101 protein-coding genes and 1 pseudogene (2 of these 102 running past the window's edge) are annotated in these 112,915 nt (G+C 67.1%); 44 read left to right on the top strand and 58 right to left on the bottom strand.

The genetic code is table 11. From position 1 onward, the window contains the following. A protein-coding gene (gene tnpB, locus AC07OX_RS15325) for an IS66 family insertion sequence element accessory protein TnpB (protein ID WP_495261958.1) crosses the window boundary here: on the top strand, positions 1-96 show its 3' portion. The gene continues 345 nt to the left of window position 1, outside the view; 96 of the gene's 441 nt are visible here — the last part of the coding sequence; the start codon falls outside the window, past its left edge; the stop codon is at positions 94-96. A gap of 282 nt (positions 97-378) precedes the next feature. Here tnpB and AC07OX_RS15320 read toward each other — a convergent pair whose 3' ends face one another. Beyond that, positions 379-1,347 (bottom strand): hypothetical protein, encoded by a 969-nt coding sequence (locus AC07OX_RS15320; protein WP_495261957.1) that lies wholly within the window; start codon positions 1,345-1,347, stop codon positions 379-381. Positions 1,348-2,009: 662 nt separating this feature from the next. Here AC07OX_RS15320 and AC07OX_RS15315 point away from each other — a divergent pair. The 4 genes from AC07OX_RS15315 to AC07OX_RS15300 all read left to right on the top strand — a co-directional run bounded on the left by AC07OX_RS15315 (position 2,010) and on the right by AC07OX_RS15300 (position 6,622). Next, positions 2,010-2,915 (top strand): TnsA endonuclease N-terminal domain-containing protein, encoded by a 906-nt coding sequence (locus AC07OX_RS15315; protein ID WP_495261956.1) that lies wholly within the window; start codon positions 2,010-2,012, stop codon positions 2,913-2,915. Further along, a complete protein-coding gene (locus tag AC07OX_RS15310) occupies positions 2,903-5,098 on the top strand; it encodes a TnsB C-terminal domain-containing protein (protein WP_495261955.1) in 2,196 nt (731 codons plus the stop codon). The genes AC07OX_RS15315 and AC07OX_RS15310 overlap by 13 nt, the downstream gene beginning before the upstream one ends. Then, positions 5,095-6,345, top strand: coding sequence for an ATP-binding protein (locus AC07OX_RS15305; RefSeq protein WP_495261954.1), 1,251 nt, complete (start codon positions 5,095-5,097; stop codon positions 6,343-6,345). Before AC07OX_RS15310 ends, AC07OX_RS15305 begins: the two co-directional genes overlap by 4 nt. An 88-nt stretch (positions 6,346-6,433) precedes the next feature. Beyond that, entirely contained in the window at positions 6,434-6,622 is a 189-nt protein-coding gene (locus tag AC07OX_RS15300; RefSeq protein WP_495261953.1) for a hypothetical protein, read from the top strand. Here AC07OX_RS15300 and AC07OX_RS15295 read toward each other — a convergent pair. The 8 genes and pseudogenes from AC07OX_RS15295 to glmS form a co-directional block, all read right to left on the bottom strand. After that, positions 6,619-7,812 (bottom strand): TniQ family protein, encoded by a 1,194-nt coding sequence (locus tag AC07OX_RS15295; protein WP_495261952.1) that lies wholly within the window; start codon positions 7,810-7,812, stop codon positions 6,619-6,621. The two genes, AC07OX_RS15300 and AC07OX_RS15295, sit on opposite strands and share 4 nt — an antisense overlap. Before the next feature lie 410 nt (positions 7,813-8,222). Then, positions 8,223-9,968 carry a TnsD family Tn7-like transposition protein gene (locus AC07OX_RS15290; RefSeq protein ID WP_495261951.1) on the bottom strand — a complete coding sequence of 582 codons (1,746 nt, stop codon included), beginning with the start codon at positions 9,966-9,968 and terminating at the stop codon, positions 8,223-8,225. A gap of 73 nt (positions 9,969-10,041) precedes the next feature. Then, positions 10,042-10,200: pseudogene (locus AC07OX_RS15285) on the bottom strand (hypothetical protein); the annotation flags it as partial. A gap of 166 nt (positions 10,201-10,366) precedes the next feature. Further along, the gene (locus AC07OX_RS15280; RefSeq protein ID WP_495261950.1) at positions 10,367-11,242 is read right to left on the bottom strand and encodes a hypothetical protein; all 876 of its coding nucleotides are present in this window, start codon (positions 11,240-11,242) and stop codon (positions 10,367-10,369) included. Further along, the gene (locus AC07OX_RS15275; RefSeq protein ID WP_495261949.1) at positions 11,239-12,789 is read right to left on the bottom strand and encodes an AAA family ATPase; all 1,551 of its coding nucleotides are present in this window, start codon (positions 12,787-12,789) and stop codon (positions 11,239-11,241) included. The genes AC07OX_RS15280 and AC07OX_RS15275 overlap by 4 nt, the downstream gene beginning before the upstream one ends. After that, positions 12,779-14,743, bottom strand: a complete 1,965-nt coding sequence (locus tag AC07OX_RS15270; RefSeq protein WP_495261948.1) for a restriction endonuclease subunit S — start codon at positions 14,741-14,743, stop codon at positions 12,779-12,781. Before AC07OX_RS15270 ends, AC07OX_RS15275 begins: the two co-directional genes overlap by 11 nt. Next, positions 14,740-16,197, bottom strand: coding sequence for a class I SAM-dependent DNA methyltransferase (locus AC07OX_RS15265; protein ID WP_495261947.1), 1,458 nt, complete (start codon positions 16,195-16,197; stop codon positions 14,740-14,742). Before AC07OX_RS15265 ends, AC07OX_RS15270 begins: the two co-directional genes overlap by 4 nt. Positions 16,198-16,869: 672 nt before the next feature. Beyond that, positions 16,870-18,750 (bottom strand): glutamine--fructose-6-phosphate transaminase (isomerizing), encoded by a 1,881-nt coding sequence (gene glmS / locus AC07OX_RS15260; RefSeq protein WP_062481190.1) that lies wholly within the window; start codon positions 18,748-18,750, stop codon positions 16,870-16,872. Positions 18,751-18,891: 141 nt separating this feature from the next. On the opposite strand from glmS, the gene AC07OX_RS15255 reads away from it, so the two are divergent. Then, positions 18,892-19,374, top strand: coding sequence for an Lrp/AsnC family transcriptional regulator (locus AC07OX_RS15255; protein ID WP_139705322.1), 483 nt, complete (start codon positions 18,892-18,894; stop codon positions 19,372-19,374). 18 nt (positions 19,375-19,392) lie between these two features. On the opposite strand, the gene otsA is transcribed toward AC07OX_RS15255, so the two are convergent. The 4 genes from otsA to AC07OX_RS15235 all read right to left on the bottom strand — a co-directional run bounded on the left by otsA (position 19,393) and on the right by AC07OX_RS15235 (position 24,830). Beyond that, positions 19,393-20,778, bottom strand: a complete 1,386-nt coding sequence (gene otsA, locus AC07OX_RS15250; RefSeq protein WP_447741197.1) for an alpha,alpha-trehalose-phosphate synthase (UDP-forming) — start codon at positions 20,776-20,778, stop codon at positions 19,393-19,395. After that, a complete protein-coding gene (locus AC07OX_RS15245; protein WP_495261946.1) occupies positions 20,775-22,697 on the bottom strand; it encodes a glycoside hydrolase family 15 protein in 1,923 nt (640 codons plus the stop codon). The genes otsA and AC07OX_RS15245 overlap by 4 nt, the downstream gene beginning before the upstream one ends. Further along, positions 22,694-23,485: a trehalose-phosphatase gene (gene otsB, locus AC07OX_RS15240; RefSeq protein ID WP_495261945.1), complete on the bottom strand. Its 792-nt coding sequence runs from the start codon at positions 23,483-23,485 to the stop codon at positions 22,694-22,696. The genes AC07OX_RS15245 and otsB overlap by 4 nt, the downstream gene beginning before the upstream one ends. A gap of 73 nt (positions 23,486-23,558) precedes the next feature. Then, positions 23,559-24,830 (bottom strand): multifunctional CCA addition/repair protein, encoded by a 1,272-nt coding sequence (locus tag AC07OX_RS15235; protein ID WP_062477956.1) that lies wholly within the window; start codon positions 24,828-24,830, stop codon positions 23,559-23,561. Between the two features lie 165 nt (positions 24,831-24,995). On the opposite strand from AC07OX_RS15235, the gene AC07OX_RS15230 reads away from it, so the two are divergent. Beyond that, positions 24,996-25,733 (top strand): OmpW/AlkL family protein, encoded by a 738-nt coding sequence (locus tag AC07OX_RS15230; protein WP_062477953.1) that lies wholly within the window; start codon positions 24,996-24,998, stop codon positions 25,731-25,733. Positions 25,734-25,749: 16 nt separating this feature from the next. Here AC07OX_RS15230 and AC07OX_RS15225 read toward each other — a convergent pair whose 3' ends face one another. The 3 genes from AC07OX_RS15225 to AC07OX_RS15215 all read right to left on the bottom strand — a co-directional run bounded on the left by AC07OX_RS15225 (position 25,750) and on the right by AC07OX_RS15215 (position 29,141). Then, positions 25,750-26,436, bottom strand: coding sequence for a glutathione S-transferase family protein (locus AC07OX_RS15225; protein WP_070060070.1), 687 nt, complete (start codon positions 26,434-26,436; stop codon positions 25,750-25,752). Between the two features lie 109 nt (positions 26,437-26,545). After that, positions 26,546-27,109, bottom strand: a complete 564-nt coding sequence (locus tag AC07OX_RS15220; protein ID WP_495261944.1) for an MgtC/SapB family protein — start codon at positions 27,107-27,109, stop codon at positions 26,546-26,548. Between the two features lies 1 nt (position 27,110). Then, positions 27,111-29,141 carry a lytic transglycosylase domain-containing protein gene (locus AC07OX_RS15215; RefSeq protein WP_495261943.1) on the bottom strand — a complete coding sequence of 677 codons (2,031 nt, stop codon included), beginning with the start codon at positions 29,139-29,141 and terminating at the stop codon, positions 27,111-27,113. A gap of 9 nt (positions 29,142-29,150) precedes the next feature. On the opposite strand from AC07OX_RS15215, the gene AC07OX_RS15210 reads away from it, so the two are divergent. After that, on the top strand, positions 29,151-29,768 hold the full coding sequence (locus AC07OX_RS15210) for a 5-formyltetrahydrofolate cyclo-ligase (protein WP_062477936.1): 618 nt from the start codon (positions 29,151-29,153) through the stop codon (positions 29,766-29,768). Positions 29,769-29,885: 117 nt separating this feature from the next. Here AC07OX_RS15210 and AC07OX_RS15205 read toward each other — a convergent pair whose 3' ends face one another. Next, the gene (locus tag AC07OX_RS15205) at positions 29,886-30,869 is read right to left on the bottom strand and encodes a LysR substrate-binding domain-containing protein (RefSeq protein WP_062477933.1); all 984 of its coding nucleotides are present in this window, start codon (positions 30,867-30,869) and stop codon (positions 29,886-29,888) included. 175 nt (positions 30,870-31,044) lie between these two features. Here AC07OX_RS15205 and AC07OX_RS15200 point away from each other — a divergent pair, with 175 nt between their 5' ends. Then, positions 31,045-31,362 carry a DUF2917 domain-containing protein gene (locus AC07OX_RS15200; RefSeq protein ID WP_062477930.1) on the top strand — a complete coding sequence of 106 codons (318 nt, stop codon included), beginning with the start codon at positions 31,045-31,047 and terminating at the stop codon, positions 31,360-31,362. Positions 31,363-31,455: 93 nt separating this feature from the next. Here the strand turns inward: AC07OX_RS15200 and AC07OX_RS15195 are convergent, their stop codons facing one another. Beyond that, positions 31,456-31,872, bottom strand: coding sequence for a BLUF domain-containing protein (locus tag AC07OX_RS15195; protein ID WP_495261942.1), 417 nt, complete (start codon positions 31,870-31,872; stop codon positions 31,456-31,458). Between the two features lie 93 nt (positions 31,873-31,965). Between AC07OX_RS15195 and AC07OX_RS15190 the strand changes: the two genes are divergently transcribed. Further along, a complete protein-coding gene (locus AC07OX_RS15190; RefSeq protein ID WP_495261941.1) occupies positions 31,966-32,736 on the top strand; it encodes a Crp/Fnr family transcriptional regulator in 771 nt (256 codons plus the stop codon). Positions 32,737-32,750: 14 nt separating this feature from the next. Here AC07OX_RS15190 and AC07OX_RS15185 read toward each other — a convergent pair whose 3' ends face one another. After that, positions 32,751-33,599, bottom strand: coding sequence for a DUF6279 family lipoprotein (locus AC07OX_RS15185; RefSeq protein WP_495261940.1), 849 nt, complete (start codon positions 33,597-33,599; stop codon positions 32,751-32,753). Between the two features lie 49 nt (positions 33,600-33,648). Between AC07OX_RS15185 and glmU the strand changes: the two genes are divergently transcribed. Next, positions 33,649-35,079 (top strand): bifunctional UDP-N-acetylglucosamine diphosphorylase/glucosamine-1-phosphate N-acetyltransferase GlmU, encoded by a 1,431-nt coding sequence (gene glmU, locus AC07OX_RS15180; protein ID WP_495261939.1) that lies wholly within the window; start codon positions 33,649-33,651, stop codon positions 35,077-35,079. A gap of 39 nt (positions 35,080-35,118) precedes the next feature. Here glmU and AC07OX_RS15175 read toward each other — a convergent pair whose 3' ends face one another. Then, on the bottom strand, positions 35,119-35,454 hold the full coding sequence (locus AC07OX_RS15175) for a hypothetical protein (protein ID WP_307583109.1): 336 nt from the start codon (positions 35,452-35,454) through the stop codon (positions 35,119-35,121). A 172-nt stretch (positions 35,455-35,626) separates the two neighbouring features. Here AC07OX_RS15175 and AC07OX_RS15170 point away from each other — a divergent pair, with 172 nt between their 5' ends. Further along, complete coding sequence (locus tag AC07OX_RS15170; RefSeq protein WP_492698016.1) at positions 35,627-37,141, top strand: aminotransferase-like domain-containing protein; 1,515 nt, start codon at positions 35,627-35,629, stop codon at positions 37,139-37,141. On the opposite strand, the gene AC07OX_RS15165 is transcribed toward AC07OX_RS15170, so the two are convergent. From AC07OX_RS15165 to AC07OX_RS15130, 8 genes are all read right to left on the bottom strand, one after another. Then, positions 37,114-38,040 (bottom strand): ROK family protein, encoded by a 927-nt coding sequence (locus AC07OX_RS15165; RefSeq protein WP_062477915.1) that lies wholly within the window; start codon positions 38,038-38,040, stop codon positions 37,114-37,116. The genes AC07OX_RS15170 and AC07OX_RS15165 overlap by 28 nt on opposite strands. A gap of 51 nt (positions 38,041-38,091) precedes the next feature. Continuing rightward, positions 38,092-38,286 (bottom strand): DUF2905 domain-containing protein, encoded by a 195-nt coding sequence (locus tag AC07OX_RS15160; protein WP_056575522.1) that lies wholly within the window; start codon positions 38,284-38,286, stop codon positions 38,092-38,094. 9 nt (positions 38,287-38,295) lie between these two features. Further along, complete coding sequence (gene hisN, locus AC07OX_RS15155; protein WP_495261938.1) at positions 38,296-39,072, bottom strand: histidinol-phosphatase; 777 nt, start codon at positions 39,070-39,072, stop codon at positions 38,296-38,298. A gap of 99 nt (positions 39,073-39,171) precedes the next feature. Beyond that, a complete protein-coding gene (locus AC07OX_RS15150) occupies positions 39,172-40,041 on the bottom strand; it encodes an ABC transporter permease (protein ID WP_495261937.1) in 870 nt (289 codons plus the stop codon). Next, positions 40,038-40,937 (bottom strand): ABC transporter ATP-binding protein, encoded by a 900-nt coding sequence (locus AC07OX_RS15145; RefSeq protein WP_495261936.1) that lies wholly within the window; start codon positions 40,935-40,937, stop codon positions 40,038-40,040. The genes AC07OX_RS15150 and AC07OX_RS15145 overlap by 4 nt, the downstream gene beginning before the upstream one ends. Positions 40,938-40,941: 4 nt before the next feature. Then, the gene (locus AC07OX_RS15140) at positions 40,942-41,952 is read right to left on the bottom strand and encodes an ABC transporter substrate-binding protein (protein WP_492698024.1); all 1,011 of its coding nucleotides are present in this window, start codon (positions 41,950-41,952) and stop codon (positions 40,942-40,944) included. 32 nt (positions 41,953-41,984) lie between these two features. Then, positions 41,985-42,884 (bottom strand): TauD/TfdA dioxygenase family protein, encoded by a 900-nt coding sequence (locus AC07OX_RS15135; RefSeq protein ID WP_495261935.1) that lies wholly within the window; start codon positions 42,882-42,884, stop codon positions 41,985-41,987. A 357-nt stretch (positions 42,885-43,241) separates the two neighbouring features. Beyond that, complete coding sequence (locus AC07OX_RS15130; protein ID WP_495261934.1) at positions 43,242-44,354, bottom strand: class I SAM-dependent methyltransferase; 1,113 nt, start codon at positions 44,352-44,354, stop codon at positions 43,242-43,244. A 42-nt stretch (positions 44,355-44,396) separates the two neighbouring features. On the opposite strand from AC07OX_RS15130, the gene AC07OX_RS15125 reads away from it, so the two are divergent. Genes AC07OX_RS15125 through AC07OX_RS15100 form a run of 6 tightly spaced genes read left to right on the top strand, consistent with a single transcriptional unit; the run spans position 44,397 to position 48,634 of the window. Next, the gene (locus AC07OX_RS15125) at positions 44,397-45,179 is read left to right on the top strand and encodes an SDR family oxidoreductase (protein WP_192195014.1); all 783 of its coding nucleotides are present in this window, start codon (positions 44,397-44,399) and stop codon (positions 45,177-45,179) included. 14 nt (positions 45,180-45,193) lie between these two features. Beyond that, positions 45,194-45,571 (top strand): dihydroneopterin aldolase, encoded by a 378-nt coding sequence (locus AC07OX_RS15120; RefSeq protein ID WP_056576172.1) that lies wholly within the window; start codon positions 45,194-45,196, stop codon positions 45,569-45,571. A 52-nt stretch (positions 45,572-45,623) separates the two neighbouring features. Further along, a complete protein-coding gene (gene ttcA, locus AC07OX_RS15115) occupies positions 45,624-46,553 on the top strand; it encodes a tRNA 2-thiocytidine(32) synthetase TtcA (protein WP_062477895.1) in 930 nt (309 codons plus the stop codon). Between the two features lie 46 nt (positions 46,554-46,599). Further along, positions 46,600-47,223, top strand: coding sequence for a DUF4136 domain-containing protein (locus tag AC07OX_RS15110; protein WP_495261933.1), 624 nt, complete (start codon positions 46,600-46,602; stop codon positions 47,221-47,223). A 22-nt stretch (positions 47,224-47,245) separates the two neighbouring features. Continuing rightward, a complete protein-coding gene (locus AC07OX_RS15105; RefSeq protein WP_495261932.1) occupies positions 47,246-47,896 on the top strand; it encodes a histidine phosphatase family protein in 651 nt (216 codons plus the stop codon). Positions 47,897-47,941: 45 nt separating this feature from the next. After that, on the top strand, positions 47,942-48,634 hold the full coding sequence (locus AC07OX_RS15100) for a Crp/Fnr family transcriptional regulator (RefSeq protein ID WP_495261931.1): 693 nt from the start codon (positions 47,942-47,944) through the stop codon (positions 48,632-48,634). Positions 48,635-48,898: 264 nt separating this feature from the next. Here the strand turns inward: AC07OX_RS15100 and AC07OX_RS15095 are convergent, their stop codons facing one another. Beyond that, positions 48,899-52,060 (bottom strand): efflux RND transporter permease subunit, encoded by a 3,162-nt coding sequence (locus AC07OX_RS15095; protein WP_495261930.1) that lies wholly within the window; start codon positions 52,058-52,060, stop codon positions 48,899-48,901. Between the two features lie 55 nt (positions 52,061-52,115). After that, entirely contained in the window at positions 52,116-53,261 is a 1,146-nt protein-coding gene (locus tag AC07OX_RS15090) for an efflux RND transporter periplasmic adaptor subunit (RefSeq protein WP_495261999.1), read from the bottom strand. 253 nt (positions 53,262-53,514) lie between these two features. Between AC07OX_RS15090 and AC07OX_RS15085 the strand changes: the two genes are divergently transcribed. The 7 genes from AC07OX_RS15085 to mdoH all read left to right on the top strand — a co-directional run bounded on the left by AC07OX_RS15085 (position 53,515) and on the right by mdoH (position 61,350). Continuing rightward, positions 53,515-53,973: a hypothetical protein gene (locus AC07OX_RS15085; RefSeq protein WP_495261929.1), complete on the top strand. Its 459-nt coding sequence runs from the start codon at positions 53,515-53,517 to the stop codon at positions 53,971-53,973. Between the two features lie 89 nt (positions 53,974-54,062). After that, entirely contained in the window at positions 54,063-55,424 is a 1,362-nt protein-coding gene (gene miaB / locus AC07OX_RS15080; RefSeq protein ID WP_159278536.1) for a tRNA (N6-isopentenyl adenosine(37)-C2)-methylthiotransferase MiaB, read from the top strand. Beyond that, entirely contained in the window at positions 55,424-56,851 is a 1,428-nt protein-coding gene (locus AC07OX_RS15075) for a sensor histidine kinase (RefSeq protein WP_495261928.1), read from the top strand. The genes miaB and AC07OX_RS15075 overlap by 1 nt, the downstream gene beginning before the upstream one ends. An 84-nt stretch (positions 56,852-56,935) precedes the next feature. Continuing rightward, positions 56,936-57,544 (top strand): hypothetical protein, encoded by a 609-nt coding sequence (locus AC07OX_RS15070; protein WP_307583079.1) that lies wholly within the window; start codon positions 56,936-56,938, stop codon positions 57,542-57,544. Continuing rightward, on the top strand, positions 57,541-58,929 hold the full coding sequence (locus AC07OX_RS15065; RefSeq protein ID WP_139703030.1) for a sigma 54-interacting transcriptional regulator: 1,389 nt from the start codon (positions 57,541-57,543) through the stop codon (positions 58,927-58,929). Before AC07OX_RS15070 ends, AC07OX_RS15065 begins: the two co-directional genes overlap by 4 nt. A gap of 193 nt (positions 58,930-59,122) precedes the next feature. Beyond that, positions 59,123-59,323 (top strand): hypothetical protein, encoded by a 201-nt coding sequence (locus AC07OX_RS15060; protein ID WP_082818265.1) that lies wholly within the window; start codon positions 59,123-59,125, stop codon positions 59,321-59,323. Positions 59,324-59,331: 8 nt separating this feature from the next. Then, complete coding sequence (gene mdoH, locus AC07OX_RS15055) at positions 59,332-61,350, top strand: glucans biosynthesis glucosyltransferase MdoH (RefSeq protein WP_495261927.1); 2,019 nt, start codon at positions 59,332-59,334, stop codon at positions 61,348-61,350. 90 nt (positions 61,351-61,440) lie between these two features. Here the strand turns inward: mdoH and AC07OX_RS15050 are convergent, their stop codons facing one another. Next, complete coding sequence (locus AC07OX_RS15050) at positions 61,441-61,776, bottom strand: ankyrin repeat domain-containing protein (RefSeq protein ID WP_495261926.1); 336 nt, start codon at positions 61,774-61,776, stop codon at positions 61,441-61,443. A gap of 46 nt (positions 61,777-61,822) precedes the next feature. Continuing rightward, positions 61,823-63,217 carry a signal recognition particle protein gene (gene ffh, locus AC07OX_RS15045; protein ID WP_095743629.1) on the bottom strand — a complete coding sequence of 465 codons (1,395 nt, stop codon included), beginning with the start codon at positions 63,215-63,217 and terminating at the stop codon, positions 61,823-61,825. Between the two features lie 161 nt (positions 63,218-63,378). On the opposite strand from ffh, the gene AC07OX_RS15040 reads away from it, so the two are divergent. The 8 genes from AC07OX_RS15040 (at position 63,379) to AC07OX_RS15005 (ending at position 73,724) form a co-directional block, all read left to right on the top strand. Continuing rightward, the gene (locus AC07OX_RS15040; RefSeq protein ID WP_056575582.1) at positions 63,379-64,191 is read left to right on the top strand and encodes a cytochrome C assembly family protein; all 813 of its coding nucleotides are present in this window, start codon (positions 63,379-63,381) and stop codon (positions 64,189-64,191) included. Beyond that, a complete protein-coding gene (locus AC07OX_RS15035; protein ID WP_062480350.1) occupies positions 64,188-64,445 on the top strand; it encodes a PP0621 family protein in 258 nt (85 codons plus the stop codon). The genes AC07OX_RS15040 and AC07OX_RS15035 overlap by 4 nt, the downstream gene beginning before the upstream one ends. Continuing rightward, the gene (locus tag AC07OX_RS15030; RefSeq protein WP_495261925.1) at positions 64,442-66,139 is read left to right on the top strand and encodes a two-component system sensor histidine kinase NtrB; all 1,698 of its coding nucleotides are present in this window, start codon (positions 64,442-64,444) and stop codon (positions 66,137-66,139) included. The genes AC07OX_RS15035 and AC07OX_RS15030 overlap by 4 nt, the downstream gene beginning before the upstream one ends. A 5-nt stretch (positions 66,140-66,144) precedes the next feature. Continuing rightward, a complete protein-coding gene (locus tag AC07OX_RS15025; RefSeq protein WP_495261924.1) occupies positions 66,145-67,695 on the top strand; it encodes a sigma-54-dependent transcriptional regulator in 1,551 nt (516 codons plus the stop codon). Continuing rightward, positions 67,682-68,299: a 1,6-anhydro-N-acetylmuramyl-L-alanine amidase AmpD gene (ampD, locus tag AC07OX_RS15020; protein ID WP_495261923.1), complete on the top strand. Its 618-nt coding sequence runs from the start codon at positions 67,682-67,684 to the stop codon at positions 68,297-68,299. The genes AC07OX_RS15025 and ampD overlap by 14 nt, the downstream gene beginning before the upstream one ends. A gap of 349 nt (positions 68,300-68,648) precedes the next feature. Continuing rightward, on the top strand, positions 68,649-71,561 hold the full coding sequence (locus AC07OX_RS15015) for a ribonucleoside-diphosphate reductase subunit alpha (protein WP_062480342.1): 2,913 nt from the start codon (positions 68,649-68,651) through the stop codon (positions 71,559-71,561). Between the two features lie 212 nt (positions 71,562-71,773). Then, complete coding sequence (locus tag AC07OX_RS15010) at positions 71,774-72,964, top strand: ribonucleotide-diphosphate reductase subunit beta (protein ID WP_062480340.1); 1,191 nt, start codon at positions 71,774-71,776, stop codon at positions 72,962-72,964. Positions 72,965-73,163: 199 nt separating this feature from the next. Further along, positions 73,164-73,724, top strand: a complete 561-nt coding sequence (locus tag AC07OX_RS15005; protein WP_056575601.1) for a histone H1-like DNA-binding protein — start codon at positions 73,164-73,166, stop codon at positions 73,722-73,724. A 117-nt stretch (positions 73,725-73,841) separates the two neighbouring features. On the opposite strand, the gene AC07OX_RS15000 is transcribed toward AC07OX_RS15005, so the two are convergent. The 7 genes from AC07OX_RS15000 to AC07OX_RS14970 form a co-directional block, all read right to left on the bottom strand. Further along, positions 73,842-74,744 carry a carbohydrate kinase family protein gene (locus AC07OX_RS15000; RefSeq protein WP_495261922.1) on the bottom strand — a complete coding sequence of 301 codons (903 nt, stop codon included), beginning with the start codon at positions 74,742-74,744 and terminating at the stop codon, positions 73,842-73,844. Positions 74,745-74,802: 58 nt separating this feature from the next. Continuing rightward, positions 74,803-76,191 (bottom strand): zinc-ribbon and DUF3426 domain-containing protein, encoded by a 1,389-nt coding sequence (locus AC07OX_RS14995; RefSeq protein WP_495261921.1) that lies wholly within the window; start codon positions 76,189-76,191, stop codon positions 74,803-74,805. Positions 76,192-76,273: 82 nt separating this feature from the next. Next, positions 76,274-77,164 carry a 50S ribosomal protein L11 methyltransferase gene (gene prmA, locus AC07OX_RS14990; RefSeq protein ID WP_062480334.1) on the bottom strand — a complete coding sequence of 297 codons (891 nt, stop codon included), beginning with the start codon at positions 77,162-77,164 and terminating at the stop codon, positions 76,274-76,276. A gap of 20 nt (positions 77,165-77,184) precedes the next feature. Further along, entirely contained in the window at positions 77,185-78,534 is a 1,350-nt protein-coding gene (accC, locus tag AC07OX_RS14985; protein WP_062480332.1) for an acetyl-CoA carboxylase biotin carboxylase subunit, read from the bottom strand. Positions 78,535-78,536: 2 nt separating this feature from the next. After that, positions 78,537-78,998 (bottom strand): acetyl-CoA carboxylase biotin carboxyl carrier protein, encoded by a 462-nt coding sequence (gene accB, locus AC07OX_RS14980; RefSeq protein ID WP_070060113.1) that lies wholly within the window; start codon positions 78,996-78,998, stop codon positions 78,537-78,539. Between the two features lie 101 nt (positions 78,999-79,099). Further along, on the bottom strand, positions 79,100-79,660 hold the full coding sequence (locus AC07OX_RS14975) for a TlpA family protein disulfide reductase (protein WP_062481237.1): 561 nt from the start codon (positions 79,658-79,660) through the stop codon (positions 79,100-79,102). Next, complete coding sequence (locus tag AC07OX_RS14970; RefSeq protein ID WP_062481235.1) at positions 79,660-80,256, bottom strand: hypothetical protein; 597 nt, start codon at positions 80,254-80,256, stop codon at positions 79,660-79,662. The genes AC07OX_RS14975 and AC07OX_RS14970 overlap by 1 nt, the downstream gene beginning before the upstream one ends. Positions 80,257-80,357: 101 nt before the next feature. On the opposite strand from AC07OX_RS14970, the gene mpl reads away from it, so the two are divergent. Further along, positions 80,358-81,770 carry a UDP-N-acetylmuramate:L-alanyl-gamma-D-glutamyl-meso-diaminopimelate ligase gene (mpl, locus tag AC07OX_RS14965; protein WP_495261920.1) on the top strand — a complete coding sequence of 471 codons (1,413 nt, stop codon included), beginning with the start codon at positions 80,358-80,360 and terminating at the stop codon, positions 81,768-81,770. Then, on the top strand, positions 81,767-82,276 hold the full coding sequence (locus tag AC07OX_RS14960) for a cupin domain-containing protein (protein ID WP_095948193.1): 510 nt from the start codon (positions 81,767-81,769) through the stop codon (positions 82,274-82,276). Before mpl ends, AC07OX_RS14960 begins: the two co-directional genes overlap by 4 nt. 11 nt (positions 82,277-82,287) lie before the next feature. Here AC07OX_RS14960 and AC07OX_RS14955 read toward each other — a convergent pair whose 3' ends face one another. The 6 genes from AC07OX_RS14955 to AC07OX_RS14930 form a co-directional block, all read right to left on the bottom strand. After that, positions 82,288-83,406 carry a 3-deoxy-7-phosphoheptulonate synthase gene (locus AC07OX_RS14955; protein WP_062481230.1) on the bottom strand — a complete coding sequence of 373 codons (1,119 nt, stop codon included), beginning with the start codon at positions 83,404-83,406 and terminating at the stop codon, positions 82,288-82,290. Between the two features lie 235 nt (positions 83,407-83,641). Next, entirely contained in the window at positions 83,642-84,181 is a 540-nt protein-coding gene (locus AC07OX_RS14950) for a hypothetical protein (protein ID WP_495261919.1), read from the bottom strand. Positions 84,182-84,262: 81 nt separating this feature from the next. Next, positions 84,263-85,723 carry a metalloprotease TldD gene (tldD, locus tag AC07OX_RS14945; RefSeq protein ID WP_095743620.1) on the bottom strand — a complete coding sequence of 487 codons (1,461 nt, stop codon included), beginning with the start codon at positions 85,721-85,723 and terminating at the stop codon, positions 84,263-84,265. 48 nt (positions 85,724-85,771) lie between these two features. Further along, positions 85,772-86,926: a rod shape-determining protein RodA gene (gene rodA / locus AC07OX_RS14940; protein ID WP_062481224.1), complete on the bottom strand. Its 1,155-nt coding sequence runs from the start codon at positions 86,924-86,926 to the stop codon at positions 85,772-85,774. A 35-nt stretch (positions 86,927-86,961) separates the two neighbouring features. Continuing rightward, positions 86,962-88,797, bottom strand: coding sequence for a sensor histidine kinase (locus tag AC07OX_RS14935; protein ID WP_495261918.1), 1,836 nt, complete (start codon positions 88,795-88,797; stop codon positions 86,962-86,964). Between the two features lie 6 nt (positions 88,798-88,803). Continuing rightward, on the bottom strand, positions 88,804-89,547 hold the full coding sequence (locus AC07OX_RS14930; protein WP_495261917.1) for a response regulator: 744 nt from the start codon (positions 89,545-89,547) through the stop codon (positions 88,804-88,806). Positions 89,548-89,836: 289 nt separating this feature from the next. Between AC07OX_RS14930 and AC07OX_RS14925 the strand changes: the two genes are divergently transcribed. The 5 genes from AC07OX_RS14925 to mtgA all read left to right on the top strand — a co-directional run bounded on the left by AC07OX_RS14925 (position 89,837) and on the right by mtgA (position 95,173). Next, a complete protein-coding gene (locus AC07OX_RS14925; protein ID WP_495261916.1) occupies positions 89,837-90,433 on the top strand; it encodes a YqiA/YcfP family alpha/beta fold hydrolase in 597 nt (198 codons plus the stop codon). Positions 90,434-90,569: 136 nt separating this feature from the next. Beyond that, complete coding sequence (locus tag AC07OX_RS14920) at positions 90,570-92,639, top strand: ribonuclease catalytic domain-containing protein (RefSeq protein ID WP_495261915.1); 2,070 nt, start codon at positions 90,570-90,572, stop codon at positions 92,637-92,639. Between the two features lie 49 nt (positions 92,640-92,688). Then, positions 92,689-93,540: an energy transducer TonB gene (locus AC07OX_RS14915; RefSeq protein ID WP_447741130.1), complete on the top strand. Its 852-nt coding sequence runs from the start codon at positions 92,689-92,691 to the stop codon at positions 93,538-93,540. 35 nt (positions 93,541-93,575) lie between these two features. Continuing rightward, on the top strand, positions 93,576-94,433 hold the full coding sequence (gene aroE, locus AC07OX_RS14910; RefSeq protein WP_307583035.1) for a shikimate dehydrogenase: 858 nt from the start codon (positions 93,576-93,578) through the stop codon (positions 94,431-94,433). After that, entirely contained in the window at positions 94,430-95,173 is a 744-nt protein-coding gene (gene mtgA, locus AC07OX_RS14905) for a monofunctional biosynthetic peptidoglycan transglycosylase (RefSeq protein ID WP_062474202.1), read from the top strand. The genes aroE and mtgA overlap by 4 nt, the downstream gene beginning before the upstream one ends. Here mtgA and AC07OX_RS14900 read toward each other — a convergent pair. Next, the gene (locus tag AC07OX_RS14900) at positions 95,118-95,555 is read right to left on the bottom strand and encodes a ribosomal maturation YjgA family protein (protein WP_495261914.1); all 438 of its coding nucleotides are present in this window, start codon (positions 95,553-95,555) and stop codon (positions 95,118-95,120) included. The genes mtgA and AC07OX_RS14900 overlap by 56 nt on opposite strands. Before the next feature lie 9 nt (positions 95,556-95,564). Here AC07OX_RS14900 and AC07OX_RS14895 point away from each other — a divergent pair, with 9 nt between their 5' ends. Together AC07OX_RS14895 and AC07OX_RS14890 are read left to right on the top strand one after the other, a co-directional pair. Next, positions 95,565-96,434, top strand: a complete 870-nt coding sequence (locus AC07OX_RS14895) for a lysophospholipid acyltransferase family protein (protein ID WP_495261913.1) — start codon at positions 95,565-95,567, stop codon at positions 96,432-96,434. A 4-nt stretch (positions 96,435-96,438) separates the two neighbouring features. Further along, positions 96,439-97,428 carry a phosphatidate cytidylyltransferase gene (locus AC07OX_RS14890; RefSeq protein WP_095948182.1) on the top strand — a complete coding sequence of 330 codons (990 nt, stop codon included), beginning with the start codon at positions 96,439-96,441 and terminating at the stop codon, positions 97,426-97,428. A gap of 23 nt (positions 97,429-97,451) precedes the next feature. Here the strand turns inward: AC07OX_RS14890 and AC07OX_RS14885 are convergent, their stop codons facing one another. Continuing rightward, positions 97,452-99,536: a tetratricopeptide repeat protein gene (locus AC07OX_RS14885; RefSeq protein ID WP_495261912.1), complete on the bottom strand. Its 2,085-nt coding sequence runs from the start codon at positions 99,534-99,536 to the stop codon at positions 97,452-97,454. A gap of 148 nt (positions 99,537-99,684) precedes the next feature. Here AC07OX_RS14885 and ruvC point away from each other — a divergent pair, with 148 nt between their 5' ends. Beyond that, on the top strand, positions 99,685-100,233 hold the full coding sequence (gene ruvC, locus AC07OX_RS14880; protein WP_062474210.1) for a crossover junction endodeoxyribonuclease RuvC: 549 nt from the start codon (positions 99,685-99,687) through the stop codon (positions 100,231-100,233). Positions 100,234-100,237: 4 nt separating this feature from the next. Here the strand turns inward: ruvC and AC07OX_RS14875 are convergent, their stop codons facing one another. After that, positions 100,238-101,560 (bottom strand): alpha-methylserine aldolase, encoded by a 1,323-nt coding sequence (locus tag AC07OX_RS14875; protein WP_495261911.1) that lies wholly within the window; start codon positions 101,558-101,560, stop codon positions 100,238-100,240. Between the two features lie 114 nt (positions 101,561-101,674). On the opposite strand from AC07OX_RS14875, the gene AC07OX_RS14870 reads away from it, so the two are divergent. Continuing rightward, positions 101,675-102,622, top strand: coding sequence for a LysR family transcriptional regulator (locus tag AC07OX_RS14870; RefSeq protein ID WP_495261910.1), 948 nt, complete (start codon positions 101,675-101,677; stop codon positions 102,620-102,622). Between the two features lie 10 nt (positions 102,623-102,632). Here AC07OX_RS14870 and AC07OX_RS14865 read toward each other — a convergent pair whose 3' ends face one another. The 10 genes from AC07OX_RS14865 to murD form a co-directional block, all read right to left on the bottom strand. Further along, positions 102,633-102,809 carry a hypothetical protein gene (locus AC07OX_RS14865; protein ID WP_167394968.1) on the bottom strand — a complete coding sequence of 59 codons (177 nt, stop codon included), beginning with the start codon at positions 102,807-102,809 and terminating at the stop codon, positions 102,633-102,635. A gap of 25 nt (positions 102,810-102,834) precedes the next feature. Beyond that, positions 102,835-103,758: a UDP-3-O-acyl-N-acetylglucosamine deacetylase gene (gene lpxC / locus AC07OX_RS14860; protein ID WP_495261909.1), complete on the bottom strand. Its 924-nt coding sequence runs from the start codon at positions 103,756-103,758 to the stop codon at positions 102,835-102,837. 234 nt (positions 103,759-103,992) lie between these two features. Beyond that, positions 103,993-105,207 carry a cell division protein FtsZ gene (gene ftsZ / locus AC07OX_RS14855; RefSeq protein ID WP_062474218.1) on the bottom strand — a complete coding sequence of 405 codons (1,215 nt, stop codon included), beginning with the start codon at positions 105,205-105,207 and terminating at the stop codon, positions 103,993-103,995. A gap of 170 nt (positions 105,208-105,377) precedes the next feature. After that, entirely contained in the window at positions 105,378-106,607 is a 1,230-nt protein-coding gene (gene ftsA / locus AC07OX_RS14850) for a cell division protein FtsA (RefSeq protein WP_056575685.1), read from the bottom strand. A gap of 20 nt (positions 106,608-106,627) precedes the next feature. After that, positions 106,628-107,416, bottom strand: a complete 789-nt coding sequence (locus AC07OX_RS14845; protein WP_062474220.1) for a cell division protein FtsQ/DivIB — start codon at positions 107,414-107,416, stop codon at positions 106,628-106,630. Positions 107,417-107,419: 3 nt separating this feature from the next. After that, positions 107,420-108,391, bottom strand: coding sequence for a D-alanine--D-alanine ligase (locus AC07OX_RS14840; protein WP_062474222.1), 972 nt, complete (start codon positions 108,389-108,391; stop codon positions 107,420-107,422). Continuing rightward, positions 108,388-109,851: a UDP-N-acetylmuramate--L-alanine ligase gene (gene murC, locus AC07OX_RS14835; RefSeq protein WP_495261908.1), complete on the bottom strand. Its 1,464-nt coding sequence runs from the start codon at positions 109,849-109,851 to the stop codon at positions 108,388-108,390. The genes AC07OX_RS14840 and murC overlap by 4 nt, the downstream gene beginning before the upstream one ends. Beyond that, positions 109,848-110,909 carry an undecaprenyldiphospho-muramoylpentapeptide beta-N-acetylglucosaminyltransferase gene (gene murG, locus AC07OX_RS14830; protein ID WP_495261907.1) on the bottom strand — a complete coding sequence of 354 codons (1,062 nt, stop codon included), beginning with the start codon at positions 110,907-110,909 and terminating at the stop codon, positions 109,848-109,850. Before murG ends, murC begins: the two co-directional genes overlap by 4 nt. Continuing rightward, a complete protein-coding gene (ftsW, locus tag AC07OX_RS14825; RefSeq protein ID WP_495261906.1) occupies positions 110,906-112,201 on the bottom strand; it encodes a putative lipid II flippase FtsW in 1,296 nt (431 codons plus the stop codon). The genes murG and ftsW overlap by 4 nt, the downstream gene beginning before the upstream one ends. Beyond that, positions 112,198-112,915: the 3' portion of a UDP-N-acetylmuramoyl-L-alanine--D-glutamate ligase gene (gene murD, locus AC07OX_RS14820; RefSeq protein WP_495261905.1), read on the bottom strand. Its footprint extends 1,565 nt past the window's final position; the window shows 718 of its 2,283 coding nt (coding positions 1,566-2,283); its start codon lies off the right edge, out of view; it ends in the stop codon at positions 112,198-112,200. The genes ftsW and murD overlap by 4 nt, the downstream gene beginning before the upstream one ends.

The following is a 112,915-nucleotide window of genomic DNA, read 5'->3' as shown; positions in this document are numbered from 1 at the left end:
GCGATCTTGACCTTCGATGGTCACGGCGCCGCCCTGAGCTTCATGTTCGATGCCGAGCCCTTCGATCACGATCAGATCCAAGCCATGGTTACTTGAAGAGTTCAATGCCCTCAGGGCACGAGCATCGCTTCCGCCGCTCGCCGCCGAACCGGCTAGAGATTGACAAGTGGAATGTTCGAGACTTCGAAGCTGCCCCACCCAGGAACTCGTCGGGGGAATGCGCCGGCTGTTACCTATCAGCAAGGCACGGCATTCCGCTCCCGTGGTCGCAGTTGCGTGCAAGTTGCTGAACTAGGGGAAGCCACCCCTTGTCAACCGGTGCGCTTACGCAGCTTTCACGGCCGCCGCAGTGCCAAATTCTCCGCGTCCGGCGGAACCTCATCGACGGCGTTTTACCCGACGCTGAAAATCAAAGAACTTCATCAGCCGCTCGGACCTTGGATCCGATGAAGCGCCTGCGATTGGGACGGCACGTACCAGCGTGCTCATCGCAATAGTGAATCGGTCTTCAAGTAAATCCAATCTCAGGTCGGCTTGTTGGTTGATATCAAGCGGCTCGTCCTCATGCCATTCGGCCACTTCAGCAGCCAAGGCCAACTCCTCAGCCGCACGAAGAAACCCGCCCCCACCGAAACTGTGCTGCCAACCTCGATCACTTCCGAGCGGAAGTAGATATCGTTCCACGTAGTCTGCAAGGGGTTGCGCTATTCCGTGAGAAGAGAGCCAAGGCCCCATCATCAACAGAGATCGGCAGACGGCACGGCTGAAGACGTATGCCTGTGCGCCTCTGCCCTCCTCTGCTAACAAGCGCAACAGCGCAATCAGACACGCGAGGGAGTCGAGACCCACCTGTCGCTGCAGTCGTCGCAAACGACTGGCATCCCAGCCATCCAATCGCACCAGGTGAGATTGATCCGGGGTCGCGTTGCCCCTGACGAGGCTGTAGATCGCGGGTGGCAGCAGAACAAGCAGGCCCGCAAGCTGATCCTGAACTTTGAGATCGATGCGCAGAATTCGCCAAACCGGGTGATTGAAGAGTGCCCTGCTTCCGGGGAGCCACGGCTCGATCGCCGCGACCAGTGGCTCGCTCGGCGAATGCCTCCCATATTTGTAGCTTCGCCATTTCTTCTTTCGGTCGATCCTTGCGTCGTCAGACAACGCGAGCCGCGCCGCGAGCCATGCATCCATCTGACTGGGCGAAGTCGCGCCCGATGCGATCCTGACAGCGTGAAACCAAAGCACCGTGCGAAATGCTTCGGTGAGATGGCGCTTTTTTCCAGTCGTCGATTTTCGCATCTTGGATGCGAAACTGAAACTTTCCAGATCAAGTTCAGACGTATCAAGCACTTAGCGGTGATCTCGCTGGAAAAATGGGGTGACGATTCATCGTCATCATGCCGCTTGTCCGGCGTGTCTCAGCACCATAGCATTTGGAAGACCAAATGCGACATGGCGAGACGTGCAAAAAGATGACCCACCAAATCCGCTCGCAGACGACCTGGCGCGTGAACTCAACGAACAACTAGTTCGCCAGTTCGGGCCCATCCTGTCGTCTGAGGGCTTGGTGAAGGCGCTTGGCTATCGTTCCACCGCCGCCTACCGGCAGGCCGTGACGCGGGATACCGTCCCTGTGCCTTTGTTTCAAATCTCGAACCGCCGAGGGCGATTCGCATTGGCCCGTGACGTGGCCATCTGGCTCAGCCAACAACGACATGCCGTGACGGAGCGTGACAGAGCACGACGTACAGAGAGCGCCGAGTCTGCGTCCGTTGCGGCCGTGGAGCAGAAGGCATGAAAGCCATGCTCGCAACCAGGGAGGTGCTGCCGACGAATACATAACCGCACAAACAAAAACGCCACAGGTCGGCAAACCGGTGGCGTTTCGTACTGAGGGGATGCCCCAGATTTCTTGGTGAAATGAATTTACCCGTGATTCGCTCACGGGTCAAGGGCATCTCCTTTCCGATCGTCGGATGGCCGCAGTCGTGCGGCCGGAAAGGAGAGCGCACATGCGCAAAGGACAAAGATTCACGCCCGCCAAATTGGCGAAATGGCACGGCACCGGCCGAGGGACCGGAACGGGAACGGACTATCAGCCGTGGCATCAGGTCACGCGGGACGACCCCAGCAGTCGCGGGCGATCTCATCTTCTGAACTGGCGTTTCGGTCGACTTCATCATCTGCTCTCCGACCTCGAGCTCGTGGTGTTCGCCTTCGCTTCCATGCTGCCAGGCGTGATGGATTTGAGGGAACAGTTTCCGCTCTCCCACAACGAACACCCGCGCGAACTGGCGACATATGACGCACGCGCTTCAGGGGAGGTCCCCGGAACACGGCAGATCGCCGAAGACCTCGGATACCGGCATCCCCTGGCGCGTGCCGGAAAAGACGCATCCCCGTGGGTAATGACGACGGACGTCTTGCTGACGCTCAGAAACCAGGCAGGGCAGGTCGAGCTGCTGGCAGTCAGCGCCAAGTTCAGTGAGGAACTTGCTGCAAAGCGCACGCGACAGTTGCTACAGATCGAGCGGGAGTACTGGCAACGTCAGGGCGTCTCGTGGCTTCTGCTGACGCCTGACCTCTATACCAAGGCTGTCAGCACCGCCATCAGAGTCGGCATGCCATTCACGATCGGTCAACCCGACGTGGCCTCCGACCTGATCAATGGTTGCTCAGCACTGGCTTCTGACCTCGAAGGGAGAACGTGGCTGCAATGCTGCGACCGCATCGGCCGCCTCTTCGCCGTGGCCACCCAGACCGCGCAATGCGCTCTGTGGCAATCCATCTGGTCTGGGCGATTGCCAGGCAATCTGGCCCGGATGGTGCGAGCGGCAGAGCCCCTGGAGCTTCTGTCGACCACCGACTTCTGGCAGCAAAACCCCATTGCGTCGAGGAGAACATCATGGTCGCATTGATGTTCAATGCGGTGGTGCGCGCCGACGGTGAAGACCTCAGCGGGTTCTATCGAGTTGTTGCCACGCCGATTGGCGTGGCAACGGTATGGTTAGGCTACATCGGGCCGTGGGCGGACGTTGCCGAAGCACACGCGAAGAGCGGCGAGAAAAAGGTGGTTGGCAGCTTGACACAGGTGGCACTCGCCACGCTGGAGTCCATGGAGGCAGATGGCAAACTGGTTTGCGTCGATCTTCGTCCACCAGGCAGATTGCTGCTGTCTGCCGAAGATCTCAAGGAAGGCGAGAGAAAGCTTTGGGAGCGAAGGCAGACCCAAATGACGCCTTTCCTGAACCACGAGTTGATATCCGACGCGCTGATCCGTACATCGGGCATCGGTCCGGTAGTCGTACTTGCTCTGGGGGGCGGACATGGTACGAGGGCCACGATATACCGGCTCTGGAGACTGCTATGCGAACACGGCTTCGACGCCAGTTCTCTGCATCCACGGTTCGACCGATGCGGCGCTCCGGGGATCCTTCGACCGGCGCGGGATGGTCAAAAGAAGGTTGGTCGGAAGTGTTCGTTGGAACAGATCGGCGAACCGGTCCCCCATCCGCAACGCCCCACCACGGAGGCGGACCGGGTAAAAATCCTTCAGCATGCGCGGCTCCTGGCCAAGGGAGGACTGTCGTTCGGGGCGCTGTACGACCAGATCGTTCATCGCGTCTACGTCACACAATACGAGCTGACAGATACCGGACGGCAAGGCGTCGCGCCACCTCAAGGAAGTTTCCCCAACAAGCGGCAGGTCCGCCACATCATTGAAAGTGGCACAAAACGCCTCGAGCGCGTCTTGCGCGCGACCACCCAAGGGCACTTTCAGCGAAACCTCCGCGGGCTTCAAGGCAAGGCCTATGACAATGTCGCGGGTCCAGGACATGCGTATGCGATCGATGCCACCATTGGCGACATCCACCTGCGCAGTTCGGTCAACCGTGCCTGGCTGATCGGGCGACCTGTGGTTTACATGGTGGTCGACATCTGGTCCACCGCCATCGTGGGCTTCTATGTTTGTTTGCGGGGACCATCGTGGGATACGGCGAAGCTGGCGCTGTTCTCGGCCTGCAGCGGTCCGAGCTTGATGGCAGAGCTTTGGGGATTCGAGAACATCGAAGCTCTGACACCCGCTCCCACGGCACCATTCCAGGTTTGGACTGATCGAGGGGAATACGTGAGCGCGGGCGCACGGGAAACCTGCCTTTCACTGGGCATCAACTTCGCGATCGACCCGCCCTATCGTCCGGACATGAAGGGTCTGGTCGAAGTTTTGCACCGTATCACCAAGGATGAGCAGTACCGCTTTTTGCCAGGCGCCATCAACGCGAGACGCAAGGAACTGGAGAACCGTCCAAACGCAAAAGAGTCTGCGCTGACGCTGCGCGAATACGTTCGCTATCTCCAAGGCATCTTCAACCACTACAACCTGTTCGCCAGTCGCACGCATCGATTGACGGTGGAGATGATCGGTGCCGGCGTAGAACCCACGCCAGCGGGGCTCTGGCGATTCGGGCACGAAGTCGGGATTGGCTACCGCAAGGCCATGTCGCAGGACCGTCTGATCAGCGGCCTACTCCTTCGCGGCACTGCAGTGGCACGTCGGGACGGCATTTTCCATGAATCCCTCCAGTACGAAGCGGAAATCGCAACCACTCAGGAGTGGACGGCACACGCCAGAAACTTCGGGGCTATTCCGCACACGGTGTTTTATTTTCCAGGCTCGGTCTCGCGTGTTTGGTGGCCGGATCCTCAAGGTAACTTGAATGAGTTCTCGTTGCGCATCAGCGCTCGCGCAGGGCCGGACCACACCAGTGAGGAATGGCGGGACGCCCTGATAGTTGATCGGTGCAAACGTGACGATCGAGAATACAAACGCCTGAAAGCTGCGCTGCGCAACATCGAGGCCAACGAATTTCTGCGCAAGCAGGCGGTTGAACTTACCGCCGCAGCCGACGCTCTCTACGAAGGGCCCAAGCCAAGCTCGCGTGAAGCCCGAATCCTGGAAAATTTGTCCAGATCCAACGCCGAGCCCACCCCTCAAGACATGTCTGATCTTGGCGAGGGTTCCCAAGGCGCATCTGACTCAAGCTACGACGCGTTGATGGACGAGGTGTTTTCCTCCATGAATCGGGAAGCAGCCCAATGACGACGGGACACCTCGACACTGCGAGCGACCGGATCGCAACGCATCGTGGCAACATCTTGATCGATGCCTGCGGTCCTCCTCTGGAGCCCGTCGAGATCGGAAAGCGCCTCATCTACCGGCCGCCCAAGCCCGATGCGACTGTCTATCAGTCTTGCGCCCTGCTGGAGCATCAGGCTGCCGACATCTTTCGGATGCACATACCCACACCCGCCGGGATCGAATTAGCTCAGACCATAGGCTTCATGCTGACGCAGGGTTACGTCCACAGAAACCCATCGGATCCAGCGACCTGGGGACGCATCTACAGCACGATTGGCACGCAGGCGGCGGTCAGCCCCATCCAGTTGGGCGCGATGGTCACTGGCATTTCCGGCGCCGGCAAGTCGACAGCCATCGAGCGTGCGCTCCAGCTCTATCCGCAGGTGGTCAGGCACGAGAGAATGGCAGGCTTGGCCAAGCCCAGCCCGCAATTGCTTTGGCTCAAGGTTGATGTTCCGGAATCCGGCAGGATCATCGATCTGGTGGACAACCTGGTGCGGGCTACAGACGAAGCTTTAGGCACCTCACACGCGAAAGACCTACTCTCGGGCCGCCGCTACGCTGGCTCCGCCTTGGCACGCGAATGGCGTCAGAGGATCTCCTGCAATTTCCTGGGTTTGCTGGTTCTTGACGAGATACAGAACCTCTTCAAGATCGAAACGAAGGCCAAACGCGAGGGCTTGGCGAAGGATCGAAGCGGGCGACGGCCAGAGTTGCGAATCATGGATGACGAGGCTCTCAAGTTTTTACTGACACTGTCTAATTCTTCCAAGATCCCGACGCTGTACTGCTCGACCCCGGACGGCATGACTGCGCTGAACACGCGCATGAGCACGGCGCAGCGCATGCTCAGTGGGGGCTTTCACACCTTCACACATGCGCAATCGGCCGATGAAGATTTCTTTCGAAAGCGTCTGTTCCCAACGCTGTGCCAATACCAATGGCTCCCGGACAAGTTAGCGGCCTCTGACGAGCTGAGGCGCCTCTTGTTCGACCTGAGCGCGGGCGTTCCACGCTTGGCCGTGATGGCGTGGTTTCATGCCAGTCGGCGAGCGATTCAGCGCAAGGCTAGTGGCCTTTCATTCGACGACTTCAGGCATGTCAGAGAGCATGCACTAGGACCGCTCAGACCTGCCGTAACAGCGCTGTTGAGCAATGATCCGCGGCAACTACAGCGCTACGAAGATTTGTTAAGTGCCACCCACTGAATTCGGATCGGACAGTAGTCATCTCAGCACTGATATCTTCAATCTCCTTCACTCCATCACACCTACAACGCCGTCACAGGAGATTCCGATGTCCCATGAATTCAAGCCTCCGAAATCGCCGCCCGCAGAACGCGGTGACTGGTTCAAGGTCGCGGCGATGCACTTTGCACGCATGGAAACGGACGAGAAGTATCGCAATGAAGTGAAGCGGCGCACCTATAGGCTCGATGCCTTTCCACCGCATGTCACCCAAGAGAAATCTCAGGCGGACAACTAGACTGGCGTTTGGACAGATGAGCAAGCGATCCCGGTCGCTTCTCGTGGAGTAGAAGACTCCGCCGCCACCAAACATTGAACCAGCATCCGACCGACCGAGTTTCCCCCCCAGCCAACTGCGCGAGCGGCCGCATCAAGGGTCGCACCACTCAAAACCGACTTGACTGCCAGGCGCAGGCGTTCCGGACGATTTTCCATGCACTCTTTCCTTCTCGCCGCTGAGGGACTCAGAACTCGTGCAGCCTCCACATCGAGGAACGGAAGCAGCGATCTGTGCGTCGGGAGCTTTCTCTGTAGATCGTTGAACGCTTCGTCGACCGAGTCATACAACAGGGCGAAGGCCAACGCATAGTCATGATGGCATGACCCACTCCGCAGCCGCACCAAGGTGTCATCAAGCGACGGCAGATAGGCTCCCGGCGCCTTGCTCGAGAGCTCTTTCCAAAAGAGCTGTTGCCAAGGGCCGGAGATGCGCTCCACTGCCAGGTCGCTCAGTCTCGTTCCTATCGCGCGCTGCTCGACAACGAGGCCGCACGCGTACGCACGCGGTATGAGTGAGCGAAGGACTTGGAAGCTGACGAGCGGCCTAGGGCGATGCAAGAGTTCGGTGCACGTTTCCGCGTATCGCCGCAAAACAGGATTCTCGATTGCATCGGCGAGCACCGCATCAGATTCTGGTCGGGCTTTGTCCAAGAGCTCGTGCGGCAGGGTCTGCCATGTGCCCTGCCCGGTCGTTCGAAAGAGCGGGCACTCGTGCTTCTGACACCAGACCAGCCCGTCGATCTGTTGAGATCTGCGCCAATACGAGAAACCCCAAAAGCGAAGATCCTCATCCGTACACATCGGGCACAGCGCTCGGACGTGGACCCTGTTGCTTGTTCCACGGCTTCTCAATTGGCTGCTTGAGTAGCTGTCATCACACCAATCTGTGTTGACGGTCCCAACTACCGCACCGTCGTAAGGCACAAGTGTGTGGGCTTGAATCAACGTCGCCACGGATACACCCGCCACCGCGCTGATGACGGCGGGGACCTCATTCGGGGTGTCGTTCTTGCCCGCAAGTTGACGGCGAGCATGCGTCATGAATGAGGTTTCCGATCCCAGTCCTGCGGGTACAGCGTTGAGGCGAAGGACACGCCCCCAATAGCCCCGCGCGTCCTCGTCCGGCAGCAGAGCGGGGGAGTGAATCATGCGCGCCCCCTCGAAGTGGCTCGTCCTGAGCTGCCCTCGGGTGCCAGGACACGCAGAGCGCCCAGACTACGGATGACCAGAGCCAATGCCCTTGCGTGCTCAGGGGTGCCATCCCATATTGCGCCGAGCGCTTCGGTCAGCTCCGCCGGAGGAGCGGGCGGCGATTCCTGGTCGCGGATGGAAAATACATATTTGCATACCTCGTCAAACAAACGCGATCGCCGCTTCGAGTTGCCGGCCAGCACTCGACTGACTTGCGACTGGCTCGCGTTCAGTGCGCATGCAATATCCCCCTGGGCCAAACCGAGCTCGCGCGCACGCGATGCGGCGAGTAGAGCTTCGGCGCGAAGTGCAGAGGGTGTAGTCATGCATAATATTATGCATATTTGCATCACCCGTCGATAGTGTTCTCAGATGAGGCGATAAGCCTTCACTCGGCGGTGCCGGCGAGTCACGGACTCAATCGCCGCTCGCGTGAGCGGCAATCGATCAAGCGCGCCGAGCTTCGCCTTCAACTCCGGTATGGCTTGATAGAGTCGCCAAAGCTCGACATGGTCCCGCTGCATCCGATCGGCGATCGAAGCCGCCACGCGGAGAACTTCGGTGGACAAAGACGTGTCGCGAGAATCCCAGTCGACCTTGCCTCCCGCTCCTTGCGTGCGTGGCAATCGGACCTGTAGTGAATGCGCCATGAGCCAATCTCGATCGTTCCGATAGAGCCAGGCGTATGCAGCAGGCTGTTTTGCACGCAGCGCAGTGAGGCCGATTTCTGGCGCGCTCGCGATTTGCGTCGCCCAGCGGGAGCGAGCTTGCTTCTGATCTTTGCCGAATCGGGCCGCCTGCCAGATGTCCCGGAGGCCGACCTCCGTCCGGAGCACCCGCGTGATGGTCTGGATCGAAATGCCGTGCCGCTGGGCCAGCGTTTGCTTATCCGCACCCTTGCGCAGATCGGCAATGACGGCGGACAGCTTGTCCGGCTTCAGCGTCTTCGGTCGCCGGGCGACGGATATGCCGGCCTTCGCCGCCCATGCGATTGCTGTACTCACGTCGACGCCAGCTTCGGCCGCGGAGGCTGACGCGGACCGCCCCGAATCAAGGAGCGCAAGAACGGTCGCGTTTCTAGGGTCTAACTCCACAGGTCGCATCGGCATGGGGTGTTCTCGCTCGGAAACCGACGAGTCGATCTCCACGTACCGTTTCCAGAACGTCTCCCAATCCGGAAACAACCAGAATATCAACGACAGATGCCGCAGTGGGTGGGTGTTGCCTCGCGGATGAAAGAGCCACCGCTCAATTTGCCCTGCCGCTTGGTGGTCCGTCGATGGCAAGCCGGCCAGCTCGGGGACCACGCGCAATGGCGCGACTGCATCACGATAAGCCTCAGCCCACTCACGCCGCCTCGTTGGCTTCACGGAATTTGATGTGCCGCCGTCCAGGATCTTTGATCTATACGCCCTGCTTAAGGTGACGGGCGACAGGTGAATTCCCACAGGCAGCGCGACCCAGTTCGTCACCAGCGAGGCGAGCTTGCCGAGTGCGCAGATCACATCGGCCGACACTCCGTCTTCGATTGAGTCCCGAAGCTGGTCATGGCGCGGCAAGGTCCAGCCGAACCTCTCGACGCCAGTGGATTTGATGGTCGCCTCTTTGAGCACCTGTCCATGCCGCGGACAGAGCCAGATACCGGGCAACTGATGCGTTCTGTGCCAATACGGCGTCCCAAACGCCGCTGTGTCGCTTGCCATACAGGCTACGCACGCCTTGAGAGGGTGATGACCGCGGAATCGGCTCGTCAAAATCCCAAGCCTGAATTTCAGCATCCCCCGTGGCTCGTCTGTCAGAGATGCCAATGCTTGTCGCGCTTCTGCCTGCGATCTGAGGGGTAGGTAGAACGGGAGAATCGTCCTGTCCAGACCGATGTCTTCAGCGCTCACTGAGGCGTACGCAGCGCGATGAACAAACTGGCGGAGGCGCGAGGGAAAATCGTGTGAGCAACCCCGCCTTCCTTCACCGAACAAGGCAAGGGCTGTATGAGCTGCCAAGCGGTTCCCTGTCAGCACATGGTATCGGCTTGCGAGACTAAAGAACGTTTCATCCGGCAGCCAAGCTGGAAGGCATGCGACGCCACCGAGATCAAGAGCGAGCGAGGTTTTCATCACACTCTCACTCGGCTTCTTTCCTTCTTGGTTGAAAAGTCACACGGTCTTGACCAACAAACTCAATCGACGCCTACGTCAGGGCCGGCCCTCGCGCATCGTCACGCGCCGTCTTTGTGGCCAGCAGATAGACAGCGAGCGCTCCTGCCAAGTTGACAGCGAGCTCGGCTTGCCTGGGCGTAACGGCCGCCTTGCCTATTCCGTACGCATCGCTAAGCCGATTTCTGAGAGCTCCTAAACCGCTCGACTATTTGATCGCCCGAGGGGTCGATTTAAATACGCCCGACAACATCGAGATGACGCCGCTGATGCATGCCTACATTCGCAGAAATCGCACCATCAAGATGAACATCTCGCACAATTCTTGGCGCGTTGGTTGGCTAATTGATTAGCACCCCTTAAACAAGCAAAGCCTGACAGTCATCAATCCAGTGATAATTAGCCGCTTCAAGCCGCACCGCGCACCTCTTTGCGCCAGCAAATTCTGAATCATCGGCAATCAGCGCCGCAATTTCTGCCACTTCCTTGTCGAAGGAGGCTCTTGATTTCATGCAGGGCAGAGCGGAATTCCAAAGCTGGTGGTACGTATCAGCCTGCTTTAACTTTAGCTGTACGTTTTCCACTGCTTTACGCCTAGGGGTGGCCGTATCTTGTTTGTCGAGGTGGTATAGCCAGATAGTTGCTTTGATTCGAAGCGCATCTTCCCTTGTCCCCTTGTTCTTTTTTGGAAGGTATACAGGATTTCCGTCTGGGTCAAACCACATCAAGCTGACGTCAGATGCTGAGCAGGGATCCAACGGCAATACATCTTCGAAGATCTGTGCGTAAGGTGTGCCTTCTGGCGTACGACCTCCGCGAATTGGAAAGAAATCGGCTTTCCCGCCTTCGGTGGTGTCGTCTACACGGCGTTGATTTGAATGCTGCGACGTCAGGCGGAAATTCATCAACTCAAATGTAAGCCACCAATAACCATCCCATTTTTGACCGGTCTTCGTCATTTGATCGTCGACCTCTACCACTCGCCCCTTTGGTCGGAAGTGGTCGACATTTGGATCTGCCCCACCAAGATCAATCTCTGAGTACCAGCATTTATTACCAACGACTTTTTTTAGTGCTGCAAGGACGACAGGATTTCCCCAAGTAGCAGCGCGATTGGCTAGAAAATAGGCCGCCCTCTCGGCTTCAGCTAAATTTTGCAGCCCGGCCGTTACTTGGGCAAGCGTGGCGCGCACGGCATGTGGAAGAGAAACCTTTGTCGGATTCACAAAGATCACGCGTTACTCTCCTGTACGTCGGCGAATAGTTTGGATGCAAGTCTTTCAACTTGTTGATGTCTGGTCTCTCCATCTAGTTCGTCTGCACCTAAAATGCTTTGAAGTGCAAGTGTGTAGGCTTCGCGCGCTATGTTGCGATAAGGATCTGGGGAGGATTCAATGGTTTCCAGGGCAGGAACCAGCTTTCTCAGGCGTTGAAGGTTCAACTTTCGCCTCTCACCTTTTTCTGAAGTTGAGACACGGTAGATGCTCTGAAGTACACGCAAGCTGAATTCATCGAGCTGACTCTCAAGTCCGTACAAGGGACTTGTCAGCACGCCAGCCACCCCTGTTCCACGCGGGCTTTCTTCTGGCTGCAATGCGAAAATTCGCCCATCCAAGCCTCTGGACATCACGCGAATTTCCTCTTTGCGCAAACCCGCAACCAACAATGGCTGATGCGTCGCAAGGATAGTGTGACTGTTGCGTTGAATCCCCCCGATTTTTCGGAGGTGCCCCAAGTATTCAATGCCCCAGCGGGGGTTCAGGTGGGTATCTGGTTCGTCCAGTATGTAAAGGGATGAAGCATCTTGAGTGAATCGCATCAACCCTAAGACGGTGAGCAATTGCTGCTCGCCCTCGCTAAGTTGACGCGTGTGAATCGGTGAGGCAGCTCCTTTGACGCGAACCCGAATTCGAAAATCTTCGATGAGCCCGCTAAGGCGCATAGTGTCGAGAGCTTGAAACAGAGCCCTTGGGTCGGCGCCGTAAACTTTTGCAAGATCGTGCAGAGCACTCAGGTCTGGAATGAAGAGGTACATGACCTCGCGCGTTTCCTTGGTGCGGAAATCCGGCTGGATAGTGATCTTCTTCGAAATTGGCGCGAGTGAATGCTGACGGAAGGTTTCGAGTAGGTCCCGTACGGGCCCCTTTGCGCCCCAAAAATCGTTAGCTGTGGTTCCCTTTTTCGCCCAAACCGGCTTTCGTACCGTAAGGAGCGCGGAATCGAAACTCTCGATCCGTGGGTGACTTCTTAGGAATTCAACGATCTGCGCATCGCTGGAAAAATAGAACGCCAGAAGAGCGAACAAGCCGTGCACCGGACGGGCGCAAATAAAGCGACGGAACTCCAATTTCCCTGGCACATCCTTACTGCTTGGCGCTTTCAGCGTTGCATCAAGCGCCCGGCTATCATGGCGCCGGAATAGTTCTTCAAATCGATCACTTACCCCTGAGTAATAACCGACCACGTACTTGGGTGTCCAGTCGGCTCTCAGTGAAGCAAGAGAGATTTTCTTGCTTCGGGCTGTTGCCTTCGGTTGCTGGCCAGCGTCCGCCAAAACCAAAACCTCGGCATCATGCAGCAGGTATCGAATCTCATAGGAAAATGCGGATGCTTCGCCCAGATCGATATTGCGGAAGATCGTGATGATGGCTTCTAAAAGGTTGCTTTTAGCGGAGCCATTGCGGCCAATGATCACTGCGATATCGCAGCTCTCATCGAAATCAACTTTGAGGCCCTCAAGATTTTTCCAGGGGCTCTTGATCTCCAAGTAGTCAATCCGCATCGACGAGCCTCCGAATCTCCTCCCGAGCGCCGAGCGGGGCCGTTAGCCTCCCGCTGTCACGCGCTGCACGAATCAGGTCATAGAAAGCCTCCACATCTTCACTCAGTCCCGTTTGCATCAACAAGCGCTCGGGCGTCGTTGCTCCACCCAAGTCATCAATACACTCCAAAAGCTGATCAATAGTGTTTGCTGGGCTTGTTGCCATAAAACGTGATTCCTTCCCCACTTTGTGGAGTTCACTTAGTTCGGCAGAAGCGGTCGCGACAGACTCCAACTTGGAGGAGGCCCGAACAACTCCAAGCATTTCATCTAGAAGATTCTTGAGCAAGGCGCTGCTGTCGGTTTGGACAGAGGAGAGCAGAGTTTCGATCTGATCGCAAAGGTCGACGAGCTTTTCAACTTTGGCAATGATTCTATGTTGTTCCGCAAGGGGAGGGATCGGCGTGTTCAGCGAACGAATGTTGTTCAGATTCAAACCTGGCTTTCCGGCACCATATGCATTCTGAATCAATTCGTCGCGGCCTCCAGAGCCGGACATCAGACAGAGCAACAGCCATTTCGACAAAGCCGTTTTAGTTGGTCTGACCAGTGCGACGTGCTGACTGACGTACGCTTCGCCAAGATCGCGCTCAAGCAAGGCGGGATTCGTTACACCAGCCCCGGTTATCACAATCAAAAGGTCGCCAAGCTGGACTTGCGTTCGCGCACCTTCACTCTTAACGGGTGGATTGACGCATGCAATATCGTCCAGACGCATACGGCCAAAACGTATGTTTTGTGCTCGCAAAAATTTGGGCCCATTTTCTGCGTAGAAAGCTGCCCACCCGCGTGACCCGCTGGTAACGAAATTGCAGACCTCGCCTAAGTGAACAGCTTGCCAATTTACCGGAAGAGGGAAGGAAAGCGATGCTTTCCCTGGAGCGATTTTCTCCTTGGGTATCGCGCCAATTTTTACAAGTCGCGCCTTCTCTTTTCGAATTACTTTCAGGAACGCTGCCGCAGGTTCTTCAGACCCGTCCTGCGCCACAAGCAATCCTCGCACGGCAAGGTTTAAAATGGTTTTACGCAGCTCCTTGATGTGGTCGGGACGGGTGGCGAGGCGCGAAAGGTGGTTGAGGTAGAAGCGAGCGTATTCGCGTTGGATTTTAGGGGTAGTGCCGACCGCAGGCTGGTTCAGGCGCTGCAGGGATGCGAAGGCCAGGCGGTCGCGGCGGCGTTCACGCTCGTTCTGCGTGGCTTCGAGCCGGTCGCACAGGGTCATAAGTTCGTCCACACGTCTTTGTACTTCTGGCGGAAGGATAGGCACCGGGACTTCTGCGATCTTTCCAAGTGTCAACGTGACGTTGGCGGTTCCGATCATCTTTGATACCAGCAGTTCCTCCTTGAATGCCGTCAGGTATTCATACAGAAAACGTGCGGAGATAAGCTGCTCGTCGAACGGGAATGCAGCACACAGAATTGTCCCAAGCGCAAATTTGCCTTCTTGGTAGTGCAATCGATTGATGCTGGCATCACCGTGCCCCGTAGAGGACACCAATGGAATGATGGCCGCGGCGCCATCAAAGTCGAAATGGTCGCACGTCCTACGTTCTGCCGAAGTAACGACCAATGGGAACTCACCAGGCGTCGAATCTTGAATACCGGTTAGGCCCTTTTTCAAATTCGCAATACTTCCGAGCCTTGCAAAGGTGCAGTGCTTTAGATAAGCCGCAGGAATCTCGTCATCGCCAATGTTTAGATTCAGTTTTAACTTCTTGGCAGCACCTGTCGATACAACTTCATTGGCCTTGGCGTAGATACGGTTGAGCATTTCTTGCACATTCATATCCAACTCGGCAGCAGGCAATAACTTCCCCCGAACCGCCAAATCAACCACAAGGCGGCGAAAAGCTGGAATATTCGCAGGCTGATCGGCGACTATGTCGAACCGCGTTAATAGCGCGTTCACGTTCATCGAAGCAACGCCTCTTCAAGGATTGCCTTCAGTCGATCACGCAAAGATGCCGCCGCGCGCTCAGACTCCTCAAGTTTGATCAAAAGTTCTTCTGGATCGCCATGATCATTAACAAAGACGTGGGGATTTTTAAAGTCCAGGTTGTAGCCACGGGCTTTAACCTCTTCGGCGCTGACCTTCCACGCCACTTCAGTTTCCACTCGACCGATACGCTCAGAGCCTCCCCACCAGTCCACACAAGCGTCCAAGTGGTTGATACGTATAGGCTTGGTCATAGAGTACGCTGTCTGACCAGCGGGCACGCGGTGCTCGTAGTACCAAATTTCTTTTGTAGGGGTGCCTTTTTCAAAGAAAAGCAAGTTGGTGCCGATGCTGGCATAGGGCTTGAACACGCTGTTAGGCAGGCGCACGATGGTATGCAAGTTGCACTCTTCCATCAGATGCTCTTTCAGGCGAGTTTTCACGCCTTCACCAAACAGACTGCCGTCTGGCAGTACCACGGCGGCGCGGCCATTAGCTTTTAGCAAACGGATGATGAGGGCCAAGAACAAATCCGCCGTTTCCTTGGTGCGGAAATGTTGCGGGAAGTTGGTCTCAATGCCGTCTTGCACGCTGGCGCCAAAGGGCGGGTTGGTGACGATCACGTTCACGCAGTCCGCATTGGTGAAGCTCATATAGGGGCGGTCAAGGGCGTTGCCGTGGCGCACAAAGCTAGCGTCTTCCACCCCGTGCAGCAGCATATTGGTGACGCACAGCATGTGGGGCAACTGCTTGAGCTCCACGGCGCGCAGGTTGGACTGCAGGGCGGCTTCGTCTTGCACCGTTTTCACATGGTACTTACGCACGTGGCGGATGCTGCAGGTCAGGAAGCCTCCGGTTCCGCAAGACGGGTCCATGATGATCTCATTAGGCTTGGGGTCAATGCGGTCCACCATGAAGGCGGTGAGGGCGCGCGGCGTGTAGAACTCACCGGCGTTCCCGGCACCCTGCAGGTCGTTGAGCATTTGCTCGTAGATGTCGCCAAAGTGTTTGCGCTCGACCAGATCATTGAAATTGACTTCGCTGATTTTGTTGACAACCTGGCGGATCAGCTGGCCGTCTTTCATGTAGTTGTAGGCGTCTTCAAACACGCCGCGAACCACGCGAGCACGGTTGGCACCCTTGGCAGTGGTGGGAAGTTCTTTGAGGGTAGGGAAAAGGTCTCCATTGACGAACTCCATGAGTTCGCTGCCGGTGATTCCCTCTGGGTTAGCCGCCCAGGTGCGCCACTGCAAGCGCTTGGGAATGGGGGACCGATACCCCTCCTTCATCACCTTAAGTTGCTGGTCTTGATCGTCGATGATTTTCAGAAAGAACATCCAGCAGAGCTGAGAGAGGCGTTGGGCGTCGCCATCGACACCAGCGTCTTTGCGCATGATGTCCTGGATGGATTTGACGGTGTTTCTGGTTGACATATTTCGTTTTTCTTTGCTATTCAATGGGGGGCGTAACTTCGTCGGGCGGGCTGACGCCGACTTCGTGACCTGCCATCTGGTCGTCAAAAATACTTTCGTCTCTCTAAATCAAAGTGGCTCGGCGCTTTTTAACGCCGAGTCCGTGCTTCAAAAGCAGTTCCATCAGCTTGTAGCCGTCAATCAACGTGATGAGGAGCTCCCTAGCGTTCAAGCTCCCTATCGCTGGGGGAGGGGCTGCTACCCGTTCCGTTGACACGTTCATACGCCGCGCTTTTCCTTCGCCAGACAATTGTTGCAGGCCGGGACCGATGTCTGCACAGTGCAGGGTTTGCTGGGCGATTCAGACGTGTCCACCACCATGATCTGCACCCGCGTGCAAAAGTGGTGGCTGATGAAACTGCGAGCCAGCTGGACACTATGAGCCCTTTGCTTCGATGGACCGCTATGCGAAGCTTGGGCGAAGGACTGCAACTAGGCGAACCCCGTCATAGCGGGTGGACTGCCGACTGATCGATGATGGCCGGCCTGCGACCTTGGCACGGGCGCGCCAAGCCGGCAGCGCTCACGCCGACTGCTAGTCTTGTCTCAGACTTTGTTGCGCTGTCTCGGACTTTAATGCGCTGTCTCAGACATTAATGGCAAAGAACAGCCGCACCGCACCACCCCTCGCCCTCACTCCACCGTCACGCTCTTCGCCAGATTCCGCGGCTTGTCCACGTCCGTCCCGCGCGCACACGCCGTGTGATACGCCAGCAGCTGCAGCGGCACCACGTGCAGCAGCGGCGACAGTGCGCCGTAGTGCTCGGGCATGCGGATCACGTGCAGGCCTTCGCCGCTGGCGATCTGCGTGTCGCCGTCGGCCAGCACGTAGAGCACGCCGCCGCGCGCGCGCACTTCCTGCAGGTTGCTCTTGAGCTTTTCGAGCAGGGCGTCGTTCGGCGCCACGGCCACCACGGGCATCTCGCTCGTGACGAGCGCGAGCGGGCCGTGCTTGAGTTCGCCGGCGGCGTAGGCCTCGGCGTGGATGTAGGTCACTTCCTTGAGCTTGAGCGCGCCTTCGAGCGCGATCGGGTAGTGCAGGCCGCGGCCCAGGAACAGGGCGTTGTCCTTGCGCGCGAAGTCTTCGGCCCAGCCGATGATCTGCGGCTCGAGCGCGAGCACCGACTGCAGCGCGACGGGCAGGTGGCGCATTTCCTTCAGGTAGCGCGCTTCGTCGAGCGCGCTCAGGCGGTTCTTGGACTGCGCGATGGCCAGCGTGAGCAGGAACAGGCCCGCGAGCTGGGTGGTGAAGGCCTTGGTCGAGGCCACGCCGATTTCGACGCCGGCGCGCGTGATGTAGGCCAGCTTGCACTCGCGCACCATGGCGCTGGTGGCGACGTTGCAGATGGTCAGCGTCTGTTCCATGCCCAGCGAGCGCGCGTGCTTGAGTGCGGCCAGCGTGTCGGCGGTTTCGCCCGACTGGCTGATGGTGACGACCAGCGTCTTGGGGTCGGGCACGGAGTCGCGGTAGCGGTACTCGCTGGCGATCTCGACCTGGGTGGAGATCTTCGCGATGCTCTCGAGCCAGTACTTGGCGGTGCAGCCGCTGTAGTAGCTGGTGCCGCAGGCCAGGATGAGGATCTTGTCGATGTCCTGGAACACGCGGTGCGCGCTCGCGCCGGTGGCGCCGTCCTGGCCGATGCCGTCGAACAGCTCGGGCACGATGCCCTCGACGCCTTCGAGCGTGTCGCCAATGGCGCGCGGCTGCTCGAAGATTTCCTTCTGCATGTAGTGGCGGTACGGGCCCAGCTCGGCCGCGCCGCTGTGGGCGTGCACGGTGCGCACGGTGCGGGTGACGGGCTTGTGGTTCTTGTCGACGATCCAGTACTTGCCGGGCTGCAGGTCGACCACGTCGCCTTCTTCGAGGTACACGATCTGGTCGGTCACGCCGGCCAGTGCCATCGCGTCGCTGGCCAGGAAGTTCTCGGTGCCGTCCTTGCCGGCGCCCAGGATCAGCGGCGAGCCGGCGCGCGCGCCGATCACGCGCTGCGGTTCATCGCGGCAGATGACGGCGATGGCGTAGGCGCCGTGCAGCTGCAGCACGGCGGCCTTGACGGCCTCGAACAGGTCGCCGTTGTAGAGGCTGTCGACGAGGTGGGCGATGACCTCGGTGTCGGTCTGGCTCTCGAACACGTAGCCCTTGGCCTCGAGCGCGGCGCGCAGCGGCTCGTGGTTCTCGATGATGCCGTTGTGCACGAGCGCGATGCGGCCCGGGCGCGCGGCGGGCGCGTCGGCGCCGACGCCGTGGCTGAAGTGGGGGTGGGCGTTGTGCACGGCCGGTGCGCCGTGGGTGGCCCAGCGCGTGTGGGCGATGCCGGTGAGGCCTTCGACCTTGTCGTCGCGCACCTGCGTCAGCAGGTCGGCCACGCGCGAGGTGGTGCGTGCGCGGCTCAGGCCGCCGGCATGCACCGCGACGCCGCAGGAGTCATAGCCGCGGTATTCGAGCCGCTGAAGGCCCTGGACCAGGACCGGAACGATGTCGCGATGGGAGGCTGCGCCGACGATGCCGCACATAGGATGTACCTTGTCTTGAAGAACAGAAGGGCTCGATGGTAGGGAGACGACCAAGAAATATGGCGTCTAAATTTCTTCAGTTTCGGACTTTTATTTCACCGAAACCCATAGATGGCGTTTTATTTCATAATTTCAACCAATATGGAATCAATCTCCCTCGACGCCATCGACCTCAAGCTGCTCGACGCGCTCCAGAACGACGCCTCGCAGACCAACCAGCGCCTGGCCGCCGAGGTGGGCATCTCGCCGCCGACCTGCCTGCGCCGCGTGCAGCGGCTGCGCCAGGAAGGGCTCATCGAGCGCCAGGTCGCCCTGCTCTCGCCCGACCGGCTCGCCACGGTGCTGGGCCATGGGCTGCAGGCGGTGGTGGAGATTTCGCTCGACCGGCAGGACGCCGCCGCGCTCGATGCCTTCGAGGCCCGCGTGATCGCGGACGACGCCGTGCAGCAGTGCTGGCGCGTGTCGCCGGGGCCCGATTTCGTGCTGGTGGTGGTCGCGCGCGACATGCCCGGCTATGGCGCGCTGACGCAGCGGCTGTTCACGGCCGACGCCAACGTGCGCAACGTGAAGGCGTTCTTCAGCCTCAAGCGCGCGAAGTTCGGGGCCCGCGTTCCGCTGGGCTGACGCGGGTTCCAGGCGCGTTCAGCGCTCGCTCGCCGCCTCGCGCAACGCTTCGAGGAACGTGCGCCGCCACCAGTGGATGTCGTGCTCGCGAATGCGTGACAGCAGCTTCTGGTGCCGCTCGCGCCGCTCTTCCAGCGGCATCTGCAGCGCCTGCTGCACCGTCTCCGCGGTGCCGTGCGTGTCGTAGGGGTTCACCAGCAGCGCTTCCTTCAGCTGCTCCGCCGCGCCTGCGAAGCGCGACAGCACCAGCACGCCCGGGTCGGCCGGGTCCTGCGCCGCGATGTATTCCTTGGCCACGAGGTTCATGCCGTCGCGCAGCGGCGTCACCAACCCCACGGCCGCCGCGCGGCACAGGCCGGGCACGCGGCGCCGCGCCACCATGCGGTGGATGTAGCGCACGGGCATCCAGTCGAGTTCGCCGTAGTCGCCATTGATGGCGCCGCACAGCGACTCGAGCTCCTTGCGGATGTCGGCGTAGGCATCGACCGTCTCGCGCGTGGGCGAGGCGATCTGGATCAGCGTGGCGCTGCGCCGGTTCTCGGGGTAGTTGGCCAGCAGTTCGCGGAACGAGCGCACGCGCTGCGGGATGCCCTTCGAGTAGTCGAGCCGGTCGATGCCCAGCAGCAACCGGCGGCTCGAGTACTCGCGCTTCATGGTCTCGTACATGTCGCGCGATTCCTTGGCATGCGTGAGCGCCGCGAACTCGTCCACGTCGATGCCGATGGGGAAGGCGTTGCAGCGCACCGTCTGCCCGTAGGCGCGGTACATGTCGTTGCCCAGGTACTCGCCGTGGGCCTCGTTGCGCACGTAGTGCTCGAAGTGCTGCACATCCTGCTGCGCCTGGAAGCCGATCAGGTCGTACGAGAACAGCGAGCGCATCAGCCATTCATGCTGCGGAATGGCCGCGATGATGATCTGCGGCGGCAGCGGAATGTGCAGGAAGAAACCGATGCGCTGCTTGCAGCCCATGGCGCGCAGCTCGGCGGCCAGCGGCATCAGGTGGTAGTCGTGGATCCAGATGATGTCGTCGTCCTTCAGCAACGGCATCAGCTTGCGCGCGAACAGCTGGTTCACGCGCCGGTAGCCGCCGATGAAGCCGGCATCGAAATGCGCCAGGTCCAGGCGGTTGTGGAACACCGGCCAGAGCACGTCGTTGCTGTAGCCCAGGTAGTAGCTGTCATGGTCGTCGCGGCTCAGGTCGAGCGTGGCCAGCGTCACCTTGCCGGCCTGCTGCTTGTGCATCTCGCCTTCGCCCGTGGGCCCGCCTTCGACGATCTGCCCACTCCAGCCGAACCACAGGCCGCCGCTTTGCTGCAGGCTCTCGCCCAGGGCCACGGCCAGACCGCCGGCGGCGGGCTTGCGCGGGTCGGCCACGCGGTTCGAAACAACGACGAGACGACTCATATGCACGAATCCCAGGGAGCGGACAGGCGCACGGCCGCGTTGATGATGCCGACCATCGAATAGGTCTGCGGAAAGTTGCCCCACATCTCGCCCGTGACCGGGTGCGTGTCTTCCGACAGCAGCCCCAGCGGGTTGCGCGCGGCGAGCATGGTTTCAAAAATCTGCCGCGCCTCGGCCTTGCGGCCGATCTTGGCCAGCGCGTCGATGCGCCAGAAGGTGCAGATGTTGAAGGCGGTCTCGGGCTTGCCGAAATCGTCGGCCGCTTCGTAGCGGCGCATGTAGGGGCCGTCGCACAGCGACTTTTCCATGGCGTCGACGGTGGAGATGAAGCGCGGGTCGCGCGCGTCGATCAGGCCCACCTCGACCATCAGCAGGATGCTCGCGTCGAGCTCGTGCCCGCCGAAGCTTTCGGCAAAGGCCTGGCGCTCTTCGCACCACGACTTGGCAAGAATCTCTTCCTTCATGCGTGCCGCATGGCCGTGCCAGTAGGCTGCGCGTTCGGGCAGCTCCAGCGTGCGCGCGATCTTGGCGAGCCGGTCGCAGGCGGCCCAGCTCATGAGAGCCGAGCTGGTGTGCACGCGTGCGCGCGTGCGCAGCTCCCACATGCCGGCGTCGGGCGTGCCGTACACGCGCACCGCCTGCTCGCCCACGGCCTCCAGGTGCGGAAACTCGGCCACGCCCGCGCGGCTCAGCAGCCGGTGGTCATGAAAAGCCTGCGCCGCGCCGAGCACGATGTTGCCGTACACGTCGTGCTGGAAGTGCTCCTGCGCCTGGTTGCCCACGCGCACCGGGCCCATGCCGCGGTAGCCGGGCAGGCCCTCGACGAAGGACTCGGGCAGCTCGCGCTCCAGCCCGATGCCGTACAGCGGCTGGATGTGCTCGCCGTGCGAGCCGATCACCACGTTGCCGAGCCAGCGCAGGTAGTCTTCCATCGTGCCCACCTCGCTCAGCGAGTTGAGCGCGCGCACCACGAAGAAGGCGTCGCGCAACCAGCAGTAGCGGTAGTCCCAGTTGCGCTGGCTGCCCGGCGCCTCGGGGATGCTGGTGGTCATGGCGGCGACGATGGCGCCGGTGTCCTCGTACAGCGAGAGCTTGAGCGTGATGGCCGCGCGGATCACCGCGTCCTGGTACTCGAAGGGAATGGCCAGGCGCTTGCTCCAGGTGCGCCAGTAGGCGATGGTTTCCTGCTCGAACTTGCGTGCGGTGTCGGCGATGCCCTCGAGCAGCGTCTCGTCCACGCCGAACATGAAGTTGTACTCGCGCGAGATCACGAAGGGCTGGCGCGACAGGATGTGCGAGATCGACGCGTCGGTGTTCAGCCGCAAGGTCACGTCGGGCCCGACATAGCGGATGTGGTTGCTGCCGCGCGTGACCTCGGTCGGCGCCGAAGCGCCCCACTGGAAGCGCGGGTCGAGCGCCACGCGGATGCGCGGCGCGCCGGCAATCGGGCGCACGCGGCGCACCATCATCAGCGGGCGGAAGTAGCGCGAGCGGCTGTGAAAGCGCGGCGCGAAGTCGGTGATCTCGATGCCCTGCCCCGCGCTGTCGAACAGCTGCGTGCGCAGCACGGCGGTGTTGGGCTCGTACCACTGCTTGCTGGAGGCGAAGTCCTCGATCTCGATGGCCCAGGCGCCGGCCTCCTCGCCGGGGTGCAGCAGCGCGTTGAAGACCGGGTCGCCGTCGAAGCGCGGCAGGCAGCACCAGACGGCGCGGGCGCGGGCATCGATGAGCGCGCTGTAGGCGCAGTTGCCGATCACGCCGACATTGAGCGAGGGCTCGGCCGGCGGCGCGAAGCCGCGCGGCGGGGCCGCAGCCACCTTCGCGGCGTCGACAGGCGCCTGGTCGTCGGGGCCCGCCGCGCCGGCCAGGGCGTCGCCCGCGCGGTCCTCCGGAGCCTTCTGCAGTTGTTGTTCGCTCATGCGGGGCTCCTCGGTGATGTCTGGGGATGGTCGGGTGCGGCCAGCAGGTCGCGTGCCTGCACCAGCCATTCGTAGACCGCGCGCGGCGATTCGAGTCGGTGCAGCGCCAGGCTCGGCCCGGCGCCCACCTTGATCGCGACGCCGCCGCGCGGCTGCACGACGGCAAAGCCGCTCTCGTCGGTGGTGTCATCGCCCGCGAAGACCGGCGTGCGGCCCGCGAACGGCGCTTCGGTCATGAAGGCTTCGATGGCGAGGCCCTTGTTGACGCCCGAAGGCTTGACCTCGAACACGAACTTGCCGTGCATGAGCTCGAGCTGCGGACGGCCTTCGATGGCGCGCGCCATCGCGTCGCGGCACACGGCCTCCAGCTGCGGCGCGAGCCGGTAGTGCAGCGCGATGGCGCCGTGCTTGCGCTCCACCAACAGGCCTTCGTGGATGCGCGCGAGTTCGTTGGCCACGTCCAGGATCGGCACGAGGTCGGGCGGGCGCTGCTCCTGCATGCCGCCTTTGGCATCGCGGCGCTGCACGCCGTGCTCGCCGGCCGCGGGCAGCCGCAGCGGCGCGAGAAAGCGGTCGATGGCATCGATCTGGCGCCCCGACACCACGGCGAGCGCGCCACCGAGCAGGTCGCGCAGGTCGCTCAGCAGGGGCACGAGGGCGGGCGGCACCTCGATGGCTTCAGGCGTGGCGGCGAGGCCGACCAGCGTGCCGTCGAAGTCGAGAAAAAGGGCGGCGTCCCGGCCCGGCGGAGGTGGCAACTGGGCGTTGCTGCTGGAGGACTTTGGCATTGGGAAAAACCATAGCACGGCTCGCACGCGGCGCGTGTCGGCCAAAGTCCCGGCGTGCGCCGATGGCGGGGATTCAGTCGGCCGTGGCCGGCAGCGACGCCTTCACCGCCGCGATGCGCGCGCGGTGGATCGCCTCGCCGATGCGCGGCCCGGTGGCGCCGGCCTGCTGCGCCTCGCGCGCCACCACGTCGGTGGCCACGGCCTGGGCGGCCGCGAGCACCGCGAGCAGGCGTGGGCGCTGCGGGTAGGCGGTGTCCTCGAAGCCAAGCCGGCCGCGCGCGTCGCATTCGCAGGCCAGCAGCGCCTCGGCGAAGCGCGCCGGCTTGCGGAAGGCGTCGCAGCGCTCCAGCAGGCGCACCAGCGGCGTCGCGTCGAGTGCGCCGCTGCGGTGGATGTTGCCGTGCTCGCGCGCCACCACCTCGGCCAGCTCGCGCAGCTCCACCGGCACGCGCCAGCGTTCGCACACGGCCTGCAGCAGATCGACGCTGCGCAGCTCGTGATTGATGTGGCGCGGCAGCATGTCGGCGGGCGTGGTGCCCTTGCCGAGGTCGTGCATCAGGCAGGCGAAGCGCACGGGCAGCGTGGCGCCCAGCCGCGCGCTGGTGTCCAGCACCATCATCAGGTGCACGCCGGTGTCGATCTCGGGGTGGTGCTGCGCCGGTTGCGGCACGCCCCAGAGCCGGTCGACCTCGGGCAGCAGCACGGCGAGCGCGCCGCAGTCGCGCAGCACCTCGAACATGCGCGAGGGGCGCGTTTCCATCAGGCCGCGCGCGAGCTCCTGCCACACGCGCTCGGGCACCAGCGCATCGACCTCGCCGGCCGCGACCATCTCGCGCATGAGCGCCATGGTTTCGGGCGCGACGGTGAAGTCGTCGAAGCGCGCGGCAAAGCGCGCCACGCGCAGGATGCGCACCGGGTCTTCGCGGAAGGCGTCGGTCACGTGGCGCAGCACCTTGTCGCGCAGGTCGCGCTGGCCGTGGAAGGGGTCGGCCAGGGTCTCGGGGCGAGGGTCGAAGCTGCCGTCGGCGCCCACGTGCTCGGCGGGCAGCGCGATGGCGTTGACGGTCAGGTCGCGCCGGGCGAGGTCCTGCTCCAGCGTGACGTCGGGCGCCGCATGCACGACGAAACCGCGGTAGCCCGGCGCGCTCTTGCGCTCGGTGCGGGCCAGCGCGTACTCCTCGCGCGTGCGCGGGTGCAGAAACACGGGGAAATCGCGCCCCACGGGCAGGTAGCCGCGCGCCACCATGGCCTCGGGCGTGGCGCCCACCACCAGCCAGTCATGGTCGGACACGGGGCGGCCCAGCAGCCGGTCGCGCAGTGCACCGCCGACGAGAAAAATGTTCATGAGTGCAGTGTAGGGATACTCTCCCTGCACAAAAAGAACGGTCGTTCGATAATCGCCGAGCGATGCGAACGACCGTTCGTAAATTCGTGTCGCGCGAAGCACCGGTCGCTGGCCGGTGCCCCCGTGCGCGGGGCTGTTTTCAACACCCAAGGAGCATTCACAGCTATGAAGAAACTCACAACAACAGCATCGTTGGCATTGGCGGCACTCGGGGTCCTGGCATCGGGCAGCGCCCTGGCGCAGAACGCGGGCGACTGGGTCGTCGGCACCGGCTGGTTCCACCTGTCGCCGCAGGATTCAAGCAAGCCGCTGACCGTGACCTCGCCCGTGCACAGCGTGCTGGCCGGCTCGGGCGCGAGCGTCACCAACTCGGACACGCTGGGCCTGAACGTCGCGTACTTCATCGACCCCCACTGGGCCGTCGAGGGCGTGCTCGGCGTGCCGCCCAAGTTCAAGCTCAACGGCAGCGGCACGCTGGCGCGCGTGGGCGAACTCGGCCAGGCCCGCCAGTGGAGCCCGACCGTGCTGGCCAAGTACTACTTCAACGAAGGCAACGACGCCTTCCGTCCGTTCGTGGGCCTGGGCGCCACTTACGTCTGGTACAGCGACGTGAAGCTCACGTCGAACCTGCAGGGCGCGCTGGCCAGCCAGTTCCACGTGCGTCCGTCTTCGGTGAACACCACCGCCAAGCTCGACAGCTCGTTCGCGCCCGTGCTCAACGCCGGCGTGGCCTACCAGTTCGACAAGCACTGGGGCGTGTCGTTCTCGGTGTCCTACATCCCGCTGAAGACCAAGGCCAAGCTCACCACGACCAGCATCACCGGCCTGCCGGTGGCGCGCAGCGAGGCGAGCCTGAAGCTGAACCCGATCGTCACCTACCTGGCGGCGACGTACCGGTTCTGATGAAGTCCGGCGAGCCTCAGTCGCGCGAGGTGCGATAGGGCTCGTCGAAAGCCACAAAGGTTTTTTCGGCCAGGGCGCCCGCGATCCACGCGGCGACGCCCGGCAGGGCCGCCACGCGCGCGATGTACGCGTCGATGGCCGGCGGCACCGGCAGGCCGTAGCCGCGGATGCGCATGCCCACCGGCGCGAAGAAGGCGTCGGCGATGGTGAAGGCGCCGAACAGCATCGGGCCGCCGTGCGTCTCGAGCAGCTCGGTCCACATCTGCACGATGCGGTCGAGGTCTTCCTGCACGCCGGGCTGCTCGGCCAGGAGCCGCGCCCCCACCTCGGGCAGTGAGGCCTCGATGTTCATCGGGCAGTTGCCGCGCAGGTTGGTGAAACCCGAGTGCATTTCGGCGCAGATGCTGCGCGCGCGGGCCCGCTCGGCCACGCCCTGGGGCCACAGCTGCTTCTCGGGGAAGCGCTCGGCCAGGTACTCGGCGATGGCGAGGGTGTCCCAGACGGCCAGGTCGCCGTCGACCAGCACCGGCACCTTGGCCACGGGGTTGATGGCGCCGATCACGTGCTTGAACTGCGAGGTGGCGTCGAACGAGTCGAAGCGCACCATCACCTCCTCGAAGGGAATGCCGGCCTGCGTCATGAGCACCCAGGGGCGCATGGACCACGACGAGTAATTCTTGTTGCCGATGTAGAGCTTGGACATCTATCTGGGTCTCCGGGTCAGTGCGGGAATGCGGGGCAAAGCCGTCGATGCTAGCCGGGCGGCGCGCTGCGATTGATGACGAAGGCGGCGCGAATTGATGCGGGCCGCTTCAGCGGTCGTCGCCTTGGCGGGATTCGGGCGGGACGATCACGCGCGGGCCGGAGGCGTTCGTGTCCGGCGAGGGCTTCACGACGCGCTCGATCAGGCTCACGAGGCGCGGCACCAGCGACAGCACCGCGAGCGCCAGCAGTGCGCTGAACACGGCCGTGACCTCGCGGCCGAGCCCGCAGGCCATGCCGATGGCGGCGGTCATCCACAGCCCGGCGGCGGTGGTGAGGCCCTGCACGTGGGATTCGTCCTTGCCCTGCTTGAGGATGGTGCCGGCGCACAGGAAGCCGACGCCGGCCACCAGCCCCTGGATCACGCGGCTCATGTCGGCCGGCACGATGCCGGTCTGCTGCGGGATCAGCACGAACAGCGCCGAGCCGATCGCCACCAGCATGTGCGTGCGCACGCCGGCCGCCTTGCCCTGCTGCTCGCGCTCGAAGCCGAGCAGGAAGCCCAGCACGGCCGCCAGCAGCAGCCGCACCGAGATGCGCGTGAGCTGCGCGACGTCTCCCGCGTCCGAGAATTCGGACGCGACGGTGTCGAGCACCTCGTCGCGCCAGCTCATGTCAGGGCAGGTCCTTGTTGGGCTCGGGCTCGTTGGCGTTGCGCGGGCCCACGCGGCCCAGGCGCTCCTTCAGCGACTGCGGCTTGCCGCTGATGATGGCGGCGTAGTTGGTCGTGTTGGCCAGCACCTTCTTCACGTAGTCGCGCGTCTCGTTGAAGGGCACGTTCTCGGCCCAGATGGCCGCGTCGATCACCGGGCCGTTGCGCCAGTTGCGCGGGCGGCCCGGGCCGGCGTTGTAGGCCGCGGCGGCCAGCGCCATCGAACCATCGAAGTCGTCGAGTGCGAGCTTCAGGTAGTTGGTGCCGATGGTGATGTTGGTCTCGCGGTCGTTGATCTGGCCCGGCGTGAAGTCGGTCATGCCGATCTTGCGGGCGGTCCAGCGCGCCGTGGCGGGCATGACCTGCATCAGGCCCGAGGCGCCGACGCCCGAGCGCGCGTCCATGATGAAACGGCTTTCCTGGCGGATCAGGCCGTAGACATAGGCCGGGTCCAGGCCGATGTCCTGGCTCTTGCGCAGCACCGTGTCGTGGAAGGGCATGGGGAAGCGCTGCTCGACGTCGATCACGCCCTTGGTGCGCTCGCTGGTGTTGATGCAGCGGTCCCACACCTCGCGCTGGCAGGCCAGGTCGGCGGCAGCCAGCAGGGCGCGGTCGTCCATGCCGCCCTTGTCGTGCAGGTTGGTGGCGTAGTTCCACTCGCGCGTGCCTTCGGAGCGCAGGCCCATGCCGATGGCCTGCAAGCCGCGCTGCAGGCCCGGGTTGGTGCGCGCGGCGTTCTTTTCTTCGGGCGTGAGCGGCGCGGGCCGCGTAGCGGCCACGGTGCGCTGGCCCAGCTCTTCGAGCGCCAGCATTTCATAGAAGCCGCGCGTACCGGCGATGCTGGTGTACAGCTCGCGGGCCTGGGCGCGGCGCTCGTCGCCGCCGGCGCTGCTCAGCGCGCGGGCCTTCCAGTAGACCCAGGTGGGGTCTTGCTGGGCGGCGTCGCTCATGGCGTTGATGGCGGGCGCGACGTCCTTCCACTGGCTGGCGCGCAGGGCGGCGCGCACGCGCCAGCCGAGCATGTCGTCGGACAGGTCGCTGTTCTTCGTGACGTTGCCGAAATAGCTCACGGCCATCGGCGAGAGCTTGTTCGCGGCCGCACGGCCGATGGTGCCCCAGAGCCAGTTGCGTTCCTCGGCCGAGAGCATCGGGCCCCACTTGCCGTCGAGCTGCGCGGCGCCCTGGTCGGGGTCGGCCATCGCGATCTTGATGAGCGCGAGCACCACCAGCTCCTTGCGCGACTTGGCGGCCACGAAGGCGCGGCCGGTGAGGAACTTGGCGGCGCTGGCATTCACCTCTTCGAACAGCGGCAGCGCATCGGGTGCGGCGATGGTGACGGCGCCACGCGCGGCGGCGGGCCGGTTGGCCTCGATGGCCAGGCGCGCCTTCTTCCAGGCGTCGTTGGTCGTCATCAGGCGGGCCGCGACCATGCGGTCGGCGGCGGTGAGGCAGCCGTCGTCACTGTCCTTCTGCGCGAACCAGTTGCGGCGCACCTCGTCGGCCTGCGCCTGCGTGGCCGTGCCGGTGCGCAGCGTGTCGACCAGCACCGCGTAGCAGCGCACCTGGGCGTCGTCGCCCATGCGGAAGCCGGCGATGTTGGCGGCGAAGCCGTCCCAGTCGCGGCGCTGGCCGAGCAGCAGCAGCCAGTCGTTGCGCAGGCGGTCTTCCTGGTAGGTGTTGGGGTAGCGCGCGTAGAAGTCCTGCACCTCGTTGGGCGCGGCTTCCTGCAGGCGGGCCTTGAGCTCCCAGTAGGCGGCCCAGGGTTCGAGCGCGTGGCCGCGGGCCTGCGGCAGCAGGGCCGTGAGGCGGGCCTTGTCGCCGCGCTGGAAGGCCTGCTTCATCTGGACCAGCACGTCGTCGTTGGTGTTGTTCTGCGCGGCGGCGGGCTGTTGCGGCAGCAGCGCGGCGAGTGCGAGAACGGCGGAAAAAACCAGGGCGGGCGCGCCGCGACGCTGACGAGCGCGCGCGGATGCCAAAATGCTTGGGAACTGCATCGGGGGATTATGGACAAGTCAAAGGATGCCGACACCTCGGCCACGGCGAGTTTTCTGAAGGGTCAACTGCGAAAGGCACTCATCGAGCAGCGTCTGGCGCTGCCCGACCGCCTCGCGCGGGCCGACCTGTTGCAGCGGGTGATGCGGATCTGGCTGGTCGGCCGGCCCGACACCGTGATCGGCGCCTACTGGCCGATCAAGGGCGAGTTCGACCCGCTGCCCGCACTGCATCGCTGGAAGGAAGACGGCGAACTCATGGAAGAAACGCAGCGCCGCCGCATCGGACTGCCGGTGATCGACAAAGTTCACAAGACGCTCACCTTCCATGCCTGGTACCCGGGCTGCCAGATGGAAGAAGACGCCTACGGCATTCCCAAGCCCAAGGACACCGAGCTGATCGTGCCGACCCTGCTGTTCGTGCCTTGCGTGGGCTACAGCGCGGGTGGCTACCGGCTGGGCTATGGCGGCGGCTTCTACGACCGCACGCTGGCGGCGCTGGAGCCGCGGCCGTTCACGGTGGGGCTGGGCTTCACGAACGGCTTCCTGGAAGACTTCGAGCCCGAGGCGCACGACCTGCCGCTCGATGCCATCCTGAACGACAACGGCGTCGTCTGGCCAGTCACTTGACTCTCCCCCAGGCTGCGCGCACTTCGTGTCGCTTCGCCAACCCCCTCACCGGGGGCAACACCAGCGGCCCGGCAAAGCCGGTTCCGCGGTGTTCCTGGAGGGGACAAATCCTTTCCGTCAATCGAGGTTGTCGACGGTGTCCGGGTCGGGCACCTCGCCAATGGTCTGGCGCGTGGTGACGGCCTGCGCCTCCAGCCAGTCGGAAAAGGCCTTGATCTCGGGCCGCAGCGCATTGCGCGGCCCCGAGATGAGCCAGTAGGCCATCGGTGAATCCAGCCGGTGCTGCGGCAGCACCTCGATCAGGTCGCCGTTGGCCAGGCTTTCGGCAATGAGCGAACTGCGCGCCAGCACCAGGCCCTGGCCCGTGAGCGCGGCCTGCACCATCTGGTACGCATAGTTGAAATAGAGCCAGCGCTTGGGCTGCGCGCGCTCCAGCCCGTTCACTTCGAACCAGCGCCGCCACGTGAGCCATTCCAGGTGGGTGCGGTGCGCGTCGCCCGCCTCGATCAGCGTGAAGCGGGCGATGTCGGCCGGCGTCTTGATCGGCGGGTTGCTCTTGATGAGCCACGGGCTCGCCACCGGCGTCAGCGTTTCGCCGAACAGCCGCACGGCGCCGGGCGGCATGCCTTCGGGTGGGCCGTAGCGCAGCGCGATGTCCACGTCGGCCACGTCGAGGTCGACCGCGATGTCGCTGGCGTCGATGCGGATGTCGATCTCGGGGTTGTCGCGCTGGAAGGCCTCCAGCCGCGGAATCAGCCACATCGAGGCGAACGAGGCAAAGGTGGTGAGCGCCACGCTCTTGCGCCCGGCGCTCTGGCGGATCTGCCGCACCGCCATGTCGATGCGCGGCAGCGCCTGCTGCACCGACAGCAGCAGCTGCGCCCCGGCGCTGGTCAACTCCACGGCCCGCGTGTGGCGCAGGAACAGCGACACGCCCACTTCCTCTTCGAGCGACTGGATCTGCCGGCTCACGGCCGACTGGGTGAGCGCCATTTCCTCGGCCGCAGCGCGGAAATTGAGGTGCCGCGCGACCGCCTCGAAGGCCCGCAGGTGCCCCGCGGAGATGGGCCGGGAGCGCAGGTGGGTTTGCGAATGTTGCATGGGTATGACTTTGGTGTGCGTTCCCGGTGGTCGGACGATTGATGCGAAACGCGCATCAGTAGGCTACCTCGTTTTCATTGGACCTCCAAGGCCGCAAAAACGATCATTCATTCCCGAACTGCGCCAACCTCTCTGTCTGTCAAAGGCGCTTCGGATCAGCCAAGGAGTCCTCATCATGTCCACCGCCGTCTGCACCAACGAATCGCTCGCTTCCCTGTCCCGTTCCACCCGCACCGCGGCCATTCCGCCGGCCGTGCGCCGTGGCGCCTGGCAGATTGCGCCCGGCGAGGCGATGAGCCTGAAGGCGCGGTCGGCGAGCGTGCTGCGCGTCAAGCAGGGCCGCGTGTGGGTCACGCCCGACGCCACCGCCCATGGCCCCAGCGAAGACATCGTGCTGGCCCCGGGCGAATCGCTCACCGTGGCCGCCGGCCAGCGCATCGTCATGGAAGCCTGGGATGGCTACGGTGCCACCTACGTGTGGGACCCGGTCTGACCGACCGCCTGCACTCCCGGCTCTTCTGAACAAAGGCGGCTTCGGCCGCCTTTTTCTTTGCCCGTCGTTTTCAGTTTTCCGTCAGTCAGCCGGTCAGGTGCTGATGTCGAAGCTGGCGCGCAGCGCCAGGAAGTGCGCCAGCGCCGCCTCGCCGCGCAGGGCCCGCAGGCCGGAGACCGGGTCGGGGCCCTCGCATTCGGCCAGGCCCATCGCAAACCCGCTGTAGCGCCGGGCGGCCAGCGGGCCGTCGTGGACCACCACGAGCGCCACGTGGCGCGGATCGCGCTGCAGCCGCGCCATCAGCGCCTGCACCGCCTCGCGCGGCCCCTCGAAATGCTGGCAGAAGCACTGGCCGTCGAACACCAGCAGGCCGGAGATGCCGTCCTCGGCGTTGCGCGCGCGGGCCTGGGTGACGATCGCGCCCACGGTGGCGGGCGGCAGGTCGGGGGCGAGCAGGCTGCAATAGAGGAATTCGTGCAGGAGTTCTGCAGAGGCTTGTTCTGGTGTCATGCGGTGCAAAAAGGGGACATCGTTTCGAGTCTAGGGGGCCATCCTGCACCCCGAAATGTCAAAAGACATAGCCCCGCCAGCCTATAGTGCGGCGTGAAGTTCGAGGACTACCCCGTTGCCGCCTCCCCGCCGCAGGGTGCGAACCCCTGCGAACACTGCGCGCTGCGGCGCCTGGAGGCCTTCCTGCCGGTGACGGCGCAGCAGCTGGAGGCGATCCAGTCCTTTCGCACCGGCACCCGGCGCGTCGAGGCGGGCGGCACCATCGTCGACGAGCACCGCGCCAGTCCGCAGCTGTTCACGCTCTACGCAGGCTGGGCCTTCCGCTACAAGACCCTGAGCGACGGCCGGCGGCAGATCCTGGGTTTTCTGCTGCCCGGCGACTTCATCGGCCTGCAGGACGAGTTTGCCGACGGCCAGACCCACGGCGTCGAGGCCGTGACCGACGCCACGCTGTGCGCCTTCGCCCGCGAGCGGCTGTGGGCGCTGTTCCAGACCCAGCCCCGGCTCGGCTACGACATCACCTGGCTGGCCGCGCGCGAGGAAAAGCTGGTGGACGACCACCTCGTCACCGCCGGGCGCCGCAACGCGGGCGAGCGCGTGGCCATGCTGCTCATGCACCTGTACCGGCGCGCCCAGCGCGTGGGCATGGTGCGCGACGGCTGGGTGGAGTTTCCGTTCAACCAGCAGCACATCGCCGACGCGCTGGGGCTGTCGCTGGTGCACACCAACAAGACGATGCGGCGGCTGCAGCGCCTGGGCCTGTACAAGCTCGACGGCGGCTGGCTGCGCATCCTGGAGCCGCATGCGCTCGAAACGCTGGGCGACTACTTCGAGCGCCCGCTGCGCCCGCTGCCGATGATCTGAAGGCGCCGCCTGCCTCAGCGCGCCGCCACCAGCTGCCGCAGGTCGCCCAGGTAGGCCTGCAGCCGCCGCACCGCCTGCTCGCGCTGCGTGGCGCTGGTGGTGTTGTGCAGCGCCGCCAGGTTGCGGCAGCCTTCCTGCAGCAGCGCCTGCTGCTGCTCGCGCCAGGGGCCGGGCGGCGGATCGGCGATGCGCTGGATGTAGGCATGCAGCGCGGCGCGGGCCTCGGCCGGCGACGCGCGCGGGCCGCCGTTGCCGCCCAGGAAGCCGCGCAGCAGCACCAGCGCCTCCTGCTGGCGCTGGCGCCGCTCCTCGTACGCCAGCTTCGGGCTGAACACCGACTGCGCCACCTGCTGGCGCAGCAGCGCGCGCTGCTCGGTCGTGAGGCGGCCGTAGAAGTCCTCCTGGCGCTCGAGGAACTGGTCGTAGCGCTTTTCCTGCACCTGCGCGGGGCTGCGGTCGAGCCAGTCCTTGCGGTACTCGGTGTTGTTCTTCGCGTACTTGCGTTCGAGCTGCTGCAGCTGCGCGTCGCTCAGGCTCAACGCGAGTTCGGCGCTGGCGGCCTCGGCGCGCTCGGTGACGGCGAGCAGGCGCTCGCGGACGCGATCGGCCAGCTGGCAGGCCTGGGCCGGCGTCACCTCGGCGCTCGCCAGGCCCTGGGCCTCCTGCAGCAGGCCGATGATGCGCGGCAGCTCGTTCTGGCGGTGCCAGGCCAGCAGTTGGGCGAGCTCGTCGCGCACCTTGGGTGTCTGGGCGCCGTCGAAGTCGAAGTAGCCGTCGAGCCACCAGTAGCTCAGCTCGGGCAGGTTGTTGTAGGCAAGCTTGACCGCGCTGCAAGCCCCCAGGGCAGCGGCCAGCAGCAGCACACCGATAATTCGGGCCAGTCCAGCACAACGAATCCGGGAAGAAAAGCGCATGAATCAGACTCCGCAGCAGAGCAACCAGGGACCGGTCGACGTCGTCATCATGGCGGCCGGCAAGGGCACGCGCATGAAGAGCAAGCTGCCCAAAGTGTTGCATCGTTTGGCCGGCCGCGCCTTGCTGGCCCACGTGACCGACACCGCCGCGCGCATCGGCGCGCGCCATGTCGTGGTCGTGACGGGCCACGGCGCCGAGCAGGTCGAAGCCGCCATCAAGGCCACGGCCGTGAACGCCGCCGCGCTCGGCTTCGCGCGCCAGGAGCCCCAGTTGGGCACCGGCCACGCCGTGCAGCAGGCCACGCCGCAGCTGCCGGACGACGGCACCGTGGTGATCCTCTCGGGCGACGTGCCGCTGATCGCCGAGGACACGCTGCGCACCCTCATCGCCGCCAGCGGCGGCGAGCGGCTGGCGCTGCTGACCATCGAACTCGACGACCCCACGGGCTACGGCCGCATCATCCGCACCCATGCCGGCGGCGAGGTGACGGCCATCGTCGAGCACAAGGACGCCACCGAGGCGCAGCGCGCCGTGCGCGAGATCAACAGCGGCGTGATGGCCGCGCCCGCGCGGCTGCTCAAGGGCTGGCTGGCGCGTCTGGACAACAAGAACACCCAGGGCGAGTACTACCTGACCGACATCGTGAAGTTCGCGGCCGACGACCGCGTGCCGGTGGTGGCGCATGTCACGACCGACGCGCTGCAGGTGGCAGGCATCAACAGCCCCGCCCAGCTCGCGGCGCTGGAACGCGCCTGGCAACTGCGCCAGGCGAATGCGCTGATGGAACAGGGCGTGCGCCTGGCCGACCCGGCGCGTTTCGACCTGCGCGGCACGCTGAGCTGCGGCGCCGACGTCGACATCGACGTCAACTGCGTGTTCGAAGGCACGGTGTCGCTGGGCGAAGGCGTGCGCATCGGCGCGAACTGCATCATCGCCAACGTGCGCATCGAGGCCGGCGCGGTGATCCACCCCTTCACCCACATCGATGGCGAGAAGGCCGGCGTGACGGTGGGCGCGGGCGCGCTGGTCGGGCCCTTTGCGCGGCTGCGGCCCGGTGCCCAGTTGGGCGCCGAGGTGCACATCGGCAACTTCGTCGAGGTCAAGAACTCCACGCTGGCGGCCGGCGCCAAGGCCAACCACCTGGCCTACCTGGGCGACGCCACGGTGGGCGAGCGCGTGAACTACGGCGCAGGCAGCATCACGGCCAACTACGACGGCGCCAACAAGCACCGCACCGTGATCGAGGCCGACGTGCACGTGGGCAGCAACTGCGTGCTCGTGGCGCCCGTGACCATCGGCGCGGGCGGCACCATCGGCGGCGGCTCGACGGTGAACAAGTCGACCGAGCCGGGCGCGCTGACCGTGGCGCGGGGCAAGCAGGTCAGCTTCGCGAACTGGAAGCGGCCGCAGAAGTTGCCGAAGAACTGACGGCGGCCTTGGTTCGGGGCAGGCGCCCTGCCCCGGACCTCACCACCCCGTCAGCAGGCGCACGAAGCGCATCACCGGCCGCGCCGCCACCGGCGCCGTGGCCCGGGCCGTGCGCTGGGGCGCATGCACCCGCAGGTGCACCGCCGTCACCGCCGACACCTCGATCCACCCGCCCTGCGGCACGCAGTGCATGTCGCCCTCGCCGAGCAGCGTCTCGGTCATGAACACCGTCTCGCCCAGCCAGCCCGGCGGCGACACCACGCGGGCGCGGCCCTCGGCCAGCTGCAGCCAGGCGCCCGCATCGACGGCGGTGCGCAGCGACTGGCCGGGTTCGAGGACGATGGAATCGGGGGCTTCGGACAGGGTGGTGATCATGGCGGACCTCGGGTGGATGTGGGCTTCATCGTAGGAATTCCGCCGCCCGAAAAACAGGCACACCCGGTGGCTATTGCGACCGGAACAGCCGGGCCGCCACGCCATCTGTTATGGTCTTTTTCCCAGTCAACTGCATCTGTTTTCGGATGCCCGATGCAGGGAACATCGACCCATGGACTCGCTACCGCTCTACCGCCAGCTCGCGGCGCACTACGTGGACGCGATCCACGCCGGTTCGCTCAAGGCCGGCGACAAGCTCCCCTCGCTGCGCAGCCTGATGCGGCTGCACGACATCAGCCTCTCGACCGCGCTGCAGGTGTGCCGCGCCATGGAAAGCGAAGGCTGGGTCGAGGCGCGCGACCGCTCGGGCTACTTCGTGCGCCGCCCGCAGCGCCTGGCCATCGCGGCCATGGAGGAACCCGTGTCCGGCCTGCCGCCCGACCCGGCGCAGTTCGTCAACATGCGCACCCGCATGGCCAACTTCATGGCGCGCGGGCGCCTCAACGACGTGAAGCTCAACTTCGCGATCTCGCGCGCCGCCCCCGAGCTCTACCCCGCCGAGGCGCTGCGCAACGCCATGACGCGCGCGCTGCGCCAGCGCCCCGAGCTGCTGACCACGGCCTCCTCGCAAAAAGGCCACGAGCAGTTCCGCCAGGTGGTGGCCCAGCGCAACCTGCGCGTGGGCATGACGGTGGCGCCCGACGACGTGCTGGTCACCAACGGCTGCATCGAGGCGCTGAACCTCGCGCTGCGCGCCATCGCCAAACCCGGCGACACCGTGGCCGTCGAATCGCCCACCTTCTACGGCCTGCTGCAGGTGCTCGAGAGCCTGGGCCTGCGCGGGCTGGAGATTCCGACCAGCCCGCAGACCGGCATTTCGCTGGAGGCGCTCGATCTGGCCATCCACACCTACGACGACATCAAGGCCGTGGTGGTGGTGCCGCACCTGCAGAACCCCATCGGCAGCGTGATGCCCGACGCCCACAAGCAGCGGCTGGTGCAGCTGTGCGAAAGCCACGGCATCGCGCTGGTCGAGGACGACACCTACAGCGACCTGGTGGAGACCGAGGTGCCGCCGCGCGCCATCAAGTCCTGGGACCGCACGGGCAACGTGGTGTATTGCGCCTCGCTGCACAAGGTGCTGGCGCCGGGCCTGCGGCTGGGCTGGATCACGGCCGGGCGCTGGCACGCGCAGGTCGAGATGCTCAAGTACGCGCAGACGCGCAACAACGAGGCACTGGCGCAGATCGCCGCGGGCGAGATCATTGCCAGCGGCGGCTACGACCGCCACCTGCGCCGGCTGCGCGAACGCCTGCACACGCAGCGCGACCAGACGGCCGACGCCATCGCCCGCTACTTCCCGGCCGGCACCCGGCTGAACCTGCCGCGCGGCGGCTTCCAGCTGTGGGTGGAATTGCCCGATCGGCTGTCGTCGGTGGCCGTGTTCGAGGCGGCCCTGCGCGAGCACATGCTGGTGGCGCCGGGCGCGCAGTTCTCGAACGCCTCGCGCTTCGACCACTACCTGCGCATCAACTGCGGCTGGCCCTTCAGCGAAGCGGTCGATGCGGGGCTGCGGCGGCTCGGGCGGATCGTCGAGGAAGGCTGCGCCGCGCAGAAGAACCAGCCAGCCACACTGGTCCGGTCGCCGCGCGCTGCAACTCAGTCGAGCAGCGCCAGGGCCGCGTAGTCGCCCACCTTGTCGCCGAGCCCGGCGGGCACCAGCAGCACGCCGCGCGTCAGCGGCGGCAGCTTGCCGTCGACCTGCGCCTGCAGCCGCGGCAGCACGAAGTCGCGGTGGTGCCAGAACACGCTGCCGCCCAGGCTGATGCGCTGCAGGTCGAGCGTGATGACCAGGTTGTAGAGCATGCGGCCGATCACGCGGCACAGCGCGTCGGCCTTCTCGAGTGCCGCAGCGTCACCGGCCGCGGCGGCCGTGAACAGATCGGCCGCGGGCTGGCCGAAGCGGTGCGCGATCGAATTGCCGCCGGCCAGCGCTTCCACGTCGCCCAGGTTGCCGCAGCCGCACAGCGCGCCGCTGTCGTCGTCGACCACGAAGCTGTGGCCCGCATGGCCGGCGTTGCCGTTCTTGCCGCGCAGCGCCTTGCCGTCCACGCACAGGCCCACGCCCACGCCCGTGCTCCAGGTGGCGTAGGCGCAGTTGTCGAGCCCCTTCAGCGCGCCCCAGTGGCGCTCGGCCTCGAGCGCGGCCACGGCGTCGTTCTCGACGCGCACGCGGGCGAAGCGGCGCGCCAGCGGCGCCTCGACGATGGCCGTCATCCAGTTGTTGGGCAGCCCGCGCGAGGGGCCGGCGATGCCGCCGCAGATGTTGGGCGTGGCCAGCTCGACCATGCCGTCGTGCAGCTCGAAGGGCCCGGTCGAGGACACGCCCACGCGGTCGATGCTCGCCGGATCGATGCCCTGCTCGGCGCAGACCTCGTCGATGAGCCGCAGGATCTGCACGGCCACGGCGTCGTTGCTGCCGGTCTTGGCGGTGGGCTCGCTGCGGCGGCCGATCAGCGGCGCGTCGCTCGAAGCGGAAAGGCTCACGGCGACCTTGGTGCCGCCGATGTCTACGCAGGCTCTCATTGCGGGGTTCTCTTCTTTCTCAAGCACTTCTCAGGCATCGCCGCGCCGTGCTCAGAGCAGCCGCGCCACCAGCGCCGCGATCATGCTGAGCACCACCGTGCTCGCGATCGGCAGCTGCCAGTCGCGGCCGAAGGCGCGAAACTCGAAATCGCCGGGCAGCCGTCCGAAGCCGAAGCGGCGCAGCCAGGCGGTCAGGCCGCTCATGAGCACCAGCGCCAGGACGACGACGATCAGCCAGCGGAACATGCAGACAGTCTAGGCCGCGAGCACGGCCAGGGCTTGTCGGTGAAGTTCGGGTGTGGCCGCAGCGATCACGCGCTGGTCGGCGTTCAGCCCCAGCGGCCGGCCCTCCCAGTCGGTGACGACGCCGCCGGCGGCCTCGATCAGGCCCGCCGGGCCCAGGAAGTCGTAGGGCTGCAGCCCCGTCTCGACCACGAGGTCGATGGTGCCGCCCGCGAGCTGCGCGTAGCCGTAGCAGTCGCCGCCGAAGCGGCGCATCGCGCACTGGCGGCTCAGGCGGTCGAAGGCGCTCCAGTCGGCCGGCGAGAAGATGTCGGGCGAGGTGGTCACGATGCGGGCCTTGGCGATCTCGGTGCAGCCGCTCACGCGCACGGGCTGGCCGTCGCGCGTGGCGCCCTTGCCCGTTTCGCCCACCCAGCGCTCCTTGAGCACCGGCATGTCGACCATGCCCAGCACCACGCGACCGCCCTGCAGCACGCCGATGAGCGTGCCCCACAACGGCGAGCCGGTGATGAAGCTGCGCGTGCCGTCGATCGGGTCGAGCACCCAGATGCGGTCGGCGTCGAGCCGCTCGGGGCCGTGCTCCTCGCCGAAGATGCCGTCGGCGGGCACGCGTGCGCCGAGGATCTCGCGCATCGCCGTCTCGGCGGCGCGGTCGGCCAGCGTGACCGGGCTTTCGTCGGCCTTGGTGATGATGTCCAGCGGCGTGCGGAAGTAGCGCATCGACTGGGCGGCGGCGGCATCGGCCAGCGCACCGGCGATCGCGGAAAGGTCGGGGGCGGAAGAGCTCATGGGAAGGAGAACGCATGCCAAAAGCTGCGATTAGACCCGAGCCCACGGCCCTTGCGCCATCGCCGGGGCATTCGTCCGCCCGGCCCCTTCCCCTGCGGGCTAGCGCTGCTGGCCCCAGCGCCGCACCGTGAGCCGCTCCAGCGTGCGAAAGCCCAGGCTTTCCACCAGCAGGCCGATCAGCACCACCAGCGCGAGGCCGGCAAACACGCGGTCGGTGTACAGCTCGTTGCGGTTCTGGAAGATGTACCAGCCCAGTCCGCCCTTGCCTGACGAGGCGCCGAACACCAGCTCCGCCGCGATCAGCGTGCGCCACGCAAAGGCCCAGCCGATCTTCAGCCCCGACAGGATCGACGGCAGCGCGGCCGGCACCAGGATCTGCAGCACGTAGCGCAGCCCCTTCAGCCCGTAGTTGCGCCCCGCCATGCGCAGCGTCTCGGGCACGCCCTGGAAGCCCGCGTAGGTGTTGAGCGCCAGCGGCCACAGCACCGAATGGATCAGCACGAACACCAGGCTGCCGCGGCCCAGGCCAAACCACAGCAGCGCCAGCGGCAGCAGCGCGATCGCGGGCAACGGGTTGAACATCGAGGTCAGCGTGTCCAGCAGATCGCGCCCGATGCGCGTGGACACGGCCAGCGTGGTGAGCCCGAAGGCCAGCAGCACGCCCGCGAGGTAGCCCTGCAGCAGCACGGCCAGCGAGATACGCACCTTCTCGATCAGTTCGCCGCTGGCCAGCCCTTCGATCAATGCACGGGCCGTGGCGGTGAAGGTGGGCAGCAGCAGGTCGTTGTCCTGCCAGCGCGCCGCCAGCTCCCACAGCACGGCGATGACGGTAAGGATCAGGCCCTTGCGCAGCCAGGTGTGCGAGGCCAGGCGCGTGGCCAGCGGCAGCGCGCGCTCCACCGGCAGTTCGGTGAAGGGCTCGAGCGTGCGTTCGTATTCGGGGCGGATGGGTGGCGTCAGGGTGCTCATGGGGTGCCCTGCTCTTCTTCGAACAGCATGTCGTGGATGCGCCGCGCCGTCGCCTGGAAGTCCGCGCCGCCCAGGCTGTCCAGCGAGTAACCGTGGCTGTTGAGTTCGGCCCGCATGCGCCCCGGATGCGGCGACAGCAGCGCCACGCGGTTACCGACCACCAGCGCCTCCTCGATCGAGTGCGTGACGAACAGCAGCGTGAAGCGCACCTCGTCCCACAGTTCGAGCAGCTCCTGCTGCATGCGGCGGCGCGTGAGCGCGTCGAGCGCGGCAAAGGGCTCGTCCATCAGCAGCACGCGCGGCTGCATCGCCAGCGCCCGCGCGATCGCCACGCGCTGCTTCATGCCGCCCGAGAGCTGGTGCGGGTGCACGTCGGCGAATTTCGAGAGGCCCACCTTGTCCAGGTAATGCAGCGCGCGCTCGGCCGCTTCCTTGCGCCCCAACGTGCGCGAGGCGAGCAGCGGGAACATCACGTTCTGCTTCACCGTCTTCCACGGCGGCAGCTGGTCGAACTCCTGGAACACGACGATGCGGTCGGGGCCCGGCTGCGACACGCGCCGGCCGTCGAGCCGGATCTCGCCCTCGACCGGCGGGATGAACCCGGCCACCGCCTTGAGCAACGTCGACTTGCCGCAGCCCGAAGGCCCGAGCAGCACGAAGCGGTCGGCGGCATGCACGTCGAAGCTCACGCGGTGCGTGGCGCGCACCACGCGCTCGGGCGTGCGGTACTCGAGGCTGACGCCGTCGACCTGCAGCAGCGCCTCGTGCACGTACGGCGGTGCCGCGTCGCCCGTGGCCACCACGCCGCGCCGCCGGCCCGGCCGCTGTGGCGCCACGCTGCCGCCGAGGAAGGCCGCGGCGGGCGACCCCGCCAGGCGCTCGAGCCGGGACAGCATCGCGTCAGTTCCCCGAGGCGGTGTGTGCGTCGTCGAAGAAATAGTCCTTCACCGACGCCGGCTTGTTCTTGATCGCGCCTACGCGGTGCATGAACTCCGCGAACACGTAGGTGTTCTGCGGCGCGGTCTTGAACTGCACCTCGGGGTTCTTGATGATCTTCAGCAGCAGCTCGCGGTCGAGCTTGGCGTTGCTCACCTTCAGGTAGATGTCGGCCGCCTTCTCGGGGTTGGCCGTGACGAACTTCGCCGCCTCGTCGAGCGCGTCGACGAACGCCTTGTAGGTCTTGGGGTTCTCGTTGCGGAATTTCTCGGTGGCGTACAGCACCGTGGCCGACGACGGCCCGCCCAGCACCTGGTACGAGTTGAGCACGATGCGCGCGTTCGGGTTGCCCGCGAGCTCCTGCTCCTGGAACGGCGGGTTGCCGAAGTGCCCCGTGATCTCCGTGCCGCCCTTGATGATCGCCGCCGCCGCGTCGGGGTGCGGCAGCGCCACGCTGATCTTGTCGAGCTTGTTGAACTCCTTGTCGCCCCACAGCTTGGCCGACGCGATCTGCAGCACCCGCGACTGCACCGACACGCCCACCGCGGGCAGCGCGATGCGGTCCTTGTCCGTGAAGTCGGCGATCGACTTCACGTTCGGGTTGTTGCTTACCAGGTAGTACGGGAAGTTGCCCAGCGAGGCCACGCCCTTCACGTTCTGCTTGCCCTTGGTGCGGTCCCACAGCGTGAGCAGCGGCCCCACGCCGGCGCCCGCGATCTCGATGTTGCCCGACAGCAGCGCGTCGTTCACCGCCGAGCCGCCCGAGAGCTTGACCCACTCCACCTTCGCATCGACCCCCGCGGCCTTTGCGTGCTTCTCGATCAGCTTCTGCTCCTGCGCCACGTTGAGCAGCAGGTAGACGATGCCGAACTGCTCGGCGATGCGGATCTGCCCTTCGGCCTGCGCGGCCAGGCTGCCGGCGAGAAGGCCGAGGCCGGTGACGAGCGCGGCGGCGCGGCGAGTGAAGCGGTTCATTGGAAAGTCCGGAAGAGAAGGAGAAGAGGAAATCAGAAAGGCGTGTCGCCCACGATGGTGGTGCGGTTGAGCCGGCGGCGCAGGTGGTCGGGCGTGCCTGCCGCGAGGTGCATCAGCGAGCGGTTGTCCCAGAACACCAGGTCGTGCGGCGCCCAGCGGTGGCGGTACACGAACTCCGGCCGCGTGCTGTGCGCGAACAGCTCGGCCAGCAGCGCGTCGCTCTCGTCTTGCGGCAGGCCGACGATGCGCGTCGTGAAGTGCTCGCTGACGAACAGCGCCTTGCGCCCCGTCTCCGGGTGCGTGCGCACCACAGGCTGCACGGCGGGTGCAACCTGGTCGATCTGCGCTTGCGAGAGCTTGGGCCGCCACGGATTCTTCGCACGCAACTCCTCGTACTTCGCGAGGTAGCTGTGCTCGGCCTTCAGCGGCAGGATGCGCTGCTGCAGTTCGGGACTCAACGCTTCCCACGCCAGATGCTGGTCGGCGAACAGCGTGTCGCCGCCTTCACTCGGCAGCTCTTGCGCGTGCAGCAGCGAGCCCAGACTGGGGTTGGGCTTGTACGAAATGTCGGAGTGCCAGTACACGCCCGCGTCGCCGAGACCGATCGGCTCGCCGTTCTCCTTGATGTTCGAGACGATCAGGATCTCGGGGTGGTTCTTCAGCTGGAACTGGTGCAGCACGTGGATCTCGAGCGGCCCGAAGCGGCGGCTGAAATCGATGTGCTGTGCGGGCGTGATGCGCTGGTCGCGAAAGACCAGCACGTGGTGGTCCAGGTGCGCGCGGTGGATGCGTTGGAAGTCGGCGGCGTTGATCGGCTCAGCGATGTCGAGCCCGACGATCTCCGCACCGACAGGCGCATCGAAAGGCCGCACCTCGAAGGGCTGCGCGGGAGCCTCTGTGGTGGAGGTAGCGCGGGAAAGAACGGCAGTCATGCCGCGAATGTAGAAGCGCGCCCCCCATTCCCCAACGAAGTCTTTGTTGCTTGCTTATGACCAACTCTTTCCGTTGAAAGCACAAGCCCCGGGCCGAGCGAAGCGACGGCCCGCCCGGTATCCAAGCCCCTCTGGCTGCGCCGAGGAGCGCAGCGTTTCGCGGATCAGGGCTCGCCCTTGTTTGAGCGAAGCGAGTTTGGGCGAGACCCCGCGAAACGCGAGCACCGCAGGTTGCCCGCAGCGAAGCGGAGGGACGCAGACAGTGGGGTCGCCTTTTCTTTGCTTACTTTCTTTTGGCGAAGCAAAAGAAAGTGAGTCCGCCGCCGGGCGGAACTCCCGGCCCCGGGAAGCAACCCCTCAGAGGGTGTGACTCCGATCCCCCTCAGCGAACCCGACAGCGTCCCAAGGCTCACCCACAGCAAACCCCACCACCTTGAACAACTCCCCCATCTCATGCTCATGAATCAACCGAGCCGCCATCCCCCGCTGCGCCACGGTCCCCCGCTCCATCCGCCCCAAGATCCCGCAATTCAGAAGAAACCGCGCCTGGCTCGTGTAGCCAAGAACAGCAAGCCCCGCCTCCTGCCCCGCCACGGCAATCCCCGTGAAGTCCACATGCGCCGTGATGTCCTTGTACCCCACCTCCGACAGAGGATCGCCATCCGCCTGGTGCCCCCGGTGGCACATCACCGTCCCCATGTGCCGTTGCGGGTGGTAGTACTCGCCCTCGGGAAACCCATAATCGATGAGAAAAGCCGCCCCCTTCCCAAGCCGATCCGCCAGCGTCGCAATGAACGCCTGCGCCTGCGGATGCACCTCCGTGAGGTAGTCGTGCACCCCAGGCACCTCGACCGGCGGCCGCAACTCGGTAGCCCGGTCCGCCCACGTCCACCCATCCCCCGCCGGATTCCGCACCACCCCCCGCTCGAACCAGGCCCCCTTCACCCGCGCCAGCAACTGCACCGGCATCGCATCGAGCACTTCATTGCCGACCACCACGCCCTGCATGGACTCAGGCAACTCCCCGAGCCACTCGACCCGCCCCGCATACCCCGCCAGCGCCTGCTGCTGCCGCTCACGCAAGGTGCCCGACAGATCGACGATGCGATAGCGCACATCGCCGCGCCCCATCTCGCCCAGCGCATGCAGCAGCTGCACCGCCAGCGCCCCCGAGCCCGCGCCGAACTCCCACACGGTGTCGGTGCCGGTCTTCTCCAGCGCCTCGAGCACCTGCACCGCGAGCGTGTGCCCGAACATCGGCGTCAGCTCGGGCGCGGTCACGAAGTCGCTGCCGGACGAGGGCATGTGGCCGAACTTGGCCGAGGTGTTGGCGTAGTAGCCCAGCCCCGGTGCATACAGGGCCAGGGCCATGAAGCGGTCGAAGCCGATCCATCCGCCCGCGCGCTCGACGGAGCGGGCAATCAGATGGTCGAGGGCGATGGGTAAACTGTTTGTCGTTGGCGTCGTCACGGTGCCATTGTCCTCTTCCTGTCTTCTGTCTTCTTCCTCCGAATGAGCGCCATCCCACCCTCCTCCCCCGATCGCCGCCGCACCGTCCTCGTCACGGGCGCGGGCCGCCGGCTGGGCCGCGAGATCGCGCTGGCGCTCGCCGCGGGCGGCTGGCAGGTGGCCGTGCACTACCGCAGCTCGCGCGCCGAAGCCGAGCAGACCGTGGCCGACTGCGCCGCGCGCTCGGGCGACTCGGCGCTGTTCGAGGCCGACCTGGCCGACGAGCAGGCCACCCGCGCCCTGCTGCCGCGCGTGGCGGCGCGCTTTCGCGCCGTCGACGCGGTCGTGCACAGCGCCGCCCTCTTCGAGCACGACGACGCCGCCAGCTTCAGCTACGCGCTCATGGAGCGCCACGCGCGCAGCAACACCGGCGCGGCCATCCTGCTGGCGCAGGCGCTGCACGACCACCTGGCCCGGCGCGATGCGCAGGGCGCCGTGGTGCACCTGCTCGACCAGAAGCTGTGGAACCCGAACCCCGACTTCCTGAGCTACACGCTCTCCAAGGCCGCACTCGAAGCCGCCACCCCCATGCTCGCGCTGGCGCTGGCGCCGCGCGTGCGCGTGGTGGGCGTGGCGCCCGGCCTCACGCTGGCGAGCCACATGCTCGACGACGACAAGTTCGCGCAGCTGCACAAGCTGTCGCCGCTGGGCCGCTCGTCCACATCGGAAGACGTGGCCGCCACCGTGAAGTTCGCGCTGGAAAACAGCTCGATCACCGGCACCACGCTGCTCGTCGACGGCGGCCAGCACCTCATGAAATTCGAGCGCGACTTCTCGCTCATGTGACGAGCACCACCACCATGTCCACGAACACACCGCACGGCCACCAGACACTCACCCTCCAGGGCCTGCGCTTCGACGCCAACCTGGGCATCCTCGAGCAGGAAAAGACCGCGCCGCAGCCGATCCTGGTGGACGCCGAGCTCAACCTCGGCCCGCAGCCGCTGCTGCCGCAGGACGACGACATCTTCCACGTGCTGGACTACCGCAAGGTGCGCCGCATCATCATCGACGAGTGCACCGCCGAGCACGTCAACCTGCTCGAAAGCCTGATCGGCAAGCTCGCGCAGCGCCTGCTGCAACTGCCCGGCGTGCGGGGCGTGCGCGTGAAGATCGCCAAGCTCGAAATCTTCGACGACTGCGAAGTCGCCATCCGCATCGAAGCCGGGGAATGGTGATCCAAGGCAAAATCGGGGCTCTTTCCCCCGATTTGCCCGAAGTAGCCCCCCAATGAACGCCGTCTGGATCGACGATACGCCCGAAGCCGGTGCGCCCTCCAACTCGCTGAAGATCGAACGCGAGACGCACAAGCTCGAAAAGCGCCTGTGCCGCCAGGTCGGCCAGGCCATCGTCGACTACAACATGATCGAAGAGGGCGACAAGGTCATGGTGTGCGTCTCGGGCGGCAAGGACAGCTACGCGCTGCTCGACATCCTGCTCAAGATGAAGGCGCGCGCGCCCATCCACTTCGACATCGTCGCGGTCAACCTCGACCAGAAGCAGCCCGGCTTTCCCGAAGAGGTGCTGCCCAAGTACCTGAGCGAGCTCGGCGTGGCCTTCCACATCGAGAACCAGGACACCTACAGCATCGTCAAGCGCGTCATTCCCGAGGGCAAGACCACCTGCGGCCTGTGCAGCCGGCTGCGCCGCGGCATCCTGTACCGCGTGGCCGACGAGCTGGGCGCCACCAAGGTCGCGCTGGGCCACCACCGCGACGACATGCTGCAGACCTTCTTCCTCAACATGTTCTTCGGCGGCAAGCTCAAGAGCATGCCGCCCAAGCTGGTGAGCGACGACGGCAAGCACATCGTGATCCGTCCGCTGGCCTACGTGGCCGAAAAGGACACGGTGCGCTGGGCGCAACACCGCGAGTTCCCGATCATTCCCTGCACGCTGTGCGGCAGCCAGGAGAACCTGCAGCGCAAGCAGGTCGGCGAGATGCTGCGCGAGTGGGACAAGAAGTACCCCGGCCGCGTGGAGAACATGTTCACCGCGCTGCAGAACGTCGTGCCTTCGCACCTGCTGGACGGAACGCTGCACGACTTCCAGGGTCTGAAGGCGACGGGCGTGGCCGACGAGAACGGCGACAAGGCCTTCGACACGCCCGCTTTCGACCTGCTCTCCCAGGCACCCTCCGCCCTGCGCATCGTCCAGGGCTGACTCGGGCAACCCAGGGGAATTTAGGGCACTTGGCCCGGAGACCCTTATGTATCGTGCGTTTTCAGTTCTATTTTTGGTAGCAACCCTGAGCGGCTGCGCCACCTCCTGGGTGGTCGACAGCAACGTCAAGAGCTTTGCCACGCCGGGCACGACCGTGCCGCCCGGCGCCACCTACCGCTTCGAGCGCCTGCCTTCGCAGCAGGCCGACACGGCGCGCCAGGAAGGCCTGGAGGCCATGGCCGCGGCCGCGCTCGACAAGGTCGGCCTGCGCCGCGACGACACAAGGCCGCAGTACACGGCGCAGATCGGCGCGCGCGTCACGGCGGCGCTGTCGCCCTGGGCCGATCCGTGGCTGTACGGGCCCGGCCCCTGGGGCTACGGCTATGGCGGCTACTACGGCCACCGCTGGTATGGCAGCGGCTGGTACGGCGGCCCGATGTTCACGCCGCCGGCCAACCCCTGGTACCAGCGCGAGGTGAGCCTCGTGCTGCGCGAGGCGGGCGGCAGCCACCGCGTGGTGTACGAGACCCGCGCGCGCAACGACGGCCCCTACAGCTCGAGCGCGGCGATCCTGCCGGTGATGTTCGAGGCCGCGCTGCAGGGCTTTCCGAACCCGCCGCCCGGCGAGCGCCGCGTGAACATCGAGCTCGCGCCGGCTGCCAAAAAATGACGCACTTCTAGAATTCGGACGGATGGAAGCCAATCTCACCCGCCTGATCGCCGTGCGCCACGGCGAAACCGCCTGGAACGTCGACACCCGCATCCAGGGCCACCTCGACATCGGCCTCAATGCCACCGGCCTCTGGCAGGCGCAGCGCGCCGGGCAGGCGCTGGCCGACGAGCCGGTCGCGGCGGTCTATGCCAGCGACCTCTCGCGCGCCTGGCAGACCGCCCAGGCCATCGCCGAGCCCCACGGCCTCGCCGTGCAACCCGACCTGGGCCTGCGCGAGCGCGCCTTCGGCCGCTTCGAGGGCATGAGCTTCGCCGAGATCGAGGCCACGCTGCCCGAGGACGCGCGCCGCTGGCGCGAGCGCGACCCCGAGTTCGAGCCCGAAGGCGGCGGCGAAAGCCTGCTGACCTTTCGCGACCGCGTGACAGGCACCGCCTCGGCCATCGCCGCGCGCCACCCGGGCCAGCTGGTGGTGCTGGTGGCCCACGGCGGCGTGATGGACGTGCTCTACCGCGCCGCCACGCGCCAGGAGCTGCAGGCGCCGCGCACCTGGCAGCTCGGCAACGCGGCCATCAACCGCATGCTGTGGACGCCCGAGGGCTTCAGCCTCGTCGGCTGGAGCGACATCGCGCACCTGGCGACGGACACGCCGCTGGACGAGACCACGACCTAGCACGATGGGCCGCTTGCCTCTCTTCGCCCCGGGCAAGACGCTCCCATGAGAAAAACGAATCCCACGCCCTCGGCCTACGCCAGCTGGGACGCCTCCCAGTCGCTGTCCGCACCGTGGATCGACACCACGCACCTGGGAAGCTTCGTCACCCTGGAGGCCGGCGACACCATTGCGCGCGAAGGCGAACGGCACGATTACTTCTATCTCTTGCGATCGGGCTTCGTGCATTCCACGATCCACCGAAGCAACGGCTCGGAGTTCCTGCTCGAGATCTTCGGGCCGGGCGCGATCTTCGGCGAAGGCCCGGCGTTTGCCGACAGCCCCCGGCCGACGACGACCCGGGCGGTCGCGCCGGCCGTTCTCAGCCGCTACCGCCCCGCGGATGTCGCGCAACAGTTTTCAGCGTTGCCCGAGCTCGCGACCTCGTTGATCCAGCTGCTCGGCTTCAAGAACCACATGATCGTCGCCAAGCTCGCCGGGGTGGCCTCGGCGGCGCCCAAGGAGCGGGTCATCGACTTGCTGCTGCGGGTGGCGCGCCCGCCATCGGCGCAGGCACCGAAACAACTCACCGTGGATCTGACGCACGAGCAGATCGGCGCCATGACGGCCCTGAGCCGCGTCACGGTCACGCGCACGTTGAATGCGCTGGCGAGAGAAGGGCTCATTGAAACGCGGGCCCGGCAGGTCGGCATTCCGAATGCGCCGGCCCTGCATCGTTTCCGTGACGCGACACCGTAAGGAAAAAGCCCACTTCCTGTATCGCTGGATACCGTCGACACCTTCGCCCTCTCGCGATCATTCATCCCGTCACACACATGGGAAGAGCAGCGGCGGAGGGAATGGAGAGAGCCGTTGAGGAGAGGGGCCGGAGCGCCTTCAATGGGCGATGGTCCGGGTGTGGCGCAACGCGGGACTGCACAAGTCCTTCCTGGCCGGGTGGCTCACGCTCATGGCCATCCGGCATCTTTTGAATCGCCGTCAGGCGTGTAGTTTGAACCGCCCTCAGGCGTGCGAGGCCGCGTGCCCCGCCGTAGCCTCGGCCTTCGCCTCGCCCGGCAGCTCCACCATCGGCCCGCTGCCGCTGTAGCGGTCGAGCGCCAGGTAGATCGCGGGCGTGATGTACAGCGTGATCACCTGCGAGAAGATCAACCCGCCCACCACCGCCATGCCCAGCGGCTGGCGCAGCTCGGCGCCGGCGCCCAGGCCCAGCGCGAGCGGCAGCGCACCCATCAGCGCGGCCAGCGTGGTCATCAGGATCGGGCGGAAGCGCAGCCGGCAGGCCTCGCGGATCGCGTCGACCGGCTGCATGCCCTCGGTGCGCTGCGCGTCGAGGGCGAAGTCGATCATCATGATCGCGTTCTTCTTCACGATGCCGATCAACAGCAGGATGCCGATGGTCGCGATCAGCGTGAGGTCGAAGCCGAAGATCTTCAGCGAGAGCAACGCCCCCACGGCCGCCGAGGGCAGGCCCGCCAGGATGGTGATCGGGTGGATGTAGCTCTCGTACAGCACGCCCAGCAGCACATAGATCACCAGCACCGCCAGCACCAGCAGCACCGCCTGGCTCGACTGCGAACTCTGGAACACCGCCGCGTCGCCGCCGTAGGTCGTGATGATCGACTGCGGCATCTTCAGCTCTTCCTTGAAGCGGTCGATCTTCGCGGTGGCGTTGCCCAGCGGCACGTCGGGGCCGAGGTTGAACGACACCGTCACCGCCTGCAGCTGACCCTGGTGGTTGACCGAGGTCGGCCCCACGGTGCGCTTGACGGTCGAGAAGGCCGACAACGGCACCAGCTTGCCGGTGGTGCTGCGCACCGACAGGCGCGCCACGTCCTCCTCGAACTGGCGGTCGCTGTCGGCCGCCGACAGGATCACCTGGTAGGTGTTGCTGGCGCCGTAGATGCTGCCGATCTGGCGGTCGCCGTAGGCGTTGTACAGCGCGGTGCGCAGGTCGCCCACGGCCACGCCGAGCACGCCGGCCTTGTCGCGGTCGATCTCGAGCGTGGCCTGCAGGCCGCGGTTCTGCGAGTCGCTGGTGACGTCGCGGAAGTCGGGGTCGGCGCGCATGCGCTCCATGAGCCGGGTCGACCACGGCACCATCTCGCCAGCATTGACGCTCTGCAGCGTGTACTGGAAGCGCGCCTTGCTCTGGCGCCCGCCCAGGCGCAGGTTCTGCACCGGCTGCATGTAGACGGCAATGCCCGGGATCTCGCGGAAGCGCTGGCGCAGCGACTCGAGCACCTTGGCCATCTTGGGGCGCTCGCTGCGCGGCTTGAGCACCGCGAACAGCCGGCCCGAGTTCTGCGTGGCGGTCGGGCCGCCCACGCCGACGAAGGAGCTCACGTAGTCCACGCTCGGATCGGCCTTGAGCGCGGCGGCCACGCGGTCCTGCAGGGCCTTCATGGCGGTGAACGAAATGTCTTCGGCCGCCTCGGTGGTGATCTGGATCTGCCCGATGTCTTCCTCGGGGAAGAAGCCTTTGGGAATGCTGACGAAGAGCCACGCCGTGACGACGAAGGTCAGGCCCGCCATCGCCAGCATCAGCGCGCGATGCCCGAGCGTCCAGTCGAGCGTGCGCATGTAGCCGCCGTGCACCGCGCGGTAGCCGCGCTCGAAGGCACGGCCGATCGCCGTGCCGGGCTCGGGGTGCCCTTCCTCGTGGTCGAGCGCGCCGGCCTTGCGCGGCACGTGCCTGAGCAGCCGGCTCGCGAGCATCGGCACCAGCGTGAGCGACACCACGGCCGACACCAGCACGGCCAGCGCCACCACCACGGCGAACTCGTGGAACAAGAGGCCGATCACGCCGGGCATGAAGAAGATCGGGATGAACACGGCCACCAGCGAGATCGAGATCGACACGATGGTGAAGCCCACCTCGCGCGCGCCGCGCAGCGCGGCGGCCATCGGCTCCATGCCCTTCTCGACGTAGCGCATGATGTTCTCGAGCACCACGATGGCGTCGTCCACCACCAGGCCCACGGCCAGCGTGATGCCCAGCAGCGAGACGTTGTCCAGGCTGTAGCCGAAGGCATACAGCAGCGCCACGGCGCCGATCAGCGAGATCGGAATGGTGGCTGCCGGAATCAGCGTGGCCACCAGCCGGTGCAGGAACAGGAAGATCACCAGCACCACCAGCGCGATGGTGCCCAGCAGCGTGAGCTGCACGTCGTGCACCGCCTCGCGGATCGAGAGCGAGCGGTCGTTGACCATCTGGATCTCGACCGACTGCGGCAGCTCGGCCTTGAAGCGCGGGATGAGCGCGCGCACCGCGTCCACCACCTGCACGGTGTTGGCGTTGGGCTGGCGCTGCACGGCCAGCGAAATCGAGTCTTGCCCGTTGAAGCTGCTGGCGGTCTTGACCGACTCGAAGCTGTCTTCGAGCGTGGCCACTTCGTCCAGCCGCACCGGCGCGCCGTTGCGCTGCGCGATGATGAGCTTGGCGAAGTCGGCCGCCTTCATGAGCTGGCGGTTGGCCTGGATGGTGAGCGTCTGGCGCGGGCCGTCGAGCGTGCCGACCGGCGTGTTGGCGTTGGCCGAGTTCACGGCCTTGGCCAGCTCGTCGAGCGTGATGTTGCGCGCGTTGAGCAGGTCGGCGTTGGCCTTGATGCGCACCGCGAAGGCCTTGCGCCCGTACACCCCCACCTGCGCCACGCCGTCGATGGTCGAGAGCGTGGGCGAAATCAGGTTCTCGGCGTAGTCGTTGAGCTCCGACGGGTTCATCGACGGCGAGATCAGCGCGATGAACAGCACCGGCGCGTCGGCCGGGTTCACCTTGCGGTACGAAGGCAGCTGCGTCAGTTCTTGCGGCAGCTGGCGCTGGGCGCGCAGCAGCGCGGCCTGCACGTCGACGGCGGCGGCGTCGATGTCGCGGCTGCTGACGAATTCGAGCGTGAGCGAGGTCACGCCCTGGGTGTTCACCGAGCTGATGGTCTGCAGGCCGGGGATGGTCGAGAACTGCTTTTCGAGCGGCAGCGCGACCGAACTCGCCATGGTGTCGGGGCTGGCGCCCGGCAGCTGCGCGTTGACGTTGATGACCGGCGTGTTGTAGCTGGGCAGCGCCGCCACCGGGATGCTGAAGTACGCAAAGATGCCGATGACCACGACGGCCGCCGACAGCAGCACCGTCATCGCCGGACGGCGGATGCAGAGCTCGGAGATGTTCATTCGGCAACCTCCGCGCTTCGCGCTGCGGTATTCGCCTTGGGAGCGGCCCGGCGGCTCATGCCCGTTCTCGCGCCGGCTGGATGTCCGACGAAGCCGCGCTGCCGGGCGTGACGCCCGTGGTGCCGTTGGCGGGGGCCCCACCCGGCCCGGCCGGCGCCTTCACGTCGATGCGCACCTTGCCACCCGGGCGCACGTTCTGGCTGCCTTCGATCACGACCTGCTCGCCGGGCGTCACGCCGCTCACGGCCACCTTGGTGCCGAAGGTGTGGAGCACCTTGACCTGGCGGCGCGCCGCGTTGCGCTCGGCATCGACCACGTACAGCGTAGCGCCGTCGGACAGCATCATGAGCGCCGCGGCCGGCACCACGGTGACGCCGTTGAGCATGCGCACCGTGATGCGCGTGTTGACGAACTGGCCGGGCCACAGGCTCTGGTCGGCGTTGGCGAACACGGCCTTGGCGCGCACGGTGCCGATCTGCGGGTCGACCGTGTTGTCGACGAAGTCGAGCGTGCCGAACAGCGGCTCGCGGCGGCCCGTGACCAGCGCCTCGACCTTGGCGCGCGTGCGCGCCGCGGCCAGCAGGTCCTGCAGGTTGCCTTCGGGCACGGGGAAGCTCACGGCGATCGGGTCGAGCTGGGTGATGGTGACCAGCGACAGCGTGGGCTGCACCAGCGTGCCCGGGTAGATGTTGACGGCGCCGATGCGCCCCGCGATGGGCGCGCGCAGCGTGGCGTAGCCCAGCGCCACCTGCGCCGACTGCACGGCCGCGCGGTCGGCCGCCACGGCGGCGCGCTGCGCCTGGAGCTGCGACAGCGTGGCGTCGGCCGCGCTCTTGGCAATGAAGTTCTGTGCCACCAGGTCCTGGCTGCGCTTGTACTGGCGCTCCAGGTCGGCCATGGTGGCCTCGTCCTTCTGCTGCTGGGCCCGGGCGCGGGCCAGGTTGGCCTGGTCGTTGCGGTCGTCCAGCGTGAAGAGCAGCTGCCCTGCTTTCACGAACTGGCCTTCCTTGACGTGCACCGCGCTCACGGTGTTGGTGACCTGCGGACGCAGGTCGACGCTGTTGAGCGAAACCACGCTGCCGTTGACCTGCACCGTCACCGGCACGTCCTGCTTCTCGGCCGTGGCCAGCGTGACCAGCGCGGCGGGAGGCCCGGCGTTCGCGGGCTTGGCGTCCTTCGCGGCCGACCGATCGCCCGACATGCGCCACCAGCCGCCCGCGACGGCTACGATCAACACGCCCGCGAGGGCGAAGGCGGCAGATTTCTTCATGGGTTCTTGTGCACTTTGGGCTGACAGCAGCTATTGGAGCAGTGGCCGACGCGCAGTGTTCATGGGCGCCGTAAAGAAATGTAAAGCAGGCCGACGCAAAGCCCCCGCACCACCCGCTGCACCCGGTATGAGGGAAAACACCCCCTCGCTAAAATCGCCGGTCCACAGCCTCTGGATATACCCCATGAACCGCTGCAAGACACCCACGAAAACGCTCACTTCCCTTGCCTTCTGCGCCGCCCTTGCCGGTGCCGCCGGTCTTTTCTCCCTCCAGGCCAGCGCCCAGGACGAGGTGCCCCGTCCGCAGACCCAGAACGAGTCGCTCAACGGCGGGCGCAACTTCCCGATCGGCACGCTGCGCGGCAAGTTCATGGTGACCAGCGCCCCCGACGTCGAGCTCGACGGCCGGGCCGACCGCCTGGGCGCCGGCGCGCGCATCCGCAGCCCGCAGAACATGCTGGTCATGCCCGGCGCCATCGTCGGCCAGAAGTACCTCGTGAACTACACGCGCGACGCCGCCGGGCTGCTGCGCGAAGTCTGGATCCTGACGCCCGACGAGGCCATGGCCAGCCGCGAATCGCTGAACAAGCCGTTCCTGAACATCTGGCCGTTCGTCTCGAACGACACGCTGAACACGCAGTAACGCGGCCGGGCCGCAAGCAAGCAAAAATCCGCGGGCGCCACGCGCGCCTCGCAGCCCTTCCTCTTTGCGAAGGGCACAGAGAGCTCCCCATGAAAAAAGTATTCATCAAGACCTTCGGCTGCCAGATGAACGAGTACGACTCGGACAAGATGGCCGACGTGCTCCACGCCGCCCAGGGCTACGAGCCCACGCAGAACGTGGACGAGGCCGACCTCATCCTGTTCAACACCTGCTCGGTGCGCGAGAAGGCGCAGGAGAAGGTGTTCTCCGACCTCGGCCGCGTGAAGCACCTGAAGGCCAAGGGCGTGAAGATCGGCGTGGGCGGCTGCGTGGCGAGCCAGGAAGGCCAGGCCATCATCGCGCGCGCGCCGTACGTCGACATCGTGTTCGGCCCGCAGACGCTGCACCGCCTGCCCGAGATGCTGAACGACCGCGAGCGCCTGGACCGCCCGCAGGTGGACATCAGCTTCCCCGAGATCGAGAAGTTCGACCACCTGCCGCCCGCGCGCGTCGAAGGCGCCACGGCCTTCGTGTCGATCATGGAAGGCTGCTCCAAGTACTGCAGCTACTGCGTGGTGCCCTACACCCGCGGCGAGGAAGTGAACCGCCCGCTGGACGACGTGCTGGTCGAAATTGCCGGCCTGGCCGACCAGGGCGTGCGCGAGATCACGCTGCTGGGCCAGAACGTGAACGCCTACCGCGGCAAGATGGGCGACACCGCCGAAATCGCCGACTTCGCGCTGCTCATCGAGTACGTGGCCGAGATCCCCGGCATCGAGCGCATCCGCTACACCACGAGCCACCCGAACGAGTTCACGCCCCGGCTCATCGAGGCCTACGCCAAGGTGCCGCAGCTCGTCTCGCATTTGCACCTGCCGGTGCAGCACGGCAGCGACCGCATCCTCATGGCCATGAAGCGCGGCTACACGGCCATGGAATACAAGAGCACGGTGCGCAAGCTGCGCGCCATCCGCCCCGACCTGGCCCTTTCCAGCGACTTCATCGTCGGCTTCCCCGGCGAGACCGACGCCGACTTCGACAAGATGATGAAGCTCATCGACGACTGCCAGTTCGACAACAGCTTCAGCTTCATCTTCAGCCCGCGCCCGGGCACGCCGGCCGCCGCGCTGCAGGACGACACGCCGCACGAGGTGAAGCTGGCGCGCCTGCAGACGCTGCAGCGCGTGATCGACGGCAACGTGCGCCGCTTCGGCGACGCGCTGGTGGGCAGCACGCAGCGCGTGCTGGTCGAGGGCGCGTCGCGCAAGGACGCCAACGAACTCATGGGCCGCACCGCCTGCAACCGCGTCGTCAACTTCGAAGGCGACGCCCGCCTCGTGGGCCAGATGGCCGACCTGCGCATCACCCGCTCGCTGGCCTACACGCTGCGCGGCGAAGTGGTCACGCGCGAATCGGCCCTGGCTGCTGCTGCCACGGTGCTCGCCCACTGATGGCGAAGCGACCGTCTGTCCGGGGCTCGTTCCAGCAGCTCCTGCTGTTCGCCTTTTTGCTGATCACCGCGCTGCTGGTGGGCGTGGCGCTGCGCTCGGTGCTGCAGTACGACGCGCTCGTCACGCAAAGCCGCGACGCCGCCGCGCGCGCGCTACGCCTGTCGGGCGCCTCGCAGTCGCTGGCCGAGCGCAGCGCGGCCATGGAGCGCGCGGGACGCCAGTCGCTGGTGCTCAACGACGCCGTGCTGCGTCGCCGCTTCGACGAGGCGGCGCGCGAAGCCCACCAGGTGCTGGAGCGTCTGGAACGCAACGGCCTGCCGGCCGCCGGCATCGACATGTGGCGCAGTCAGCTCGGCGTGATCGAAGGCCTGCTCGGCGGCAGCCCCGACAGCGCCCTGGCGCGCGAAAGCACGATGGCGATGCAGTTCCGCGAACTCGACGCCCTGAACACCAACCTCGCCCAGCAGGCGCAGTTCCTGATCGAAACGCAGAACGACGCGCTGGCCAAGCGCATCGAGAATGCGCGCCGCCGGCTGATGCGCGAGGTGGTGGCCGCCAGCGTGCTGGCCGTGTCGCTGGCACTGGCGTTCGGCATCTGGCTGGCGCGCCCCTTCAAGCGGCTCGAGAACGCCATCGTCGGCCTGGGCCAGAACCGGCTCGACGAACCGATCGACATCCGCGGCCCGGCCGACGTGCGGCGCGTGTCGCAGCAGCTCGAATGGCTGCGCCTGCGCCTGACCGAGCTCGACGCCGACAAGGCGCGCTTTCTGCGCCACGTGTCGCACGAGCTGAAGACGCCGCTGGCGGCGCTGCGCGAAGGCGTGTCGCTGCTCGAGGACGGCGTGACCGGCCCGCTGAACCCGGCGCAGCTCGAGGTCGCGCAGATCCTGCAGCAGAACACCGTGTCGCTGCAGAACCAGATCGAGGCGCTGCTGCGCTTCAACGCCGCCGCCTTCGAGGCGCGCGAGCTGCGCCGCGAGCGCACCGAGCTGCTGCCGCTGATCGAGGAGCAGATCGAGGCCCAGCGCCTGCAGTGGCAGGCGCACGGCCTGCGCGTGCGCGCCGAGGGCGAGCCGATCGCCCTCACGGTCGACCGCACCAAGCTCGGCACCGCCATCGCCAACCTGCTGTCGAACGCGATCCGCTTCTCGGCCGCCGGCGGCGTGATCACGCTGGCCGTGTCGGGCACGCCCGAGGCAGTGCACATCGACGTGTGCGACGCCGGCCCCGGCATTGCCGTGCACGACCGCGACCGCATCTTCGAACCCTTCTTCCGCGGCGAGCGCCAGCCCGAGCACACGGTGAAAGGCACCGGCATCGGACTTTCCATCGTGCAGGAGTACATTGCAGCCCATGGGGGCCGCATCGCCCTGCTGCCGGACGGCCCCGGTGCACGCTTTCGCATCGAACTGCCGCGCACGACCTGACCCCGGACACCCCACCCACACCGCCCCGCGCCTTTTCGACCCATGTTCCTTTCGTTCGTCCGCAGATCCACCTTCGCCGGGGCCATGGCCGTGCCATGCGCCCTGCTGCTGGCGGCCTGCGCCTCCCAGCCCAAGCCGCCGGCCGAAGCCGACGCGCTGCCGCCGCCCGTGGCCGCGCCGCGCGTCGTGCCGGTCGAGGCCGAGCCCCGCGCGCCGGCCACGCAGCCGGCCTCGCTCTTCACGCAGCTCACGCAGGGCCCCCTCACGGCCATGCTGGCCTATGCCGACAAGGTGCGCCCGCTGGGCGGCGCCGACCTGAGCGCGGAAATCGCGCGCGTCGGCGAACAGGGCGAAACGCCCGCGGCGCAGATGCAGCTGGCGATCCTGCTCGCACAGACCCGCGTGCCGGCCGACCTGGCGCGCGCGCTGGGCCTGTTGCAGCGCGTGATCGCCAACCCGGCGCCCGAGGCGCAGCCGCTGCATCCGCTCGCGCGGGCGCTGGCGGCGCGCTATGTCGAGCAGCGCCGCGTCGAGGACGACCGCGACAAGCAGGTGCAGCAGCTGCGCGACAGCCAGCGCCGCATCGACCAGCTCAACGAGCGCATCGAGGCGCTGCGCGCCATCGAGCGCAGCTTCGCCCGGCCCAACACGCCGGCACCCACGCCCTCCAACGGAAGCAGATCCAACCCATGAGTACAGCTGGTGCCCGCCTCCTCGTGGTCGACGACGACCCGGACATGCTGCGGCTGCTCTCGATGCGGCTGGTGTCGGCGGGCTACCAGGTCACGGCCGTCACCTCGGCCGAGACCGCGCTCACGCAGCTCGAGATCGAGCACCCGCAGCTGGTGCTCAGCGACGTGCGCCTGCCCGGGCGCGACGGCCTGCAACTGTTCGACGAGATCCGCAAGCGCCACCCGACGCTGCCGGTGATCCTGCTGACCGCGCACGGCACCATTCCCGACGCGGTCGAAGCCACGGCGCGCGGCGTGTTCACCTACCTCACCAAGCCCTACGACGCGCGCGAGCTGCTCGAGAAGATCGCGCAGGCGCTGGCGCTCGGCGCCCCGGCGGCCACGCCGAGCAAGACCGGCGACGACAGCTGGCGTTCGGAAATCGTGAGCCGCAGCAATCGCATGGCCGAGCTGCTGGCCGAGGCGCGCATGGTGGCCAAGTCGGACGCTTCCGTGCTGCTGCGCGGCGACTCCGGCGCCGGCAAGGAGCTGCTGGCGCGTGCCATCCACAAGGCCAGCGCGCGCGCCGACAAGCCCTTCGTGGCGGTCAATTGCGGCGCCATTCCCGAGGCGCTGCTCGAATCCGAGCTGTTCGGCCACATGAAGGGCGCCTTCACCGACGCCCACGCGAACCACAAGGGCCTGTTCCAGCAGGCCGACGGCGGCACGCTGCTGCTCGACGAAATCGGGGACATGCCGCCCGCGCTGCAGGTCAAGCTGCTGCGCGTGCTGCAGGAGCGCGCGGTGCGTCCGCTGGGCGCGAGCCAGTCGATCGAGGTCGACGTGCGCATCGTCTCGGCCACCCACCGCGACCTGGACGCCGCGATGGAAGCCGGCCAGTTCCGCGAAGACCTCTATTACCGCCTGAACGTGGTGACGCTCACGCTGCCGCCGCTGTCGGCGCGGCGCGAGGACATTCCGCTGCTGGCCAACCACTTCCTGCAGAAGCTGTCGACCAAGTACGGCAAGCGGCTGTCGGGCTTCGCGCCCGAGGCGCTGAAGGCACTGACCACCGCCGCGTGGCCGGGCAACGTGCGCCAGCTCTACAACGTGGTGGAGCAGGTCTGCGCGCTGTCGGGCTCGCCGCTGATCCCGCTGGCGCTGGTGCAGCGCGCGCTGCGCGTGCCGAGCGTGGAGGTGCTCACCTACGCCGAGGCCAAGCAGCGTTTCGAGCGCGACTACCTCGTCGGCCTGCTCAAGCTGACCGACGGCAACGTGGCCGACGCCGCCCGCCTGGCCGACCGCAACCGCACCGAGTTCTACCGCCTGCTGCAGAAGCACGAGCTCACGCCGGGCAACTTCAAGGCCGACGTTGTCGCTCCCGGTGGCGACCCTGTCGCCGAGTAGCGACAGGCCTAAGTCGTTGATTTGAAAGGCTGTTTCCCGAGGACCTCCCCGGCTTGTCGGGATTCGGCGACAAAAACGGGGGTTTCGGGGGCCCGACAGGCCCCTCCCCCACGGAAAACGGTTTCAGATCGCGCCAAGTCATTGATTTGAAAGCGTTTTTCCAGGCTGGCACAGGGTTTGCCCCTGTACTGGCATGACAGCACTTACCAGCCCATCTTTCGCACTGCGTCCGCAGCGCGACGGCCTGCGTCAAAAGCAGTTTTCCTCCTCGCGGCCCCGTGCCGCGGGCCATTCGCTGACCGCGCTCTCCGGCGTCGGCGGCGCCGCCACGGATTGCGTCTTCAAGCGCCTTCCGGCCATTGGCGACACCCCCCTCGACAAGCAACGTTGGTGAATGAACCGATGAAGCCGAACGACTTCTCCCACCTCAACGTCCTCGCCGAATCCGATTTCGCACGCCGCAGCGCGCTGCGCGAGGAACGCCACCCCAACGCCGTCACCGCACCGCCGGTCAACCGCGGTTCCATGGCACCGCGCCCCTGGCGCGGTTTCTGGAACAGCCTCGGCACCGCGCTGCTCGTGCGCCTGGGCGCCGGCCGCAACGCCGACAGCGCCCCCGCCGCCAAGCAGGCCGCCCCGGCCCCGCAGGCCTGGGAACGCGCCGCCGGCCAGCGCCGCCTCGCCTTCATGCTGCTCACGCTGCTGAGCACCGTGATCGCGTCGTCGCTGTTCGCCAGCGTGCAGCCCGACTACGACAACGTCTGGCTCGAATACGGCCAGATCGGCCTGTACGGCCTGCTCTCGGGCTGGGTCGTGACCGGTTTCGTGACCGCGCTCATGGGCTTCTATGTCTCCGTGCGCGGTGACAAGCACGCCCTCTCGGCGAAACAGGTGGCCCACCACCCGATGAACCCCGAGGCACGCACCGCGATCATCATGCCGATCTGCAACGAGGACGTGGCCACCGTGTTCGCCGGCCTGCGCGCCACCTGCGAATCGGTTGCCTCCACGGGCCACGCCAAGCAGTTCGACGTGTTCGTGCTGTCCGACAGCTACAACCCCGAGACCGCCGCCGCCGAGCGCGCCGCCTGGGAAGACCTGCGCGCCGCGCTGGCCGAAAGCCCCAACCAGCCGCAGGTCGAGGTGTACTACCGCCTGCGCACCCGCCGCACGCACCGCAAGGCCGGCAACGTCGCCGACTTCTGCCGCCGCTGGGGCAAGGACTACCGCTACATGGTCGTGCTCGACGCCGACTCGGTGATGAGCGGCGACTGCCTGGCCTCGATGGTCAAGCTGATGGAAGCCAACCCCACCGCCGGCATCATCCAGACCGCGACGCAGGCCATCGGCCACGTCACGCTGCACGCCCGCGCCCAGCAGTTCGCTTCGCGCGTGACGGGCCGCCTGTTCACGCTGGGCATGCAGTTCTGGCAGCTCGGCGAGTCGCACTACTGGGGCCACAACGCGATCATCCGCGTCGAAGCCTTCATGAAGCACTGCGCGCTGGCCCCGATCAAGGGCACCGGCGGCATGTCGGGCGGCATCATGTCGCACGACTTCGTCGAAGCCGCGCTGATGCGCCGCGCCGGCTACCACGTGTGGCTGGTGTCCGACCTGGTCGGCAGCTACGAGCAGCAACCGCCGGACCTGCTGGCCGAGCTGCAACGCGACCGCCGCTGGTGCCAGGGCAACCTGCAGAACGCCCGCCTGATGGCCGAGCCCGGCATCCACCCGGTGCACCGCGCGATGTTCGTGACCGGCACCATGGCGTATGTCTCGGCCCCGCTGTGGCTCGCCTTCCTGACGCTGGGCACCGCCCTGTGGCTGAGCGGCTCGAGCCTGGTGTCGAGCTGGAACGTGCTGCCCGCCGAACTGGCCGGCCTGTGGGTCTGGACCCTGTGCCTGCTGTTCCTGCCGCGCGTGCTGGGCATCGCCGCTGTGCTGATGCGCGGCGAACAACGCCAGTACGGCGGCGTGTGGGGCCTGGTGAAGAGCTCGGTGCTCGAAGCCGGCCTGGCCATCGTGCAGGCTCCGGTGCGCATGCTGGCCCACTCGCTGTTCGTGCTCGTCGCCCTCACCGGCATCAAGCTCGACTGGAAGTCGCCCCCGCGTGAAGCCAACGCCGTGCCGTGGAAGGTCGCTGCCTCGCAGCTGGCCCCCATGACGCTGGTGATCGCCATGCTGGCCGTCGGCGTCGCGATGATCGACCCGAGCGCCCTGATCTGGCTCATGCCCGTCGGCCTGCCGCTGCTGCTGGCCATTCCGCTGACCGTGCTGACCAGCCAGATCGCGCTGGGCACCACGCTGCGCGACCGCGGCTTCCTGCTGATTCCCGAGGAATCGCGTTCGCCCGCCGTGCTGCGTCGTGCGTGGATGCATGCGCTGCGCCTGGCGCGCCCGGCGGCACTGGCCACGGCCTGATGCGATCTCAGCCCTGCGGCTGATCGCTCCAAAGAAAAAGCCCGCTTCGGCGGGCTTTTTGCTGGGCGGTGCGCGATGCGCATCGATATGTCAGAAGGGCAGCCAGCGGCGCCAGAACGGCGGACGGGGTGCGCGGGCGCCGCGCGCCACCAGCGCCGCGACGAGCGCCTCGCGGCCATGCTTGCGGGCGGCCTGCAGCGGCGTGAGCCCGTCGAATTCAGACAGCAGGTTCGGATCGGCGCCGTGGTCCAGCAGGTAGGCGGAGATCTCGCTGTGCCCCTGGACCAGGCTGGCCACCAGCGGCGTGCACAGGATCTCGGGGTGCTGGTAGTTCGGATTCACACCCGCACCGATGTGATAGCGCACCAGGTCGAGGTCGCCGGTCAGCGCGCCCTGGTAGAGCTCTTTCCAGTCGCCTGCGGACATGGCGGGGCTGCGCGCCTCTATATATGCATGCGTCGAGCGGTCGGGCTCAGAACGGCAGCTTGCCGCCGCCTCCGCCCATGCCGGGCATTCCGCCCATGCCCTTCATGCCGCCCATCTTCTTCATCATCTTCATCAGGCCGCCGCCCTTCATCTTCTTCATCATGCCCTGCATCTGCTCGAACTCGTTGAGCAGGCGGTTCACTTCCTGAACCTGCACGCCCGCGCCGGCCGCGATGCGGCGCTTGCGCGTGGCCTTGAGCAGCTCGGGCTTGCGGCGCTCCAGCGGCGTCATGCTCTGGATGATCCCTTCCTTGCGGCGGATGTCGCGCTCGGCGCGGGTCATGTCGGCCTCGGTGGCCTTGGCGGCCATCTGCTGCGGCAGCTTGTCCATCAGGCTGGAGAGGCCGCCCATCTGCTTCATCTGCTGCAGCTGGCCGAGGAAGTCGTTCAGGTCGAAGCCGGCGCCGCTCTTGACCTTGGCGGCCAGCTTCTGCGCCGCCGCCACGTCGACGCCGGCCGTGACCTGCTCGACCAGCGCGACGATGTCGCCCATGCCCAGGATGCGGCCCGCATGGCGCTCGGCATCGAACACCTCGAGGCCGTCGATCTTCTCGCTCACGCCGGCGAACTTGATCGGCACGCCCGTGACCTGGCGCACCGACAGCGCCGCACCGCCGCGCGAATCGCCGTCGGTCTTGGTCAGGATGATGCCGGTGAGGGGCAGCGCTTCCTTGAAGGCCTTGGCGGTGTTGATCGCGTCCTGGCCCTGCATGGCATCGACCACGAACAGGGTTTCGACCGGGTCGAGCTCGGCGTGCAGCTGCTTGATTTCGGTCATCAGCACTTCGTCGATCGCGAGGCGGCCGGCCGTGTCGACCAGCAGCACGTCGAAGTAATGGCGCCTGGCGTGGTCGAGCGCGGCGCGCGCGATGTCCAGCGGCTTCTGGTCGGGCGTGCTCGGGAACCACTCGGCGCCGGCCTGCTTCGTGACGGTCTTGAGCTGTTCGATGGCGGCCGGGCGGTACACGTCGCCCGACACCGTGAGCACCTTCTTCTTGCGCTTCTCGATCAGGTGCTTGGCCAGCTTGGCGGTGGTGGTGGTCTTGCCGGCGCCCTGCAGGCCGGCCATGAGGATCACCGCCGGCGGCTGGGCCGCGAGGTTGATGTCGGAGACGCCCTCGCCCATGGTGGCGGCGAGCTCGCGATTGACGATGCCCACCAGCGCCTGGCCCGGCTTGAGCGAGCCCAGCACTTCCTGGCCGAGCGCCTTCTCCTTCACGCGGGCGACGAAGTCGCGCACCACGGGCAACGCCACGTCGGCCTCCAGCAGCGCCATGCGCACCTCGCGCAGCATGTCCTGCACGTTGCTTTCGGTGATGCGCGCCTGGCCGCTCATCGTCTTGACGAGGCGGGAGAACTTTTCGGTGAGGGCGGTGGCCATGAAGGAAATACCTTGTTGTCCGCGGCAGCGGACCGATGGAAAGTCGTGAAAACCTGGAAGCGGTATGTGGGCCCGCTCTCTCGCGGGGGGTGCCCCCGGCGGGGGTGGGCGAAGCGACGCGACGTGCGCGAAGCCGGGGGGCGAGCCTATACACTCCACCGATGATTTTAGCGATCCCCTCCCCACTCGGCGTGGCGCTGGGCATCGCCACCGCGGCAGCCTACGGTTTTGCCGCTGCCGCCGGTGCGCGGCTCAGCCGCCAGACCACCCAATGGGCGCTCGGCATCGCATGGCTGCTGCACGCTGCAGTGCTCGGCCACGGGCTGATCGGCGGCGACCCTCGCTTCGGTTTTGCGCCGGCGCTGTCGGTCACGGCGTGGCTGGTGCTCACGGTCTACGCGGTCGAAAGCCGCCTGTATCCGCAACTGAAGGCACGCCGCGCGCTGGCCTGGCTGGGCGCGGCGGCCGTGCTGCTGGCGCTGCTGTTCCCGGGCACGCCGCTGCATGTCAGCGCCTCGCCCTGGCTGCCGCTGCACCTGGCGCTGGGCATCGCCTCGTACGGCCTGTTCGGCGCCGCCGTGGTGCACGCCTGGCTGATCACGCGGGCCGAAAAGCAGATCCGCCTAGCCAGTGCCGATGCACAGGCCGGCGTGCCGCTGCTCACGCTGGAACGGCTCACCTTCCGCTTCGTCACGGCGGGCTTCGTGCTGCTGTCGGCCACGCTGCTGGCCGGCCTGTTGTTCAGCGAACAGCTCTACGGCGCCGCCGGCCGCGCCTGGAAGTGGGACCACAAGACGATCTTCTCGGTGCTCGCCTGGCTCAGCTTCGCGGTCCTGCTGACCGGGCGTGCCCGCTTCGGCTGGCGCGGGCGCACCGCGCGGCGCGTGCTCTACGCGGGCGCGGCGCTGCTGCTGCTGGCCTACGTGGGCTCGCGCTTCGTGCTCGAAGTCGTGCTGACGCGCCTGCCCGCATGAAGTACCTGCTCGTCCTCGCGGTGGTGTGGGTCGCGATCTGGCTCTGGCGCAAGAACCGGCGCGAAGAGATGCGCGACGCGCAACAGGAACGCGCCAAGAAGGCACAGCAACGCACGCCGGCCGTCGGCCCGCCGCAGGCGATGGTGCGCTGCGCCCACTGCGGGCTGCACCTGCCCGCGGCCGACGCGCTCCCCGGGCCGGACGGCGCGGTGTTCTGCAGCGCCGCGCACCGCCAGGCCGGCACCTCCGCATGAGTTCGTTGCGCCGGTCGCGCGGCGAGCCGGCCACCGACTGGGACGTGCTCGACCTGAGCGCCGGCGACAGCACGGCTCTGCTGCGGCTGTGGCGCGGCTTCATGGCGGCGCGCTGCTTCGTGGCGCTGGTGCTGGTGCTGCTGCAGGGCGTGGCCTTCGCCATCGGGCAGGCCGTGCAGCCGCTGCCGATCGTGCTGTCGGGCGGCTACCTCGTGCTGGCCTGGCTGGAGATGCGCTACGCGCACTTCGAGCCGCCGATCCGCGGCTTCTCCACCCTCTGGCTGCTGACCATCGGGGTCGACCTGGGCATCTTCAGCGCCTTGCAGGTGCTGCAGGGCGGCAGCGTCAACTACACGCCGCTGTTCGCGTTGCCGGTGCTGATGAGTGCGGTGCTCGGCACGCTGCTCGTGGGCCTGGGCACCACAGCGACCGTGACGCTGCTGCTGCTGGCCGACGCCGGCTGGCACTGGCTGCAACAACCCGGCGATCCTTCGGCGCGCTTCGTGCAGGCCGCCCTCACCGGCACCGGCCTGTTCGTGGTGGCGCTGCTCGCACACGAGCTCGCGCGCCGGCTGGCACGCGAAGAAGCGGTGGCGCAGCGCAGCCGCAGCCACGCGCAGATGCAGGCGCAGGTCAACGACCTGGTGATCGAAACCCTGAGCGAAGGCGTGCTGGTGATCGACACCGACGGCCTGGTGCACGCGGCCAACCCGGCGGCCGACGCGATCCTCGGCCAGGGCCTGGCGCAGCTGCCACTGCCGTTCCCGCTGCACACCCAGCCGGCCTGGCACGCGCTGGCCGCGCTCGCGCGCCAGACCTTCGCGCGCCGCGCGCCGCAGACCGAAGAGATCCCGGTGGCGCAGGCCCGCGGCGCGGCGCGCGAGGTGCGCGTGCGCACCCGGCTCACGCCCACCGACGACCGCCGCGCCGACAGCCTGTGCGTGATGTTCCTGCAGGACCTGCGCGAGCTCGAAGCCCGCATCCGCACCGAAAAGCTCGCCGCGATGGGCCGCATGTCGGCCGCGGTGGCGCATGAAATCCGCAACCCGCTGGCCGCCATCGCACAGGCCAGCGCGCTGCTCAGCGAAGACCTGACCGACCCGGCGCATCGCAAGCTGACCGACATGGTCCAGCACAACGCGCAGCGCCTGGCGCGCATCGTGGACGACGTGCTCGACGTCTCGCGCGCGCGCCAGCAGCGCGTGCTCTCGCTGGGCGAGCAGCTGGTGCTCGACCCGGCCGTGCAGATCCTGGCCGAGGAATGGATACGCCAGACCCAGCGCAAGGGCGTGCGCGTGGCGCTCGAGGCGCCGGGCAGCGAGGTGCGCTTCGAGGCCGAGCACCTGCGCCGCCTGCTGGTGAACCTGCTGGACAACGCGGCGCGCTACGCCAGCCAGCGCGAGGGCGCGATCCAGGTCATCACCACCTTGCAGCGGGCTGGCGTGCAGCGCGCTGCGTTGCTGGTGTGGAGCGACGGCGCGCCGCTGGAGCCGGCGGTGCAGCGCCACCTGTTCGAACCCTTCTTCTCGTCCGAGAGCCGCTCCAGCGGCCTGGGCCTGTTCCTGTGCCGCGAGCTGTGCCGGCGCCACGGCGCCACCATCGGCTACGAACGGCGCGCGCTGGTGCCGGGCGGGCCCGAGGGCAACGAATTCTTCGTCAGCTTCGCCCCGAGCGAAAACCGGCTGACACAATAGCGGCCGTGAGCTCCCTCCCGTCTTCCGCCGCCGCCCCGCGCCCCGCGCAGATCCTCGTCATCGACGACGAACCCGACCTGCGCACGCTCTACGAACTCACGCTGCTGCGTGAAGGCTACCGGGTGGAAGCCGCAGGCAGCGTGTCCGAAGCCTGGCAGCACCTCGAAGCCAGCCGCTTCGACGCCGTGATCACCGACATGCGGCTGCCCGACGGCGAAGGCATGGAGATCATCCACCGCATCCAGAAAGACCAGCGCAGCGAGCGCTGCGTGGTCATGACCGCCTACGGCTCGGCCGAGAACGCGGTCGAGGCGCTGAAGGCCGGCGCCTTCGACTACCTCACGAAGCCGGTCGACCTGAAGCAGTTCCGCGCCGTGGTGGCGTCGGCCGTGCAGGCCAACCGCGCCGCGGTGGTCGTGCCGCAGAAGGCGCCGCCGCAGGCCGCCGGCCAGGGCGGCGAACGCCCCGACGCACTGGCCGTGACGCGCAGCGGCGCCACCGCGCTCGACCGGCTGGTCGGCGACTCCGACCCGATGCGCCTCGTGAAGTCGCGCATCGCCAAGGTGGCGCGCGGCATGGCGCCGGTGCTGGTGCGCGGCGAGTCGGGCACCGGCAAGGAGTTGGTCGCGCGCGCCGTGCACGGCTGCAGCCAGCGCAGCGAAGGCCCCTTTGTCGCGGTGAACTGCGGCGCGATCCCCGAGAACCTGCTCGAGGCCGAGTTCTTCGGCGCCAAGAAGGGCTCGTACACCGGCTCCTCGCAAGACCGCGACGGCTACTTCCAGGCGGCGCGCGACGGCACGCTGTTCCTGGACGAAATCGGCGACCTGCCGCTGGCCATGCAGTCGAAGCTGCTGCGCGCCATTCAAGAGCGCAGCGTGCGCGCCATCGGCTCGACGCAGGAAGACGCGGTCGACGTGCGCATCGTGAGCGCCACCCATAAAGATCTGCACGCCGAGGTGCTGGCCGGCCGCTTCCGGCAGGACCTGTTCTACCGGCTCAACGTGATCGAGATCGCCGTGCCCGCGCTGCGCGAGCGCCGCGAAGACCTGCCCGCGCTGTGCACCGCGCTGCTCGCGCGCATCGCGCAGGACGGCGGCCTGCCCGTGCCGCGCCTGTCCGACGCGCTGCTGCAGCGCCTGGCCCAGCACCCGCTCGACGGCAACGTGCGCGAGCTCGAGAACCTGCTGCACCGCGCCGTGGCGCTGAACGACGGCGACGAGCTGCACATCGACCTGATGGGCGCGATGACGCCGATGCCGGCCGCGCCGCGCGGCGAATCCGCCGAAGCGCCAGCCGCCGTTGCGGTGGCTGCGCCCCCCGCGCCGGCGGTCGAGCCCAAGCCCGCACCGCCGCCGCTGCCCTCCGATCTGCAGGCCTGGCTCGACCAGCAGGAGCGCGAGATCCTCGTGCGCGCGCTGCACGAAAGCGGCTTCAACCGCACGGCCGCCGCCGCGCGGCTGGGCATGAGCCTGCGCCAGATCCGCTACCGCATCGCGCGCCTGGGCATCTCCACGCCCAACGGCGACGACGGCGCCACCGCGCATGCCGACGACTGACGACCCCGTCACCCCACCGGCCGGCGACGACGGACTCTGGCGCGCCGGCTGGTACCGCTTCGCCAAGGCCCTGCCCTCGCCCAACTTCGGCCCGCGCCCCGTCGGCGCGCAGACCGACCTGATCGTGCTGCACTCGATCAGCCTGCCGCCGGGCGAATACGGCGGTGACGCCGTGCAGCAGCTCTTCACCAACCGGCTCGACTGGGACGCGCACCCGTACTTCCAGTCGATCCGCGGGCTCGAGGTGTCGTCGCATTTCTATGTGCGACGCAACGGCGAGCTCTGGCAGTTCGTGAGCTGCGAGGACCGCGCCTGGCATGCCGGCGTGTCGTCGTGGCGCGGACGCACCAACTGCAACGACGACTCCGTCGGCATCGAGCTCGAAGGCCTCGAGGGCGAACGCTTCGAGGAGGCGCAGTACGAGACGCTGGCCAGCCTGTGCGCCGCGCTCGCGCAGCACTACGCCATCGCCCACATCGCCGGCCACGAACACATCGCGCCCGGCCGCAAGCAGGACCCCGGCGCCGGTTTCGACTGGCGTCTGCTGCGCGAACAGCTCGGCTGGAATCCACAGATGTTTCCCGAGCAGGTGGTCGCGCGCTAATTTTTTCAATCGCTCCGTGGCCCGCGATGCGCCGCTCTCGCAGCGCAGCAATCTCGCAAGCGCAGGCACGCGACGTAGCAACCATGCGGCCTGCAGGCCCAAATCGCCTTGCAAGCCGCGCCCCGTGCGGGTTGCGCCACCATGGGCCAGTATTCACGCGGCATCGCTGGCGATGCGCTGGATGCGGCGCAATTCCTGTAAGGGTTGCGTCCATAGGAAAACACTACCTGTAGTGGCTTGTAGGGCACAGACACCCTAGATATAGTGTCTTCCCGTTCGGCAACAACGCCGACGCAAGGCCCGCGAGGCCTTGCCAACCAACAAGAATTGCACAACCGAGAGGAAGCGAATGCAAACTGCACTGAACACCCCGTCGACCCCCCGCGCCGTCCCCGCGACGCCGCAGCAGCAACAAGACACTGCGGGCTCGCCCACCGGGCAGAACCTCGCGCACTACCAGATCATCCGCCGCAACGGCGCCGTCGTTCCCTTCGAACCGAACAAGATCGCCATCGCGATGATGAAGGCCTTCCTGGCGGTGCACGGCACCCAGGGCGCGGCTTCCGCCAGCGTGCGCGAGACCGTCGACACGCTGACGCAAGGCGTGATCCGCGCCATGGTGCGCTCGCGTCCGGGCGGCGGCACCTTCCACATCGAAGACGTGCAGGACCAGGTCGAGCTCGGCCTGATGCGCGGCGGCCACCATGAAATCGCGCGCGCCTACGTGCTGTACCGCGAACGCCGCACCCAGGAACGCTCCAAGCAGGGCGAGCAGGACGTGCCCGCCGCACCGGCGCTGCACGTGCTCGACAACGGCGAGCGCGTGGCACTCGACCTGAACGAGCTCAAGGGCCTGATCGAATCGGCCTGCCAGGGCCTGGGCGACAGCATCACCGCCGCCCCCATCGTCGCCGAGACGATGCGCAACCTGTACGACGGCGTGCCGCTGGACGAGGTCTACAAGGCCTCCATCCTGGCCGCCCGCACGCTGATCGAGAAGGACCCCGACTACACCTTCGCCACCGCGCGCCTGCTGCTGCACACGATCTTCAAGGAGATCATCGGCCGCGAAGTGATGCCGGTCGAGCGCGCCACCGCCTACGCCGACTACTTCCCGCAGTTCATCAAGAAGGGCGTCGAGAACGAGCTGCTCGACGAGAAGCTGCTGCAGTACGACCTGCCCCGCCTGGGCGCCGCCCTGAAGGCCGAGCGCGACAACCAGTTCGACTACCTGGGCCTGCAGACCCTGTACGACCGCTACTTCCTGCACGTGCGCAAGACCCGCATCGAGCTGCCGCAGGCGTTCTTCATGCGCGTGGCCATGGGCCTGTCGCTGAACGAAATCGACCGCGAAGCCCGCGCCATCGAGTTCTACGAAGTGCTGTCGTCGTTCGACTTCATGTCGAGCACGCCCACCCTGTTCAACGCCGGCACGCTGCGTTCGCAGCTCTCGAGCTGCTACCTGACCACCGTGCCCGACGACCTGGACGGCATCTACGAGTCGATCAAGGAAAACGCGCTGCTGTCGAAGTTCGCCGGCGGCCTGGGCAACGACTGGACCCGCGTGCGCGCACTGGGCAGCCACATCAAGGGCACCAACGGCGAATCGCAAGGCGTGGTGCCGTTCCTGAAGGTGGTGAACGACACGGCCGTGGCCGTGAACCAGGGCGGCAAGCGCAAGGGCGCCGTCTGCACGTACCTGGAAACCTGGCACCTCGACATCGAGGAGTTCCTGGAGCTGCGCAAGAACACCGGCGACGACCGCCGCCGCACGCACGACATGAACACCGCCAACTGGATCCCCGACCTGTTCATGCGCCGCGTGATGGAAAAGGGCACCTGGACGCTGTTCTCGCCCTCCAACGTGCCTGACCTGCACGACCTGTTCGGCGCCGACTTCGAAAAGGCCTACGTCGCCTACGAAGAGAAGGCCGCCCGCGGCGAGATCAAGCCCGCGCGCACCCTCCAGGCCTCGGACCTGTGGCGCAAGATGCTCACGATGCTGTTCGAGACCGGCCACCCCTGGATCACGTTCAAGGACGCCTGCAACGTGCGCTCGCCGCAGCAGCACGCCGGCGTGGTGCACTCGTCGAACCTGTGCACCGAGATCACGCTGAACACCAGCGACACCGAAACCGCCGTGTGCAACCTGGGTTCCGTGAACCTGCTGCAGCACCTGAAGGACGGCAAGGTCGACCAGGAAAAGCTCAAGCGCACCATCTCGACCGCGATGCGCATGCTCGACAACGTGATCGACATCAACTACTACGCCGTGAAGAAGGCGCGCGACTCGAACCTGCGCCACCGTCCGGTCGGCCTGGGCCTGATGGGCTTCCAGGACGCGCTGTACGAACTGCGCATTCCCTACGCCTCGCAGGAAGCCGTGCAGTTCGCCGACGAGTCGATGGAAGCCATCTGCTACCACGCCTACTGGGCCTCGACCGAGCTGGCCAAGGAACGCGGCAAGTACTCCAGCTACAAGGGCTCGCTGTGGGACAAGGGCATCCTGCCGATCGACTCGCTCGACCTGCTCGAGAAGGCCCGCGGCGGCTACGTCGAAGTGGACCGCTCGGCCACCCTCGACTGGGATTCGCTGCGCGCCAAGATCAAGGCCGACGGCATGCGCAATTCGAACTGCGTGGCCATCGCCCCCACGGCGACCATCTCGAACATCATCGGCGTGGACGCCTCGATCGAACCCTGCTTCGGCAACCTGTCGGTCAAGTCGAACCTGTCGGGCGAGTTCACCGTGATCAACCACTACCTGGTGCGCGACCTGAAGCGCCTGGGCCTGTGGGACGACGTGATGGTCATGGACCTGAAGCACTTCGACGGCTCGCTGCGTCCCATCGACCGCGTGCCGCAGGACGTGAAGGCGCTGTACGCCACCGCGTTCGAAGTCGAGACGACGTGGCTGGTGGAAGCCGCCGCGCGTCGCCAGAAGTGGATCGACCAGGCGCAGTCGCTGAACATCTACATGGCCGGCGCCTCGGGCAAGAAGCTCGACGACACCTACAAGCTCGCCTGGCTGCGCGGCCTGAAGACCACCTACTACCTGCGCACGCAGAGCGCGACGCACGCTGAGAAGTCGACGGTGCAATCGGGCCGTCTCAACGCGGTGTCGTCGGGCAACGACGCACCCTCGGGCATGAGCGCACTCGAAGCCGCCGCTGCTGCAGCGAAGGCACAGATGAGCGCGATGCCCGCCACCGACATCGCGTTCTGCGGTGTCGACGATCCGACCTGCGAAGCCTGCCAGTGATGTGCAAGTGAAGCGTCAAAGAAGAAGACGCTTCGATCGATCAGCGAGGTGCTCGCACAAGTGAAAAGCGCGCGACGTTCAATCAATCAAGGCATTGACTGACGTCGCGCGATGCATGCGAGCAACATAACAACCCCATAAATGGCGCACGATGTGAACGAGCACTTTGCAACTCACATCGTTGCTCCGATAATTGCGCATTGGATTTTTCTATGTTGACCTGGGACGAAGAAGTCAAGCCCTCCTTACCAAAGGATATGCAACAAGGATTGCAGCAGCACCACGCATCGACCGGCGGTCTTTCCGCTGGCCGCGCGGTCGCCGCTCCGACTTCGTCGCTTGCACAACCCGCCACTGCCACCGCACCGGTGGCCGCCGCTGCAGGCCAGCGCGTCAAGGCTTCCGACAAGCGGATCATCAACGGCCAGACCGACGTCAACCAGCTGGTGCCGTTCAAGTACAAGTGGGCTTGGGAAAAGTACCTCGCCACCTGCGCCAACCACTGGATGCCGCAAGAGGTGAACATGACGCGCGACATCGCGTTGTGGAAAGACCCGAACGGCCTGACCGAAGACGAGCGCCGCATCGTCAAGCGCAACCTCGGCTTCTTCGTGACCGCCGACTCGCTGGCCGCCAACAACATCGTGCTGGGCACCTACCGCCACATCACGGCCCCCGAGTGCCGCCAGTTCCTGCTGCGCCAAGCCTTTGAGGAAGCGATCCACACGCACGCGTACCAGTACATCGTCGAATCGCTCGGCCTGGACGAGAGCGAGATCTTCAACGCCTACAACGAAGTGCCGTCGATCCGCGAGAAGGACCAGTTCCTGATCCCGTTCATCGACGCCATCAGCGACCCGAACTTCAAGACCGGCACGCACGAGACCGACCAGACGCTGCTCAAGTCGCTCATCGTGTTCGCCTGCCTGATGGAAGGTCTCTTCTTCTACGTCGGCTTCACGCAGATCCTTGCGCTGGGCCGCCAGAACAAGATGACCGGCGCCGCCGAGCAGTACCAGTACATCCTGCGCGACGAGTCGATGCACTGCAATTTCGGCATCGACCTGATCAACCAGCTCAAGCTCGAGAATCCTGGCCTGTGGACCGCAGAGTTCAAGGCCGAGATCAAGGACCTCTTCATGAAGGCCGTCGAGCTCGAATACAAATACGCCGAAGACACCATGCCGCGTGGCGTGCTCGGCATGAACGCCTCCATGTTCAAGGGCTACCTGCGCTACATCGCCAACCGGCGCGCGCAGCAGATCGGCCTCGAAACGCTCTTCCCGAACGAGGAAAACCCGTTCCCCTGGATGAGCGAAATGATTGACCTGAAGAAAGAGCGCAACTTTTTCGAAACCCGCGTGATCGAGTACCAGTCGGGTGGTGCGCTCTCCTGGGATTGAATTTTTCGATACACAACAATTCATGAATTCAAGAATTGCCCTTGCCACCGACTGCGCCAAAGAGCGCGGCATGGACGAGGGCTCAGGTGTTCATGGTGCTGGGGCTCAGATTCCAACGCCATGAATCGCTTCACGCTCCCAACGCGCGTGGAGTGCTTCAATAGGTTGATTTTTTCAACTTGATCAAGGAGAAATAGAAATGGCAACTGCAAAGAAAGCGCCGGCCAAGAAGGCCGCTGCAAAGAAGGCTCCGGCTAAGAAGGCTGTCGCCGCGAAGAAGGCTCCGGCAAAGAAGGTCGCGGCCAAGAAGGCTCCGGCCAAGAAGGCTGTCGCCAAGAAGGTCGTAGCGAAGAAGGCTCCGGCAAAGAAGGTCGCGGCCAAGAAGGTTGCAGCCAAGAAGGTCGTAGCGAAGAAGGCTGCACCGGCGAAGAAGGCCGCTGCCAAGAAGGCTCCGGCAAAGAAGGCCGCCGCCAAGAAGGCGCCTGCCAAGAAGGCCGTAGCGAAGAAGGCGCCTGCCAAGAAGGCTGCTGCCAAGAAGGCCCCTGCGAAGAAGGCTGCCGCCAAGAAGGCCCCTGCCAAGAAGGCCGCGGCCAAGAAAGCCGCGAAAAAGCCCGCTGCCAAGCCTGCCGCTGCTGCCAAGAAGCCTGCTGCCAAGAAGGCCGCCGCGCCTGCGAAGGCTGCCGTAGCGCCTGCCCCTGCGGCGCAAACGACGCTGAATCCCCAGGCAGCCTGGCCGTTTCCGACGGCCAGCAAGCCCTGAGTGAATTCTCAGCGGCCTTGAAAGGCACAAAGCCCGGCACCGCAAGGTGCCGGGCTTTTTTCATGGGCGCCCGCTATCGCCGAATCGCCGAAGCGATGCGGGCAGGTCGTCAGCGAATCACAGGTCGAGCGTCGCGCGGTCGATCTGGTAGTTCTGCGGTCCGCGCTGCGCGATCTTGAGCGCACCGATGCGGTTGCCAAGGGCTGCGCAGCGCGCCAGCGGCCATTCCTTTTCCAGGCCGTACAGCAGGCCGCCGCGCCATGCATCGCCGCAGCCCGTGGGCTCGATCACCGCCGTGGGCACCACGCCGGGCACGTGCTCGCGCTCGCCGCCGGTCCACACCTCGCAGCCCTCGGCGGCCAGCGTGACCACGAGGCCGCGCACGCGCTGCGAGATCTCGGCCAGGCTCCAGCCGGTGCGCTGCGACAGCATCTTGCCTTCGTAGTCGTTGACGACGACCCAGCTCGCGAGCTCGATGAAGTGGCGCAGCGCGTCGCCGTCGAACATCGGCAGGCCCTGGCCCGGATCGAACACGAAGGGAATGCCGGCGGAGGCAAACTGCTCGGCGTGCTGCAGCATCGCCTCGCGGCCGTCGGGCGCGATGATGCCGAGCTTGATGTCCTCGCGCGCCACCACCTTCGTGATGTGCGCCTGCTGCATCGCGCCAGGGTGGAACGCCGTGATCTGGTTGTTGTCCGTGTCGTTCATGATCATCGCCTGCGCGGTGAAGGTGTCGTCGAGCTGACGCACGAACTCCGTGCTGATGCCCAGCGTGCGCATGCGCTCGGCGTAGTCCGCGCCGTCGCTGCCCAGCGTGGCCATCGGCAGCGCCGTGCCGCCCAGGGCGTTGAGGCTGTAGGCGATGTTGCCGGCGCAACCACCGAAGTCACGCCGCAGGCCCGGCACCAGGAACGACACATTCAGGATGTGCAGCTGGTCCGGCAGGATCTGGTCGGCGAACCGGCCTTCGAAAGTCATGATGGTGTCGAACGCGAGGGAACCGCAAATCACTGCTGCCATGGGTGGACCGTAGGTTGGATGAGAAAGGGAACGAGCGGCGCGCGTGTCGGCGCTCCGCTCAGGGATAGAAAGCTTCGACGCGGTAACCCGCGATCGGCGGCAGTGCCGCCGCCTCGCTGGCCGACAGGGTCAGCGGCAGCGAGGCCGCGCGATCGGCACGCGCCGCCAGCACGCCCGGCGCGCCGTAGTCGACAGGCGTCAGCACGCGCCGCACGACGGCTTGTTCCTGCGTGTCGAGCAGCGACAGCTCGATGGCCGGCATCGCGAGCGGCACGGTCGCCGCGTTGCGCAAGGTGAAGCTCAACCGGTAGTCGTTGCCGCCGCTCTTCTCGCGCGCGAAGGCCGCGCCTTCGATCACGATGTCGCCGATCTGGCGCAGCGCCGCGAGCTCGCAGCCGGTGTACTGGCACAGCGCCGACAGGGCGGGCCGCAGGTTCGGCTGGCGCGCCACGATGCCGTCGCGCTCATGGCGAACGATCTGCACGATGAGAACCAACGCTGCGAGCACGGCCAGCACCACCAGCAGGCGGCGCACGCCCTTGCGCTGCCAGAAGCCGGTGGCTTTTTCGGCCGGCTCGTCTTCTTCGGCGAAGGGATGGTCTTCAGGCGCCTCGAAGGTCGCGGAGAGCGAGAAGTCCGGCTCGCCTTCGGCACGGATGCCGGGGCCCGGCAGCGGCGCGGACACCTCTTCGTGCTGCGCGTCACGCGCCTTGGCGTTCGCGATCTTGGCCGACTTGGCGCGCGCACGGCGCAGCGCCTTCTGGATCAGGAGCTGGTCGTGGTCCTTCTCTTCCTGCTCGCGCTCTGCGGCCGCGCCGTCGTCGTTCTCACCGGTCGCTGCAACCAGCCCGCGCAGCGCTGAGCTGCGCGGCAGGTCGGGCAAGGGCGGCGCAGGCGGCGGCGATGCGGGAGGCGGTGCGCCGAGGTTCAGGTCGATGTTCGGAAACGGCGGCAGCGAACTCGCGGGCGGACGCCATGCGGGTTCGGTGGCGTCGAGGTCGGACCAGGGCTCGTCCGCGGCGAGGCCGTGTGCGGGCAGCGTCAGTTCGAAAGGCAGCGGGGATGCAGCCGACGCGACGTTGGTGGCGGCAGTCGACAGTCCGGCCTCTTCTTGCGAGGCAGGCGGTGGCGCCTGCGACTCGGACTCGTCGTCGAGAAAGTCCGCCTCCTCGACCGCCGGCCGTGCGGCCGCCAGGTCGATGCGGGCGTCCTCGAAAGACGCCACCAGTGCGGCCATCGAAGACATCGGCGAAGGTGGCGGCGTGGGCGCGGGTGCCGGCGCGGCAGGCGCGGACACCGCACCGTCGGGCGCCTCCTGCAGGTCGAGCGTGGCATCGAACACATGGCTGCAGCGGCCGCAGCGCACCCAGCCGTCCGAGATGCGAAGCTGGTCGCGCACCACCTTGAAGGTGGTGGTGCAGGCGGGGCAACGCGTGACGAGGCTCATGACCGGGCGATTGTAGGGTTGGGCCCCCGCCGTGCAGGCAGGTGCCCGGGGCACTCGCGGTGCGAGCACCCGGCCGCGCGCTTCAGCAGCGCGCAGTCATGAGGATCCAGCCGTCCTCGGTGTCGCTGACTTCGAGCGCGGCGTACGGCGCATAGGCCGCCTTGAGCTCGTCGGCCTGGCGCTCGAGGATGCCGGCCAGCACCAGCGAACCGCCAGCGGCCACATGGCTGCGCAGCAGCGGCGCTAGCACCTTGAGCGGCGTCGCGAGGATGTTGGCAAGCACCGTCTGGTACTCGCCCTTCGCCGCTTCGGGCAGGCCTGCGTTCAGCTGCACGCCGTTGGCCTCGGCGTTGAGCCGGGTCGAGGAGACCGCGGCTTCGTCGATGTCGACGGCGTCGATGTTGCGCGCGCCGAACTTGGCCGCGCCGATGGCCAGGATGCCGGAGCCGCAGCCGTAGTCGAGCACGCGCTGGTCGGCAAAGGCGCCCTCGCCTTGCGTCGCGATCCAGCGCAGGCACATGCGCGTGGTCGGGTGCGTGCCCGTGCCGAAGGCCAGGCCCGGGTCGAGCCGGATCACCTGCTTGGCCTGCGCGGGCGGCTCGTGCCAGGTGGGCACGATCCAGAACTCGGGCGTGATCTCGACCGGCGCGAACTGCGATTGCGTGAGCCGCACCCAGTCCTGGTCAGGCACCGGCGCCACGCCGAGCACCGCGCAGCCTTCGAAGAAGTCCTGCAGCGCGAGCACCGAGGCCGCCTCGTGGGCAGCAGCTTCGTCGGGGAACAGCGCGATCACGCGCGAACGCTGCCAGCCCTCCTTGGGCGGCGGCATGCCGGGCTCGCCGAACAGGGCCTGCTCGGCATCGGTCTGCGCATCGGCGTCTTCGACCGACACGCTCAGCGCATCGAGTGCGTCGAGCGCATCGCCGAGCATTTCGACCCGGTCTTCCGGCGCCATGAGGCGGAGTTCAAACATACAGGGCGTTGCGCGTGGACTCAGCGCTTGTGCGCTGCGAGCCACTCTTCGAGGTAATGAATGTTCGTGCCGCCGCTCATGAACTTGGCGTCGACCATCAGCTCGCGGTGCAGCGGCATGTTGGTCTGGATGCCTTCGATCACCGTCTCGTTCAGGGCCGTGCGCATGCGCGCCATGGCCTGTTCGCGGGTGTCGCCGTACACGATGATCTTGCCGATCATCGAGTCGTAGTTCGGGGGCACGAAGTAGTTGGTGTACACGTGCGAGTCGACGCGCACGCCCGGGCCGCCCGGCGGGTGCCACATGGTGATGCGACCCGGCGACGGCGTGAACTTCCACGGGTCTTCGGCGTTGATGCGCACCTCGATGGCGTGGCCGCGCATCTCGATCTGGCGCTGCGTGAACGGCAGCTTCTCGCCGGCGGCGACCATGATCTGCGTCTTCACGATGTCGATGCCGGTGGTGAACTCCGTGACCGGATGCTCCACCTGCACGCGCGTGTTCATCTCGATGAAGTAGAACTCGCCGTTCTCGTACAGGAACTCGAAGGTGCCGGCGCCGCGGTAGCCGATCTTCTTGCAGGCAGTGGCGCAGCGCTCGCCGATCTTCTCGATCAGCTTGCGCGGAATGCCGGGAGCCGGCGATTCCTCGATCACCTTCTGGTGGCGGCGCTGCATGGAGCAGTCGCGCTCGCCCAGGTAGACCGCGTTCTTGTGCTTGTCCGCGAGGATCTGGATTTCGATGTGGCGCGGGTTCTGGAGAAACTTCTCCATGTACACGGCCGGATTGTTGAAGGCCGCAGCGGCTTCCGCCTTGGTCATCTGGATCGCGTTGACCAGCGCCGCCTCGGTGTGCACCACGCGCATACCGCGGCCACCGCCGCCGCCTGCCGCCTTGATGATGACCGGGTAGCCGATCGCGCGGGCGATGCGCTTGTTGGTGGCGGCGTCGTCCGACAGTTCGCCTTCCGAGCCGGGCACGCAGGGCACGCCAGCCTTGATCATGGCCTGCTTGGCCGAGACCTTGTCACCCATCGTGCGGATGTTGTCGGGCGTCGGGCCGATGAACTGGAAGCCGCTTTGCTCCACGCGCTCAGCGAAATTGGCGTTCTCGCTCAGGAAACCATAGCCGGGGTGGATGGCTTCGGCGTCGGTCACCTCGGCGGCCGAGATGATGGCCGGCATGTTGAGGTAGCTCAGGCCCGAAGGCGCCGGGCCGATGCACACGGCTTCCTGCGCCAGCTTGACGTACTTGGCTTCGCGATCGGCTTCGGAATAGACCATCACGGCCTTGATGCCCATTTCGCTGCAGGCACGCTGGATCCGAAGGGCGATCTCCCCCCGGTTTGCAACCAGAATCTTCTTGAACATGCTTACTCGATGATGAACAGCGGCTGGCCGTATTCGACCGCCTGGCCGTTTTCGCCGAGGATCTGCGTGACCGTGCCGGCCTTGTCGGCCTCGATTTCGTTGAGGATCTTCATCGCTTCGATGATGCAGAGCGTGTCGCCCTCGTTCACCTTGCTGCCGACTTCGACGAAGGCCGCGGCGCCCGGGCTGGACGAACGGTAGAAGGTGCCGACCATCGGCGACTTCACGGCGTGGCCGCTCGGTGCGGCTTCGACGGCAGGAGCCGCGGCAGCCGGAGCAGCAGCACCGGCCACGGCGGGCGCTGCCACGGCGGGCGCGGCGGCCAGGGTCTGCACGTACTGCACGGGGGCGGCACCGCCACCCTTGACGATGCGGACCTTGCCTTCGGTCTCGGTGATTTCCAGTTCGGAAATATTCGATTCGGACACCAGATCGATCAGTGTCTTGAGTTTGCGCAGATCCATGGGACTCCAGTGCCAGCTTTGCCGGTCTTTAGGAAAGAACTTGACCGAAAACCGTCGATTTTCGGCGTTTGGCGTCTAACGCCAGCTTGTGTATTTAAATTCTAACCGTGAACAAGTTGGCGTCGCCAAGCGTCCAGGTCGGTCGTTTCAAGCTTGCCCATTTTACGAGCCAGCACCGAACCGTCGGCATGGAGCACCAAGGTGAACGGCAGGCCGCCCCCGGTATTGCCCAGATTCTTCACCAGTTCCATGCCCTGCAAGCCGGCCAGCGCGGTCGGGTAGGTGACCGGCGTGCGCTGCAGGAACTTGCGCACGGCACTGGGCTGGTCGATGGCCAATCCCACCACTTGCCAGCCGTTGGCGCCGTGTTCGCGGAAAAAGGCGTCGATCATCGGCATTTCTTCGACACAAGGCGGGCACCACGTGGCCCAGAAGTTGAGCAGCACGGGCTTGCCGCGCAGACTCGACAGGGCCAGCTCACCGCCCTCGGGGCGCTCGAAGCGCTGGTCCCAGAACATGGCGGCATCGAGCTTTTCGCCGCCGGTGGCCGCGACGCCGCTGTCATTGCGCTCCCGCCACCAGGCGCCGGCAATGCCGGCCGCGGCAGCGACTGCCGCCACGCCGGCATACAGCATGCCGCGTCGTGTGGGCGTTGAAGTCATTACTGGTCCTTTTCTTGTTCAATGCGTCGGCGCAGCGCGTTCAGGTCGCCGCGCGGCGCGCGCCCCTGGGCGTCGGGCTTGAGGGCGCCGCGCAGGTCGTCGAGGTCATACACCAGCAGGTGGACCCCGATTTCCTCGCCCAGTGCCCGGCTCGGCGCGTGGACGCTGAGGGCTTCGACCTGCTCGCCATGGAAGCCGGTCACCATGCGCGGCTCGTAGTCCACGTGGTGATCGATCAGGGCGATTTCGGCCGACTTGGAATCATCGCAGAACAATTGAATATAAATGTCTGACAAACGTGTGGCCGTGCCGTGCCAGACGGCGCCGCCCACATGCGGCCGGAACACGGCCATGCGCTCCATCCACTCGAGCGCGAGCAGGCGCAGCGCGTGCAGTTCCTGGGGCTGGGTGTCGGCGCAGAAGACCGCGATGTAGTCGCGCACCTCGGCCTCGACCTCGTCGTTGTTGGGCAGCGCGGTGCGCGTCGGGAGGCCGAGTTCGCGCAGCGCCCGGCGCTTGGCCGGGCCGTACTCAAGCCCCTCCTCGACGACGAGTCGGGCGGCAACGGCGGCGATTTCACGCTTGGACGTGTCCATCGGGGCATTTTGCCCGCTGCGGACGTCCCTCACATGAACATCAGTACGGCGCCCGGGGCGAAGCCGCCGGGGCGCCCGCAGTGCCTCCCTAGAATTGGCCGATGCACATTCATATTCTGGGTATCTGCGGCACGTTCATGGGTGGCGTCGCCGCCCTCGCACGCGAAGCAGGCCACCGGGTCACGGGCTGCGACGCCGGCGTGTACCCCCCGATGAGCGACCAGCTGCGCGCGCTCGGCATCGATCTCATCGAAGGCTTCGGCGCCGACCAGCTGGCCCTCGCCCCCGACATGTTCGTGGTCGGCAACGTCGTCTCGCGGGCCCGGCTGCCCGATGGCAGCCCCAAGTTCCCGCTGATGGAAGCCATCCTGGACGCCGGCAAGCCCTACACCAGCGGCCCGCAGTGGCTGGCCGAGCACGTGCTGCAGGGCCGCCATGTGCTGGCCGTGGCGGGTACGCACGGCAAGACGACCACCACCTCGATGCTGGCCTGGGTGCTCGAACAGGGCGGCAAGGCGCCCGGCTTCCTGGTCGGCGGCGTGCCGCTGGACTTCGGCGTGTCGGCCCGCTTGGGCGACGGCCCGGCCTTCGTGATCGAGGCCGACGAGTACGACACCGCCTTCTTCGACAAGCGCAGCAAGTTCGTTCACTACCGGCCGCGCACAGCCGTGCTGAACAACCTGGAGTTCGATCACGCCGACATCTTCGACGATCTGGCCGCTATCGAGCGCCAGTTCCATCACCTCGTGCGCACCGTGCCCGGCACCGGGCGCCTGGTGGTGAACGCCACCGAAGAGAGCCTGCAGCGCGTGCTGGCCCAGGGCTGCTGGAGCGAACTCGCCCGTTTCGGCGACGGCGGCCCGGCCACGGAATGGCAGGCGCGCGGCACGCACGACGCCTTCGACGTGCTGCACCGCGGCGAGGTGGTCGGCCGGGTCGAGTGGGAACTCTCCGGTCTGCACAACCAGATGAACGCGCTGGCCGCCATCGCGGCGGCCGACCACGTGGGCGTGCCGCCGGCCGATGCGGCCCGCGCACTCGGGCGCTTTCGCAACGTGCGCCGCCGCATGGAATTGCGCGGCACGGTCGAGGGCCAGGGCGGAGCGATCACCGTCTACGACGACTTCGCCCACCACCCCACCGCGATCCGCACCACGCTCGATGGCCTGCGCAAGAAGCTCGACGACGCCGGCAAGCAAAGTGAGCGCATCCTCGCGGCCTTCGAACCGCGCAGCAACACGATGAAGCTGGGCGTGATGGCCGCGCAGCTGCCGTGGAGCCTGGAATCGGCTGACCTGTCGTTCTGCCACACGGCCGGCCTCGACTGGGACGCGGCGGCCGCGCTGGCACCGATGGGCGCACGCGCCCAGGTCGCCGGCGCCATCGAGCCGCTGGTGCAGCAGGTCGTGGCCGCGGCGCGGCCCGGCGATCACATCGTCTGCATGAGCAACGGCGGCTTCGGCGGCGTGCACGAGAAACTGCTGGACGCCCTGCGCGCCGCCCAATCATCATGAACGGCATGCGCGCGCGCGAGCTGATCGACACCTTGAAGCTCCAGCCCCACCCCGAGGGCGGCTGGTACAGCGAGGTGTTCCGGTCGGCCGCGAGCGTGACGCCCGCCGACGGCCGCGCGCCGCGCAGCGCGCTGACCAGCATCTATTTCCTGCTCGAAGTCCACCAGCATTCGCGCTGGCACCGGGTGCTGTCCGACGAAGTCTGGGTGCACCTGGAAGGTGTGCCGCTGGCGCTGTGGACCTGCGACGCCGCGATGCGGACCGCGCCGGCTCACGTGAAGCTGGGCCCGGTCGATGTGCACGGCACCCGGCCACAGCACGTGGTGCCTGCTGGCCAGTGGCAGGCCGCGCGCCCGATCCAGGGCCACGCAGCCGGCGACTACACGCTGGTCGCCTGCATGGTCGGGCCGGGCTTCGACTTCGCCGACTTCTCGCTGGTGCCGCCCGGCAGCGACGAGGCGGCGTCGATGCGGCACCACTGGCCCGACCTGGCCAGCATGCTCTAACTAATAGCGCTTCAGCCCCGGCGCTGCTTGACGGCTTGAGACAGCGTCTCGAGCACCTGCACCGAATCGTCCCAGCCGATGCAGGCGTCGGTGATGCTCTTGCCGTACTCGAGGCCCGACAACTGGTCCTTGCCCGGCGTGAACTTCTGGGCGCCCGCCTGCAGATGGCTTTCGATCATCACGCCGAACACGCGCTTCGAACCGCCGGCGATCTGGCCGGCGATGTCCTTCGCGACGTCGATCTGCTTCTGGTGCTGCTTGGAGCTGTTGGCGTGGCTGCAGTCGACCATGAGCGTGGGCGGCAGCTTGGCGGCTTCGAGGTCCTTGCAGGCCGCTTCGACGCTGGCGGCGTCGTAGTTCGGCGTCTTGCCGCCGCGCAGGATCACGTGGCAGTCGCGGTTGCCGTTGGTCTGCACGATCGCGACCTGGCCGTTCTTGTGCACCGACAGGAAGTGGTGGCCGCGCGCCGCGGCCTGGATGGCGTCGGTGGCGATGCGGATGTTGCCGTCGGTGCCGTTCTTGAAACCGATGGGGGCCGACAGGCCCGAGGCCAGCTCGCGATGCACCTGGCTTTCGGTGGTGCGCGCACCGATGGCGCCCCAGGCGATCAGGTCGCCGATGTACTGCGGCGAGATCACGTCGAGGAACTCGCTGCCCGCCGGCAGGCCCAGGCGGTTGATGTCGATCAGCAGCTGGCGCGCGATGCGCAGGCCTTCGTCGATGCGGTAGCTCTCGTCCAGGTACGGGTCGTTGATGAGCCCCTTCCAGCCGACCGTGGTGCGCGGCTTCTCGAAGTACACGCGCATCACGATCTCCAGCGTGCCGGCGTACTTGTCGCGCTCGGCCTTGAGGCGGCGGGCGTACTCGAGGGCCGCAGCCGGGTCGTGGATCGAACACGGGCCCATGATCACCAGCAGCCGGTCGTCCTTGCCGGCCATGATGTTGTGGATGCCGCGGCGGGTGCCGGTGATCAGCGTTTCGATCGGCGTGCCGCGGATCGGGAAGAAGCGGATCAGATGTTCGGGAGGGGGGAGCACGTTGATGTCCTTGATGCGTTCGTCGTCGGTCTTGCTGGTTTTTTCGACGCTCGCATACCAGCTGTCGCCGGCGGGAGGGGTGTTCGTGCTCATGGTTCTCTTCCTTGTTGGTGTGAATGAAAAATCGTCAGGGCATAAAAAAACCGCCGGGGGCTGGAAGCCACCGGCGGTTCTGGGAGGGTGTTCGTTTGCTTTACGCGCTCGCCTCTCGTCCGCCGGAAACCGGGAACCAAAAGTAGGCAAAAAAGTAAGCGCGGAGGGCGGACATGTGGGCGGAATGTAGCACGGAAAACAAAAACCCGGCCAGGCGGCCGGGTCGGTGTTGTTTTTACCTGTAGCCCGATTCGTTGGCGTTGTGAATGATCCAGATCAGGTTGCCGCTGCTGAAATCGCCCATGCCGCCGCCCGCGAAGATCAGCCGGCCCTGGCCCTTGTAGGTCATCTCGAAGCGATGGCGATCGCTGCCGAAGTAGAAGGGAATCCAGGCCTTGCCGGTGATGTAGGCGCCCTGGTCGGTGGGCTGGCCGGCGAGGTCGGCGACCTGCTTGGTGCTCATGCCGATCTGCAGGCGCGTGAACTTGCTGTTGCGCGCCGGGTTGCCGGTGATCTCGCCTTCAAAACCGTTCAGGCCCTTGACCGTGCGGCCGCTGCCGGCCTCGACCTTGGAAGAATCCACCACGTTGCCGCGTGCGTCCATGCCGGCCTTCGAACCGCTGGGCGCCGCGGGCGCGGCAGCGGCCGGGGCGGGTGCCGGTGCGGCGGCGGGCTGGCTGCCCGAACCGCCGCGCGATGCGCAACCGGCTGTGGCCAGCGCGACCACGGCGGTCGCGGCCCACAGCACGGCGGGCGAATTGATCCTGTTCCCCATTGAAATGCTCCTTGATTCGTCGTTCGCAAAAAGGAGCGCAGCTTAGCAACCGAATGAAACAGCCGGCAAGTGCCGAAAGTCCTAAGCCGTTCCACCTACCGTCAGGCCGTCGATGCGAAGGGTCGGCTGGCCGACGCCGACAGGCACACTCTGGCCCTCTTTGCCGCAAGTGCCGACGCCCGAATCGAGCGCCATGTCATTGCCGATCATGGTCACGCGGGTGAGCGCATCGGGGCCGTTGCCCACGATGGTCGCGCCCTTCACCGGGTACTGGATCTTGCCGTTCTCGACCCAGAAGGCCTCGCTGGCCGAGAACACGAACTTGCCGCTCGTGATGTCGACCTGCCCACCGCCGAAGTTGGTGGCGTACAGGCCCTTCTTGATGCTGGCGACGATTTCCTGCGGGTCCTTGTCGCCGCCGAGCATGTAGGTGTTGGTCATGCGCGGCATCGGCACGTGGGCGTAGCTCTCGCGGCGGCCGTTGCCCGTGGGCTTGACCTTCATGAGGCGGGCGTTCATCGAATCCTGGATGTAGCCCTTGAGGATGCCGTCCTCGATCAGCACATTGCGCTGGCTGGCGTGGCCTTCGTCGTCCACATTGAGCGAGCCGCGGCGGTCGGCAATGGTGCCGTCGTCGAGCACCGTGACGCCCTTGGCCGCCACGCGCTGGCCGATGCGGCCCGAGAACGCGCTCGAGCCCTTGCGGTTGAAGTCGCCCTCCAGGCCGTGGCCGATGGCTTCGTGCAGCAGGATGCCGGGCCAGCCCGAGCCGAGCACCACGGTCATCTCGCCGGCCGGGGCCGGACGGGCGTCGAGGTTGGTCAGCGCGGCCTTCACGGCGTGGTCGACGTACTCGGCGATCTGCGCGTCGGTGAAGTAGGCCAGGCCGAAACGCCCGCCGCCGCCGCCCGAGCCGACCTCGCGGCGCCCGTTCTGCTCGGCGATCACGGTGACCGACAGCCGCACCAACGGCCGCACGTCGGCCGCCAGCGTGCCGTCGGCGCGCGCCACCATCACCACGTCGTATTCGCTGGCCAGGCCGGCCATGACCTGCGCCACGCGCGGGTCGCGCGAGCGGGCGAGCTGCTCGACCTTCTCGAGCAGCTTCACCTTGGCCGTGCTGTCGAGCGTGGCAATGGGGTCGATGCCGCCGTAGAGCGAGCGGCTGGAGGCGATCTTGCGCGGCACCGTCTTCACGCGCGCGGTGCGCCCGGCGGAAGAAATGGAACGCACCGTACGCGCCGCGTCGAGCAGCGACGCCTCGGAGATGTCGTCCGAATAGGCAAAGGCGGTTTTCTCGCCGCTCACGGCGCGCACGCCGACGCCCTGGTCGATGCTGAAGCTGCCCGTCTTGACGATGCCTTCCTCGAGGCTCCAGCCCTCGCTGCGGGTGTACTGGAAGTACAGGTCGGCATCGTCCACGCGGTGCGCGGTGATCTCGGCCAGGGCCTTGCTCAGGTGCGATTCGTCCAGGCCGAACGGCGTGAGCAGGAGCTGTTGCGCCGTGGCGAGGCGCTCGATGGTGGGTTCGCGGGAGATCATGGCTGCCATTCTAGGCAGCCGCCCCCGTCCGTGCCGCCCCGGGGGACTCTAGTTCTGGGCGAGTTTGCGGGCCCGCGCGATCGACATCAGGATGCCCAGCCCCAGCCCCAGCGTGACCATGGCGGTGCCGCCGTAGCTGATGAACGGCAGCGGCACGCCCACCACCGGCAGGATGCCGCTGACCATGCCCATGTTCACGAAGGCGTAGGTGAAGAAGATCATGGTCACCGCCCCAGCCAGCAGGCGCGAGAACAGCGTGGGCGCGTTCAGCGCGATGGTCAGCCCGCGGAAGATCAGCAGGATGAAGGCCGCGATCAGCGCCAGGTTGCCGATCAGGCCGAATTCCTCGGAGTACGCCGCGAAGATGAAGTCGGTGGTGCGCTCGGGAATGAATTCGAGGTGCGTCTGCGTGCCCTGCATGAAGCCCTTGCCGCCCACGCCGCCCGAGCCGATGGCGATCATCCCCTGGATGATGTGGAAGCCCTTGCCCAGCGGGTCCTTGCTGGGGTCGAGCAGCGTGCACACGCGCTGCTTCTGGTAGTCGTGCAGCACGCGCCAGTCGACGCCGTCGACGCACAGCTGCGACTCGAAGCCCACGATCAGCGTGATGGCCACCGCGCCGAGCACCACCGGCGGCACGATCAGCTTCCACGGCAGCCCGGCAAAGAAGATCACCGCCAGCCCGGCCGCCAGCACCAGCAGCGAGGTGCCCAGGTCGGGCTGCTTCATGATGAGCCCGACGGGCACCGCCAGCAGCAGCGTCGCCACCACGAAGTCGAGCGGGCGCAGCTGGCCTTCGCGGCGCTGGAACCACCAGGCCAGCATCAGCGGCATCGCGATCTTGAGGATTTCGCTGGGCTGGATCACCACGCCCACGTTGATCCAGCGCTGGGCGCCCTTCTTGGTGATGCCGAACAGCGCCACCGCGATCAGCAGCGCCACCCCGGCCGCATACAGCGGCACGGCGAACGCCATGAGCCGCTGCGGCGGCACCTGCGCCACCACGAACATGATGCCGCCGGCCAGCAGCATGTTGCGGCCATGGTCGAGAAAGCGCGTGCCATGGTCGTAGCCGGAGGAATACATGGTGAGCAGCCCGGCAAAGGCGAGCAGCATCACGGCAAAGGCCAGGAAGCCGTCGAAGCCCTGGAAGATGGGCGCAATGCGACGCGCCAGGGAGGGCTGGTTGAACACGGCAGACATGATGGGGGCGGATTATCCCCGCCCCGCCCGCCCCTTCAGTCGAAAACGAGCTGAACGACCGTGCGCCCCGGTCGGCTTTCGATCGCCAGCCGGGCTCCGATGGCGGCGGCGCGCTTGGACAGCGCCTCCGGCACCTCGGTGGCGTCGAAGCCCACGCCGTTGTCGATCACCCGCAGGCGCACGGCGCCGTCGCGCGCGTCAGCCTCGATGCGCAGCGCGCTGGCATGGGCATGCTGCAGCACGTTCGAGATGGCCTCGAACAGCAGGAACTGCAGCTGCCGCGTGGCATGGGCATCGAGCTGCGTCACCGGGGGCAGTTCGTCCACACCCCACTCGAAGGCGATGTCCGCGGCGGCCAGCCGGGGCTCCAGCCGGTAGCGCAGCGCCGCCAGCAGCGCGCCGATGTCGCCGGGCGGCAGGTGGATGGAGTCGATCGACAGCTTGAGCTGGTCGAGCGAGTCGCGCAGGGTGCGCAGCAGTTCCTCGGGGCTGGTCTGGCCCGACTGCAGCTGGCGGATCGCCGAGCTGATGTGCGAGCCCACGCCGTCGTGCATATCGCGCAGGATGCGCTCGCGCTCGTGGGTGCGCGCCTGGTCGCGGGCCACCTCTTCCAGCTCGGCGTAGGTGGAGGCCAGTTCGCGTTCGCGCTGCGCCACCCGGTCGGCCAGCGTCTTGACCCAGCCGCGCGCCTGCACACTCGCGAAGTGGAAACGCCGCAGCACGATGAGCAGCAGCGCTACGCCGAACATCACCGAGGAATAGCGCACCCAGGTGGTCTCGCCGTAGGCGTCGCTCAGGCGGATCACGAGCCAGTCGCGCGTGCCGAAGGCCACCGTGACCAGCGCGGCGCCGGCCACCAGCAGCCGCTCGACGCTGGGCCGGCGCACCGTGGCGACGGCAAAGGCGATCACGAAGCCGACGACGATCGTGATCTCGACCGCCAGCCAGGCCGTGAGCCAGCGCGGCTCCTCGCGGTTCAACGCCAGCCAGGTGAACACCACGGTGCCGGCCACGACGGCCGCCGTCGGCCAGCGCACCCAGCGCGTGCGCGGGCTCTGCGCCCAGTCCGCAAGGTGGTAGCAGAACATCATGGCGGACACGGCCCAACCCGCATAGCAGCCGGCCATCAGTACGCCCCACAGCTGCCACGGCAGCGGCGGCTCGGGAATCATGGCGTCGGCCACGCGCACGGCCCAGCAGAACTCGGCGACCGCGACCCAGAAGTAGAGGGCGTCGCGCTGGCGGCGGCCGGTCGCGCCGGTGTCGACCTGGGTGAACCACAGCGCCAGCGCGATGCTGCCGACGATGAGGCTGAACGCGGTCAGCAGCACCGACCCCGTGAAGCGCCAGGCGTAGGCGCCTTCGAACAGGGCGGTGCGCACCGGCGTCGCCGGCCCGATGGTGACGCGCGACAGGCCGGCGCGCCGTTCGCTGTCGGCGCGGATGCGGATCTGCAGCAGGTTCTCGCCCTCTTTCAGCAACCGCCCGGGCACCGGCACGTAGACGGGGGCCTTGGCGTAGTCGGCACGGTTGCCCTGGCCGAGGTCACCATAGGACTGCAGCAGCGCGCCATTGAGCTGCACCTCGAAGACGCTGCCGGCGCGGGGAATGAAGACGCCCCAGGGCACCTCGGGCAGGGTCTCGACCCGGAACGGCAGCTCGAAGCTCGCGAAGCCGGTGCGGCCGCGGTGCCGGCGGTCCCAGTGGTAGGACAGGTCGACCGCTTCGGTCTGCACGACACCGTCGATGGTGGTGGTCACCCTGGCGTGGCGCAGCTCGATCGGCCCCTGCGTCTCCCCTGCGGCGGCGCCCCCCGCGGCAAGCAGCGCCGTCAGCCCGAGCAGGCACAGGAACGCCAGCCGCCGCAGCATCCGCCCTCAGCCCGGGTGGGACAGCAGGCCGAGGCGCGTGGCCTCGAACACCGCTTCGCTCTTGGAATGCACCGCGAGCTTGCCGTAGAGGTTCTTGATGTGGGTCTGCACCGTGTGCACGCTCAGGCCCTTGAGGCGCGCGATCTCGGCGTACGAGAAGCCGCGCGCGATCAACGTCAGCACCTCGTGCTCGCGCGCCGAGAGCAGGCCGCGGTCGGCCTCGTCGAGCGCCGCCTCCGCCGGCGCCGCGCCAGTGGTGCCCGGCACGGCGGCCTGCAGGCTGCGGTACTTGGCGAGCACGCGGCGCGCGATCATGGGCGAGATCGGCGAGGCGCCGGCCTTCATCTCGACGATGGTCTGCGCGATGTCTTCCGGTGCGGCGTCCTTGTGGATGTAGCCGACGGCGCCGGCCTCGATGCTGGCCAGCACGTTCTCCTCGTCGCCGAAGACCGACACCACCAGCGGCTCGCAGCCGGGAAAGCGCGCGACGGCGTCACGGATCACGTCCAGGCCGGTGCCGTCGGGCATGCCGAGGTCGACCAGCAGCACGTCGGGGATGGTCGCAGTCGCGGCCAGCCAGGTGCGCGCTTCCTGCACCGTGCCGGCGCTGCCGAGCCAGAACAGGCGCGGGCTGCGCTGCACGCTGGCCTCGAAGAAGGCGCGTGCGCGGCTGTCGTCCTCGACCACGAGCACGCCCCAGCGGCGTGGCATCCCGTCATCCTGTACCTCGGTGTTCATGGGATGGAGCATAAGCCTGGGCACCCACCGCCACGCAGGGCCCGCCTCCCTCGTTCATGGGATGCCCCGTGCCAGATGCGTCACGAAACTTGTCTCTTCTTTCCGCCCTTGCGCCGCACCGCCGCCCCTGCGTGGCCGCACCGTGAATACTTTCGAATTCCAGCCACGCCCTCCCGGCCTTCTCATGGGCCGATTCGCAGGGATTTGTGGGGTCACCGCGCCGTGGGCGGCGCGGACCTCATGCAAAATTGTCTGAATCCGGCCACGGGGCGCGACCAGCGCACCCCAGTCACCTCCTCCCATGGAACCGCAAACCACCCATCTGTTGTATCTGCACGGCTTCCGTTCGTCGCCCCGCTCGACCAAGGCGCGGCTGGTGGCCAAGCACGTGGCGCGCGAGCACCCGAACCTGGAGTGGTGGTGCCCGCAACTGCCGCCGTCGCCGCACGATGCCATCGACATGGTGATGAAGGGCATCGCGGACTGGCCACGCAAGTCGATGGCGGTGATCGGTTCGTCGCTCGGCGGCTTCTACGCCACCTACGTGGCAGGCATGACACGCTGCCGCGCCGTGCTGCTCAACCCCGCGGTGCACCCGGCGCGCGACCTCACGCGCTACATCGGCAGCCAGACCGCCTGGCACGACCCGTCCGAGCACTTCTACTTCCAGCCCGAATTCATCCAGGAGCTGCGCGCCATGGAAATCGGCGCACTCACGCGGCCCGAGCGCCTGTTCGCGATCATCGCCAAGGGTGACGAGGCGCTCGACTGGCACGAGATGTCGGCGCGCTACCCCGACAGCCGCATCAAGCTGCTCGAGGGCGGCGACCATGCGCTGTCCGATTTCGAAAAAGCGCACCTCGACGACGTGATGGCGTTCATCAACCCCGTCGTCTAAAGCTCTCCCCCAGGCTTCGCGCACTGCGTGTCGCTTCGCCAACCCCCTTCCGGGGGCGATGCCTGCGGCCCGGCAAAGCCGGTTCCGCGGCATCCCCGGCAAGGGAGCTCCTGATCCAGCGTGGGAGAATCGCCGGATGTTTGTATTGTTTGAAGAAGCCGGCAAATACCTCGGCGGCCGCATCCTGTCGGAAGCCGAAGCCTCGGCACAGGTCGAGCTCGAGACCGGCAAGCGCGTCAAGGTCAAGGGCGCCAACATCGTTCTGCGTTTCGAGAAACCGTCCCCGGCCGAGCTGATGGCCGAGGCGCGCACGCTCGCCGCCGCCATGGACCTCGACCTCGCCTGGGAATTCGCAGCCGAAGGCGAGTTCGGCTTTGCCGACCTGGCGGCCGACTATTTCAGCGAGAAGCCCACGCTCGGGCAGCAGGCCGCCGCGCTGTTCGCGCTGTTCGAGGCGCCGCACTACTTCCGCCGCGCGGGCAAGGGGCGCTTCAAGAAGGCGCCGGCCGAGATCGTGCAGCAGGCGCTGGCCGCCATCGAGAAGAAGAAGGCCATCCAGGCGCAGATCGTCGAATGGGCGGGCCAGCTGGCCGAGGGCGTGTGCCCGCCGGCGATCCGCGAGCAGCTCTACAAGATCCTGTTCAAGCCCGACAAGAACGCGCCCGAGTACAAGGCCGTGGTCGACGCCGCGCGCGCCACGCAGCGCCCGCCGCTCGATCTGCTGGAGCGCGCCGGCGCCATCGATTCGCCCTACCAGTTCCACTGGCGGCGCTTCCTGTTCGAGAACTTCCCCAAGGGCACCGGCTTCCCCGCGCTCGCGGCGCCGGCCGTCGCCGACGACCTGCCGCTGGCCGACGGCGTGCGGGCCTTCTCGATCGACGACTCGCAGACCACCGAAATCGACGACGCGCTGTCCGTGCAGGGCATGGGCAGCGGCACCATCACGGTCGGCATCCACATCGCGGCGCCGGGCCTGGCGCTGACGCCGGGCAGCGCCATCGACGCCGTGGCGCGTGCGCGCATGTCCACCGTGTACATGCCGGGCTACAAGATCACCATGCTGCCCGACGAGGTGGTCGACACCTACACGCTGCTCGAAGGCGGCGACCGCCCGGCCGTGTCGCTCTATGCGCGCTTCGACGAAGCCACGCTGGAGCTGCAGGGCACCGAGACCAAGCTCGAACGCGTGCCGATCGTCGCCAACCTGCGCCACGACCAGCTCGACGCCGTCGTCACGCAGCCCTGGCTCGAAGACGCCACCTTCAACTCCGACAACACCCCCGACGCCGCCGCGAAGCTGCGCGCGCCGCTGAGCTTCCTGTTCCGCCTGGCCAAGCACCTGAAGGCGCAGCGCGAAGTGGTGCGCGGCAAGCCCGAGAACTTCAGCCGGCCCGACTACAACTTCCGCCTCGTCGGCAACGACGGCGCGGAGCCTACCGGCAACGAGCAGGTGCAGATCAGCACGCGCCAGCGCGGCGCACCGCTCGACCTGATCGTGTCCGAGGCCATGATCCTGGCCAACAGCAGCTGGGGCGGTTGGCTCGGCGAGCTCGGCGTGCCGGGCCTGTATCGCAGCCAGGCCAGCCTGGCGCCCGGCATCAAGGTGCGCATGGGCACGCGCGCGCTGCCGCACGCGGGCCTGGGCGTGAAGAGCTACGCCTGGAGCACCTCGCCGCTGCGCCGCTACACCGACCTCGTGAACCAGTGGCAGATCATCGCGGCCGCGCGCCACGGCAAGACCGCCGCGCTGGCCGCACCCTTCAAGCCGAAGGACGCCGACCTGTTCTCCATCCTGTCGGGCTTCGACGCGGCCTACGCCACGTACAACGCCTACCAGGGCGGCATGGAGCGCTTCTGGACGCTGAAGTACCTGCAGCAGCAGGGCATCACCGAGCTCGAGGCCACGGTCATCAAGGACATTCCCAACGGCGCGCTGGTGCGCGCCGACACGCTGCCGCTGGTGTTCCCGGTGGCCGGCCAGCAGGAGCGCGGCGCGCGCGTGCGCGTGAAGCTCGGCGAGATCGACGAGATCGCGCTCGACGTGAGCGGCACCGTGCTCGAACGCTTCGACGTGCCGCAGGCCGATGCCGCAACCGCTGACGGCGGCGAGGACGACGAGGAAGAAGTCGCCGGCCCGATCGCCATCGCGGTCGACCTGAGCGACACCGAGGCCGCACCCGACCCGGCGACGACCACGCCTGCATGACCCCCGGTCGAACGACCGGAGACACGCGACCCCTGGAGGAGTTTCGAGAATGAATCTCAAGGACCTCAGCACGCTGCAGATCGCTCTGGGCGTGTCGGTCATCGCGCATGCCGCGTTGCTCGCGGTGCGCTTCGTCGATCCCGAATCGTTCAACCGGGTCTTCAGCGAAACCCCGCTCGAGGTGATCCTGGTCAACAGCAAGACCAACGACAAGCCCGACCCCGCGGCCCGCGTGATGGCGCAGACCACGCTCGCGGGCGGCGGCGACCTCGACAAGGGCCGCGCCACCAGCCCGCTGCCACCGTCGAGCTTCACCACCATGGGCGACTCGTTCGAGGAATCGCGCCGCCAGGTCGAGGCCATGCAGGCCCAGCAGATGCAGATGCTGGCGCAGCTCAAGCGCGAACTGGCCGCCATGCCCGTGCCCGATCCGCGCCAGGCCGGCGACCCGACCGAGGCCGCCGCGCGCGAGGAAAAGCGCCGTCAGATGGTCGCGCTGCTCGCCGAGATCGAACGCCGCGTGAACGAGGAAAACGCGCGCCCCAAGAAACGCTACCTGAGCCCGGCCACGCGCGAGGCGGCCTACGCGCTGTACGTCGACACGCTGCGCCGGCGCATCGAGGTCAAGGGCACCGAGAACTTCCCGACCGCAGCCGGCAAGAAGCTCTACGGCGAACTCAAGATGACGGTCACCATCAACCACGACGGGCGCGTGCTCGACGCCGTGGTCGACGAGAGCTCGGGCAACACCACGCTCGACCGCCGTGCCCAGGCCATCGTGCGCAGCGTCGGCAACTTCGGCAAGTTCACCGACGCCATGCGCAAGCAGACCGACCAGATCGTGCTGCAGTCGCGCTTCAAGTTCACGCGCGACGAGACCATCGAGCTGTCGTCCCAATAGCAACAGCACCCCCAGCAGAACACGGAGCATCGGCCATGGATCAGTACTGCGTCATGGGCAACCCCGTCGAGCACAGCCGCTCGCCCCGCATCCACGCGCGCTTTGCCGAACTCTGCGGCCAACCGATGGCCTACGGCCGGCGGCTGGTGCCGATCGGCGCCTTCGCCGAAGGCATCGCCGCCTTCCGCAGCGAGGCTGCCGCGCAGGGCGACACCGCACGCGGCTGCAACGTCACCGTGCCCTTCAAGTTCGACGCCGCTGCGCTTGCGCAGCACACCAGCGAGCGCGCCACGCTGGCGCAGGCGGTGAACACGCTGCGCTTCGAGGCCGACGGCAGCATCCACGCCGACAACACCGACGGCATCGGCCTGGTCAACGACATCGTGCGCAACGCCGGCGTGCCGCTGGCGGGCCGGTCGCTGCTGCTGATCGGTGCCGGCGGCGCCGCGGCGGGCGTGCTCGGGCCGCTGCTCGACGCGGGCGCCGCGCACGTCGTGGTGGCCAACCGCACGCTCGACAAGGCCATCGCGCTGGTGCAGCGCCACGCCGCGCTCGCGCTGCGCCACGGCGCCACGCTCGAGGCCTGGGCGCTCGACGAGGTGCCGGGCGACTTCGACGTGGTGGTCAACGCCACGGCCTCCAGCCTCGCGGGCGACGCGGTGCCCGTGCGCGCGCAGGTGCTGCGTCCTGGCGCGCTGGCCGTCGACATGATGTACGGCCCTGCCGCCGCAGGCTTCATGGCATGGGCCGAGGCGCACGGCGCGGTCGCGCGCGACGGCCTCGGCATGCTGGTGGAACAGGCCGCCGAAGCCTTCGAATTCTGGCGCGGCGTGCGCCCGCCGTCGGCGCAGGTGCTGGCCGAGCTGCGCGCCTCGCTCGCCGCCGGCGCATGAAGGGCCTGCTGCGCCTGATCGCCTGCCTCGTGGTGGCGGGCCTGGCCCTCGAGCTGTTCTTCGTGGTGCGCATCGCGGCCATGGCGGTGATCGATCCGCAGAGCACGGCCTTCCAGCGCTCCGAAGCCTGGCGTGTCGCCCTCTCGCAGGGCCGCGACGGCGGATGGCGCCAGGACTGGGTGCCCTACACGCAGATCAACGACACCCTCAAGCGCGCCGTGATCGCGAGTGAAGACGCCGGCTTCGTCGACCACAACGGCGTGGAGTGGGAAGCCATCGAGCGTGCGCGCCAGCGCAACGCCCGCGCCGAGCAGCTGGCCGCCAAGCGCATGGCGCGCGCGGCGGCGCGCGGCAAGCCGGTGCAGCCGGCCCCGCTGCGCGGCGGCTCCACCATCACGCAGCAACTCGCGAAGAACCTGCTGCTGTCGGGCGAGCGCACCATGCTGCGCAAGGGCCAGGAGCTGGTGCTTGCCACGCTGCTCGAGGTGCTGCTCGACAAGCGGCGCATCCTCGAGATCTACCTGAACAACGTCGAATGGGGCGAAGGCGTGTTCGGCGCCGAGGCCGCGGCGCAGTACTACTTCAGGAAGCCGGCCGCGCGCCTCAGCTCTTACGAAGCAGCGCGCCTGGCCGTGATGCTGCCGAGCCCGAAGTTCTTCGAGCGGCGGCCCAACTCCTCGTACATCAACGGACGGGCATCGACGATCGTGGCGCGGATGCCGGCGGTCGACCTGCCCTGAACTTGCGCACCGCGCCTTCCACCGCCAGCACGGCGACGAAGCCGATCGCGTAGGCCAGCACGTCCCACCAGTCGGCGGTGGCGCCGAGCACGATGCGCAGCGCGCGGTTCGGAATGTGCAGGTGCCAGGTCGCCGCAAGGAACTGCCCCAGCTCCACCAATAGCCCCACGCCGAAGGCCGCCAGCGCGAGCGGCAGCACGCGCGCGGCAACGAAGGTCTTGAACACCACGTACACCCATGCCACGGCCAGCACGTCGCCGAAGAAGCTTCGCACCCAGCCCCAGCGCGCGCCGACGGTGGCCAGCAGCACGAGCAACACGAAGAGGGCCACCGCCCACGCCAGGGAAAGAAGATCGAATCGCCATCGCATGGCCCGTATCATCGCCTCCATATGCTGGCAAAGCTCACAGGTTGGTTGCTGCTGGGAATCGTCCGATTGCTCACCGGCGCGCAGGCGCGCTGGTACGGCTGTCCACCGAAAGCCGAGCAGCGCATCTACTTCGCGAATCACCAGAGCCACGCGGACCTCGTGATGATCTGGGCCGCGCTGCCCGAAGAGCTGCGCAGCATCACGCGGCCCATTGCGGCGCGCGACTACTGGGCCAACACGCCGGTCAAGCGCTGGATCACGACGGAGGTGTTCAACGCGGTGTATGTGGAGCGGGCGGCCACGGGAGCTGCACCGGTTGCGCCGCCGCCGGAAACACCGCCTCAGGCACCGCCGCCCGCGGCGCCCATCGCCCCGGCCGAGCGCATCGAGCCGTCGATGGAGCCGCTGCTGCCGATCGAAACGGTGTCTCACGCATCGGCTGCCGAAGGTCCGCAGGAGATTCAGGGACAGCTCGACCTTCCCGCTCCCCCTCCGCCCCCACCACCGGTCGCACCGCCGCCGGTCATCGAACCCGAAGCGCCAGCCGTCGCGCCCGAGCCGCCCGCCGCCGATCCACTCGCGCCGCTCATCGACGCCCTGCGCAGCGGCGACTCGATCATCATCTTCCCCGAGGGCACGCGCGGCCACACCGGCGAGCCGCAGAAATTCAAGTCGGGCCTGTACGCGCTGGCGACGATGTTCCCCGACGTGGTGCTCGTGCCGGCCTGGATCGACAACGTGCAGCGCGTCATGCCCAAGGGCGAGATCGTGCCCGTGCCCATCCTGTGCTCCGTCACCTTCGGCGCGCCGATCCGCGTCGAAGCAGGCGAAGAGCGCCGGCCTTTCCTCGACCGTGCGCGTGCCGCCGTGATCGCATTGCGCGACGTCTGAAGGTATGAACCAGTTCCTGCGCAGCCTCAGCCCGACCCAGCAGGTCGCGGCCCTTTTCCTGATCGTCTTCGGCCTGCTCTTCATCGTGAGCACCGCCGTCTTCTTCCTGAGCTTCAAGGAGCGGCGCAACCCGGTGCACGACGAGTCGTGGCAGGCCGAGCTGGCGCATTTCCGCGCGCTGCTGGGCACCACCTGGTTCATGGTGATCGTGTTCTGGATCGGCTGGGCGCTGGGCGAAACGGTGGCCACCGTGCTGTTCGCGCTGATCGCGTTCTTTGCGCTGCGCGAGTTCATCACGCTCTCGCCGACGCGGCGCGGCGACCACCGCAGCCTGATCCTCGCGTTCTTCGTGGTGCTGCCGATCCAGTTCTGGCTGGTGGCCACGGCGCGCTTCGACCTGTTCACGGTGTTCATCCCGGTCTACGTGTTCCTCGCCATTCCGGTGGCGAGCGCGCTGGCCAACGACCCCAGCCACTTCCTCGAGCGCAACGCCAAGCTGCAGTGGGGCATCATGGTCTGCGTCTACGGCATGAGCCACGTGCCCGCGCTGCTGCTGCTGACCTTCCCCGGCTACGAAGGCAAGAGCGCCTTCCTCGTGTTCTTCCTGGTGTTCGTGGTGCAGACCTCGGTGCTGGTGCAGCACCTGATCTCGCGGCGCATGCAGCGCACGCCGTTCGCGCCGAACGTGAGCCGCAGCTTCAACTGGACCAGCTGGGGCGTCGGCATCGTCGTGGCCAGCCTGGTGGGCGCGCTGTTCTCGTTCATCACGCCGTTCAAGTTCGGGCAGGCGCTCGCGGTGTCGATCATTGCCTGCGTCGCGGGCTCGATGGGCCACCTCGTGATGAAGGCACTCAAGCGCGACCGCGGCATTCCGAACTGGGGCCAGAAGGGCGTGGGCGTGACCGGCGCCAACGGCCTGCTCGACCGCGTCGATGCGCTGTGCTTCGCGGCGCCGATCTTCTTCCATTCGATCCGCTGGTACTTCAACGTCTGAAGCACCGGGCGGGCGGTGGGCGATCAGACCTTGCGCCGCACCACCCGGTCGAAGGCCTGCTTCGCACGCCGCCCTAGAGCCCTCGTCTTCAGCGCCTGAAGCTCGCGCTTGAGCCGCGTGCGCTGCTCGGCCGACAGCGCGGTGCCGAAACGCCCGAGTGCCAGCTCCAGCGCCTCGCGCTGCGCCGCCACCCGCCCCTGCCGCCCTTCGGCCTCGGCCAGCCATTCGCACGCATTGGCGACGCGCTCGCGCAAGGCCGTGTCGCCCGACTCGCCGAAGCGCGCGATGAGCACGCGGTAGGCCTTGGCCTGGCCCGGCAGGTCGTCCATCTTGTCGAAGGCCTTGGCCTTGTTGATCATCGACTTGGCGGCCCACAGCTGCAGGGCGCTGTCCCGCGCCATCGCCGTGCGCGCAATCACCTCGTCGTAGCTGGCCACGGCCTCGGCGAAGCGGCCCGCGCGGCGCAGCACGGCGCCCTTGCGGAACAGCGCGCCGGCCACGCGCGCACGCAGGTCGGGCAGCTCGGAATTGCCCCAGCGCGCGACGATCTCGTCGTGCACGCGCATCTCGTCCGCGGGCCGCGCGAGGCGGTCGAGCGCGGTGCTCTTGTATTGCAGGCACAGCGCCACCTGCGACTGCATTTCGGTGGAGGCATCGGCGCCGTAGCGCGCGTCCATCGCGTCGGCGGCCTCGACGACCTCGGCGAAGTGTTCGAGCGCCAGCAGGCAGAAGGTCTTGTGCGACAGGGCGCGGGCGCACTGGCGGCGCATCAGCGGGTGCGGCGAGGCGGCATGCGCCGCGAGCACCTCGTCGAACAGCGCGATGGCCTCGCGCGATGCGCCCGCGTCACCGAGCTTGCGGCCTTCGCGGACGGTGTCGCACGCCGCATCGAAGAGCTCGGCCGGCAGCTCGCCGGCGTCGAGGCCACCGGTCTTGCGCAGCCGCTTCAGGCAGGCCTCGCGCCCGGCCGTCGCCTTCACGCGCAGCTCGCGCAGTTCAGACGTGGTGCCGTCGCGCGACGCCGCCACGAGCGGCTCGTACACCGCGAGCGCCGCCTCGGGCCGGCCCAGCAGGTCGAGCAGCACGAAGCCCTTGTGCAGCAAGGTGGTGGCCACGGTGCGCTGCACGACGGCGTCAGCGTCGTGCGCGAAAGCACCGAGCAGACGCTCGCAGGCGGCCAGCGCGGCCTCGCCGTCGCCCTGGTCGCGCAGCCCCACGGCCCATTCGTGGGCGCGCACGGCCGCGAGGCGGCGCACCTGCGCGGAGGCGTCGTGGCCGTAGCGGTCGAGCAGCCAGCCGACCAGTTCGGCGCGGCGCGCGACCTCGTCGAGCCCGAGGCCGTCGAAGAACAGGGCCAGCGCACGCACGCCTTCCAGCCGCAGCTCGGGCGCGGCATCGGCCAGGCCGGCCTCGATCTGGTCGGCCACCTGCAGGCACAGCACCTGCGCCTGCGTGTGCTGCGCCAGCTCGCGCAGGTTGAGCACCGCGGCCAGCCGCGCCCGCGCCACGCGCAGAACCACACCGGCGTCGGCGACGTCCTCGAAGCGCTCGATGGCCGCTTCGAGCGTGGCCAATGCGTCCTGCGGCAGGCCGCGGTGGTGTTCGATCTCGGCCTTCAGCAGGCGCGCGTCGAGCCGCCACGCATCGAGCGCGGCATCGGCCTGCGCATCGAGCTGTTCGCTCATGAAATCGCAGGCCTCGCAGCGCGCCGCCGCATCGTCGATGAGCCAGGTGCGCTGGTACAGCACGTGGGCGATGTGCGCGCGGATCTCGGGCTCGCTGCGCCCGCCGTGCGCGGCCACCAGGCGGTCGAGCGTGGCCAGCGCGTCGGCCGGGCGGTGCAGCTGGCGCAGCACGTGCGCGAGCAGCCGCAGCGCCTGGCAACAGGGCACGACCACGGCGGCGTCGGGCAGCGCGCCGAACTCGGCGATCAGCCGGCTGCAGGCGGCGATCGCCTCGCGGCGGCGGCCGAGGTCGCTCAACAGCTCCGCCTGGCGGAAGCTCGCGGCGGCGCGTTCGGCGGGAGATTGCTGCAAGTGCGCGGGCAGGGCCGGGGCGTCGTTCAATGGCTTCGGTTGCTGCTGCGCGGAGGACTCGACTACATTCACCTTCGCTTCCTTGTGTGGCGCGCCCCGCGCGGAGCGGGGCGGAATGCAAGAACGGCGGATTCTGCCCGCGATCCCCCACGCATCGCGCGCGAATTCGCACCTTCTTCAACCTTCCTCACCCAGGCTTAGGCCTTTACGCTTCCTTTTCATGCGGATCCTCGGCATCGACCCCGGTTTGCAGACCACCGGCTTCGGCGTGGTCGATGCGGACGGCCATGCGCTGCGCTACGTGGCCAGCGGCACCATCAGCACCCGACACCTGGGCAGCGGCAACCTGCCGGCGCGCCTGAAGGTGCTGTTCGACGGCATCGGCGAGATCACGGCGCGCTACCAGCCCGAGGCGTCGGCGGTCGAAATCATCTTCGTCAACGTCAACCCGCAGTCGACGCTGCTGCTGGGCCAGGCGCGCGGCGCCTGCGTGACGGCGCTGGTGAGCCACAACCTCTCGGTGGCCGAGTACACGGCGCTGCAGATGAAGAAGGCCGTGGCCGGCCACGGCCAGGCCGCGAAGGCGCAGGTGCAGGAGATGGTGAAGCGCCTGCTCGACCTGCCCGGCCTGCCGGGCGCCGACGCGGCGGATGCGCTGGGCATCGCCATCACGCACGCGCAGGTCGGCCGTTCGATGGCGCGGCTCGCGGAGGCGGCCGAGCTGTCGAAGACCCACGCCGGCACCTACCGGCAAGGGCGTTCGCGCTGAGGCTTCAGCGCACGATGTAGCGCAGGTCGCCCAGGCGCCGGCGGCGCTCGCGCACCTCGGCGGCCACCGACACCGCGTCGCCAGCCAGCGCCCGCGCGATCCAGCCGGCCAGCTGCGGCATGTCCTCGGGCGTGAAGCCCAGCCGCACGATCTCGGGCACGCCCAGGCGCAGGCCGTTGATGTCGCCATCGACCGGCGCGATCGGCAGGCCGATGCCGCAGGCCAGCAGCCCGCCCTGAGCCAGCTGCTTCGCCGCACGCTGCCCGCCGCCCCAGCGCGCGGCCTCGAGCGCGAACTGGTGCGACTGCGTGAAGCCGCGTGCCTTGGCGAACACCGGCAGGCCTTGCGCATCGAGCGCGCGCGCCAGCGCCTGCGCGGTGTCGCGCATCGCCGCCGCATAGGCCGTGCCGTGCACCTTCCAGTCGAGCAGGCCGCGCGCCAGCGCCGCGGTGCGGCCCGCGTCCGAGTTGGCCGTGAGGCCGGGGTAGGCGATGGCATCGATGCGCTCCATCAGCGCCGCGTCGTTCGACACGATCAGACCGCCGGCCGGGCCGCCCAGGCTCTTGTAGGTGCTCATGGTGATCGCGTGCGCGCCGTCTTCGAGCGGCTGCGGCCAGGCCTTGCCGGCCACCATGCCCGAGAGGTGCGCGGCATCGAAGAGCACCTTGGCGCCCACGCTGTCGGCCACCTCGCGGATCGCGGGCACCGGGTGCGGGAACAGGTTCAGGCTGCCGCCGATGGTGATGAGCTTGGGCTTCACCTCGCGCGCGAGCTTGGCCAGCGCCACGACGTCGACCGAGTAGCCGTCGGCATCGACCGGCGCCGGCACGGTCTTCAGGCCGTAGAGCCCGGCCGCGCCGGCCGCGTGGTGCGTCACATGGCCGCCGATGGCGGGCGGCGGCGCGATGATCGTGTCGCCGGGCTGGCAGGTCGCCATGAACACGTAGAGGTTCGACAGCGCGCCCGAGCTCACGCGCACCTCGGCGAAGCGCGCACCGAACACCTCGGCCGCCAGCTCGGCGGCGACGACCTCGATGCGCTCGATGGCTTCCAGGCCCATCTCGTACTTGTCGCCCGGGTAGCCCAGCGACGGGCGCGAACCCAGCCCGCGCGACAGCAGCGCCTCGGCGGCGGGGTTCATCACGTTGGTGGCCGGGTTGAGGTTCAGCCCGTCGATGTCGTGGATGCGGTGGCTGTCGGCCACGAGGCGTTCGATCTCGGCGGCCACGCCCGACGCGTCGCGCGCGGCGGCGTCGGCGGCAATGGCGAGCACGTGGTCCTCGCTGGCGGCGGGAACCCAGGAACGGCGGTGAAGGGCTGCGGGCATGCGGTGTCTCGCTGGGAGTGGTGGAAGGGAATGACCGCATGGTCGCGCCCTGCGCCTGCGCCGGCAACACGGATAAACTGGGTCTGAGCCCTAGAAAAACTTGGCCTCCAGCGCATGTCCCTTGCTCCACCCCACCCTCGCCTGCCGCCGCACACGGCCGTGCGCGCCTTCGAGGCTGCGGCGCGCCACGGCAGCTTCGCGCGGGCGGCCGAGGAGCTGTTCGTGACGCCCGCCGCCGTCGCGCAGCAGATCAAGGCGCTCGAGACCTGGGCCGGTGGTGCGCTGTTCGAGCGGCACAGCCAGGGCATCCGGCTCAGCGCGCACGGCCGGCGCGCACTGCCCGCGCTCAGTGCGGCGGTCGACCAGCTCGGCCTCGCGGTGCAGGCGCTGCGCCAGGAAACCCAGACCGCCGCGCGCCGCAGCACGCTGCAGGTGGCGGCCCTGCCGGCGATGGCGCAGCTGTGGCTGTCGCCGCGGCTCTCGCGGCTGAAGGCCGCGCTGCCCGGCGTGCAGGTGTCGGTGACGGCGCTGGAGCAGCCGCCGAACTTCCGGCGCGAGCCCTTCGATCTCGGACTGTTCTACGCACGCGGTGCCGAAGCCGCCGTCGGCGCGACGGGCATCCCGCTCGCGCGCGACCGCCTCGTGCCCGTGTGCAGCCCGCGCGTGCGCGCATCACTGGAGAGCGCACGCCCGCGCCCGCTCGACGACCTCCTCGATGTGCTCGCGCGCTGCGGCGGCCTGCACGACACGGTGTGGCGCGACGACTGGTCGCGCTGGCTGCAAGCCGTGCGCCCCGGCACCACGCCAGCCGAGGCCGATGCGCTGGCCGCCGGCCCCGATTTCTCGCTCTACAGCCTCGCGCTGCAGGCCGCGCTCGATGGCGAAGGGGTGCTGATGGGTCGCGAGCGGCTGGTGGCGCCGCTGCTCGAGAAAGGCCGGCTGCACGCGCCCTGGGGGCGGCCGAAGGCGCTGGGAGACACGTTGATGCTGCTGGTGCCCGCGCACCGCAAGGGGCCGCTGCTTGCGCAGCAGGTGCAGGCGCTGCAGGCCCTGGTCGATTGAACGGCTCGCGCTACGCGACGCGTTCAGCGATGAGCACGGCGAAGAAGCCCAGCGCCGCCAGCACCGTCCACTTGAACACGATCCAGCCGAAGCGGCGGTACTTGACCTGCCCTGTGCCCGCGTAGAACGCGAAGGACACGCCCGCCACCAGCAGAAGCAGCAGGATGGCCCAGCGAAAGAGAAGCATCGGAAAGAAAAGGCGTGCGCCGGGTTTACCAGGCTCGCGCCACTTCGCCAAAGCCGCGCGGTGCGCGCTTCTCATCCCCGAAGGTCACGACCTCGTAGGCGTCGCTGTGCGAAAGCAGCTCGCGCAGCAGCTTGTTGTTGAGCGCATGGCCCGAGCGGAACGCGGTGTACGCGGCCAGCAGCGGCTTGCCGATGATGTACAGGTCGCCCATCGCGTCGAGGATCTTGTGCTTCACGAACTCGTCGTCGTAGCGCAGGCCGCCGGCATTGAGCACCTTGGTGTCGTCCATGACGATGGCGTTGTCCAGGCCACCGCCGAGCGCCAGGCCCTTGCTGCGCATGTACTCGACTTCCTTGGTGAAGCCGAAGGTGCGTGCACGTGCGATGTCGCGGCTGTACGAGTCGGTGCCCAGGTCGAACTCCACGCGCTGGCCGGTGGAGTTGACGACGCGGTGGTCGAAGTCGATCTCGAAGCTCAGCTTGAAGCCGTGGTACGGCTCCAGGCTTGCCCACTTCTCGTTGGCGCCCTCGCCTTCGCGCACCTCGACCTTGCGCAGCACGCGGATGAAGCGGCGCGGCGCCTTCTGCAGCTCGATGCCCGCGCTTTGCAGCAGGAACACGAAGGACGAGGCCGACCCGTCGAGGATCGGCACTTCGTCGGCCGTGATGTCGATGTAGAGGTTGTCGATGCCCAGGCCCGCGCAGGCGGACATGATGTGCTCGACGGTCTGCACCTTGGCGCCGCCCGTGGAGACGGTGGACGCCAGGCGCGTGTCGGTGACCGATTCGGCGGTCATGCGGATCTCGACCGGCTCGGGCAGGTCGACGCGGCGGAACACGATGCCCGTGTCGGCCGGGGCCGGTCGCAGGGTCAGCTCCACGCGTTGGCCGCTGTGAAGCCCCACGCCCACGGCGCGGCTGATCGACTTGAGGGTTCGTTGTTGCAGCACGCCCGAGATTTTAGGCGGGCGGCGACCGTGACGCCCTATTCCCTTCGCTATGGCCGCGATAGACATGGACCGGTCAGATAAGAAAGAAGAAAGAACAAAAAAGCCGGGGAGCCCCCGGCGATGGACGCAAGGGGCACGAGGTGGACGCAGCGCCTAGAGCCGGGGGGCAGTCCCTTTCAGGTCTTCCCCGTCCCCTTGCGAACCCTCGTGCCCTCTGCGTTCGGTGGCCTGCGGTCAGTCGGCCTGACGGCGCAGGAATGCGGGGATCTCGAAGTCGTCCATGCCACCCGACGACAGCGCGTCGACCTTGGCGGCGGCCATCGTGCGGTTGGTGCGCCACACGCTGGGCACGGCCATGCCGTCGTAGTTGGGCTGGCTGCCCGAACCACCACCCGCGTGGCCCACGCCGCCGAGCGTCGGCACGGTGAACGGGATGTTGTCGGTGCCGGTGCGGATCACTTCGAGCGTCGGGGCCTGGCGGCGTGCGTCGGCGCGCGACAGGCCCGTGGCCACCACCGTGACGCGCATCTGGTCGCCCAGGCTTTCGTCATAGGCAGCGCCGTAGATCACGTGCGCGTCCGGCGAGGCGTAGGCGCGGATGGTGTTCATCGCGAGCTTCGACTCGTTCAGCTTCAGCGAACCCTTCGATGCCGTCACCAGCACCAGCACGCCCTTGGCGCCCGAGAGGTCGATGCCTTCGAGCAGCGGGCAGGCCACGGCCTGTTCGGCGGCGATGCGCGCGCGGTCGGGGCCTGCAGCCGCAGCCGTGCCCATCATGGCCTTGCCGGGCTCGCCCATCACGGTGCGCACGTCTTCGAAGTCGACGTTCACGCCGCCGTACTCGTTGATGATTTCCGAGATACCGCCCACGGCGTTCTTCAGCACGTCGTTGGCGTGCGCGAAGGCTTCGTCCTGGGTGATGTCTTCACCGAGCACGTCCAGCAGCTTCTCGTTGAGCACGACGATCAGCGAGTCGACGTTGGCTTCGAGTTCGGCCAGGCCGGCGTCGGCGTTGGTCATGCGGCGGCCGCCTTCCCAGTCGAAGGGCTTGGTCACCACGCCCACCGTCAGGATGCCCATTTCCTTGGCCACGCGCGCGATCACGGGTGCCGCGCCGGTGCCGGTGCCGCCGCCCATGCCGGCCGTGATGAACAGCATGTGCGCGCCGTCGATGGCGGCGCGGATGTCGTCCACTGCGGCTTCGGCCGCGTCACGGCCCTTCTCGGGCTTGCTGCCGGCGCCCAGGCCGCTGATGCCCAGCTGGATGTTCTTGTGCGCGTTGCTGCGTTGCAGGGCTTGCGCGTCGGTGTTGGCGCAAACGAACTGCACGCCTTGCACACCACGCTCCATCATGTGGGCGACCGCATTGCCACCGCCGCCGCCGACACCGATCACCTTGATCTGCGTGCCCTGGTTGAATTCTTCGACTTCGATCATTTCGATGGTCATTTCTAACTCCTTGAATATTGCAGTTGCCGTTATGTGTCTATGAATATTTCTTTTGCCGTGACGTGATCAACGGGATCGCCGTCGCGATGGTGGACCGGTGCGTCGCCATCGCTCGTTGAAATGCAGCGGAGGGCCCGCGCGTGCGAGCCAGAGTGGGGAGTGGTTCATGGTCAGAAGTTCCCCACGATGAAGTCCTTGAAACGTCCGAACGCAGTCTTTACGGACCCGTTCTTCTGTGCGACCTTGAAGCCACGCATGCGTGCAAAACGTGCCTCCTCGAGCAGGCCCATCACGGTGGCCGCGCGCGGCTGCGCCACCATGTCCGAGAGCGCGCTCGAGTACTTCGGAATGCCGCGACGCACGGGCTTGAGGAAGATGTCTTCACCGAGCTCGACCATGCCGGGCATGACGGCGCTGCCGCCCGTGAGCACCACGCCCGACGACAGCACTTCCTCGTAGCCCGACTCGCGCACCACCTGCTGCACCAGCGAGAAGATTTCTTCGATGCGCGGCTCGATCACGCCGGCAAGCGCCTGCTTGCTCAACATGCGCGGGCCGCGATCGCCAAGGCCGGGGACTTCGACCTGCGATTCAGGGTCGGCCAGCAGCTGCTTGGCATAGCCGTGCTCGACCTTGATGTCCTCCGCGTCCTTGGTGGGCGTGCGCAGGGCCATCGCGATGTCGCTCGTGATGAGGTCGCCCGCGATCGGGATCACGGCCGTGTGGCGGATCGCGCCGTTGGTGAAGATCGCCACGTCGGTGGTGCCCGCGCCGATGTCGACCAGCACCACGCCCAGTTCGCGCTCGTCTTCGGTGAGCACCGCCTGGCTCGAAGCCAGCGGGTTGAGCATCAGCTGGTCGACCTCCAGGCCGCAGCGGCGCACGCACTTGATGATGTTCTCGGCCGCGCTCTGCGCGCCGGTCACGATGTGCACCTTGGCCTCCAGGCGCATGCCGCTCATGCCGATCGGCTCCTTCACGTCCTGGCCGTCGATCACGAACTCCTGCGGCTCCACCAGCAGCAGGCGCTGGTCGCTCGAGATGTTGATGGCGCGCGCCGTCTCGACCACGCGGGCCACGTCGGCGGGCGTGACTTCCTTGTCCTTCACCGCCACCATGCCGCTCGAATTGATGCCGCGGATGTGGCTGCCGGTGATGCCGGTGTAGACGCGGCTGATCTTGCAGTCGGCCATCAGCTCGGCTTCTTTCAGCGCCTGCTGGATGCTCTGCACGGTGGCGTCGATGTTCACCACGACGCCGCGCTTGAGGCCGTTGCTGGGCGCGATGCCCAGGCCGGCCAGCTTGAGCTCGCCGCCTTGCAGCACCTCGGCCACGACCACCATCACCTTGGCGGTTCCGATGTCCAGGCCTACGACCAGATCTTTGTATTCTTTGGGCATGTAGATGTCCTCGGTATTCGCTACTTGATTTTTCTTGGGGCCTCGGGCGAGACCGTGGTGACGCCGCGCAGCCGCAGGGCATACGCGTCGTTGTGGCGCAGATCGGCGCGTTCGACGTCGGCTACCGTGCGGCGGTACTGGCCCGCGACCTGCGTCACGGTCTTCAGGAACCGCTGCAGGCGCGCCGACACCTCGTCGCTCTGGCCGCGGCCGAGTTCGATCTCGGCCCCGCTGTCCAGCAGCACCTTCCAGCTGCCGCGGCTGGACAGCCGCAGCTCGGCGATGTCGAAGTCGTAGGGCTCGAACATCGGCGCAAGCACGCGGTACATGCCCAGCACCTGCCCGGCCTGCTCGATCGGGCCGTCCAGGCGCGGCAGGTCGGCATCGACCTCGGCCACGTTGGCCTCGAACACGTCGCCGAAGCCGTTGATCAGCTTGGAGCCGGCTTCGTCGCCCCACACCGCCACCGGCACCTGCTCGGTCAGCGTCACGCGCAGCTTGTTCGGGAACTCGCGCCGCACCACCGCGCTGCGCACCCACGGCACCGTCTCGAAGGCGGTGCGCGCACGCGCCAGGTCGATGGTGAAGAAGTTGCCCTTGAGCTGCGGCGCCACGTTGGCGCGCAGCGTGACCGCGTTGTTGTGCGTGACCTCGCCGTCCACCTTGATGCCCGAGATCGGGAAGAAAGGCTGGCGCAGCACCCACCACGCGCTCGCCGCCAGCAGCATGAGCGCCACCAGCACGAACGCAACGTTCGCGACGATGTTCATCAGCTTGACGTCGAAGGGAGCGGGGATGCTGTCGGCCATGGCTTAGTTCGCGCCTCCCTTGGCATCCAGCGATGCGGATGCGAGCACGCGCACGCACAGCTCTTCGTAGGGAATGCCCGCCGCGCGCGCCGACATCGGCACCAGCGAATGGCTGGTCATGCCGGGCGAGGTGTTCATCTCGAGCAGGAAGGGCTTGCGGTCGCTGGCGCGGATCATCACGTCGGCGCGGCCCCAGCCGCGGCAGCCGAGCGTGTGGTACGCCGCCAGCGTGATGCGCTGGATCTCGCGTTCCTCGGCCTCGGGCAGGCCGCTCGGGCACTGGTACTTCACGTCGTCGGTGAAGTACTTGTTCTGGTAGTCGTAGGCGCCCTCAGGCGCAGCGATGCGCACCACCGGCAGCGCGCGCGCGTCCAGGCCCTGGCCGAGCACGGCGCAGGTCACCTCTTCGCCGTCGATGAACTCTTCGCACAGCACGTCGGCGTCGAACTTCGCCGACAGCGCGACCGCATCCTGCATCTGCGAGTAGCCCTCGACCTTGGTCACGCCGATGGACGAGCCCTCGCGCGGCGGCTTCACGATCAGCGGCAGGCCGAGCACGTCGGGCACCACCATGATCTGCTCGCGGCTTTGCTGGTCGAAGGCCAGGCGCACGTACTTGGGCGTCGGCAGGCCGTCGGCCTGCCAGATGCGCTTGGTCATGACCTTGTCCATGGCCACGCTCGAGGCCATCACGCCCGAGCCGGTGTAGGGAATGCCGAGCAGCTCGAGCGCGCCCTGCACGGTGCCGTCTTCGCCATGGCGGCCATGCAGCGCGACGAAGCAGCGCGCGAAGCCTTCGCGCTTCAGGTCGGTCAGCTCGCGCTCCGACGGGTCGAAGGCATGCGCGTCGACGCCGCGCGAACGCAGGGCCTGCAGCACGCCGGCGCCGGACATCAGCGACACCTCGCGTTCGGCGGAACTGCCGCCGAACAGCACGGCGACCTTGCCGAAAAGTTGTGGATCCTGAAGGCTCACGCGGCCCTCCCCTTGCGCGCAGTGCGCTCTGAAGTTGTTGATGAGGGTGCGGGCGGCGTGCCGAGTTCGACCACCTTGCCCGGCACCGCGCCGATGGAGCCCGCGCCCATGCACAGCACCACGTCGCCCGCGCGGGCGTTGTCCAGGATGGCCTGCGGCATCGCGACGATGTCGTCCACGAACACCGGCTCGACCTTGCCGGCCACGCGCAGCGCGCGCGCCAGCGTGCGGCCGTCGGCGGCCACGATGGGCGCCTCGCCCGCGGCATAGACCTCGCCCAGCAGCACCGAGTCGGCCGTGCCGATGACCTTCACGAAGTCCTCGAAGCAGTCGCGCGTGCGGGTGTAGCGGTGCGGCTGGAAGGCCAGCACCAGCCGGCGCCCCGGGAAGGCGCCACGCGCGGCCGCGATGGTGGCCGCCATCTCGACCGGGTGGTGGCCGTAGTCGTCGATGACGGTGAAGCGCCCGCCGGCCGTGTCGCTCGGCACGGCCACCTCGCCGTAGCTCTGGAAGCGGCGGCCCACGCCCTTGAAGCCGGCGAGGCCGCGCTGCACCGCTTCGTCGGCAATGCCGAGCTCGACCGCCATGGCGATCACCGACAGCGCGTTGCGCACGTTGTGCTCGCCCGGCAGGTTCAGCACGATGGGCAGGTCGGGCAGCGTCACGCCGTTGCGGCGCTGCGCGGTGAAATGCATCTGGCCGCCGACGGCGCGCACGTCGATGGCGCGCACCTGGGCATCCTCGCCGAAGCCGTAGCTGGTGACCGGGCAGGTCACGTCGGCCACGATCTCGCGCACCGCCGGATCGTCGGTGCACAGGATGGCCACGCCGTAGAACGGCATGCGGTGCAGGAAATCGACGAAGGCTTTCTTCAGCTTCGCGAAGTCGTGCCCGTAGGTCTCCATGTGGTCGGCGTCGATGTTCGTGACCACCGCCATGACGGGCAGCAGGTTCAGGAACGAGGCGTCCGACTCGTCGGCCTCGACCACGATGTAGTCGCCGCTGCCCAGCTGCGCGTTGGCGCCGGCGCTGTTCAGGCGCCCGCCGATCACGAAGGTCGGGTCGAGCCCGGCGGCCTCGAGCACGCTGGCGGCCAGGCTGGTGGTGGTGGTCTTGCCGTGCGTGCCGGCGATGGCGATGCCCTGCTTCAGGCGCATCAGCTCCGCGAGCATCAGCGCGCGCGGCACGACCGGAATGCGCTTTTCGCGCGCGGCCAGCACCTCGGGGTTGTCCGATTGCACGGCGGTGGAGGTGACGACCGCATCGGCGCCGTCGATGTGCGCGGCGGCATGGCCCACGAAGGTGCCGATGCCCAGGCCCGCGAGGCGGCGCAGCGTGGCGCTGTCGGACAGGTCGGATCCGGTGATCCGGTAGCCCAGGTTGAGCAGCACCTCGGCGATGCCGCTCATGCCGGAGCCGCCGACGCCGACGAAGTGGATGTGACGGATCGCGTGCTTCATTTCGCAAGCTCCTCGCAGGCGCGGACGACCGCGTCCACTGCTTCGGTCTTCTGCAGGGTCTTGGCCTTGGTGGCCCGGTCGATCAAGGTCGCGCGTTCGGTTTTCTGTAGCAAATCAGCCAGCAATTCAGAGGTGAGGTCGGTCTGTTGCACCAGCCAGCCGCCGCCCGCGTCCACGAGGAAGCGCGCGTTGGTGGTCTGGTGGTCGTCGACCGCCGAGGGGAAAGGCACGAACAGCGCTGCTGCGCCGACGGCCGCGATTTCGGTGACGGTGCTGGCGCCGGCGCGCGCGACGATGAGGTCGGCCTCGGCGTACGCCTGCGCGGTGTCGTCGATGAAGGGCGTGAGCTCGCCCTCGACGCCGGCCGCCGCATAGTTGGCGCGCAGCTCGTCGATCTGCTTGGCGCCGCTCTGGTGCAGCACCTGCGGGCGTTCGGCGGGCGCGATGCGCGCCAGCGCCTGCGGCACGACGGCGTTGAGCGCCCGCGCGCCCAGGCTGCCGCCGACCACCAGCAACTTGAGCGGCCCCGTGCGGCCCGCGAAGCGCGTGGCCGGATCGGGCTGCGAGGTGAACGCCGCGCGCAGCGGATTGCCCACCCACTGTGCCTTCTTCAGCACGTTCGGGAAGGCCGTGAACACGCGGTCGGCCACGCCCGCCAGCACCTTGTTGGCGAGGCCGGCGACCGAGTTCTGCTCGTGCAGCACCAGCGGCTTGCCCATCAGCACGCCCATCATCCCGCCCGGGAAGGTGATGTAGCCGCCCAGGCCCACCAGCACATCAGGCTTCACGCGGCGCACCACGGCCAGGCTCTGCCAGAAGGCGCGCAGCAGCTTCAGCGGCAACAGGAACAGCGTGAGCGGGCCCTTGCCGCGCACGCCGCCGAACTGCACCGGCTCGAAGGCGAAGCCGCGCGGAGGCACGAGCTTTTCTTCCATGCTGCCGGGCGCGCCCAGCCAGTGCACGCGCCAGCCGCGCTCGCGCAGGGCCTCGGCCACTGCGAGACCCGGGAAGATGTGGCCGCCCGTACCGCCGGCCATGACCAGCGCAGTGCGCGTCATACGCGACCTCCCCGCATCAGCACACGGTTCTCATAGTCGATGCGCAGCACGACGGCGAGCGCCACGAGATTCATCAGGATCGCCGAGCCGCCGAAGCTCATCAGCGGCAAGGTCAGGCCCTTGGTCGGCAGTGCGCCCAGGTTCACGCCCATGTTGATGAAGGCCTGGAAGCCGATCCACACGCCCACGCCCTGGGCCACGAGGCCCGAGAACACGCGGTCCAGCGCGATCGCCTGGCGGCCGATGTGCATGATGCGGCGCGTGAGCCACAGGAACAGGCCGATGATCAGCAGCACGCCGATGAGGCCGAACTCTTCGCCGATCACGGCCAGCAGGAAGTCGGTGTGCGCCTCGGGCAGCCAGTGCAGTTTTTCGACGCTGCCGCCCAGGCCCACGCCGAAGACCTCGCCGCGCCCGATGGCGATCAGCGAGTGCGACAGCTGGTAGCCCTTGCCCAGCGCGTGCTCCTCGCTCCACGGATCGAGGTACGCAAAGATGCGCTCGCGGCGCCACGGACTGCTCGCCACGATGGAGCCGAAGGCCACCACCACCAGCGTCGCGATCACGAAGAACATGCGCGCGTTCACGCCGCCCAGGAACAGGATGCCCATGGCGATCACGGCGATCACCATGAAGGCACCCATGTCGGGCTCGGCCATCACCAGCATGCCGACCACCACCACCGCGATGCCCATCGGCAGCACGGCGCGGAAGAACCGTTCCTTGATCTCCATCTTGCGCACCATGTAGCTGGCGGCGTAGAGCACCATCGCGAACTTGGCCAGCTCCGACGGCTGGAAGCGCATGAAGCCCATCGGCAGCCAGCGGCGCGCGCCGTTCACGTTGATGCCGATGTGCGGAATAAGCACCGCCACCAGCAGCAGCAGCGAGGCCACGAAGAGCCAGGGCGCGGCGCGCTCCCAGGTCTTCATCGGGACCTGGAAGGTCAGCAGCGCGGCGATGAAGGCGATGACCAGCGACGCCGCATGCCGCGTGAGGAAGTACGAGGCGCTGTAGCCGGCGCGCGCGAAGCGCGGGTTGTCGGGCAGCGCGATCGAGGCCGAATACACCATGATCAGGCCCCAGGTCATCAGCGCGACCGTGACCCAGACCAGCGCCTGGTCGAAGCCCAGCACGCGCATCGGCGTGGCCTTGGTCTGCGCGACGCCGGCGCCGCCCAGCCGCACGGGCAGGTGCACGGGCAGCGAATCCATGCCGCTGCGGGCGCGCCGGAACCAGCCGCCGAAACGGCTGCCGGTGCTGGGTTCCTGGCCTGCGGCTGCGGAGTTCAAATCGGGTCCTCCATCGATCCGGCGGTGGACAGCGACGCGCCGGGCACGTACGACACCACCGCGTCGTCGCCACCCACGGCCTCGCGCGGGCTGTCGGCGTAAGCCTCGACGGCCTCGCAGAACACCTCGGCGCGGTGCGCGTAGTCCTTGAACATGTCGAAGCTCGCACAGGCCGGTGACAGCAGCACGGCATCGCCGGGGTGGGCGCGCGCGGCGGCGAGCTTCACGGCCTCTTCCATCGAGCCCGCGTGCTTCAGCGAGACGCCGGTGGAAGCCAGCGCGGCCTCGATGAGCGGGGCGTCGCGGCCGATGAGCACGACGGCGCGCGCGTACTGGCGCACGGGGTCGGCCAGCGGCTCGAAGTCCTGGCCCTTGCCTTCGCCGCCGAGGATCACGACCACGCGGCGCTCCTCGCCGAGACCGCTCAGTGCGGCCACGGTGGCGCCGACGTTGGTGCCCTTGCTGTCGTCGAAGAACTCGACCTCGTCCACGATGGCGATCGGCTCGACGCGGTGCGGCTCGCCGCGGTACTCGCGCAGGCCGTAGAGCATCGGGCCCAGCGGGCAGTCGGCGGCACTGGCGAGCGCGAGCGCGGCCAGGGCGTTCATGGCGTTGTGGCGGCCGCGGATGCGCAGCGCGTCGGCGGGCATGAGGCGCTGGAAGAAGAGCTCTTCTTCCACCACCGCGCCGCGCTTGCGCTTCTGCGTTTCGTCG

Source organism: Variovorax sp. GW821-FHT09D07 (genome assembly GCF_059416345.1).
The sequence above is the reverse complement of the archived record's forward strand: the minus strand, read 5'-3'. Positions and strand labels throughout refer to the sequence as shown.

Excerpts from the sequence above, each read along its gene's own strand:
- AC07OX_RS15315 (WP_495261956.1), top strand. The coding sequence starts at position 2,010 with ATGCGCAAAGGACAAAGATTCACGCCCGCCAAATTGGCGAAATGGCAC.
- AC07OX_RS15310 (WP_495261955.1), top strand. The coding sequence starts at position 2,903 with ATGGTCGCATTGATGTTCAATGCGGTGGTGCGCGCCGACGGTGAAGAC.
- AC07OX_RS15305 (WP_495261954.1), top strand. The coding sequence starts at position 5,095 with ATGACGACGGGACACCTCGACACTGCGAGCGACCGGATCGCAACGCAT.
- AC07OX_RS15300 (WP_495261953.1), top strand. The coding sequence starts at position 6,434 with ATGTCCCATGAATTCAAGCCTCCGAAATCGCCGCCCGCAGAACGCGGT.
- AC07OX_RS15295 (WP_495261952.1), bottom strand. The coding sequence starts at position 7,812 with ATGATTCACTCCCCCGCTCTGCTGCCGGACGAGGACGCGCGGGGCTAT.
- AC07OX_RS15290 (WP_495261951.1), bottom strand. The coding sequence starts at position 9,968 with ATGAAAACCTCGCTCGCTCTTGATCTCGGTGGCGTCGCATGCCTTCCA.
- AC07OX_RS15275 (WP_495261949.1), bottom strand. The coding sequence starts at position 12,789 with ATGCGGATTGACTACTTGGAGATCAAGAGCCCCTGGAAAAATCTTGAG.
- AC07OX_RS15270 (WP_495261948.1), bottom strand. The coding sequence starts at position 14,743 with ATGAACGTGAACGCGCTATTAACGCGGTTCGACATAGTCGCCGATCAG.
- AC07OX_RS15265 (WP_495261947.1), bottom strand. The coding sequence starts at position 16,197 with ATGTCAACCAGAAACACCGTCAAATCCATCCAGGACATCATGCGCAAA.
- glmS (WP_062481190.1), bottom strand. The coding sequence starts at position 18,750 with ATGTGCGGCATCGTCGGCGCAGCCTCCCATCGCGACATCGTTCCGGTC.
- AC07OX_RS15255 (WP_139705322.1), top strand. The coding sequence starts at position 18,892 with ATGGAATCAATCTCCCTCGACGCCATCGACCTCAAGCTGCTCGACGCG.
- otsA (WP_447741197.1), bottom strand. The coding sequence starts at position 20,778 with ATGAGTCGTCTCGTCGTTGTTTCGAACCGCGTGGCCGACCCGCGCAAG.
- AC07OX_RS15245 (WP_495261946.1), bottom strand. The coding sequence starts at position 22,697 with ATGAGCGAACAACAACTGCAGAAGGCTCCGGAGGACCGCGCGGGCGAC.
- otsB (WP_495261945.1), bottom strand. The coding sequence starts at position 23,485 with ATGCCAAAGTCCTCCAGCAGCAACGCCCAGTTGCCACCTCCGCCGGGC.
- AC07OX_RS15235 (WP_062477956.1), bottom strand. The coding sequence starts at position 24,830 with ATGAACATTTTTCTCGTCGGCGGTGCACTGCGCGACCGGCTGCTGGGC.
- AC07OX_RS15230 (WP_062477953.1), top strand. The coding sequence starts at position 24,996 with ATGAAGAAACTCACAACAACAGCATCGTTGGCATTGGCGGCACTCGGG.
- AC07OX_RS15225 (WP_070060070.1), bottom strand. The coding sequence starts at position 26,436 with ATGTCCAAGCTCTACATCGGCAACAAGAATTACTCGTCGTGGTCCATG.
- AC07OX_RS15220 (WP_495261944.1), bottom strand. The coding sequence starts at position 27,109 with ATGAGCTGGCGCGACGAGGTGCTCGACACCGTCGCGTCCGAATTCTCG.
- AC07OX_RS15215 (WP_495261943.1), bottom strand. The coding sequence starts at position 29,141 with ATGCAGTTCCCAAGCATTTTGGCATCCGCGCGCGCTCGTCAGCGTCGC.
- AC07OX_RS15210 (WP_062477936.1), top strand. The coding sequence starts at position 29,151 with ATGGACAAGTCAAAGGATGCCGACACCTCGGCCACGGCGAGTTTTCTG.
- AC07OX_RS15205 (WP_062477933.1), bottom strand. The coding sequence starts at position 30,869 with ATGCAACATTCGCAAACCCACCTGCGCTCCCGGCCCATCTCCGCGGGG.
- AC07OX_RS15200 (WP_062477930.1), top strand. The coding sequence starts at position 31,045 with ATGTCCACCGCCGTCTGCACCAACGAATCGCTCGCTTCCCTGTCCCGT.
- AC07OX_RS15195 (WP_495261942.1), bottom strand. The coding sequence starts at position 31,872 with ATGACACCAGAACAAGCCTCTGCAGAACTCCTGCACGAATTCCTCTAT.
- glmU (WP_495261939.1), top strand. The coding sequence starts at position 33,649 with ATGAATCAGACTCCGCAGCAGAGCAACCAGGGACCGGTCGACGTCGTC.
- AC07OX_RS15175 (WP_307583109.1), bottom strand. The coding sequence starts at position 35,454 with ATGATCACCACCCTGTCCGAAGCCCCCGATTCCATCGTCCTCGAACCC.
- AC07OX_RS15170 (WP_492698016.1), top strand. The coding sequence starts at position 35,627 with ATGGACTCGCTACCGCTCTACCGCCAGCTCGCGGCGCACTACGTGGAC.
- AC07OX_RS15165 (WP_062477915.1), bottom strand. The coding sequence starts at position 38,040 with ATGAGAGCCTGCGTAGACATCGGCGGCACCAAGGTCGCCGTGAGCCTT.
- AC07OX_RS15160 (WP_056575522.1), bottom strand. The coding sequence starts at position 38,286 with ATGTTCCGCTGGCTGATCGTCGTCGTCCTGGCGCTGGTGCTCATGAGC.
- hisN (WP_495261938.1), bottom strand. The coding sequence starts at position 39,072 with ATGAGCTCTTCCGCCCCCGACCTTTCCGCGATCGCCGGTGCGCTGGCC.
- AC07OX_RS15150 (WP_495261937.1), bottom strand. The coding sequence starts at position 40,041 with ATGAGCACCCTGACGCCACCCATCCGCCCCGAATACGAACGCACGCTC.
- AC07OX_RS15145 (WP_495261936.1), bottom strand. The coding sequence starts at position 40,937 with ATGCTGTCCCGGCTCGAGCGCCTGGCGGGGTCGCCCGCCGCGGCCTTC.
- AC07OX_RS15140 (WP_492698024.1), bottom strand. The coding sequence starts at position 41,952 with ATGAACCGCTTCACTCGCCGCGCCGCCGCGCTCGTCACCGGCCTCGGC.
- AC07OX_RS15135 (WP_495261935.1), bottom strand. The coding sequence starts at position 42,884 with ATGACTGCCGTTCTTTCCCGCGCTACCTCCACCACAGAGGCTCCCGCG.
- AC07OX_RS15125 (WP_192195014.1), top strand. The coding sequence starts at position 44,397 with ATGAGCGCCATCCCACCCTCCTCCCCCGATCGCCGCCGCACCGTCCTC.
- AC07OX_RS15120 (WP_056576172.1), top strand. The coding sequence starts at position 45,194 with ATGTCCACGAACACACCGCACGGCCACCAGACACTCACCCTCCAGGGC.
- ttcA (WP_062477895.1), top strand. The coding sequence starts at position 45,624 with ATGAACGCCGTCTGGATCGACGATACGCCCGAAGCCGGTGCGCCCTCC.
- AC07OX_RS15110 (WP_495261933.1), top strand. The coding sequence starts at position 46,600 with ATGTATCGTGCGTTTTCAGTTCTATTTTTGGTAGCAACCCTGAGCGGC.
- AC07OX_RS15105 (WP_495261932.1), top strand. The coding sequence starts at position 47,246 with ATGGAAGCCAATCTCACCCGCCTGATCGCCGTGCGCCACGGCGAAACC.
- AC07OX_RS15100 (WP_495261931.1), top strand. The coding sequence starts at position 47,942 with ATGAGAAAAACGAATCCCACGCCCTCGGCCTACGCCAGCTGGGACGCC.
- AC07OX_RS15095 (WP_495261930.1), bottom strand. The coding sequence starts at position 52,060 with ATGAACATCTCCGAGCTCTGCATCCGCCGTCCGGCGATGACGGTGCTG.
- AC07OX_RS15090 (WP_495261999.1), bottom strand. The coding sequence starts at position 53,261 with ATGTCGGGCGATCGGTCGGCCGCGAAGGACGCCAAGCCCGCGAACGCC.
- AC07OX_RS15085 (WP_495261929.1), top strand. The coding sequence starts at position 53,515 with ATGAACCGCTGCAAGACACCCACGAAAACGCTCACTTCCCTTGCCTTC.
- miaB (WP_159278536.1), top strand. The coding sequence starts at position 54,063 with ATGAAAAAAGTATTCATCAAGACCTTCGGCTGCCAGATGAACGAGTAC.
- AC07OX_RS15075 (WP_495261928.1), top strand. The coding sequence starts at position 55,424 with ATGGCGAAGCGACCGTCTGTCCGGGGCTCGTTCCAGCAGCTCCTGCTG.
- AC07OX_RS15070 (WP_307583079.1), top strand. The coding sequence starts at position 56,936 with ATGGCCGTGCCATGCGCCCTGCTGCTGGCGGCCTGCGCCTCCCAGCCC.
- AC07OX_RS15065 (WP_139703030.1), top strand. The coding sequence starts at position 57,541 with ATGAGTACAGCTGGTGCCCGCCTCCTCGTGGTCGACGACGACCCGGAC.
- AC07OX_RS15060 (WP_082818265.1), top strand. The coding sequence starts at position 59,123 with ATGACAGCACTTACCAGCCCATCTTTCGCACTGCGTCCGCAGCGCGAC.
- mdoH (WP_495261927.1), top strand. The coding sequence starts at position 59,332 with ATGAAGCCGAACGACTTCTCCCACCTCAACGTCCTCGCCGAATCCGAT.
- AC07OX_RS15050 (WP_495261926.1), bottom strand. The coding sequence starts at position 61,776 with ATGTCCGCAGGCGACTGGAAAGAGCTCTACCAGGGCGCGCTGACCGGC.
- ffh (WP_095743629.1), bottom strand. The coding sequence starts at position 63,217 with ATGGCCACCGCCCTCACCGAAAAGTTCTCCCGCCTCGTCAAGACGATG.
- AC07OX_RS15040 (WP_056575582.1), top strand. The coding sequence starts at position 63,379 with ATGATTTTAGCGATCCCCTCCCCACTCGGCGTGGCGCTGGGCATCGCC.
- AC07OX_RS15035 (WP_062480350.1), top strand. The coding sequence starts at position 64,188 with ATGAAGTACCTGCTCGTCCTCGCGGTGGTGTGGGTCGCGATCTGGCTC.
- AC07OX_RS15030 (WP_495261925.1), top strand. The coding sequence starts at position 64,442 with ATGAGTTCGTTGCGCCGGTCGCGCGGCGAGCCGGCCACCGACTGGGAC.
- ampD (WP_495261923.1), top strand. The coding sequence starts at position 67,682 with ATGCCGACGACTGACGACCCCGTCACCCCACCGGCCGGCGACGACGGA.
- AC07OX_RS15015 (WP_062480342.1), top strand. The coding sequence starts at position 68,649 with ATGCAAACTGCACTGAACACCCCGTCGACCCCCCGCGCCGTCCCCGCG.
- AC07OX_RS15010 (WP_062480340.1), top strand. The coding sequence starts at position 71,774 with ATGTTGACCTGGGACGAAGAAGTCAAGCCCTCCTTACCAAAGGATATG.
- AC07OX_RS15005 (WP_056575601.1), top strand. The coding sequence starts at position 73,164 with ATGGCAACTGCAAAGAAAGCGCCGGCCAAGAAGGCCGCTGCAAAGAAG.
- AC07OX_RS15000 (WP_495261922.1), bottom strand. The coding sequence starts at position 74,744 with ATGGCAGCAGTGATTTGCGGTTCCCTCGCGTTCGACACCATCATGACT.
- AC07OX_RS14995 (WP_495261921.1), bottom strand. The coding sequence starts at position 76,191 with ATGAGCCTCGTCACGCGTTGCCCCGCCTGCACCACCACCTTCAAGGTG.
- prmA (WP_062480334.1), bottom strand. The coding sequence starts at position 77,164 with ATGTTTGAACTCCGCCTCATGGCGCCGGAAGACCGGGTCGAAATGCTC.
- accC (WP_062480332.1), bottom strand. The coding sequence starts at position 78,534 with ATGTTCAAGAAGATTCTGGTTGCAAACCGGGGGGAGATCGCCCTTCGG.
- accB (WP_070060113.1), bottom strand. The coding sequence starts at position 78,998 with ATGGATCTGCGCAAACTCAAGACACTGATCGATCTGGTGTCCGAATCG.
- AC07OX_RS14975 (WP_062481237.1), bottom strand. The coding sequence starts at position 79,660 with ATGACTTCAACGCCCACACGACGCGGCATGCTGTATGCCGGCGTGGCG.
- AC07OX_RS14970 (WP_062481235.1), bottom strand. The coding sequence starts at position 80,256 with ATGGACACGTCCAAGCGTGAAATCGCCGCCGTTGCCGCCCGACTCGTC.
- mpl (WP_495261920.1), top strand. The coding sequence starts at position 80,358 with ATGCACATTCATATTCTGGGTATCTGCGGCACGTTCATGGGTGGCGTC.
- AC07OX_RS14960 (WP_095948193.1), top strand. The coding sequence starts at position 81,767 with ATGAACGGCATGCGCGCGCGCGAGCTGATCGACACCTTGAAGCTCCAG.
- AC07OX_RS14955 (WP_062481230.1), bottom strand. The coding sequence starts at position 83,406 with ATGAGCACGAACACCCCTCCCGCCGGCGACAGCTGGTATGCGAGCGTC.
- AC07OX_RS14950 (WP_495261919.1), bottom strand. The coding sequence starts at position 84,181 with ATGGGGAACAGGATCAATTCGCCCGCCGTGCTGTGGGCCGCGACCGCC.
- tldD (WP_095743620.1), bottom strand. The coding sequence starts at position 85,723 with ATGATCTCCCGCGAACCCACCATCGAGCGCCTCGCCACGGCGCAACAG.
- rodA (WP_062481224.1), bottom strand. The coding sequence starts at position 86,926 with ATGTCTGCCGTGTTCAACCAGCCCTCCCTGGCGCGTCGCATTGCGCCC.
- AC07OX_RS14935 (WP_495261918.1), bottom strand. The coding sequence starts at position 88,797 with ATGCTGCGGCGGCTGGCGTTCCTGTGCCTGCTCGGGCTGACGGCGCTG.
- AC07OX_RS14930 (WP_495261917.1), bottom strand. The coding sequence starts at position 89,547 with ATGCTCCATCCCATGAACACCGAGGTACAGGATGACGGGATGCCACGC.
- AC07OX_RS14925 (WP_495261916.1), top strand. The coding sequence starts at position 89,837 with ATGGAACCGCAAACCACCCATCTGTTGTATCTGCACGGCTTCCGTTCG.
- AC07OX_RS14920 (WP_495261915.1), top strand. The coding sequence starts at position 90,570 with ATGTTTGTATTGTTTGAAGAAGCCGGCAAATACCTCGGCGGCCGCATC.
- AC07OX_RS14915 (WP_447741130.1), top strand. The coding sequence starts at position 92,689 with ATGAATCTCAAGGACCTCAGCACGCTGCAGATCGCTCTGGGCGTGTCG.
- aroE (WP_307583035.1), top strand. The coding sequence starts at position 93,576 with ATGGATCAGTACTGCGTCATGGGCAACCCCGTCGAGCACAGCCGCTCG.
- mtgA (WP_062474202.1), top strand. The coding sequence starts at position 94,430 with ATGAAGGGCCTGCTGCGCCTGATCGCCTGCCTCGTGGTGGCGGGCCTG.
- AC07OX_RS14900 (WP_495261914.1), bottom strand. The coding sequence starts at position 95,555 with ATGATACGGGCCATGCGATGGCGATTCGATCTTCTTTCCCTGGCGTGG.
- AC07OX_RS14895 (WP_495261913.1), top strand. The coding sequence starts at position 95,565 with ATGCTGGCAAAGCTCACAGGTTGGTTGCTGCTGGGAATCGTCCGATTG.
- AC07OX_RS14890 (WP_095948182.1), top strand. The coding sequence starts at position 96,439 with ATGAACCAGTTCCTGCGCAGCCTCAGCCCGACCCAGCAGGTCGCGGCC.
- ruvC (WP_062474210.1), top strand. The coding sequence starts at position 99,685 with ATGCGGATCCTCGGCATCGACCCCGGTTTGCAGACCACCGGCTTCGGC.
- AC07OX_RS14875 (WP_495261911.1), bottom strand. The coding sequence starts at position 101,560 with ATGCCCGCAGCCCTTCACCGCCGTTCCTGGGTTCCCGCCGCCAGCGAG.
- AC07OX_RS14870 (WP_495261910.1), top strand. The coding sequence starts at position 101,675 with ATGTCCCTTGCTCCACCCCACCCTCGCCTGCCGCCGCACACGGCCGTG.
- AC07OX_RS14865 (WP_167394968.1), bottom strand. The coding sequence starts at position 102,809 with ATGCTTCTCTTTCGCTGGGCCATCCTGCTGCTTCTGCTGGTGGCGGGC.
- ftsZ (WP_062474218.1), bottom strand. The coding sequence starts at position 105,207 with ATGACCATCGAAATGATCGAAGTCGAAGAATTCAACCAGGGCACGCAG.
- ftsA (WP_056575685.1), bottom strand. The coding sequence starts at position 106,607 with ATGCCCAAAGAATACAAAGATCTGGTCGTAGGCCTGGACATCGGAACC.
- AC07OX_RS14845 (WP_062474220.1), bottom strand. The coding sequence starts at position 107,416 with ATGGCCGACAGCATCCCCGCTCCCTTCGACGTCAAGCTGATGAACATC.
- murC (WP_495261908.1), bottom strand. The coding sequence starts at position 109,851 with ATGAAGCACGCGATCCGTCACATCCACTTCGTCGGCGTCGGCGGCTCC.
- murG (WP_495261907.1), bottom strand. The coding sequence starts at position 110,909 with ATGACGCGCACTGCGCTGGTCATGGCCGGCGGTACGGGCGGCCACATC.